85 protein-coding genes are annotated in these 115,343 nt (G+C 40.1%); 41 read left to right on the forward strand and 44 right to left on the reverse strand.

Going from position 1 to position 115,343, the window contains the following annotated elements:
* Window positions 1-38 precede the first annotated feature (38 nt).
* The 8 genes from iscB to M23134_RS06235 all read left to right on the forward strand — a co-directional run bounded on the left by iscB (window position 39) and on the right by M23134_RS06235 (window position 5,815).
* Window positions 39-1,400 carry an RNA-guided endonuclease IscB gene (iscB, locus tag M23134_RS06200; protein WP_002694652.1) on the forward strand — a complete coding sequence of 454 codons (1,362 nt, stop codon included), beginning with the start codon at window positions 39-41 and terminating at the stop codon, window positions 1,398-1,400.
* Window positions 1,367-1,747 (forward strand): IS200/IS605 family transposase, encoded by a 381-nt coding sequence (gene tnpA / locus M23134_RS06205; protein WP_045113119.1) that lies wholly within the window; start codon window positions 1,367-1,369, stop codon window positions 1,745-1,747. The genes iscB and tnpA overlap by 34 nt, the downstream gene beginning before the upstream one ends.
* A gap of 69 nt (window positions 1,748-1,816) precedes the next feature.
* Entirely contained in the window at window positions 1,817-2,266 is a 450-nt protein-coding gene (locus M23134_RS06210; RefSeq protein ID WP_045113120.1) for a Spy/CpxP family protein refolding chaperone, read from the forward strand.
* 134 nt (window positions 2,267-2,400) lie between these two features.
* Window positions 2,401-3,027 carry a hypothetical protein gene (locus M23134_RS06215; protein ID WP_002694657.1) on the forward strand — a complete coding sequence of 209 codons (627 nt, stop codon included), beginning with the start codon at window positions 2,401-2,403 and terminating at the stop codon, window positions 3,025-3,027.
* A gap of 20 nt (window positions 3,028-3,047) precedes the next feature.
* The gene (locus M23134_RS06220) at window positions 3,048-4,499 is read left to right on the forward strand and encodes a helix-turn-helix domain-containing protein (protein WP_002694658.1); all 1,452 of its coding nucleotides are present in this window, start codon (window positions 3,048-3,050) and stop codon (window positions 4,497-4,499) included.
* 26 nt (window positions 4,500-4,525) lie between these two features.
* A complete protein-coding gene (locus M23134_RS06225; RefSeq protein ID WP_002694659.1) occupies window positions 4,526-4,933 on the forward strand; it encodes a hypothetical protein in 408 nt (135 codons plus the stop codon).
* A 53-nt stretch (window positions 4,934-4,986) separates the two neighbouring features.
* The gene (locus tag M23134_RS06230) at window positions 4,987-5,391 is read left to right on the forward strand and encodes an STAS/SEC14 domain-containing protein (RefSeq protein ID WP_002694660.1); all 405 of its coding nucleotides are present in this window, start codon (window positions 4,987-4,989) and stop codon (window positions 5,389-5,391) included.
* Window positions 5,392-5,407: 16 nt separating this feature from the next.
* Entirely contained in the window at window positions 5,408-5,815 is a 408-nt protein-coding gene (locus M23134_RS06235) for a hypothetical protein (protein WP_045113122.1), read from the forward strand.
* A gap of 330 nt (window positions 5,816-6,145) precedes the next feature.
* Here the strand turns inward: M23134_RS06235 and M23134_RS06240 are convergent, their stop codons facing one another.
* The 14 genes from M23134_RS06240 to hutI all read right to left on the reverse strand — a co-directional run bounded on the left by M23134_RS06240 (window position 6,146) and on the right by hutI (window position 28,304).
* A complete protein-coding gene (locus M23134_RS06240) occupies window positions 6,146-9,298 on the reverse strand; it encodes a TonB-dependent receptor (RefSeq protein WP_002694662.1) in 3,153 nt (1,050 codons plus the stop codon).
* Window positions 9,299-10,162: 864 nt separating this feature from the next.
* Window positions 10,163-10,462: a S1 domain-containing protein gene (locus tag M23134_RS06245; RefSeq protein WP_002694663.1), complete on the reverse strand. Its 300-nt coding sequence runs from the start codon at window positions 10,460-10,462 to the stop codon at window positions 10,163-10,165.
* An 11-nt stretch (window positions 10,463-10,473) separates the two neighbouring features.
* The gene (locus M23134_RS06250; RefSeq protein WP_002694664.1) at window positions 10,474-12,309 is read right to left on the reverse strand and encodes a hypothetical protein; all 1,836 of its coding nucleotides are present in this window, start codon (window positions 12,307-12,309) and stop codon (window positions 10,474-10,476) included.
* Window positions 12,306-14,762, reverse strand: coding sequence for a hypothetical protein (locus M23134_RS06255; RefSeq protein ID WP_002694665.1), 2,457 nt, complete (start codon window positions 14,760-14,762; stop codon window positions 12,306-12,308). The genes M23134_RS06250 and M23134_RS06255 overlap by 4 nt, the downstream gene beginning before the upstream one ends.
* Window positions 14,763-14,770: 8 nt before the next feature.
* The gene (locus M23134_RS06260) at window positions 14,771-16,201 is read right to left on the reverse strand and encodes a BatA domain-containing protein (protein WP_045113123.1); all 1,431 of its coding nucleotides are present in this window, start codon (window positions 16,199-16,201) and stop codon (window positions 14,771-14,773) included.
* Between the two features lie 389 nt (window positions 16,202-16,590).
* Window positions 16,591-17,508, reverse strand: coding sequence for a DUF58 domain-containing protein (locus tag M23134_RS06265; protein ID WP_002694667.1), 918 nt, complete (start codon window positions 17,506-17,508; stop codon window positions 16,591-16,593).
* Window positions 17,509-17,948: 440 nt separating this feature from the next.
* A complete protein-coding gene (locus M23134_RS06270; protein ID WP_002694668.1) occupies window positions 17,949-18,950 on the reverse strand; it encodes an AAA family ATPase in 1,002 nt (333 codons plus the stop codon).
* A 97-nt stretch (window positions 18,951-19,047) separates the two neighbouring features.
* Window positions 19,048-19,863 (reverse strand): HNH endonuclease family protein, encoded by an 816-nt coding sequence (locus tag M23134_RS37615; RefSeq protein WP_002694669.1) that lies wholly within the window; start codon window positions 19,861-19,863, stop codon window positions 19,048-19,050.
* Entirely contained in the window at window positions 19,860-21,209 is a 1,350-nt protein-coding gene (locus tag M23134_RS37620) for an AAA family ATPase (RefSeq protein WP_002694670.1), read from the reverse strand. The genes M23134_RS37615 and M23134_RS37620 overlap by 4 nt, the downstream gene beginning before the upstream one ends.
* Before the next feature lie 55 nt (window positions 21,210-21,264).
* Window positions 21,265-21,891 carry a DUF4159 domain-containing protein gene (locus M23134_RS06285; protein ID WP_002694671.1) on the reverse strand — a complete coding sequence of 209 codons (627 nt, stop codon included), beginning with the start codon at window positions 21,889-21,891 and terminating at the stop codon, window positions 21,265-21,267.
* 193 nt (window positions 21,892-22,084) lie between these two features.
* Complete coding sequence (locus tag M23134_RS06290) at window positions 22,085-23,401, reverse strand: TldD/PmbA family protein (RefSeq protein WP_002694672.1); 1,317 nt, start codon at window positions 23,399-23,401, stop codon at window positions 22,085-22,087.
* Window positions 23,402-23,614: 213 nt separating this feature from the next.
* The gene (locus M23134_RS06295) at window positions 23,615-25,261 is read right to left on the reverse strand and encodes a TldD/PmbA family protein (RefSeq protein ID WP_002694673.1); all 1,647 of its coding nucleotides are present in this window, start codon (window positions 25,259-25,261) and stop codon (window positions 23,615-23,617) included.
* Between the two features lie 383 nt (window positions 25,262-25,644).
* Window positions 25,645-26,673: a leucine-rich repeat domain-containing protein gene (locus M23134_RS06300; protein ID WP_045113124.1), complete on the reverse strand. Its 1,029-nt coding sequence runs from the start codon at window positions 26,671-26,673 to the stop codon at window positions 25,645-25,647.
* 413 nt (window positions 26,674-27,086) lie between these two features.
* Window positions 27,087-28,304, reverse strand: coding sequence for an imidazolonepropionase (gene hutI, locus M23134_RS06305; RefSeq protein WP_002694676.1), 1,218 nt, complete (start codon window positions 28,302-28,304; stop codon window positions 27,087-27,089).
* A gap of 493 nt (window positions 28,305-28,797) precedes the next feature.
* Between hutI and M23134_RS06310 the strand changes: the two genes are divergently transcribed.
* The gene (locus tag M23134_RS06310; RefSeq protein WP_002694677.1) at window positions 28,798-30,300 is read left to right on the forward strand and encodes a hypothetical protein; all 1,503 of its coding nucleotides are present in this window, start codon (window positions 28,798-28,800) and stop codon (window positions 30,298-30,300) included.
* A gap of 118 nt (window positions 30,301-30,418) precedes the next feature.
* Here M23134_RS06310 and M23134_RS06315 read toward each other — a convergent pair whose 3' ends face one another.
* Entirely contained in the window at window positions 30,419-32,713 is a 2,295-nt protein-coding gene (locus M23134_RS06315) for a Tex family protein (RefSeq protein WP_002694678.1), read from the reverse strand.
* A gap of 946 nt (window positions 32,714-33,659) precedes the next feature.
* Here M23134_RS06315 and M23134_RS06320 point away from each other — a divergent pair.
* Window positions 33,660-37,934, forward strand: a complete 4,275-nt coding sequence (locus M23134_RS06320; protein ID WP_082226525.1) for a G8 domain-containing protein — start codon at window positions 33,660-33,662, stop codon at window positions 37,932-37,934.
* A 415-nt stretch (window positions 37,935-38,349) separates the two neighbouring features.
* On the opposite strand, the gene M23134_RS37625 is transcribed toward M23134_RS06320, so the two are convergent.
* Window positions 38,350-39,135 (reverse strand): leucine-rich repeat domain-containing protein, encoded by a 786-nt coding sequence (locus tag M23134_RS37625; protein ID WP_002694680.1) that lies wholly within the window; start codon window positions 39,133-39,135, stop codon window positions 38,350-38,352.
* Window positions 39,136-39,589: 454 nt separating this feature from the next.
* On the opposite strand from M23134_RS37625, the gene M23134_RS06330 reads away from it, so the two are divergent.
* A complete protein-coding gene (locus M23134_RS06330; protein ID WP_002694681.1) occupies window positions 39,590-40,864 on the forward strand; it encodes a WGR domain-containing protein in 1,275 nt (424 codons plus the stop codon).
* Window positions 40,865-41,427: 563 nt separating this feature from the next.
* Complete coding sequence (locus M23134_RS06335) at window positions 41,428-42,864, forward strand: CCA tRNA nucleotidyltransferase (RefSeq protein WP_002694682.1); 1,437 nt, start codon at window positions 41,428-41,430, stop codon at window positions 42,862-42,864.
* A 329-nt stretch (window positions 42,865-43,193) separates the two neighbouring features.
* Here M23134_RS06335 and M23134_RS06340 read toward each other — a convergent pair whose 3' ends face one another.
* A complete protein-coding gene (locus M23134_RS06340; protein ID WP_002694683.1) occupies window positions 43,194-44,429 on the reverse strand; it encodes a hypothetical protein in 1,236 nt (411 codons plus the stop codon).
* A 107-nt stretch (window positions 44,430-44,536) separates the two neighbouring features.
* Between M23134_RS06340 and M23134_RS06345 the strand changes: the two genes are divergently transcribed.
* The gene (locus tag M23134_RS06345) at window positions 44,537-44,989 is read left to right on the forward strand and encodes a macro domain-containing protein (protein WP_002694684.1); all 453 of its coding nucleotides are present in this window, start codon (window positions 44,537-44,539) and stop codon (window positions 44,987-44,989) included.
* Window positions 44,990-45,324: 335 nt separating this feature from the next.
* Window positions 45,325-45,606: a helix-turn-helix domain-containing protein gene (locus M23134_RS06350; RefSeq protein WP_002694685.1), complete on the forward strand. Its 282-nt coding sequence runs from the start codon at window positions 45,325-45,327 to the stop codon at window positions 45,604-45,606.
* A gap of 58 nt (window positions 45,607-45,664) precedes the next feature.
* On the opposite strand, the gene M23134_RS40975 is transcribed toward M23134_RS06350, so the two are convergent.
* The 5 genes from M23134_RS40975 to M23134_RS06375 all read right to left on the reverse strand — a co-directional run bounded on the left by M23134_RS40975 (window position 45,665) and on the right by M23134_RS06375 (window position 52,424).
* On the reverse strand, window positions 45,665-45,838 hold the full coding sequence (locus M23134_RS40975) for a hypothetical protein (RefSeq protein WP_157558368.1): 174 nt from the start codon (window positions 45,836-45,838) through the stop codon (window positions 45,665-45,667).
* A gap of 211 nt (window positions 45,839-46,049) precedes the next feature.
* The gene (locus M23134_RS06355; RefSeq protein ID WP_157558369.1) at window positions 46,050-46,340 is read right to left on the reverse strand and encodes a hypothetical protein; all 291 of its coding nucleotides are present in this window, start codon (window positions 46,338-46,340) and stop codon (window positions 46,050-46,052) included.
* A gap of 69 nt (window positions 46,341-46,409) precedes the next feature.
* Window positions 46,410-49,988 carry a mechanosensitive ion channel domain-containing protein gene (locus M23134_RS06360; protein ID WP_002694689.1) on the reverse strand — a complete coding sequence of 1,193 codons (3,579 nt, stop codon included), beginning with the start codon at window positions 49,986-49,988 and terminating at the stop codon, window positions 46,410-46,412.
* Window positions 49,989-50,516: 528 nt separating this feature from the next.
* Window positions 50,517-51,212, reverse strand: a complete 696-nt coding sequence (locus M23134_RS06370) for a methyltransferase domain-containing protein (protein ID WP_002694691.1) — start codon at window positions 51,210-51,212, stop codon at window positions 50,517-50,519.
* A 339-nt stretch (window positions 51,213-51,551) separates the two neighbouring features.
* A complete protein-coding gene (locus tag M23134_RS06375) occupies window positions 51,552-52,424 on the reverse strand; it encodes a peroxiredoxin family protein (RefSeq protein ID WP_002694692.1) in 873 nt (290 codons plus the stop codon).
* A 212-nt stretch (window positions 52,425-52,636) separates the two neighbouring features.
* Between M23134_RS06375 and M23134_RS06380 the strand changes: the two genes are divergently transcribed.
* Complete coding sequence (locus tag M23134_RS06380) at window positions 52,637-53,779, forward strand: hypothetical protein (protein WP_002694693.1); 1,143 nt, start codon at window positions 52,637-52,639, stop codon at window positions 53,777-53,779.
* Between the two features lie 206 nt (window positions 53,780-53,985).
* Entirely contained in the window at window positions 53,986-55,272 is a 1,287-nt protein-coding gene (locus M23134_RS06385; RefSeq protein ID WP_002694694.1) for an SLATT domain-containing protein, read from the forward strand.
* 131 nt (window positions 55,273-55,403) lie between these two features.
* On the opposite strand, the gene M23134_RS06390 is transcribed toward M23134_RS06385, so the two are convergent.
* The 7 genes from M23134_RS06390 to M23134_RS37645 form a co-directional block, all read right to left on the reverse strand.
* Window positions 55,404-56,213: an inositol monophosphatase family protein gene (locus M23134_RS06390; protein ID WP_002694695.1), complete on the reverse strand. Its 810-nt coding sequence runs from the start codon at window positions 56,211-56,213 to the stop codon at window positions 55,404-55,406.
* Window positions 56,214-56,232: 19 nt separating this feature from the next.
* Window positions 56,233-57,876 (reverse strand): apolipoprotein N-acyltransferase, encoded by a 1,644-nt coding sequence (lnt, locus tag M23134_RS06395; RefSeq protein ID WP_002694696.1) that lies wholly within the window; start codon window positions 57,874-57,876, stop codon window positions 56,233-56,235.
* A 107-nt stretch (window positions 57,877-57,983) separates the two neighbouring features.
* Entirely contained in the window at window positions 57,984-58,691 is a 708-nt protein-coding gene (locus tag M23134_RS37630; protein WP_002694697.1) for a response regulator transcription factor, read from the reverse strand.
* A 4-nt stretch (window positions 58,692-58,695) separates the two neighbouring features.
* Window positions 58,696-59,403 carry a response regulator transcription factor gene (locus M23134_RS06405; protein WP_002694698.1) on the reverse strand — a complete coding sequence of 236 codons (708 nt, stop codon included), beginning with the start codon at window positions 59,401-59,403 and terminating at the stop codon, window positions 58,696-58,698.
* Between the two features lies 1 nt (window position 59,404).
* Entirely contained in the window at window positions 59,405-60,112 is a 708-nt protein-coding gene (locus M23134_RS37635) for a response regulator transcription factor (protein WP_002694699.1), read from the reverse strand.
* A 1-nt stretch (window position 60,113) separates the two neighbouring features.
* Window positions 60,114-60,830: a response regulator transcription factor gene (locus tag M23134_RS37640; protein ID WP_002694700.1), complete on the reverse strand. Its 717-nt coding sequence runs from the start codon at window positions 60,828-60,830 to the stop codon at window positions 60,114-60,116.
* 1 nt (window position 60,831) lies between these two features.
* On the reverse strand, window positions 60,832-61,545 hold the full coding sequence (locus M23134_RS37645; RefSeq protein ID WP_002694701.1) for a response regulator transcription factor: 714 nt from the start codon (window positions 61,543-61,545) through the stop codon (window positions 60,832-60,834).
* Between the two features lie 256 nt (window positions 61,546-61,801).
* Between M23134_RS37645 and M23134_RS06425 the strand changes: the two genes are divergently transcribed.
* The 4 genes from M23134_RS06425 (at window position 61,802) to M23134_RS06440 (ending at window position 69,090) form a co-directional block, all read left to right on the forward strand.
* Complete coding sequence (locus M23134_RS06425) at window positions 61,802-62,515, forward strand: leucine-rich repeat domain-containing protein (RefSeq protein ID WP_002694703.1); 714 nt, start codon at window positions 61,802-61,804, stop codon at window positions 62,513-62,515.
* A 552-nt stretch (window positions 62,516-63,067) separates the two neighbouring features.
* Window positions 63,068-63,838, forward strand: a complete 771-nt coding sequence (locus tag M23134_RS06430; RefSeq protein ID WP_002694705.1) for a leucine-rich repeat domain-containing protein — start codon at window positions 63,068-63,070, stop codon at window positions 63,836-63,838.
* 316 nt (window positions 63,839-64,154) lie between these two features.
* Complete coding sequence (locus M23134_RS06435) at window positions 64,155-67,148, forward strand: glycosyltransferase family 117 protein (protein WP_002694706.1); 2,994 nt, start codon at window positions 64,155-64,157, stop codon at window positions 67,146-67,148.
* A gap of 313 nt (window positions 67,149-67,461) precedes the next feature.
* A complete protein-coding gene (locus M23134_RS06440; protein ID WP_002694707.1) occupies window positions 67,462-69,090 on the forward strand; it encodes an FMN-binding glutamate synthase family protein in 1,629 nt (542 codons plus the stop codon).
* A 208-nt stretch (window positions 69,091-69,298) separates the two neighbouring features.
* Here the strand turns inward: M23134_RS06440 and M23134_RS37650 are convergent, their stop codons facing one another.
* From M23134_RS37650 to M23134_RS06465, 5 genes are all read right to left on the reverse strand, one after another.
* A complete protein-coding gene (locus M23134_RS37650) occupies window positions 69,299-70,021 on the reverse strand; it encodes a phosphatidate cytidylyltransferase (RefSeq protein WP_002694708.1) in 723 nt (240 codons plus the stop codon).
* Window positions 70,022-70,024: 3 nt separating this feature from the next.
* Entirely contained in the window at window positions 70,025-70,600 is a 576-nt protein-coding gene (locus M23134_RS06450) for a CDP-alcohol phosphatidyltransferase family protein (protein ID WP_002694709.1), read from the reverse strand.
* A gap of 114 nt (window positions 70,601-70,714) precedes the next feature.
* A complete protein-coding gene (locus M23134_RS06455; protein ID WP_002694710.1) occupies window positions 70,715-73,291 on the reverse strand; it encodes an ABC transporter permease in 2,577 nt (858 codons plus the stop codon).
* Window positions 73,292-73,592: 301 nt separating this feature from the next.
* Window positions 73,593-74,318: a peptidylprolyl isomerase gene (locus tag M23134_RS06460; protein WP_045113126.1), complete on the reverse strand. Its 726-nt coding sequence runs from the start codon at window positions 74,316-74,318 to the stop codon at window positions 73,593-73,595.
* 119 nt (window positions 74,319-74,437) lie between these two features.
* Complete coding sequence (locus M23134_RS06465) at window positions 74,438-75,667, reverse strand: Glu/Leu/Phe/Val dehydrogenase dimerization domain-containing protein (protein WP_002694712.1); 1,230 nt, start codon at window positions 75,665-75,667, stop codon at window positions 74,438-74,440.
* 355 nt (window positions 75,668-76,022) lie between these two features.
* Here M23134_RS06465 and M23134_RS06470 point away from each other — a divergent pair, with 355 nt between their 5' ends.
* From M23134_RS06470 to M23134_RS06520, 10 genes are all read left to right on the forward strand, one after another.
* Window positions 76,023-76,766, forward strand: a complete 744-nt coding sequence (locus M23134_RS06470; protein ID WP_002694713.1) for a type III pantothenate kinase — start codon at window positions 76,023-76,025, stop codon at window positions 76,764-76,766.
* Between the two features lie 103 nt (window positions 76,767-76,869).
* Window positions 76,870-78,030, forward strand: a complete 1,161-nt coding sequence (locus tag M23134_RS06475) for a hypothetical protein (protein ID WP_157558370.1) — start codon at window positions 76,870-76,872, stop codon at window positions 78,028-78,030.
* A 13-nt stretch (window positions 78,031-78,043) separates the two neighbouring features.
* Window positions 78,044-79,363 carry a hypothetical protein gene (locus tag M23134_RS06480; protein ID WP_157558371.1) on the forward strand — a complete coding sequence of 440 codons (1,320 nt, stop codon included), beginning with the start codon at window positions 78,044-78,046 and terminating at the stop codon, window positions 79,361-79,363.
* 451 nt (window positions 79,364-79,814) lie between these two features.
* Window positions 79,815-80,345 carry an LPS export ABC transporter periplasmic protein LptC gene (lptC, locus tag M23134_RS06485; protein WP_002694716.1) on the forward strand — a complete coding sequence of 177 codons (531 nt, stop codon included), beginning with the start codon at window positions 79,815-79,817 and terminating at the stop codon, window positions 80,343-80,345.
* A gap of 59 nt (window positions 80,346-80,404) precedes the next feature.
* On the forward strand, window positions 80,405-80,671 hold the full coding sequence (locus M23134_RS06490) for a hypothetical protein (RefSeq protein ID WP_002694717.1): 267 nt from the start codon (window positions 80,405-80,407) through the stop codon (window positions 80,669-80,671).
* Window positions 80,672-80,674: 3 nt separating this feature from the next.
* Window positions 80,675-82,003 (forward strand): hemolysin family protein, encoded by a 1,329-nt coding sequence (locus M23134_RS06495; protein ID WP_002694718.1) that lies wholly within the window; start codon window positions 80,675-80,677, stop codon window positions 82,001-82,003.
* Window positions 82,004-82,131: 128 nt separating this feature from the next.
* Window positions 82,132-84,261, forward strand: a complete 2,130-nt coding sequence (locus M23134_RS06500) for a peptidylprolyl isomerase (protein WP_045113128.1) — start codon at window positions 82,132-82,134, stop codon at window positions 84,259-84,261.
* A gap of 306 nt (window positions 84,262-84,567) precedes the next feature.
* Window positions 84,568-85,812, forward strand: a complete 1,245-nt coding sequence (locus M23134_RS06510) for a cysteine desulfurase (protein ID WP_045113130.1) — start codon at window positions 84,568-84,570, stop codon at window positions 85,810-85,812.
* Window positions 85,813-86,066: 254 nt separating this feature from the next.
* Window positions 86,067-86,387 (forward strand): thioredoxin, encoded by a 321-nt coding sequence (gene trxA / locus M23134_RS06515; RefSeq protein WP_002694721.1) that lies wholly within the window; start codon window positions 86,067-86,069, stop codon window positions 86,385-86,387.
* A 400-nt stretch (window positions 86,388-86,787) separates the two neighbouring features.
* Complete coding sequence (locus M23134_RS06520; protein WP_002694722.1) at window positions 86,788-88,218, forward strand: MBL fold metallo-hydrolase RNA specificity domain-containing protein; 1,431 nt, start codon at window positions 86,788-86,790, stop codon at window positions 88,216-88,218.
* Window positions 88,219-88,221: 3 nt separating this feature from the next.
* On the opposite strand, the gene M23134_RS06525 is transcribed toward M23134_RS06520, so the two are convergent.
* The 6 genes from M23134_RS06525 to deoC form a co-directional block, all read right to left on the reverse strand.
* The gene (locus M23134_RS06525) at window positions 88,222-89,685 is read right to left on the reverse strand and encodes a mechanosensitive ion channel family protein (RefSeq protein WP_002694723.1); all 1,464 of its coding nucleotides are present in this window, start codon (window positions 89,683-89,685) and stop codon (window positions 88,222-88,224) included.
* A 144-nt stretch (window positions 89,686-89,829) separates the two neighbouring features.
* Window positions 89,830-93,123 (reverse strand): AsmA family protein, encoded by a 3,294-nt coding sequence (locus tag M23134_RS06530; protein WP_002694724.1) that lies wholly within the window; start codon window positions 93,121-93,123, stop codon window positions 89,830-89,832.
* Window positions 93,124-93,324: 201 nt separating this feature from the next.
* Complete coding sequence (locus M23134_RS06535) at window positions 93,325-94,812, reverse strand: hypothetical protein (RefSeq protein ID WP_002694727.1); 1,488 nt, start codon at window positions 94,810-94,812, stop codon at window positions 93,325-93,327.
* Between the two features lie 440 nt (window positions 94,813-95,252).
* On the reverse strand, window positions 95,253-95,744 hold the full coding sequence (gene msrB, locus M23134_RS06540; RefSeq protein WP_157558372.1) for a peptide-methionine (R)-S-oxide reductase MsrB: 492 nt from the start codon (window positions 95,742-95,744) through the stop codon (window positions 95,253-95,255).
* A 289-nt stretch (window positions 95,745-96,033) separates the two neighbouring features.
* Entirely contained in the window at window positions 96,034-96,957 is a 924-nt protein-coding gene (locus M23134_RS06545) for a sterol desaturase family protein (RefSeq protein WP_002694735.1), read from the reverse strand.
* Window positions 96,958-97,213: 256 nt separating this feature from the next.
* A complete protein-coding gene (gene deoC / locus M23134_RS06550; RefSeq protein ID WP_002694737.1) occupies window positions 97,214-97,888 on the reverse strand; it encodes a deoxyribose-phosphate aldolase in 675 nt (224 codons plus the stop codon).
* An 827-nt stretch (window positions 97,889-98,715) separates the two neighbouring features.
* On the opposite strand from deoC, the gene M23134_RS06555 reads away from it, so the two are divergent.
* From M23134_RS06555 to M23134_RS06570, 4 genes are all read left to right on the forward strand, one after another.
* Window positions 98,716-100,422, forward strand: a complete 1,707-nt coding sequence (locus M23134_RS06555; RefSeq protein ID WP_002694738.1) for a hypothetical protein — start codon at window positions 98,716-98,718, stop codon at window positions 100,420-100,422.
* 250 nt (window positions 100,423-100,672) lie between these two features.
* Window positions 100,673-101,248 carry a hypothetical protein gene (locus M23134_RS06560; protein WP_002694739.1) on the forward strand — a complete coding sequence of 192 codons (576 nt, stop codon included), beginning with the start codon at window positions 100,673-100,675 and terminating at the stop codon, window positions 101,246-101,248.
* A 79-nt stretch (window positions 101,249-101,327) separates the two neighbouring features.
* The gene (locus tag M23134_RS37655; RefSeq protein WP_002694740.1) at window positions 101,328-103,049 is read left to right on the forward strand and encodes a WG repeat-containing protein; all 1,722 of its coding nucleotides are present in this window, start codon (window positions 101,328-101,330) and stop codon (window positions 103,047-103,049) included.
* 226 nt (window positions 103,050-103,275) lie between these two features.
* The gene (locus M23134_RS06570) at window positions 103,276-105,573 is read left to right on the forward strand and encodes an FdhF/YdeP family oxidoreductase (protein WP_002694741.1); all 2,298 of its coding nucleotides are present in this window, start codon (window positions 103,276-103,278) and stop codon (window positions 105,571-105,573) included.
* A gap of 121 nt (window positions 105,574-105,694) precedes the next feature.
* Here the strand turns inward: M23134_RS06570 and M23134_RS40980 are convergent, their stop codons facing one another.
* Complete coding sequence (locus M23134_RS40980; protein ID WP_157558373.1) at window positions 105,695-105,856, reverse strand: hypothetical protein; 162 nt, start codon at window positions 105,854-105,856, stop codon at window positions 105,695-105,697.
* On the opposite strand from M23134_RS40980, the gene M23134_RS06575 reads away from it, so the two are divergent.
* The 5 genes from M23134_RS06575 (at window position 105,844) to M23134_RS06595 (ending at window position 110,822) form a co-directional block, all read left to right on the forward strand.
* Window positions 105,844-107,478 (forward strand): hypothetical protein, encoded by a 1,635-nt coding sequence (locus tag M23134_RS06575; RefSeq protein ID WP_002694743.1) that lies wholly within the window; start codon window positions 105,844-105,846, stop codon window positions 107,476-107,478. The two genes, M23134_RS40980 and M23134_RS06575, sit on opposite strands and share 13 nt — an antisense overlap.
* Before the next feature lie 548 nt (window positions 107,479-108,026).
* On the forward strand, window positions 108,027-108,227 hold the full coding sequence (locus M23134_RS06580) for a hypothetical protein (protein WP_075163997.1): 201 nt from the start codon (window positions 108,027-108,029) through the stop codon (window positions 108,225-108,227).
* A gap of 527 nt (window positions 108,228-108,754) precedes the next feature.
* Window positions 108,755-109,225, forward strand: coding sequence for an aldo-keto reductase family protein (locus M23134_RS06585; RefSeq protein ID WP_002694745.1), 471 nt, complete (start codon window positions 108,755-108,757; stop codon window positions 109,223-109,225).
* A gap of 239 nt (window positions 109,226-109,464) precedes the next feature.
* Window positions 109,465-109,737, forward strand: coding sequence for a hypothetical protein (locus tag M23134_RS06590; RefSeq protein ID WP_002694746.1), 273 nt, complete (start codon window positions 109,465-109,467; stop codon window positions 109,735-109,737).
* Window positions 109,738-110,051: 314 nt separating this feature from the next.
* Window positions 110,052-110,822, forward strand: a complete 771-nt coding sequence (locus M23134_RS06595) for a class I SAM-dependent methyltransferase (protein WP_002694747.1) — start codon at window positions 110,052-110,054, stop codon at window positions 110,820-110,822.
* A 117-nt stretch (window positions 110,823-110,939) separates the two neighbouring features.
* Here M23134_RS06595 and M23134_RS06600 read toward each other — a convergent pair whose 3' ends face one another.
* On the reverse strand, window positions 110,940-111,194 hold the full coding sequence (locus M23134_RS06600; RefSeq protein ID WP_002694749.1) for a hypothetical protein: 255 nt from the start codon (window positions 111,192-111,194) through the stop codon (window positions 110,940-110,942).
* A gap of 121 nt (window positions 111,195-111,315) precedes the next feature.
* Window positions 111,316-111,516 carry a hypothetical protein gene (locus tag M23134_RS06605; protein WP_002694750.1) on the reverse strand — a complete coding sequence of 67 codons (201 nt, stop codon included), beginning with the start codon at window positions 111,514-111,516 and terminating at the stop codon, window positions 111,316-111,318.
* Between the two features lie 452 nt (window positions 111,517-111,968).
* Between M23134_RS06605 and M23134_RS06610 the strand changes: the two genes are divergently transcribed.
* Window positions 111,969-113,873: a M1 family metallopeptidase gene (locus M23134_RS06610; RefSeq protein ID WP_002694751.1), complete on the forward strand. Its 1,905-nt coding sequence runs from the start codon at window positions 111,969-111,971 to the stop codon at window positions 113,871-113,873.
* Between the two features lie 133 nt (window positions 113,874-114,006).
* Window positions 114,007-114,381 (forward strand): hypothetical protein, encoded by a 375-nt coding sequence (locus tag M23134_RS06615; RefSeq protein WP_002694752.1) that lies wholly within the window; start codon window positions 114,007-114,009, stop codon window positions 114,379-114,381.
* A gap of 83 nt (window positions 114,382-114,464) precedes the next feature.
* Here M23134_RS06615 and M23134_RS06620 read toward each other — a convergent pair whose 3' ends face one another.
* Complete coding sequence (locus M23134_RS06620; RefSeq protein WP_002694753.1) at window positions 114,465-115,331, reverse strand: DnaJ C-terminal domain-containing protein; 867 nt, start codon at window positions 115,329-115,331, stop codon at window positions 114,465-114,467.
* Window positions 115,332-115,343: the final 12 nt, after the last annotated feature.

The raw sequence follows: 115,343 nt of genomic DNA on the forward strand, positions 1-115,343 counted from the left end.
CTTCGGGTGAGCTTATTTAAACTTTAAGTTTTAAAAATATGGTGTATGTAAAAAGCAAAAACGGGAAGGCTCTGATGCCTACCGCCAATGCCAAGGCTCGAAAACTGCTTCGGTACAAAAAGGCTTTTGTGGTAAAGTATGCTCCTTTCACCATTCAACTCAAGTATGATTCTACTGAGTATGTGCAGCAATGCACCTTGGGTGTAGATTTGGGATATGCCAATGTTGGTTTTTCTGTAGTGACTGATTCAAAAGAGTTGATTTCAGGAGAATTGAAGCTTCTTAGGGGACAAAAAGACAGGCTATTGGAAAAATCTCAATACCGAAGAATCAGAAGGCAAAGGTTGAGATACCGAAAGCCTAGGTTTGACAACAGAAAGTCATCAAAACCCATACTGGCTCCAAGTATTCAGCACAAACTGGATTCTCAAATTCGGCTCGTTGAACAGGTTCAGGATTGTTTGCCAGTTTCGGGTGTAGTGCTGGAAGTTGCAAATTTTGACATCCAAAAGATCAAAAACCCTGATATTGAAGGAAAGCAGTACCAGAAAGGTGAACAGGAAGGTTTTTGGAACATCCGAGAATATGTATTGCACCGGGATAAGCATAGTTGCCAAAATCCTGATTGTAAGAACAAATACAAAGGGAAAATACTACAGGTTCACCACATAGTTTTTAAGTCTATGGGTGGTGGAGATACGCCAAACAACTTGATCACCTTGTGTACCAAATGTCATACTTCAGCCAATCACAAGAAAGGGGGATTTCTATGGGATTGGTGCAAGAATGGCAAGAAAGTAAGCACCTCTATAGGTGCTACTTTTATGTCTACGGTCAAGTGGATGATCTACCAGAAGTGTAAAGACATTACTAACACCAGCATTACCTTTGGCTACATAACCAAGTCCGGTAGGGTTAAAAACAACATTGAAAAATCTCATGCCAATGATGCTTTTATCATTGCAGGAGGGACAAGCAGGCACAAAAGATCAGTCTATACCTACAACATTGAACAAAACAGGCTTTCAAATAGGTCACTTTCCAAGTTCTATGACAAAAAAGTAGTAGATATAAGAACTGGGGGGATTGTAAAAGGAGCTATGCTGGATTGTGGTAGAAGAACCAGGAATAAAAGCCTAAATGGTGAAAATTTACGAGTATTTAGAGATGCTACAGTATCAAAAGGTCGTGTGGCCATCAGAAAAGGAAAGTCTGCGTACCAACCCAATGACAAAGTCATTTTTGAAGGCGAAAAATTTACGGTGAAAGGCACCCACAATAAAAATTCAAGGGTGATTCTGAAGGAGATCAACAAGTCGGTAGCACTCAAAAAAGTAACCCCATTTTCGTTTAAAAAATCAACCACATGGAATGTACAACCGAAAATCACAGCAAGCTAATTTTTGTGTGCAAATACCGAAAACATTTGCTCATCAAAGTAGGTGGGTATATCAAAAGTGTGTTTCATTCAATTGCCTTAAAATATAAGCTTGAAATTGTGGAAATGGAGGTGGATAAAGACCATATTCATTTGCTTATTAGGCATTCGCCAACAAAATCCATATTGGAGATTGTAAGATTATTCAAGCAAATATCCACATTTGGGATATGGAGAAGTGATCATTCTGATCTCCTTTCAAAGCATTTTTGGAAAGAAAAAACGTTCTGGTCAGATGGATATTTTGCCTATAGTATTGGTAATGTATCCAAGGAGAACATTGCAAAATATATTCAACAAAAAGGTTAAAGTTTGGCAAAGCCAATCATTTTTCCTCCCCGAGCCTAAAGGCACAGGGGCTTCCAAATGATAAAATCTATGAAAAAGTTTTTTACTCTATTTATTCTAGCATTGGGTTTGGTACAAATTGGCTGGGCACAACCACCTAACCAACACCGTAGCCGCCCCCGTCAACCTCATTTAAAACAAGGTTTTTTTCCACCAGAAATGGTCATGCAAAATCAGCAAAAAATAGGCTTGACTACAAGCCAGCAACAATATATCAGCAACGAAATGCAACGTACTCAGGCAGAGTTCAACAAGTTGCAGTGGGCGTTGCACCGGGAAATGGAAAAAATGCATACGCTTACCCAACAAACCAAGGTAAATGAAAAAGCAGCCCTTCTACAGCTTGAAAAAATACTTGCGCTTGAGCGCCAAATCAAAAAGCAACAACTGAGGCTTATGATCAGGATTAAAAATCAGCTTACCGACAAACAAAAGGCAACACTTAAAAAAATAGCCCCACCGCGTCGTCATAGGCGTTAAATTTAGGCTTCTTGCCAAAAAATGCGTATCTTAAGACACGTTGAGTCAAACGTTTGCCTAATTGGTCAGGCAAACGTTTTTTATTCATTATTTTAGACCCCACTGAACGTTGTCTAAATCAAATTACCACCACAATGTTTTTAAAAAAAAAGAAAAAAGGAATACAAGCTGACGACAAAGTATGGATAAGCAAAGTTGCGAAGTTTAAGGGATTGTACAGGTTTCTGGAAAAAATAACCGAAGCAGGCACCAATGCATTGATTGTGCACCACTTTGATAATACCCAACAGGAGGTGCAACTCATGTTGGAAAAGCTTGAGGTATCGCACCAGACTATAGAAGCAAGCGACATGGTGACCAACCCCACCAATATTTTTGTAATCAATGCCCACAACTTGTCACAACTCAGTACATTGCCTCAATACCTTGCCCAGGGCAACCAATTACAAGTAATTGTTTCGGAACACTACCCAGCATATGAACGCGACCAGGAGGTATTGCAGCAAATCAAAGATTACTTACCCAATGCCCCTATTTGTTTTTTTACCTCGCTCGATGAGCCTTTTATGCAACTATTTGGTAGCGACCGCATCATAAGCATGATGGAAAGCATGGGAATGGATGAAAATGAAAGCATTGCCCACAGTATGGTTACCAAGGCGATCATGAAAGCACAACAAAAAATAGAGAAGCACGCGTTGCAAACAATCCACACTGCCTCACAACAAGAGTGGTTTGATCAGCGTGAAATAAATCACTGAGTTTTTGTATACATTTGGGCATGCATACAGTTTTTAAAGTCGTGTGTGTTTGGTGGCTGGTGTTTGTTACTGCCTTACCTGTACAGGTATTTGCTCAGGCTGACTCAGCTATCCAAGCCCAAAAACCAACTTATTATTACTGTCCTCCCTGTGGTTGCAACGCTGACCACATCGTGTATAACCAACCAGGGGTTTGCCCTGAGCTAGGGTGCAAGATGAAACTACTGCCTTCTAAAAATGCACAGGTGGGACGTATTGCTTTTGTATGGACTCAGGTAAGCGCCAAGCGCTGGGCTTTTGCCTTTTACAAAAACCTCACGTTGCCCAGTATTATTCAGGGCTTGATTCTCGCTTTTATTCTGTTATTTAACTTCAGGAATAACCGACAAGCCAATGTGTTTTTAGCCATATTGTTGTTTGCCATCTCTTTTCATAGTTTCAGGTATTATGTAGCAAGGCGTATCTTTTCCCTCTTACTTTCAGAGTTACTCAATCAACCTGACTATCACTTCGGCAACCTTTTTATCCCCTTTTCTTTTATATTTATTATAGGTCCAGCGCTGTATTTTTATGCCAAAAGCCTTACCCTGCCCCAGTTTAGGTTTAAGCGCAAAGACTTGGTTCATTTTATACCTGCTACCATTACTCTTATGGTATACCTGGTGCTTTGGCTACAAAGTTTGCCTAAATCTAACCACCACAGTTATTCACAAGCCTACCTGTTGTTTAACTCTGTAGAACAAGTAGGAGGAATACTGTCAGGGTTGGTATACAACCTGTTGGCTTTTCGCCTGCTTAAAAAGCATCGCCGTATTTTACCCCAACAGTTTTCTAACACCAACGCTATTACGCTCAACTGGCTACAAGTAATGATTGTACTACTTACTTTGGTATGGTTGGCTTGGTTGGTTATTGCCTTGTTCAATATTCAGGTGTTTAGTTTTGTGCTCGATTACATTGCTTTTTACCCTTTACAAATATTTTTGGCCATCATTATCTACATCATAGGGTTTGCGGGGTTTATTCAACCGCAAGTATACGCCCCCAATATGGTAGCATCGCTTGATGTTGCTGATCAAACCTCTTCTCTGGAAAATAAGGCAAATAATGAAACACAAGCTAGTTTGTCACAAAAATCGCTTCATATCGTTAAAGTAATCCAGGCAATGGAAAAAGAGCAACTATACCTTCATCCTACGCTTACACTCAATGAGTTGGCACGCCACTTACACCTATCGCCTAAAGTTTTATCACAAATATTGAACAATGAACTAAACAAAAACTTCCATGACTTTGTAAACTACTACAGGGTAGAAGAAGTAAAACAAAGGCTATTAGATCCACAGCACCTTCACTTAACCATACTAGGCATTGCTTTCGATGCCGGCTTTAACTCCAAATCTACCTTCAATCGCATTTTTATGAAATTTACCCAAATGTCTCCTAAACAATACCGCAACCAGCACCTTTGATTATTTTCACTTTAAAACAATCAAGTATGGAAACTTTACGCAGCACCCCATTTATAATTACTTATCTCGATGCTGTCAACAAATTACTCGTAGATGTTTGGCAAGAAGGTTCTCAGGGTATGAACCCTGAAAATTTTAAAACCACCCTGACTCAGTGGAAGCAGCTGGTCATTGAAAATGCAGTAACCGCAGCATTGATAGATGCCCGCCAAATGAAGTTTATGATAGATCCAGACCTACAAGAGTGGTCAGGAGTGCATGTGGCTGCTCCTGCGGCTGAAGCAGGTTTAAGAAAGATGGCCACCCTGTTGCCTACGTCTATTTTCGAAAAAGTATCGGTACAGCAAACCATAAATGAGCACCCTGATCGGGTACAATTAAAACGGCAATACTTTGATTCTGAAAATGAAGCCAAACAATGGTTGCTTGGCTAGTACTCCCCCCCTTCGCCTATGCCATATACTGAAACTAAATTTAATACAACAATATGGAGATCTTAAAAGAAAATCAATTCATCAAAATTTACTTTGACAAGGAACAAGAGTTAATCATAGATGAATGGCTACCAGAAACCCGGCACATGACCGCAGATGATTTTAAGGCTAACTTGAGGCTGTGGCTTGGTTTGGTAAAGCAACATCACCCTAAGAAATCGATGATAGATGTACGGAAGATTCAATTTATGATAGAACCTGAACTACAGGAATGGGCAAGTCAACATGTACTCATGCCTGCTTTTCAAGCTGGTTTACAAAAAATAGCTACTGTACTTCCGCCTTCTCTTTTTGAACAAGTATCTATACAGCAAGCCCTGGAAGAGCCTAAGGCAGTAGCCCAAAGGCGTTTTTTTGATGATGAAGCAGAAGCAAAGCAATGGTTATTTAGTCAATAAAAACCCTGTAAGGCACATGGATACTATACTTAAAAATCAATATGTTACTATATATATTGATCGGACAAAGCTACTCATCAACGATGTTTGGAACACTACATCTGCTGTTATGTCTAGCGATGATTTTAAGGATATTTTGTATACCTGGAAAAACTGCATTATTGAAAACAGGTTAAACAAGGCTTTAATTGATGCCCGTAAAATGGCTTATTTGGTAGCTCCTGAAATGCAAACCTGGATTGCTGAAAATATCAATGAGCCTGCCCAAAAAGCGGGGTTAAGACAAGTAGCCACAATATTGCCCTCAGGCGTATTTGAAAAAGTAGCTTTGACACAAACGATGAAGGAGTTTCAACAAAATCAAAGCTTTCAACGTCAAGTATTCGCCAATGAGTTGCTTGCCAAGGACTGGCTACAACTATGATATAAGTAAAACCCTCATTGCATTCAAAAGCAATGAGGGTTTTTTATAACCATCCTCTACTGGTGTACAATAGTCCATAGTATTTAGTCGGTAGTCCATAGCTGATTCGAGTAAATGTTTACCTTGTTAAATACTGTAAACCGAACTTGTGAGCTCAACGAAGTTAATCAGCATTTTATATTAAGACTGTATACTCACTTTATTTTTAAAAGGGTTTCAGTTTTAGCCTACACCAACCAGTTAAATAGTTTTTAAATTCATCAATGACTGATTACCAGCAAACAACTTTCACCAAAAGTACTGCGGAGTATTGGGTGTATAAACCAGCATTTAATTAAAAATATAACGAATCCCTATTTGTGCTCTCCAGCGAGAGATAAGGCTGACGTCGTTTCTGAAAGACTCAGTAAAGGTATTGGTATATTGGTATTGAGGATTACCGTTGGCGTCGTTGCCTACAAAACTGATGGGCTGAGTAATATTGAACACCTCACGTATGCCCCACCTGGAGTTAAGCAAATTACCCAGGTTCAACACGTCTAAACTCAACTGTAGCGTATTGCGTTTGCCACCTACTTTTACATAAAAATCCTGCAAAATTCTGAAGTCAATATTATGAAACCAAGGGCTAAGAGCACCATTTCGTTCCAAAATTTTGCCTCGGTTTTTACTCATATAAGGGTCTTGCTCCACAAAAGCATTGAGTTCTGTCCATTGTTGGGCGGCAGTTTTTGTTACATTGCCATTTGCATCCCGAATATCTACCAGATTGATTTCGCTTTGGCTTTTAGGCACATAAATCAAATCATTGGCCGCTACCCCATCACCGTTGAGGTCGCCCGAATAGGTATAAGAATAACGCCCCCCTTGTCCACTTTCATAAAACAAGGCAACACTGGTAGCAAAGTTTTTAGCATATTCTTTACGGTAGGTCAATGACCCAATAATACGATGCTTGAGCCCAAACTGAGAAAAACTCAAGTTGGGTTGGTTGGGGTTGCCCTGTATAGGATTGCCTTCAAAAATAAATTGAGAAATTTCAGTAGAGATCAACATATCGCGCGAATCAAGGTAACTATACGCCAGTCCTATATCCAGCCCGCCTTTAAAACGTTTTTTCAACTGAGCAGTAAGCGATAATTGATACCCCTTGTTGGTATTGTCTAACACATAAGCACCCGCCACCTGGTTGTTTACTTTGTTGTTGGTGGCGTCAAAGCCCACTCTGCCATCGGGCAAAGTGCGGGTAGGTGCAGCAAGGTTGGCATTTCTTACTGTTACTCCGTTCACATCTTTGCTATACAATAGCTCTAGGGTTCCTACCATGCCCCAGGGCAATTTTTGATCTACCGCCAGGTTGGTCTTCCAAACCTGAGGAAAACGAAAGCCTTCAGCAGTGGCGTTTACTACCCCTATGTTTGCCGGATCATTGCTCCCTCGGTTACTTGCCTGATTGCCTATCCATACAAAGGGTACTCTTCCCGAAAAAATACCTGTTCCTCCTCTCAACTGGGTGCTTTGGTCGCCATTGAGGTCTACATTGAAACCAAAGCGAGGCGCAAATAAAGGGTTAACATTAGGCAACTCGCCCACATCTAATTTCTCATTGTTGTCCTCATTATCTTTAAAAGTAAGTGCCGTAACCAAAGGGTTAGACGTGATGCTTGAAAAATACATAGGAAAGTCGACCCGAAAACCAAAGGTAAGTTTTACCTGATTGTTTATCTGGCGCTCTAACTGCCCGTATACGCCCAGTTGCCCCAAGTCTACCTCTACCAAATTAAACGGCTTTTGTTGAAACTGTGCCACCTCTGCATTGTAGTCGCGATAAGCCGCATCATTAGGGTCGGTAGTAGCCAGGAAATCGGCCACCGAAGAAAAAGAGTATCCACCCGCTGAGGCAGGCACCGGAAACACCCCGTAGTAAAATAAGTTAAATGAGTTGTTGAACTGAAACATCTCAAAGTTTGCCCCAAAAGTCCAGGTATTTTTTCCAGTATAAATGGTAAAGTTATTGGTAAACTGAAAAACGTCTTGATCGAGTACATTGTTAACTGAAAAAGGTTCGTACCCTACTGTAGTGTAAGACAAATTGTTTTCGGCAATTTCGATGGTAGGAAAAGGGGTACTAAATGGGGTTCTGAAATCGCGAAACTGTGTATACCCTACCACCAGGTTATTAGACATTTTGCTTCCCAAACTTGTACTTAGCTCGGCTACTATCGAGTTGATGTTGTTGTTGATGGCATACCCCGAATTACGAAAAGGCAAAGTATTGACACTGGGCGAGCGCCCTCCGGTAAAGTTGATAGCAAAAGGGTTGGGGCCTTGCTCCCGCACCGACTTAAGGTAATTGTAACGCAAAGTCAGGCGGTTTTGCTTGTTGATGTTCCAGTCTAACTTGGCAAGAAACTTATCATTGGTTGTGTTGTATACATAGTTTTCATAAGGACCTGTTTCGTACCCGTATTGGTCGCGCAGGCGATTGCTGATTTGGTCCATTACTGAGGCTTCTACCCTTGACACATTGACTCCGGCAATCCCCGGACGACTGGCTATAAAGTTAGAGCCTGGGTCTTCGCGGCGTACCGACTCCCCATTGATAAAGAAAAATAGCTTGTCTTTGATAATAGGTCCGCCTAACCTAAAACCGTACTGGGTAAACTTAAGGTCGGGGTTGGTTACTTCTTCATCAGCTACTTTGTTTCCTATCATTTGTTCGTTTCTGATAAAGGTATAAACCGACCCTTTAAACTCATTGGTGCCACTCTTGGTAATGGCATTTACCCCTGCCCCAGTAAAGCCACTCTGACGTACATCATACGGGGCAATACTCACCTGCAACTGATCTATAGCGTCTAAGCTCACCGGTTGGGCGCTGGTTTGTCCGCCAGGGGTGGGGGCATCCAACCCAAACGAGTTGTTAAAAATAGACCCATCCAACGAAAAATTATTAAACAAGGCATTGCGCCCCATAAAACTGTTGCCATCACTTTGAGGAGTCAAGCGTGTATAATCTTGCTGGCTTCGGCTAATGGTGGGCAATGCTTCTATTTTGTCGCGGTTGATGTTAGAGGTTGCCCCAGTGCGGTCATTGTTAAACAACTGATCGCTCACTACGACTACCTGCTCAAGGGTGGCGGCATCTGCTTTTAACTGAAAATCTACTGCCAGGTTTTGTCCTAGCTTTACAAAAACATTTTCTTTTTTTTGAGGCTTAAATCCCACAAAATTTACCTGAAAAGTATAAGGACCACCCGGACGAAGGTTAGGCAAATAAAAACGCCCGCTTGCCTGAGTCACTGCCCCATATTGGGTACCCGTAGGCTTGTGTACAATCACGACGGTTGCCCCTGGCAAAGGTTCGTTTTTATTATCGGTTACTTTGCCATTAAAGGCTGAGTTGGTTACCTGAGCAAAGGTATTGGTAAAACCAGCCAATACTCCAAGTACTGATACAATAAGCGTAAATCTTTTGATCATATTACATAAATATTTGTTAGAAGAAATGTATTCAATGCTACTGTAGCACTTGCACTTAAAACAGAAGGGACAAATCGTTGGGCAGTTGCATAGATTTGACAAAGCTTCATCAGTCAAAGGTGTATACTATCAGCTGTTTTGGTTATGTGTGATGCCAACCATATAGTTGTAGTATCAAACATAAATTGCGCAAAGTAACAAAATATTTACATAAAAATAACCATAAGGCAACTTCACTCAATCTTTTAACTTAGAATAATACCAGTGTTACCCCTGCTTTAGATAGGGTATATATACAAAAATGGGCACTCATTCATCTTTTGACAGATGTATGATGCCCAACATTTCAACAGAGCGTGTTGATTATATTTTTAATACCATTGTGGTTTTCTTAATAAACATACCTAAAATATCTTGTTCACGTCAAACACAGTTCCAAAGAGTGCTATAGGAGAAGGTTAAAATTCAAGTAAATTAGTACTACTTATTTTGTTGTTGGGCAATGGCTTGGTCTAGTACCAAGTCTGATTGAAAACCCATACAAACTCACTTGTAGTGGTCTTAAGGCTTTTGGCAAGACCAACACAATGCACGTTCTTCGCTATCGTTACCTGCTCTCTTGGTCAGCTACGCTTAAGACCAAGAGGAGGGGGAAAATCAGGTAAATTAGTACTACTTATTTTGTTGTTGGGCAATGGCTTGGTCTAATACCAAGTCTGATTGAAAACCCATACAAACTCACTTGTAGTGGTCTTAAGACTTTTGGCAAGACCAACACGATGCACGTTCTTCGCTATCGTTACCCGCTCTCTTGGTCAGCTGCGCTTAAGACCAAGAGGAGGGGGAAAGTCAAGTAAATTAGTACTACTTATTTTGTTGTTGGGCAATGGCTTGGTCTAATGCTACTTTTTCATCATATAAACCGTCGTTTCCTTTAAACCTAGACTCAGAGATGAACAAATAACAACCTCCATTATAATGAGACGAATACTTTGCGTATAATTCATCGCCTGGCAATATTTGTATGTAATTCATTCGATCTTTGCCTGTGAGCTGTACCGTAAAGGTCTTACCATCTTGCACATCTTGAGTAAGGTAAGCCCCTCCTCTCAACGATTGAATAACTACACACTTGCGTAAACGCGTATCTACAGGTGTTGACATTAGACTACATTTTATAATTTAGGCTCTAACCACAAAAAACCTGCACACAACAAAAACAAGCCAAAGAAATAGAGCAAGGGTATTGGGCGACGTTGGGTAAGTGGTACCATCGCATTTGACTTGGTTTGGGTAGCTGTTTGTTTTGCCCAACGGTTATTGGCACGTATTTGCTGGATGGTTTGCCAGCTTTGCCAGTCGTCCTTGTCAAAAATGTACAAGGGGGTTTGGGTTGTATCTCCTTTTACTTGTAATTGGTGCCAGCCTTGGTGTTTTGCCCATAGATTGCCTTGCCACTTTTGATCAAAGTTTACCTGGTTTTGTAAATAAAACTCCAGTACATTGCCTGCTTGAGTAAGCGTGCCTACTGGCTGGGGTAAAGCCGTGCTAAGGGTAAGTTTGCAAGCCATATTTACCTTAGGAAAAACCGTGTTTGCCTCCCATACGTGCACAGGTGTTTGTTTTTTGGCGAGCTTGCTCAACAGGTGTGACCAGTAAGCAGCATAATAATTGGGGTTGCCATCCAGCAATAGCTGGTAAGACTCAGCAATGAGGCTTATGCCCACTGCCCCCAACCCGGTCACGTTGTACCCTACCAATGCTTGCCCTTGTTGGTTGCGTACCAAGGCAAGCGTACCTAGTTTTTGCTGTAGCAAGTAGGGGAGCTGCTTCAACTCAAAGTTGCCTTTTACCCCCAGGTCACTGCCATTAATCAAGGTTTTTTCGCGCTCGACGCGCCCCAGTGGAAAGTTTGTCAAGGTGGCGGGCACCCTCCCCGATTCGTCCGCCTGAATGAGCACCCCCAAGCCTTCGTTTTTGACTGCCTGACGCAGTACTGCTATAGTACCCACTCCCAAACCCTGGGCGTATTCAGCGTCTAGTATCAGCAAATCTATTTGCCTGAGCAGGGTAGTGTTTAGTTGAAAACTGGTGGCGCTTTGGTTAACAAATTCATCTTTGACCTTGTTTTTAGAAATAATCGCACGTACTGCCACCTGGTGCCCTTCAGCAGCCAACCAGTTTTTGAGGTATTTGGTCTCAAAACGGGGAAAACTGTTGATAATCACGATGTTTAACTTTTGTTTGGGACGAATGTGTACCGGAACAGATTCGTTGTGTAATGTATCTCCAGTGGGGGCTTTTACCAACATCCGATAGATAAACTGCCCGGCTTCTTTTGGGGAGTCACGCAAGGCAAAGCTTTCGGTCTGGCGACTGCCAATCAAGGCAGAGTCTACTGCACCACCAGGGCTTGCCAACACCAATGTCACATTGGTATCGGTAGGGTTATGATAGCTCCCTTTTACCTGCCAAAGGTCTTGGGCAATGGTTTGGCGAGCGTAACTTACAGTGGTAAAACCCGCAGGAATTGGGTTGAGGTGAAATACAGTGTTGAATGCCTTAAGTGTGGGCAATTCATAAGGTTGCACTCCATTGCCTACTATGTGAAGCGTACCCAATTGGGGATAGTTTCGTTGAATAAATGCCGCATCTGGGGCTTTGATTGTATGTTTGTCAATGCCTCCCCCTTGATAAGCAAACACGAGCACACTATCTTCACGCTCACGCAGGCTGTCAACCGTTGCCAATGTATATTCGTTGGTAAGCAAAATGGCGGATAAAGTCTTTTGGGCGGTTTGGCAGGCAGGTTGCAGCCCCAACATTGCCAAAGCCACCACCAGGCCTGTGCTTGCCAATAGCCGCCCTGCCAAATATTTTTTATTCGATCGTTGCCAGGCTTGCCAACTCAACAATGCCCACATCCCTAAAGTCACCCACACTACCACCCAAAAGGTTTGGCTGTTTACCAACCACACAATATGTTCTGGTTTCATTTCTTCAGGTTTCATTTCCCCAGTTTATTTAAATAAATTTCCAACAAACGATTTTTCATTTTGCGTTGCATGCTGGGTTCGGCAGCATTTTGCGGCAACGCGCGCCACAAGGCATTGATAAGGTAGGGCAGTACCCGCTTGATGTCGGCAGGGGCTAGTTGGTCTTGAGTAAGCTTTTGTAAGGTTTTCAAAGCAGTCAAAAACTGTCCGGGTTTGTCTATAGCCACTGTAGCAAGTTCACTGCCTGCCGCCCTCAACCACTGTTTTTGCCTTGCAGTGGGCAAAGTTATCCGGTGGTTACGCCATTGCTCCAGCAGGGGCAACACCTTGCGAATATTGGGGTACAAGACCTTGTCTTCGGTGCTGCGTTTTTTATACACATTTTGGATGTCTTCCAATTCGCCCTTAAGACGTTTTTCCTTTTCTTTGATGGGTGGGGGTTCAAACCCAATGCGCTCTACATACACCCTTGATTTTTGCTGAATCTGTTTGATGAGTTTCAAGGCTTTGTATTGGTAAGGTAATGATGCTTTGGGGCGGTTGGTGCGCAAATGTAGCTCCGACTGCCACATATTTACCAAGGCTTCTTTCAATTGTTTTTTGAGCACTTCATCAAAAAATGTCGCCTCTTCCATCAAGTCGTGCAAGTGCATCACACTGGTAGGCACATAATCGTTGGGGTTGTTAGAGGGTGCCGCAGACTTGGGGCGGTGGTTATGGTCTTTTTCGTTGCGTTTGAGCACCTCCAGCGACGAAGTGCGTTTTTTCCATTGGCTATGCCCGTGGTCTTTGTGGTCGTGTCCATCGCCCTCGTAGTGAACCTCTGTAATTATTTTACCAGTTTTTTTGTCTTTGTAACGCACCGTATCTCTTTTACCTTTGTCATTGTGCTTATGATGTCCATGGTCATGATGATCGTGGTCGTGATCGTGGTCGTCGTGCCTATCATCTGCGCCAATACTTACCTCATACTCTTCGCCCAAAAACTTTCCATAGCGCAAGCGCAAAATCTTTTGGTCTACTCCAATACCATTGCTTCTGTATTCAAAAGAATCTTGGGGCATCGTTGCCTTATTACGTAACAATTTTTCGGTGTCGATGATCAATTGTCGTTGGCTACGAAAATAATCAGGCAGTTTGTTTACCCCATTGCCCATTTCTGCGGTCAATTGCTCGCGGGTGGTGTCCTGAATGCTCACAAAATACATTTCAGTACGTCCTTTTTGGGCTTGCGGGCTTTTATTGTCTATTGCCTCCACAAAAAAATAGAGTTCGTCGCCAGGTGCCATGCCTAGTTGTTGTAGGTTCAGCGTTTTGTGCAGCTGATGGCTTCGCCCACCAGGGACAAAATTGCCAAAACGTAGTTTTTGTTCTCTAAACTTGACCGACTCGCCCTGTCCCTTGCTTACGGTTGCCACTATGTAGGCATCGGTTATGCCATAATCATCGGTTATTTTGGCGCTAAGGCTGATATTGATGTTGGGTTTAAACTCAAATTCTTCATAGTCATTGATCCCCACAAGGGAAAGTTTGGGGCGCGCATCAGGCACGGGAGTCAGGGCAAAAAACTCGCTGCTTTGCCACTCATTTGATGAACTCAAAGCAGCTTTTTGGCTGGTTTGTCTAAACACTAGCTGATAAAACCCTTTCTCTTTGAGTCGCCACTGTGCCACATACTCATTGGCTTGCTGTGGGCTAGGCTGTAGCCGGAGCGAATCGCCTGTATTGAGTACAATGGCAGCTTGGGCGATGTCGCCTTTGAAGCGGACTTTCCAACGAATCACGCTATTCTCTACAGCTTTTATATTGAGTTCGGGGGCTACCTGGGTGCCTAGCCGGGTATAAGCAGGAGCCTGCACTATAGCCTGTATGCTTTGAATACTGGCGGGTAGCTGTTGAGGCAATTGGGTGGTATTGTGCAAAGTGTCGTTGGCTACACTGGTGGGGGTGCCTTTGGGCAAATGGGCAACGCCAAAGCTAAGGGTAAATAGCAAGCTGGCAAGTACGCCACTACCCAACAAAGTAAGGGCGGCTTTGGGCAATTGATGGGGCAATGTGGCTTGGGTGGCTACCTCTATCAGGGCATTGCTCACTTTTTGCCGTTGCATTTTGGCGAGCAGGTTAAGGTCTTCTTCAGGCAAGAGCAACAACTCGCTGCTGTTTTCTAATACAGGATGGTGTTTGTTTAAATACTGCGCCACATCATACAAAGTAATTTGGCGCAAGCCCCGCCACCAAAGTAAGCCTACCCACACCAATACAGTAAGTAAAGCTCCTGCCCCAGCCAATGCTCCTGCCGACCAACGTACTGCCAGGTACACAGCTGCCATTGTCAATGCACTGATGCTCAAAGCCCACAATAGCAGTTCAACGCGCTTGTACTTGCGCCACTTGCTTTGAAGTTTCTTCAGTATTTGCCGGGTGGTGGCTTCCTGCGATTGGCTTATTTGAGTGGTGTCTGTATTCATGGTTCTTTTTATTGAGTATTCTCTAGTGATTTTTGCTGGTTTTTGGCAAGCATACGGTTGCCATTGCCTCGGTTTGCCAGCATCCTTTCTATCAATACGCCTGCTACCAATGCCCACCACAACCACCCTCTAAAGCTTCGGGTTTCAGTGGTGGGGGTAGTGGGTTGCCTTTGTTGGGCTATAGTTTGGGGCACTGCCTGTGCACTGTTGAGTTGCCTTTGGTCAAATTGTCGCACTCGTGCCGCTGCCGCTGGGTTGGCAAACAACAACTGGGTAAGCTCCCCCAGCAAACCAGCCTCTAATGCCTGAGGGTTTAACTCTGGGTTTAGGCGTTGGCACAACCAATGCCTCTGGGCTTGGCTACTATCATTTACTATCCACTGGGGCACATTTTTCGCCTGATAAAACAGTTGACGCGCCTTTATTTTTTCATAATCTTTAGCCACAAGCTTCCCTTTTTTCAACACCACCAACCAATCAGTTTTGCGTGTAGCATCCAGTTTTTTTGTAGCATATACTTTCACCTCAGCACCCATATATTCACCCACGGCTTGCAGGGCTGCCGCCAAATATTGTCGATCAACAGCAAAGTCTTGATCATATAGTAGCTGTACGTTTTGCGCCTTGGGTGAGCGAATGGGTACTATGTTTTGAGGGGCAGTGGCAAAGCTTACTTGTTGGTTTTGGGCCTTGATCAAGGGCAAATCCCTGATTTGAATAGAAGGTTGCCGCTTTACTTTTTCTTTGAGCAAACGGGTACCTTCTTTTGTGCTCCTGCCAATACTCAACCAAAGACTGTCGTTGGGCAGCTGTAGGGCATCTGCCAAAAACACTTGTTTGCGCTCTATAGGTAAGGGCAACCATTGCACTTTTAGGTTCAGTTTGGGGCGGTTTCCCGCAAAATTTCGGGCAGCATTGGGAGCAAGTATCCATACCTTTTCGGGAGCATTAGCGCGGGCGTCTATTTCTCGCAAAAACGACCAATAATCCACATTGTTTGCTTTGGCGGAATTGGTAGACAAACTGGTTTTAATAGCGGTTAATTGCGTGGGCAATACTTTGGGCATTCCTGGCTTAAGCAAATGAATGGCATAGCCTTTTTGTTGCAAAGAATCTATGGCAGGCCGCGCCATAGCATCTCTCAACATTGCCTCTTCGGTCAGTAGCCATTGGGTAGACAAGTGGGCGACTTTTTTGGGCTGTTGTTGGCTCACGTCTAGCAAAATAAACACGGCAACTAACACCAACCCTGAACGCAATAGGTACAATCCTGCTTCGTTGAATCGAATGCTGCTCAAACGGGTGTTTTCGGCGGCAATCATCCACTGTACACTGCCTACCTTTACTGTTTTGCCTGATTTACGACTCCACAAGTGTATAATGAGCGGTACAAGCAAGCCTAATAAAGCCCAGAGATATGTTGGTTGTTGTATGGTCATGAGTCAATAGTTTTTAGTCGGGAGTCCATAGCGTTGACAAGGTGCTAGGGACTAGGTGCAAGCTACACCCTGTTCCATAGGTAACTACATTTTTATATCACACTGATTTTTAATAGTTTACAAAACCGACAGACGGAAGTCGATAGTCAATAGTTTTTAGTCGGGAGTCGGGAGTTTTTGGCTGTTTTCTTAGTTTTTATTGATCAGAAAGTAGTTGATGCGCCCTAATCAATAGTCAATGGTCGATAGTGGCTGACGCGTGTAACTAAAATCTTCACTAAGTAAGCTTTATTAGTCGAAAGCCCGTAGTTTTTCTCATAATTAAGAAATCGCTTTGCGCAACCATAAAACAATAGAGCCATAAAACAATATAACCATTAAGCCATTTTTTAAAACCTCCTCTTCACCAAAAAGTCATTCAGTGCCCTGTCTAGTGGTTCGCCCATCGAGAATAAATCGTAACTGATCTCTAAATCCAACATTTGAGTTTTTATTTTGTTCAAATGCTGCGCTAACTGTTCCTTGTATTGTTTGCGCACTTTTTGGCTGTCTACTTGCACCCTTTGCCCGGTTTCCAGGTCTTCCAGCGTTACCGTTCCTTTATAATTTAGTTCTAGCTCGTTGTTGCCCATCAAGTGAAAAAACAGCACTTCATTGCGCAAAGCACTCAATTGCTCCAGGGTTTTATAAATCTCGTGGCTGTGTTGGTACATGTCGCTTATAAAAACAATCATTTCTTTGTTGCCTCCTTGGTTATGGTATAACAAAGGACTATCGTTTACCGCTGGAAACTTGCCCCCTGGTTTTATCTGAAGTAACTCGTATACAAAGCGGTGTAAGTGCTGGCGGTGTTGACGAGGGGCTAACTGTACCAGTTGATTTTCGTTGATGGCAAACAAACCTATAGCATCGCCTTGCTCCAGGGCAAGGTGTGCCAATGTTGCAGCAAGCAAACGGGCAAAATCTATTTTTTTAATGCTTACCTTACTGCCTTTAGGTTGGTCTTCGTGCAGCATAGAGGCACTGGCATCTATCACAAACTTAACCGTAATGTTGGTTTCTATTTCTGACTCTTTGACAAAGTATCTGCCCGAACGGGCGTACATTTTCCAGTCGAGCAAACGCAAATCGTCGCCTGGCTGGTAGCTACGATATTGCCTGAACACCTGCCCCTGCCCGGTTTTGATGCTTTGGTTTTGCCCTAGTAAATAACTACCAATAATCATTTTACTCATGAGCACCAAGCCCTCTACCGAGTTGAGTAATTCGGGTTGTAAAAGGTCATTGTATTCTTGTTGGTTTTTCATATTTAGTCGATAGTTAGGAGTCCGTAGTCGGGAGCTTCTACAAGCTGTTAGTCGTTAGCCATTGGCTCGCGAAGCGATTTTTTTGTCATTCCGAAGAACTGAGGAATCAGCTTGGTTTTCAAGCAGCTAATCTACTTTGTAAAACACTGATTTTTAAGTGTTTATAAATTATTAAATGGAATTACTATGCTGTTTGCTTAAGTCCTAGTTAGCTAAAAGGTTGTAGGTACGACTTTATCCACAGTCGACGGTTGACAGTGCTGATGCGTATCTTAAAATATTCACCAAGACAACAAGATTGGTCAATAGTACCTTGTAGCTACCTCAAACAATCATATTTGCAAGTATGACAATCATTAATATTTGATTGTACGCCAATGCTAGATATTGCTGCACACGAAACAGCCATCAACCATCGACTGAATGCTATCACCTACCACCTATTCCAACCTACTTTTGGGCAAATCGACTTGTTTGAGCAACTCGGTAGTTGCCTGGTCAGCCGCAATGCCTTGAGCCTCTGCCTTAAAGTTCATCAATACACGGTGACGCAACACAGGGTACGCCATTGCTTTTATATCGTTGAGTGTTACTGCAAATCTGCCCTGTAGCAAGGCGCGGGCTTTGGCAGTCAAAATCATTGCTTGCCCGGCGCGAGGCCCTGCTCCCCAACGCACCCAATCTTTGACAAAAGCCACCGAAGTGGTATCGGGGCGGGTGGCACGCACTACCTTATTTACAAAGGCTACCAGGTCTTGGGCAATGCTTACCTCGCGTACCAACTCTTGCACTTGTTTTATTTCTTTGCCCGACATCACAGGCTCAATTCGCACTTTTTGGGTGCCTGTAGTACCTGTCAATATCCCCAGTTCGTCTTGTTCGGTGGGGTAACCAATCTGAATAAACAATAAAAAACGGTCGAGTTGGGCTTCGGGCAAAGCGAAGGTGCCCGCTTGCTCGATAGGGTTTTGGGTGGCAAGAATGAAAAAGGGGCGGTCGAGTTCGTAGGTTTTGCCTCCATAAGTTACCTCAAACTCTTGCATGGCTTCCAGCAGTGCCGACTGGGTTTTGGGTGGGGTTCGGTTGATCTCATCGGCAAGAATGATGTTGGCGAAAATGGGTCCTTTGTTAAACTTAAATACCCGTTCGCCTGTGGCTTGGTCTTCTTGCAATATTTCGGTACCTGTAATGTCGGTGGGCATCAAATCGGGCGTAAACTGGATACGCCTAAAGGGTAGCTCTATGGCTTGCGATAGGGTGCGAATCATCAAGGTTTTGGCGAGTCCTGGTACCCCTTCGAGCAAGGCGTGCCCGCCTGCCATAAAGGTAATGAGCAATTGCTCGATGGTATCTTCCTGCCCTACTATTTTTTTATGAATTTCTTTCTTCAGCAAAGCAAGTTTGTCAATCAACTGCCCTACTTCGGCTTCGGTTGTTTTCATGGGTTATATGAGCTTCAAGGTGCAAGCTACAAGTAGCAAGCGTTTTTATATGGTTACAATTTCTTGTTTTTTTGGGTATTGGGTTTGGCGAAAACTGCTATTTTCCCAATGCTTTTTTATATTTTTTTTCGTCTTCGAGGATAGCTACTATTACTTGGCAAAACACATCAAACTCTCCTTTATCATTTTTTTCACCAAACCCTTTAATAAGCAGTTCAAGTTCCTGAATAGAAAAACCTTCTGCATCAATATCTATCAGCCTATCTTCAATTGCTTCTCTTCTAAGTTTTTTTAACTTCTCAACATCCAAACCTAATATTTCTATTGTATCTGTCACATTCTTGTTGTTAGCATCCTTTGCCTTAATTGCTCCACCATAATCGTATACAAAGTAACTTTCACAATTAGTCATCTTAGGATGAATCGCTATTTCTTTATTACTTTTTTTTGCATCACAATGTAGTTTTTTCGGAGAGCTAACCACCTGAACAATAACACTATCTCCTTTTTGTAACAAATCTGTATATGGGTTAATTTTCTTATGTGGTTTTTCTGCAAAGTTCATTGCATACAAGACTTCCTTATTTGTATGATACTTTTGCATAATAACCTCCCATGTATCATCTGCTTCACATACATGTGTAATATTTTTTTGATCACCATTACAAGAAGCAAATAGGTTACTATACTCGTACATTTTTTCAGGATATTTATCTTTATCCTTAGGCAACAAATGTTCAATTGGGGTGTAATGATTATCAAATATTCTCATGCCACAATAACAACAGATATACCCCTGTTCTTCCAACAAATATTTCTTCAAAAACCCAGGAGGTTGCCAAGCTGTTGGGTTATTTTTCTTTTTCCAATCTTCAAACTTTTGAGGTGATGCTTGCTTATTGATGTACTTCATCTACCTAAGACCTCCTTTCGTTTAATGACAGCTAACTTTGCATTTAACTCTCGGTCATGAGTAAGGTTAAAATCTTGAAATAATTGTTCAATATAATCTCGTGCCTTGCTTAAATTTTCTTTACCACCTTCTTCTATTAATTTTTGTACTTTGGTTAATTTAGGTTCAAATTCACGAGGTCGAGCAGATACCCCCATTACTTCTTCTAAAATCCAGTTGACATCTCTGCCTAGAGTAGAATCGGGCTGTTCACAAGTGATTTGATTGTTTTCGTTGCGAAATAAAAATATATTTCGAGCATCCACATTATTCAATACATGCGGCGAGTGCGTAGTCACGATAAATTGAATGTTAGGGAAAGTTTGCTGTAGGGCAGGCAATACATTGCGTTGCCAAGCAGGATGCAAGTGTAGTTCTATTTCGTCTATCATTACCACACCTTCGCCCTCTAGTTTATTCTCTAAAGCAGGGTTAGCAATGGTGAGGCGGCGGGCAATGTCGCACACGAGCATAATGAGGGTTTTCTCTCCGTCGGATAGTTGGTTGATATCAAAGTCTTGCCCGTTTTTGTTAATGGCGAGGCTATAATCGCTTGCCTTAAACTCAAAAACAGGTGAGTCATTCACTTTCACAGATAAATTGGTATACTTGTCTGAACCTAAGGCAGAAAAAAAAACATCTAATGCTTTTCTTACTACTTCGAGGCGAAAGTCTCTATAACTAAAATCACTCTTATTTCTTATCTGTCGTACTTCCTCATCCTCAATTTGTTTGAACCATTCTGAAAAGTCTTCGGCATGAGAAATTTTAGAACTAAAAGCATTTTGATATGTAGCAAGTTGGGGAAGAATTTTCTTGATTGGATTGTTATCATTTACCTCTCCCTCTTCAATTTCATGTTTTTGATTGGTTCTTCGTAAAAAGTGATGTTTTTCTGTTTGATAATACGCAACTATAGGCAAGGAACCATTGGCGTTTACAATGGATGTTTTTTTAAGGTTAAAACTCCCAATGCTTATCTCTTGATTTGTAAATTTACTTATTCTAATTCCATTAGCTTGTTGCCCTGTCAGCTTGACTTGTAATGCCTCATCACTATTTATTCGAATATCTTGATTTATTAAGTTAAAGCCTTTCAATAAAAACCGATCAAAAAAGTATTGATCTGATTCATTCCATTTCGCAAGCCTCAAAAACCACAAGGACGCCATCCCCAAAGCATCCAACACTGACGACTTACCCGAACCATTGGTACCAATAAATACCGCTAAGTTGTTGTCAGGAAACTGGATTTTGAGGTGTTTAAAACCACGGAAATTATTTAACTCTAACTCTTTGATTTTCATATCTTCTCTATCCAATATTTTTCACTCAAATGTACAGCTTTTTGGGTAAAACAGTTTAAGCCGTCATCGCATACATCACTATGTTCACCGCAAACTTGGTATTGTCTTGAGCCATCCAACGTTTGTTGCGGTGGTCGTAGTCCCATTCGCAACCATAGTCTTTGTTGCTGTAAAGCACCCCAATGCGTCCTTTTATTTCTATGGCTTTGAGGTATTCGTGCACCAAGTCATCGCCCCAACCGTTGAGCTCTTGTGAGGTAGCAGGAGGTCCTTCGTCAAACTTGAAAAAAATGTCGTATAGTTCGTGGTTGTTGGGGATTTTCTTGAGGGCGTTTGCCCCAAAAATATCCGCCATCTGACGCTCAAACGATTTGGCAAACAAGCCATCTATATCGTGGTTGCAATCGTCTACAAACACAAACCCACCGTTGCGTACATATTTCTCAAAATTGCTCCGTTCTTTGGTGTTAAACTGTACCAACTTATGCCCACTGAGGTAACAAAAGGGTTGACTAAAAATTTTATCGCTTGCCAATGGCACCACTTGTTCTTTGATGTCTACCGGAATGGTGGTATACTCTATCAGCGAGTTCATCATATTTGAAGGCATGCGCTGGTCGGTGTTCCAGTCGCCAGAGTTGTACTGCAGGCGGGTAAAAGTAAATTTGTTACGGTTGATCATAATATTAGCGATAAGGTACAAGCAACAAGCTTCAAGTATCAATAGTAGCAAGCCATTAGCTGCAAGCAACAAGTAGTTGTAATCCCCTAACAGATTATCTAATACCTAAACTTGTCAAGCTTTAGCTAATTCAATAAAAAAGCGACAAACCAAAAGCATTACTTGTTGCTTGTCGCTCAAAGCTCGTTGCTACTTATATAGCATCCGACAAACTGGTAAAGGTAAAGTCTCGTATCTTCATGGCAGGTACAAGGTTACCGTTGACTCTTTGTTGTTGCCCTAGTTCTTCGAGGTTGTTGAGCATAATGACCGGGCTCTCGTTGAAACGGAAGTTTTTTACGGGGAATTTGATTTTTCCATTCTCGATATAGAAAGTGCCATCACGGGTAAGCCCAGTATACAATAAGGTTTGTGGGTCTACCGAACGGATATACCATAAGCGAGTGACCAACACCCCTTTCTTGGTACTCTTGATCATGTCCTGAATACTGGCACTGCCCCCTAGCATAATGCCGTTAGAAGGTGCTGGCGTATAAATTTTGCCTTTCTTTTTTGCCCAGTAACGTGAATAAAACATGTTTTTTACCACGCCTTTTTCTATCCAGCTCATTTTCTGAATAGGTTGTCCGTTGCCATCCCATGATGCTGACGGCACTTCTTTGTTCCAAGGGTCAGAATAAATGGTAATGCGTTCGTCTACCAGTTTTTCGCCTAGTTTGTTTCCTCCCCCTTTTTTTGCCAAAAAACTACGCCCTTCGTCTGCCTGGCGTGCTCCCATGTTACTTATCATATTACCAATGAGTGCCTCGGCAGCTACTGGTTCCAAAATCACGGTATATTTACCCGGCTCAATCGCCTTGGGCTTGCGTGATAACAATGCTTTGTCGAGTGAAATTTGCGAGGCAGTGGCAGAATTAAACTTCTTTACATCATTATAGTCACGGGTAACCCAACCCGACCCAGTGCCGTCGTTGGTACGCATGGTCACCGAAAAACTTAGGTTGGTACTTTGATTAAAAGCAAACAACCCTTTAGAGTTCATCATGGCGTTGAACCCAGCACTGTCGTTTAAAAATCCGGCAGCGGTTACGTCCTTTTTAGCGGCTGGTCCTATGCTATCTGCCGCTACCTTTGCCCGGTATTCTGGGGTAATGTCGGCAGTAGATTTAACAAATGTAGGCGTGTCTTTGTATTGTTGAGGACCCAAAGGAGGCATGTACTCTGGGTTTTCGGGCGAAAGCCGGGCAAGTTCTTCTGAGCGACGGATCACTTTTTCAAGCGATTGATCGTCAAACTCGGTAATAGTGGTGGTTCCGGTTTTTTTACCAAAACTAGATTGTACTCCCAGGGTCATGGTAGAACGCACCCCACTGGTAGTAATGGTATTACGGGCATAACGAACGTTGCCACTGTCGCTCCCGTTGAGGGTAACAATGCAGTCGTCAGCTTTGGAAAAGCTGAGTGCTTTCGCCAAAATCTTTTTAGCTTCTTCTTTACTTAATATAGACATTGTATGAATTTCTTTTTTAATTGATAAACCTGATAGTCCAGAGTTGGTAGTTAGTAGTTAGTAGCCCAATATTGCTTTCCTAAGCCTTGATTGACTGAAAGTTGTGGTTGTACGTTTGTCCACAGACCACAGTCGACAGTGCTGATGCATACCATAAGCTTGTTGCTTATCACTTTAGAAACTACGGACTCCCAACTATAAACTACCGACTCATTATATCTTCCTGGCTGTATTTATCACATTTACGTTATCAAATCGGGTGGTAGAACTACCGTGCGACACTGCACTTACCTGTGAAGGTTGCCCCTTGCCATCGAAGAATGACCCAAAAACACGATAATCACTGTCGTCGCATATTTTGGTACAAGAGTTCCAAAACTCCTGCGTGTTTGACTGATAAGCCACATCACGCACTGGCCCAGTAATTTTCCCATCTTTGATTTCAAAGAAAAGCGTTCCGCCGAATTGGAAGTTGTAGCGTTGCTGATCTATAGAGTAAGACCCACGCCCTACAATGTAAATCCCCTTTTCTACATCTTTGATCATATCGTTTACCGAGTACTTTTCTTTGCCCGGCTCAAGCGATACATTGGGCATACGCTGAAACTGTACATCGTTCCAGCTTTGTGAGTAACAACAGCCATGCGACTCGTTTTGGTCGAGCATGTGCACCTGGTCGCGAGTTGCCTGGTAGTTTACCAATACCCCATCTTTTACCAAATGCCATTTTTTGGTTTTTACCCCTTCGTCATCGTAGCCTACAGCTCCTAAAGAACCCGGCAGGGTTTTGTCAGCCACCAGGTTTACCAGCTTGCTTCCATAGTTAAATTTCTTGGTTTTCCATTTGTCGAGCGTGGCAAAACTGGTACCAGCATAGTTGGCCTCATAGCCCAATACCCGATCGAGTTCTAGGGGGTGCCCTACCGACTCATGAATGGTAAGCCCCAGGTGGTTGGGCTCCAGCACCAACGAATATTTCCCAGGCTTGTTCGACTTGGCGCTCAGCATTGCTTTGGCTTGTTTGGCGGCGTCTATACAGTCTTGTACCAAATCGTAAGAGTCGCGGTACAATGTCACTCCAGTGCCTTTGGGTCCAGCAATTTTATCTTTGGCTTTGGGCTCCATATACTCATAGCCCATACCCATAGGGGCACCTAAACCACGGCGGCTCTGAAACTTGCCTTTTTTACGGTCTACTATGCTAATATTGGGTGTAGACCATATACGGTGTACATCCTGATCTATGTAAGAGCCTTCGGTAGAGGCAAAGTATTTTTGTTCGTTTACCAAAAATAAGTAGTTGGCGGCATAAGTAGCGCCATTCTTCAAAGCTTCTGAGTTTGCTTTTAGCAATAAATCTACTTTGTCGGAAATAGGAACTTTAAATGCGTTCTTTTTGATAGGTGTTTTCCAACTTACATCACCATGTCCTTTGACTGGAGCCAGTTTTACCGGCTCTTTCTGAAATTTTGAATTGGCTTTGGCTATAGCTACTGCTTGTTCAGCAGCTTTGGCTATGCCTTCTTTGGTAACATCATTGGTAGAGGCAAAACCCCAGGTACCATTGGCTATTACTCTGATACCCACCCCAAACGATTCTGTATTTACCAGGTTTTGTACTTTGTTTTCACGGGTAATTACATATTGGTTCAAATAGCGCCCTATGCGCACATCGGCATAAGTAGCTCCCCTAGATTTAGCAGCGTTGAGTCCTATATTAGAAAGAGTTTTCTTTTTGGCCACGGTCATCAACGGGTCCAGCATGTGTTCTATTGACACATCTTTGCCGAAAATAGGTATAGGAAGCATCATCGCTCCGGCACCTAAACCAGCCAATTGTAAAAAGTTACGTCTATCCATATTTTAAAAAATTAATAAGGTTGGATGATTATATGTCAGTAATTATAAATTGATATAAAACCCTGATAAACAGGTATATTTTTCACGGCTCAATCAAATGAGTCGCAAACTTTACGTGTTTCTTAAGGTTTTTGTATATTTTTTTAACAATAGTTTGGTAAAACAGGGCTATTAGCCAAACTAAAGTTGCTATAACCTCGTTTAATAGCAGTTTGTTTTAGATAGGGTGAAGTTAATAGAAACTTGAGGAAATAGGTAGATTTTCGTTTTTTTTAACAAAAAGAGGGTTAACTTGACATATATAAAGAATATTGGCGGGGTAGCAAAACAAAGTTTGGGTAGTAAGCCACAAAATATCAGTCAGAAATACCAGCAAATAAGCATTATCCGTTGAGCATGGTATTTTGATCGTTGTCAAACCAATCTTTAATGGCTTTGATCCCATTGAGTGCCACTTGCAACGGTGGCATTTGTAATAACAATCCTTTTACGTTGAGTTTTTCGAGGTGGGGCAAGTGGGTGATGCTATGGGGCAAGTGGGTAATTTTAGTGTTTTCCAGGTTGAGTTTTTTCAAACTTTTAAGTCGGCTTATTTCAGGCAATAAAGTAGTAATATTGGTTTGACTAATGTCGAGATCTTCCAGACAGGACAGTTCAAACAATGCTTTGGGCAACAAACTCACTGGCAGGCTTTTTAGGCTGAGTTTACGCAATTGGGTAAGCTTGCCTACGTTTTCGCCCAGTTGACTAATGTTGTTGTGGTTGAGACACAAGGCTTTTAAATTATATAATGTGTATATTTCTACAGGTACCTTGTCTAATCCCATCCCTGACAAGTCAAGTTCGTGGGTCTCACGTGCTTCAGAAATCCTCAGTCGACAATCAATCAATTTTTGAGACTGGTCGTTCAGGTGGTTTTCATCGGCAAAGATATGTTCCAGGTGTTGCAACTGTAATAAGGTAAAAGGCAGGTCGGTAATTTGATTGGCGGTAATATTTAATAGTTCAAGTTGAGTAAGTTGTCCAATAGCCGCTGGAATACCCAACAGTTGATTGTGTTCAATAGAAAGCGATTTGAGGGCACACAAACAAGTAATTACTTCCGGAAACTTTTGTAATTGATTAGAGGTAAGGTTTAAACGCTCAAGGTTTTGGAGTTGGGCAAGTTCTTTAGGCAAATCTTTGAGTTGGTTTACCACCAAATTGAGTTCCCGCAAATTACTTAACCGGGCAATGTGTGCCGGAATAACCGATATACGATTGAAATGTAAACGAAGAATTTCTAACTGCGGCAACTCAAATACTTGAGCAGGAATGGCGTTGAGTGCCAAGCCTCCCAAATCTAATTCATTTAAATTTTTATCCTTTACTTCTTGTATTCTTTGGTATGCCTTTTTTTCGAGACTGTTCATCTGGATTTGCCTTTTTACTCTTTTCCAATATATAAAATACTGATGAAAAATGCTAACAATAGTCCACAGCATTCAGTCGATAGTCGATGGCTTTTTCGTAAATACTCACATCTAACAATATACTGATAACCAATGGTTTAAAAGTTATTCTACCGTATTGATATTTTTTTGGCTGTTTGCTCAAAAGTCCCAAATACAGTTTTTATTGAGTAAATAACTCAGAATAATTGAAAGGGTTAACCTCCCCAATATAAAAAACGCTGAACCATTGATACTAAGGAATGTGACCGCCCCGTAAACGGGATTTCGGGCGTAGCCCTCAACAATAACAGCCCGATTTAGAACAGAGCCACAAGTTTTATAATCGATTATTTTATTCTTGTCGCTTGTGGCTCATGAGTCATAGCTTTAGGCTACACCAACTTCCCTCGTTTCCATACCTTGTGCGGCTTGAGCTTGCCTTGGTGGTACAAAATCTCCCGATAATCGCTGGTAGCAAAGCCCGCCAAATCAGCCAGTTGTCCGGCAACCAATTGCCCCCTGTCGTGCAGGTTGAGCGCCTTTGCCGCCCTAAACGTCATTCCGGCAAAAGTTTCTGCGGTGGTGAGCTTTTCTACTGCACCCAATACTGCTGCTTGCATGAGCAAGTCGCCCATAGGCGCTGAGCCTGGGTTCCAGTCGGTAGCAATTGCCACACAAGCCCCTTGGTCGAGCAATTTACGCGCAGGAGCATAGTCCATGCCCAAGCCAAAAGTAACCCCTGGCAATACCACTGCTACAGTATCAGCTTTCGCAAAAAGTGCCACTTCTTGGTCGGTGCTGGCTTCGAGGTGGTCAGCACTGATTGCCCCCACTTCGCACGCAAGTGCACTGCCCCCGGTACTAAACTGATCGGCGTGAATGGTAATGTCAAACCCCAGAGCCTTTGCCTTGTTGAGGTAATGCCTGCCCTCTTCTACTGAAAAGGCGGTATCTTCGACAAATATATCTACTCGGTTGGCAAGTTTACGCGATTTTACTTCGGGCAGTAGTTTTGCCAACACATCGTTGAGGTAGGCAGTAGAATCATCGTATTCGGGTGCCCGCATGTGGGCTGCCAGACAAGTCGCCACTATGTCTATAGCATGGGTATCATTTACTTTTTTAATGGCTTCCAACATTTTAAGCTCCGCCTCTACCGACAAACCATAACCACTTTTTACCTCACAGGTAGTTACTCCTTCGGCCAAATGCCTTGATGCTCGTTGGGTGGCTGAGGCTACTAAGGTATCAAGCGAAGCTTCACGGGTTTTTCTTACCGAATCAAGAATTCCTCCTCCAGCGCGCGCTATCTCAAGGTAAGGCTTACCTGCCACTCGCATGGCATAGTCGCGGGCACGGCTGCCCCCAAAACAAATATGGGTATGAGCATCGACAAACCCAGGCAACAAGACACAATCTTCTTCTATGCGTTCTACCTGATCGCAGGTTTTTACCAGCTGATCAAAATCGCCTATTGCTTCTATAATATCATTACTTACCAAAACTCCGGCATTTTCTCTGATTACCAATTGCTCATCGCTGATGGCTCCTTTTACAGGAAGGTTTTCGAGGGTAACAACTTGCTTAAAAGGTCCTATTAATTTTTTCATGATGATAGTTTATAACATTGACGGGACAATATATGAGAAATTCAGCCCTTGATGAATCAGGATTTACAATTTTTGGTATAAAATCAAATGATTTCACTTTATTTAAGGCAAAAATTACTTAGCTTACCCTCAATGAGGATATGGTAAATATTGCCCCCTCACAACCTCACCAAAAATAGTCGCATTCAAAAAAGTTTTACACTCAACGATTGCGCTATTTTTGTGGCAATTTTTTAAGTCAATCAATAAAAAATCAATCATTTATTAAAAGTAAACAGCCATCGTGGGAAAGATATTTTTGACTTTGAAACAAGGCATTTTTTCAGTTCGTAGAGCTTTTATGGACATTGAGGCAAGCCTCTGAGTCACAGAAAAAACTCGCCCAAATCAAAAAACTATTTTTTGTCCATGACTTATTAAAATAACTTTCGTTTATAGCAGAACTCATATTGAGTTCACAAAAAATTAAGTTTGTAACCAAATCCATTAATCTATGAACTTCAAAACAATTACAAATCAAATGAACTTTTGGGGGGTAATGACCCTTGTTTGCTTGTTCCTTGCCAAACCCCAACAATCTAAAGCCCAAGGCGACTTGATGGCTATGGCAGACAGTGCCAATGTATTTGCCATTCCTTTTGGCTACACTCAAATCGGTGAAACTGGTTATGTAGGGTTTCGCTTACAACCTGAGCTTGCTTTTGGCAAAATAGGGGTTGGTTTAGACATTCCTATTATGTTTAGTACCAAAGATGGTTCGTTCCGGGCAGAAGAATTTCAAGACGGATTGGGCGGTGTTTTGCGTATGATTCAGTATTTCCGTTATGGACGTAAGCGTCGCGATCCTTTTTACATCAAAGTAGGGGTGCTCAGAAGATCATATTTAGGATTTGGCGGCTTATTGAACAACTATACCAACTCGCCTAGTTTTGAGCGTCGTAAGGTAGGTTTTGAATTTGACATCAGCCCTGGCAACAGGTTTTTTGGGGTAGAGGGTTTATACAGCGATATTAATGGCTTGAACCTGTTGGCTGTTCGTCCTTATGTACGTCCTTTTGTCAACTCTCTTGCGCCTATTATCAATACCTTCGAGATTGGGGTAGGAGTCGTACATGACCGTTCGCAACAAGCTCTACCGGTAGCATCTACCACCACACCTTTGCCTATCACCATTCCTACTACCTCGGCAGACTCTACTACCGACTTACGAGATACCCGCTATGTAAACAACGGAATGACTGGTTTGAACGTAGACGCGGGCATCACCCTTTTAAACATTCCTTTTATAAAGGTAGATGCTTATACCCAATATGCTTTTTTGTTGAAAAACAACTCTGACAGCCTCAAAAAAGACTTGGATGCTATAGCTTCAGTGGCTGGAAACGAAGCCGTGAAAGAATATGGTACTGGTTCGGGTTTTAGTGCTGGGGTAAGGGCTCGTTTGAACTTCATTGCCAATATATTTGCTATGGAAGCACGTTTGGAATACCAAAACTACAGTAAGTTCTTCCGCCCTCAGTTTTTTGATGCTGCCTACGAAATAAATAAGGATGCAGGTATTTTGGCGCTTGCTACTGACACTACTGCTACCAATGGTATTTATGGTACTTTGAGTGGGCATTTGTTGAATAAAATTAAAATTACGGGTGGTTTACAATTGCCTTTTGAGATTAGCAAAACCAACCCTGCTTTATTGTTTATTCAGGGAGATGCTACTGGTTTGATCCCTAAAGTAGTATTATCAGGAACTTATGTAAAGGGCAACCTTTTTACGTTGCAAGATGCTTTGGTGTTAGACGATCGCTCACTTGCCAATGTAAGAGCGGCTTATCAGTTGTATTCCTGGCTTACTTTAGGCGTTGACTTCCGCTGGACGTTTGCCAAAGTAACCAACGACACTTTTGACCCTCCCATAGAAAGAGTAGAGGCTACTCGTTATGTGATGCCTTATGTAGGGATAAATATTCCTTTATTTAGTAACAAATCTGCTAACTAAGGAGTAAAATCTTATTTATATAAAACAAAAGCGAGACAAAGTTACTTTGCCTCGCTTTTGTTTTGTTATGTATATAGGTGTTTGCTTGTCGCTCATTGCTCAAAGCCTTTATCTCTCTCTATTTGCCAAACTTTGCTTTCAAGGCGGCCAGTTTAGAGTTAAAGTCTCCTTCTGGAACTTCTTCTTCTTTTTTACTTTTATTGCCTACTCCGTCTTTGCGTCGGTTTTGCGGCTTGTTTTTGCGGTCTTTGTTATTGCGTCGTTTGGCCGTATCAGCAGCTCCAGCTTCGCCTTTCATTGTCAGTTGAATACGCTTGCGTTCTACGTCTACGTCCAACACCATTACCTCTACCTTTTGCTGTACTTTTACTACCTCGTTGGGGTCGCTTACAAAAGTATTGGACAACTCGCTGATATGCACCAAACCATCCTGGTGTACACCAATATCTACAAAAGCACCAAACTTAGTTACATTGGTTACTACACCGTTGAGCTTCATTCCGGTTTTGAGATCTTCTATAGTATTTACGCCTTCGGCAAACTCTACCACCTCAAACTTAGCCCGAGGGTCGCGCCCTGGTTTGGCAAGTTCTTGCAAAATATCGTTCAGTGTAGGCAAACCCACCGTATCGGTTACATACTTTTTAGGGTCAATCTGCTGGCGTAACTTGTCGTCTTTCATGAGGTCGGTTACTGAGCAGCCCAAGTCTTTAGCCATTTGTTCTACAATGGGGTAACTTTCGGGGTGTACTGCACTGGCATCGAGTGGGTTGGGAGCATCGCCAATGCGCAAGAAACCAGCCGCTTGTTCAAACGCCTTGTTGCCCAAACGCTTTACTTTTTTGAGTTCCGCCCGGCTTTTAAACGCACCGTTTTCATTGCGGTATTCTATGATATTTTGCGCAAGCACAGGGCCTAAACCAGATACATAAGTCAGGAGTTGTTTACTTGCTGTATTTACTTCTACCCCTACCTTGTTTACACTACTCTCTACCACGTCGTCCAGGCTTTTCTTGAGAGCGGTTTGGTCTACATCGTGTTGGTATTGCCCTACTCCTATCGATTTTGGGTCTAGTTTTACCAGCTCAGCCAGTGGGTCCATCAAACGGCGTCCAATAGAAACCGATCCTCTGACAGTAATGTCTTCATCAGGAAACTCTTCGCGTGCTACCTCAGACGCTGAGTAGATAGACGCTCCGCTTTCATTGACCATTACCACCAAAACTTCTTTAGACAAGCCAATGCTGCGAATAAAAGCTTCGGTTTCGCGGCTTGCGGTACCATTGCCAATGGCTATAGCCTGTACATCGTATTTTTTGCACAAATCGTGAATGGTGGCCATTGCTTCGGTGCGGCGACGATCGGGAAAGATAACGTCGTGCTTCAGCAACTTACCTTGTGGGTCGAGGCATACTACCTTGCAGCCTGTACGAAAACCAGGGTCGATTGCTAAGACTGCTTTTTGCCCCAAAGGAGCCGCCAGTAAGAGTTCACGTAAGTTGTCGGCAAATACCTGAATAGCCTCAGAATCGGCCTTTTTCTTTGCCTTAAGGCGCACTTCGGTTTCCATAGAAGATTTAAGCAAACGCTTGTAGGCATCTTTTACGGCAAGTTCCATTTGCTCGGTGTTTTCGGCATTGCTGCCTTCTTTCACAAAACGGTGGGCAAGTTTTTGTAGAGCTTCTTCTTCTTCGGGCGAGGTATCAAGCGACAACATGCCTTCTTTTTCACCTCTACGAATGGCCAATACCCGATGTGAAGGAGCCTCTTGCACGGCTTCTTCCCAGTCGAAGTAGTCCATATATTTTTTGGCTTCTTCTTCTTTGCCTGGAATCACTTTTACGGTGTAGGCGCCTTTTTTCCAGAACAAGTCGCGCATAGTAGCACGGGCTTCCACATCTTCGTTTACTTTTTCGGCAATAATGTCGCGGGCTCCGGCAAGGGCTTCTTCCTCAGTATTTACGCCCTTTTCGGGATCAATAAATTTTTTGGCTTCTGCTATTAAGTCAAAATCTTCCTGAGCGAATATTTTTTCTCCCAAAGGTTCCAACCCTTTTTCGCGGGCAATGGTAGCGCGGGTGCGCTTTTTGGGTTTGTAAGGCAGGTACAAATCTTCGAGGGCTGTCATAGTTTCGGCAGCCTCTATTTTCTTTTTGAGTTCAGGGGTGAGTTTACCCTGTTCTTCTATCGATTTTAGTATAGCCTCTCTTCTTTTGTCCAAGTCGCGCAGTTGCGTCAGTCGGTCACGAATTTGTGCAATGACAACTTCGTTTAAGCTTCCGGTGGCTTCTTTACGGTATCGGGCAATAAAAGGAATGGTAGCCCCTTCGTCGAGCAATAACGCCGTGGCTGCCACCTGGTGCTCAGTAATATTTAGTTCCTGAGCTATTTTTGGAAAATGTGGATTGTTCATGTATTCACAATAATATCAAAATAAGTGAACAAAGTTACAAAAACTTGGGGTTTGGGCAGACGTTGATTTGGTAAATATTTCTTTTTTATAAGAAAAACACCTCTTCATCTACTATCTTACCCTTCCCCGAAAGTTGATGAATAAATTCTGCTTCCCTGGGTGACATAGAATTATCTGACACAATCACCTTTTTTAGTTTTTTTAGCTTTAGTTCAAAAGCCCCAACAAGGTTCTAGTGCACTGGGGATTAAATAAATATACTATTTATTCGAGGGTATTTTGTTTGCTGACGCACTTCAAAAAGTGCGCATAGCCAAAGCTACGCAAACTTTTTTAAGTAAAGTCAGCGAGCTAAAGACTCCGAATAATGTGGTAGTAATTTAGTCTCCAGTGCACTAGGTACAACTTGTTTAACTGCGATGAGCTCAGCACAGTTAAACTGTAGCTTCGGTTTTTCAAAAGTAATTTTTTTGCTATGCTTCTCTTAACCTAATGGCTATGGTGGAGACACAAACCGAGGCGAAAAAATAGTAGGGTAGAATAGACGACACAAAAAACATCTTTCCCTTATTTTTTTCCTATTCTAAAAAATAGTAGGGCAAAACAAACAATTTGTTTCTTTTACACCTCAAATTGCTGCTATCATCCCTGATTTTGAACACTTCTTTATATGCTGCCTAAAGTTTCCACCTCTTCTTACTATAGGTACAATTTGAATAAAAAAAATACAATGAAATTCTTTCCAATTACCAGTTATACCCCAAAAACGACCACTTATACCTCGTTTTGGGAAAGTATTTTTCTTTGTAAGACCTTTGCCGGTGGGGATTCCGAAAACCCAACAACAGAGTAGGAAATTAGATATTACAATACTTACCAGGCAGATGGTGGATAATAAGTGCCTATCAAAATAATTCAAGACTGCCTGTTGGTTAATACACAAGTTATGATACATTTTACAAACAAGGTCGTCGGACTAAAACCGCCTGTGCAGCCTTTTTACCTGGCTTGCTTGCTGGCTTTTGTTGCGTGCATTCATCCGCTCAAAGCGCAACTTACTGCTGTGTCTAATAGCACAGTGATGTCTGTCGATGGTTCTGAAAGCCCAGCAACAAGTAATATTTGGAAATTTTTTGATGGGGCAAATCTTTCAACCAACGATTCTGACCTTACCGGAAATCAGGTGATTTCGTTACAAAAGAAAGGAAGAGCACGCCGCTCGTATACAGTGACCGAGGCTGGTTATTACCGGGTACGGGTAAAGGCTGCATTGCGTGCCAAGGTGCTGAACACACAACGCCCAAATGTGGGCATACGCATAGATGGTATCGATTTGGGTAATATACCAGTGCCCTCTGACTCTTACACCGACTTACATTCTTTGGCCATTTATTTAACTGCTGGCAACCACAATATAGAACTCAGAAGAGTTCCTTCACAAGAAGGTGATCAAACCGCCTTTGTAGACGATTTGCGCCTTGAGAAACTACACGATTGGCAAATTTGGATAAACAGCCAGACAAACAGTAGCCAGATGGTAACTATACCAGCAGGAACCACTGTAGTAATGAATGGAAACATCAAGGCAAAACGCATCATGGTGAAGGGACACCTGGTGGCGGCCCAAAACCGTGACCTGGATATTACTACTCATAATATTATGGTGATGGGAGCAGGAGCTTTGTTTGAACTTGGGCAGGCACTGGTTCCTTACCCTAAACAAGCCACCATTACCCTCAATGCACCTGGGGATGGTACTGCTCACTCAACAATGGGAGATAATTATTTGGGAGCTATGGGAGGTGCCCGCCTGGAGATGCATGGTTTGGCAAAAACCAGTTGGACAAAACTGCAAAGTGGCGGTGCTGTTGGTAGCAATCAAATTGTGTTGGAAGGGGCTATCCCCCACTGGAAAGCGGGTGATGAGATCATCATTACATCCAATCGTCTTACCAAGGAAGAAGGTGTCTGGGTTGATCGATCCGAAAAACGCACCATTCATTCAGTAGCAGGAAGACGAGTTACCTTAAGCACCGCTTTGACCTATGCGCATAATGGAGGGGTAAAAACTTACAAAAATGCTGAAGACTCCCCAACCTGGACGGCCGACCTAAGAGCCGAAGTAGGTATGCTTACCCACAATATTAAAATACAGGGAGCCCCTACTACTACAGGCTATGGTGGCCACATCATGATAATGGGCAATGGCAAGGCTTATGTAAGTGGCGTGGAACTATACAACATGGGGCAAAAACAGAAAATGGGGCGTTACCCGTTCCACTGGCATATGTTGGGTAAGGCAGGTAAGGGACAATACTTCAAAAACTCCAGTGTGCACCAATCGTACAACCGAGCCATTACCATTCATGGTACAGACAGCACACTCGTTGAAAACAATTTTTGTTATGACCACATCGGGCATGGCGTCTTTCTGGAAGATGGCAGCGAACGTTTTAACACCATCAAAAAAAATGTGGTATTGCTTACCAAACGTCCCGAAAAAGGAGAAGAACTAATTATTTCTGATAACGAGCTTGATAAAATGCAAGACCGCACCCCAGCCAGCTTCTGGATTACCAACCCCCAAAACACCTTTGAAGACAACATAGCCGCTGGCACACATGGTACAGGGTATTGGTTTGCGTTCCCTCTCAAGCCTACAGGAGCATCAGCTAACGACCCTCGCTTTAAGGATATGGAACCATACAAGTCGCCTCTTATTAGTTTTAAGGGTAATGTGGCCCATAGTTGTATGTCTGGTTTTGATATTTTTGACCAAATACGTTCTGATCACAAGATTTTGGTGAGCATGGGATGGGATAACAAGGAAGAACACTTGATGGAAGACTGCCTGTGGTTTGCCAATGATTTGGCACTGTATGCAGGCTTTGGCTGGCTTGAACATATTGTGCAAGGTCCTACCGATAACCTTATTTTTAGAAACAATATATTCGTTGAAAACAAGGCGGCTACTATGTTTGCCAGCAACTGCATTGTAGATAAGTCGGTGTTTGTGGCTCATTCAGGTTATGATTTGATTCCTGCAAACGAGGAGCGCCGGGCGTATTTGGTATACGATGGCCCTGGCCAAATACATCATAGTCATTTTATAGGGTGGGATCATAAAAAAGCCAACTTGTTGGGGAACATTGGTTCAGCTATCAAACATGTAAACCATATATTTAGGGGTAACACCACTAATCAGGTAGTTCGTTGTGAATTAGATAACTTCAATATTCAACCAACAAATGACCAGCCTTTATTCAGACTTCGCCCCAGAGTTTGGTCTGTGGTGGTTAAAGACGAAACCGGAACTTTTACCGGGATACCTAACACTGCTTTGGTAAGCAACCATCCTTTTATATTGGTGGGCGATGAAAAAAACCCATATCCAAACAAATGGGCAAATGTTTATCGCAGTCATCATCGTTTTGCTTTGGCTACGTTGCGTTATCCTGATATTGAAACAAACAAGTTTCCCAATATTGTGGTTACCCGTCAAAAACAAGGTGCTGAGTCCCGACAGGTTTCTTACAAACCAGATGGTGTGCAGGTAGGTAATTACCAATCGCTGCCTGTAATTGTAAACGAGGGCTTTGAATATATATATGAGTTTGACAAGCTGCCTTCAACGCAGATGATACAAATGCGAATGGATGATGCTACAACAGGCGATGAGAACACTACTGTCTTCAAAGACTTTGGTAAACTGGGTGGTTTAGAGGTAGCCGCTATTGATTGCCCCAGTTGCCCTGATAAGACCGCTTTAAGTATGTCTTCGTATACATCTTTAGATGATTTGCGTAGCGCGCCGGGCAGTGGGTACTACATAGAGCCAGCGGGTGATTTGTATGTAAAAGTAAAAGCCATTGGCAACAGGCAATATTATAAACTCACTTGGAATACCAACTTTGTGGTACCTATGATGGATACCGACGGAGATGGTATGTCAAATGTGGACGAGTATCTTAAAAGTCGCAGTATGTTTGATGCCAAAGATTTGGAGACTGGTTTTGATAAAACTGATGACGCTGATAACGCTGATAAATTTGAGGGTTGGACAAAGTTGTACCATGTTGTAAATGTGCAAGTAAAAGATGGTACCTTGCGTGGAACCTCTAACAATAGTGGTATAAGAGCAGCCATTATTAACGATCAATTTAACTTCCAGGCTGATCGGGTGCAAACCATTCAGGTACGAATGAAGGCTTCGCATAATGTGCCTGTTCTATTGTTTTTTTATATCAATAATGAATCTTATTTTCCAGCACAAAATAAGCCGGTAATTGCTCATTATACTGGCAATGGAGACTGGCAAACGCTTACTTTTAATGTGAGCAATCACCCTGCATGGAATGGTACCATCAAAGCCCTACGCCTTGACCCAGTAAATGTGCCAAATACTTCCTTTGAGATTGATTGGATCAAATCGAGTCACATAGATACTGATGGAGATGGCATGTCAGATGTGGAGGAAAATCATAAGAACCGTGATCAGCTTGATGCCAAAGATTTGGAGACTGGTTTTGATAAAACTGATAACGCTGATAAACTTGAGGGTTGGACAAAGTTGTACCATGTTGTAAATGTGCAAGTAAAAGATGGCACCTTGCGCGGAACCTCTGGCAATAATAATAATAGAGTAATCATTATTAACGATCAATTTAACTTCCAGGCCAATCAGGTACGCACCATTCAGGTACGAATGAAGGCTTCGCGTAATGTGCCTGCTCTATTGTTTTTTTATATCAATAATGAATCTTATTTTCCAGCAGAAAATGAACCGATAACTACTCATTATACAGGCAATGGAGACTGGCAAACGCTTACTTTTAATGTGGGCAATCACCCTGCCTGGAATGGTACCATCAAAGCTCTACGCCTTGACCCAGTAAATGTGCCAAATACTTCCTTTGAGATTGATTGGATCAAGAGTTGTACTAATTGTGCGGCAGCAGGAGGTTCATCGGCCAGAACCACCACCCAAGGCTTTGTCCAACCACAGCCAGAAAGTAAGGTAAGTATTTACCCCAACCCACTGGGCGAGCAGTTATTTATCAAGGGCATTGGCGAAGGTACCATCGTTCGCATTTTTGATATGCAGAGCAAGCTTCGTAAAAAACTGGCATACAAAGGTTCTATTAATGTAACCGACCTCGAAGCGGGTATTTATTTGGTAGAAGTAAATGGCACATTTTATAAAGTGCTAAAGGAGGAGTAACAGTACTTTCTTATAAAAATTGAAAGTGAGGGTTAGTTGTAAAATTGGAGTGTTGGCTCCACCTCAATTACCACTAACCCTTACTCTCATGTTAATCAAAAGACGAAGTTTGTACGAAGAAATGCAAAATTGTTCAGCTGTAGATCTCAGAAATACTCACAGAAAAACACATGAGATGGCCTTTGTTTTATTGGGCATATTATTAGGCATGCTCCGTAAACACGATGGTGTTCTCTCAAGTATTCAGACTTGTTTGCGAGTGCAAAGCTCAGTCATAGCTCAAGTCTATTGAGTCATTCGGCTAGAAAGCCTGTCTTGTCAAGATCGGAGGCTTCTTTTTACCATAAGTTTCAAGTGACCTAAAGAAACACTTAAAACAGCCTGGGCAGACGTTAATTTGGCAAATATTTCTTTTTTATAAAAAAAACTCATCTTCGTCTATTATCTTACACTTCCCCGAAAGTTGGCGAATAAATTCTACTTCCTTGGGTGACATAGGATTACCTGACACAATCACCTTTTTTAGTTTTTTTAGCTTTAGCTGAAAAGGTAGAAACTGTACCTCATTATAAGCTATATCCAACACTTTCAGTTTTTGAAGCGCCCCTGATACACTAAGGTCATCACTATACAACTTATTACTACGCAGGTTTAACTCTGACAACTCAGTTAACTTAGCCATTTCTTCAGGCAACGATTTTATTTTATTATAACTTAGATCAAGGTTTTGTAGCTGGTCTAAGTTCCCTATCTCTGGTGGGACTGTTTCTATACTATTATCACTTAAATTAAGTACTTCCAAACTCTTTAACTGCTCTATTTCGGGAGGTATATGCGTAATTTGTCGTTGAATCAAAAACAAAGACTTCAAACCTGTAAAAGCGAACAACTCTGGTGGAAACGGATTCACCATTATTTTTAATGAATGACCATCGGCAGTAGACAATGGCTTTGTGTTTTTATTGTTGCCAGGCTTTAAAAAATACAGCTCATTGTCATATATTTCAATCGCGTCTACTTGCTTAATAAACTCCATTTCTACATTATTCTTAATGCAAGAAATAGGATATTTTCTTAACTCCTTGGTCACTTTTTCATTGTACTCTCCATTTTTCCCCAAACACAATTGAAAAGCAAGTGCTATGTTATGAGCATCTTTAGTTTTCAAAAGAGATAATATCTTTTTGTTATGATCTTCCATTGTTTTTTAATACTTATAAAACCACAAAAATACACCTTTGCTCAAAAAAAAAACACGCAAGGCTTCTCTTTAGTCATCTTTCAATAAATAATTTGAGCTATTAAAGTGTATCTATTGCCCTCATTCTTCTCAAAAAAAAGCTTCATAACTTCGGCTATGCACCGTTTTTTTGCATCGTCTGAGAACAATATATTTTCTTGAATTGGCACCTCTTATTTTTTCCGGATCACTTATCAATTTTATGAAAAAAAATTTCATTAATATTTCTTGGCAAATGTGGACGCTAAATATATGATACATTGTATTTTTGGGTAAAGCTTTATAATAGAGACCAGTGGTAAGCGGCAAATCGCAAGTTGTATATACCTTCTTCTACTTTATACTTGTGTTAGGTCACTTGCTACCTACCTCTTTCAAAATATACTTACTAACAAGTCTAACAATTTCAAAAACAATGAGCAACGAAAACGACAACGCGACTGACAACAACCTTCGCACGGCAAAACTAATCATGGTGACTGCCAACAACAACAACAAGTATTATGAAATGCAAGAAAACGGTGATGGCACCTTTACAGTAAGCTATGGCAGGGTAGGTGGACGTGCTACTACCCGAAGCTATTCAATGCGGGAGTGGGACCAGAAGTACCGCGAAAAAACCCGCAAGGGCTACGCTGATCAAACCCACTTATTTGCCGAAAGCAAAGAGGAAATAAAACTGGCTGACATTGACGATAAGGGAGTAGAAAAGCTTGTTAATCTATTGACCAAATATGCCAAAAAATCTATTGGCGACAACTATAATGTAACTGCCGACCAGGTAACCCGCAAACAAGTGGATGAGGCGCAAGAGATTTTGGACAAGATTGTAGGGATGGTAGAAAAGAAAAGTAAGGATATAAAAGTCAAGCTTAAGCTGGAAGATCTTAACCGTAACTTGTTGAATTTGTACCAGATTATCCCTCGTAAAATGTCTAATGTAAACGACCATTTGTTTACTGGTGCATCTACTCAAGACGATGTGGAAACCATGGAAAAGAAAATGGCAGAAGAACAGGCGACACTTGATGTAATGCGTGGACAGGTAGACATTAATGAAAAAACCAAAGTAGCTGCTGAGGAGGAGAACACCAACGAAATAAACTTGTTGGAGGCAATGGGGCTGGAAATGGCTACGGTGACCGATGAGGCGGTAATTAGTAAAATCAAGGACTTGATGCAAGACGAAGCGCATAAGTTCCACAAGGCATTTGAGGTAACTAATATCAAGACGCAGAATTGGTACGACGACTTTAAAAAGACAGCTAAAGATCAGAAAACTGAGCTTTTTTGGCACGGGAGCCGTAACGAAAACTGGATGTCCATTCTGGAAAACGGTCTGGTGCTACGCCCCGCCAATGCGGTAATCACCGGAAAAATGTTTGGGTACGGTTTGTATTTTGCTGATAAGTTTCGTAAATCACTGAACTACACCTCTTTGCGTGGTTCTTACTGGACAGGAGGCACGGCAAAAGATGGTTTTCTTGCCTTATACGAGGTGCACGTAGGCAACCAATACCACCTCAAAAAACACCAATCGTGGTGTTATGAATTGAGCGAGAAAAACCTCAAGAAAAAAGGGGATTATGATTCTCTGTTTGCCGAAGGCGGCGCCGATTTACGCAACAATGAGTACATCATTTATAATCACTCGCAGTGTACGGTCAAGTACTTGGTACAGGTGAAGTAGTAGTAGTCGATAGCATTCAGTCAATGGTCGATAGTATTTATAAGCTGTTAGCTATTGGCTGTTGGCTTTATAAAAAATACAGCATTAATTCTTAAATTTTACAAACGACAGGCTACTTGCTTGTCGTTTGTTGCTTAAGCAAATATGATTATTTATTGCTTTAGGTTTGTTATATTTGCAAACTTGGATAAATCATTCGTTCATAGCCCCAACGAGGTTCTAGGGACTAGTGCATTAGGTACTAAGTTACTCACATATTATTTGGCGACTTATTTAATCCCTAATGCACTAGGTGCAAGGTTCTAGATACACCCTGTTCCATAGGCAACTAATGACCATAAGTAACAGTAAGGACTTAAGACACTATCAAACACTCTACAAAATAGGCTGAAGTCCTCTATTTAGATATTTTTAAAATAAGTGTTGAAATTTAAAAGCTGACATAGCATATCCTCTGATTTGTAGTATAAGTAGAGTGATTTTGTACTGATAAAAGAACACTCAAAGCCCCACAGGACAGGCATACACCTGACTGTGGGATGTTCCCAAAATTTTGCGCCAAAATGAATTATAAGGAAGTTGTAGACAATAATCCCCTTCTTGAGACTGTGGCTAAGGTAGCCCAGCAAACCGGGCTTGAAACTTATGTGGTAGGTGGCTTTGTACGCGATTTGATACTTAAGCGCCCCTCGAAAGACATAGATATTGTATGTGTAGGCAGTGGTATAGAACTGGCAAAGGCGGTAGCTGAAGAGCTACCTGATAAACCACAAGTAAATTATTTTAAGAATTTTGGTACGGCTCAAATCAAGGCTCAAGACTGGGAACTGGAGTTTGTAGGAGCTCGGAAAGAGTCTTATCAACGCAATTCGCGCAAGCCAATTGTGGAAAATGGCACCCTCGAAGATGACCAAAACCGCCGAGATTTCACCATCAATGCTTTGGCCATTAGCCTACAGGCAAATAATTATGGTGAAGTGATAGACCCCTTTGGGGGAATAAAGCATCTGGAGCAGCGGGTAATTAAAACTCCGCTTGACCCAGACATTACTTTTTCTGATGATCCATTGCGAATGATGCGTGCCATGCGCTTTGCTACTCAGCTAAAGTTTGACATAGAACCCAATACGTTTGAGTCTATTCAAAAAAACAAAGAGCGTATCAAGATTGTATCGCAAGAGCGCATTACGGTAGAGCTCAATAAAATTGTAGCAGCCTCGGTGCCCTCTTATGGGTTTAAATTGTTGTTTTATGCTGAGTTGCTACACTTGATCTTTCCTGAAATGGTAGATCTGCATGGGGTCGATGTAGTAGAGGGCAAAGCACACAAAGACAATTTTTTCCATACACTACAGGTACTTGACAATGTGGCCAAGGTATCGGACGACTTGTGGCTACGTTGGTCAGCCATTATGCATGACATTGCCAAACCTGTTACCAAACGCTTTGACAAACGGGCGGGATGGACTTTTCACGGGCATGAAGACAAAGGAGCTAAAATGGTTCCGCATATTTTTCGTAGGCTTAAGTTGCCCATGAACGACCGCATGCGTTTTGTGCAAAAATTAGTACGCTTGCACCTGCGCCCCATTCCATTGTTCCGCGACCACATCACCGATTCAGCCATTCGCCGCTTATTGTTTGATGCTGGCGATGATATAGACGCGCTGATGATGCTTTGCCGGGCAGATATTACGTCTAAAAACCACGAGAAAGTAAAGCGTTTTCTCAAAAACTTTGATGTGGTAGAACGCAAGCTCAAAGAAATAGAAGAAAAAGACCGAATGCGCAACTTTCAACCGGTGATTACGGGTGAGGTAATTATGGAAGCGTTTGACCTGAAACCCAGCCGTGAGGTAGGACTGATAAAAACGGCAGTAAGAGAAGCGGTACTGGACGGTGAAATTCGTAATGAAATAGAAGAAGCTTTTGCTTTTATGGTAAAAAAAGGCAAAGAATATGGGCTTACCCCAGTAAAAACCATCAAAGAGTTGTCTTAGCCCTAAGGCAACTCTTTTTTCAAATTAGAATAACCTAGTGCATCAGGCACTAAGTCACTCACATATTACTTGGCGACTTTTGCCCCCTGACTTCCTCGTAAAAAAGTTAGATAGCTAAGGTTCCGATATGCATCGGAATTCAAAAAGCGAACTATCCGCCATTTTCACGACTCGTCAGAAAACAAAACCGAGCTTTTCGCGAGCTCAACGTAGTTAATTCATCCAAATTAATAAGCAACTTATTTAATCCCTAATGCACTAGCACAGACTTGTAATTGAATAAACGACTTAAGCGCACTTGCTGCTTATAGTGAGTAAGTAGCTTGTTGCTATTTATACCGCACAGGGTTATGCGCCCATCCTCCCCACGCCGACTCATCCCAAATATATTTTGCTTTCATTGCTTGAGCTTTTTCATACATAACCGCTGCTTTTTGGTCATGGCTATTGCCACGCATCAGCAGTGCCAAAGCGTAGCTTTCGTACAAAGCAATAGAATGAGGCAAATACTCAAATAGTTTTTGGTAGCAAATCTCTATGACCTCTCTGGGCAAACAATAGGTAATATCTATCTCAAGGGCTGCCAATAGGTCTATTGGGTCTTGAGATAGTAAGGTTTCTTTGATCAGCTCAGGTAAATAGGCAGCTCGTTGGGGGCGTTGGATGTATTGGCGAACAAAGCTTTCGAACCGATGACTGGTACGAAAAACCAAGGCTTGTGGGTGATGTTCTAGTGACTCTTTATCTGGTATATCAGCTGTTTGCCCTGTCAAGTATTGGGCTTTCCTTTTTTCGAGGTTCCACCACCACGAGACGTGGGCTTGCTGCCCTTCAGCATAAGTTCTGATAATGGGTGAAGTAAGCAAACCGTGACAATAATCACTAGGGGTAGTGGTTTCGTCTAACAGTGTTTTGAGGCGTTGTTGGAGTTGCCAACTATAGGTAAAGTCAATATTGGCTCTGATAATTTCGCTTACCCTGAGTACTTGGTCTAAGTTGGTTTTGATACGTAAATGCATATCATATTGGCTATAAGCTTTTGCGTAGTTGGTTTGGTGCTGGTTGTCCCACAGGCGCAAGGCATACACTGCTTGGGTAGCTGCATTACGATAATTGTAATATTGAGGCTCGATGTATTGATTGATATAGGTTTGCAAAGTAGGAATCAAGCTTTCGTCGTTGTATAAAAACAAAGCAGATAGCCAAGCAGGTGAAAAAAAGATATGATCGTTGGCGGTCAAAATAGCCTCTTTGACTTGGGGCAAAAACTGGCGCTTTTTTAATAAACCTGCCACCCAACATGCTGTTAGTAAAGCTTCGCGTTGGTAGGGTGCCCAAAGGTTTGTAGTTACATCTTGCTTACTAAATTTAAACAACGCCTCTATGTGTTCGTCGGGAATGGCAGCAAGTACGTAGCGGGTTCGCAGGATGAAATAGTCCCAATGTTGGTCGTAATGACTAAATACTTTGAGCCCAAATAAATGCCTTCGGAAGAATACAGAAAGATATGCATTAATCAAATCAGGAGGATAATATCGCAAGTTATCGCTGTTAGGGAGAAACATATTTTTACGCTAAAATTTAAACTTATTTTCTTTCCAATCGAGGCTTGAAGCCTCCATTTCTTTGCTGTAAATTGTAGCAAAAAAAACAGACCTAATTTATTAAAAATATGGCAATAACATTTAAAAAAGGGGGCTCTTTATTTGACGAAGATGTAGTGGCTATAGTAAACCCAGTAAACACTGTGGGTGTGATGGGCAAAGGGCTGGCACTAGAGTTTAAAAAACGCTTTCCGACAAACTACGATTTATATCGGGCTGCTTGTAAAAACGACGAGGTACATACAGGACAAATGTTTGTAACCCATACGGACAACACTCCTGGCATCATTGTTAACTTTCCGACCAAACAACATTGGCGGGGAAAATCAAAATTAGCTTACGTGAGTGAGGGGCTAGATGATTTGGCAAAAGTGATAGCCGCCGAAAAGATGGCTTCTATTGCTTTGCCTCCTCTGGGCTGTGGGTATGGTGGCTTGGCCTGGACTGAGGTAAAGCGCTTGATTGAAGAAAAGCTGTCAGAAGTGGCCAATGATGTAGAGGTAATTGTCTTTGAACCTTAAGATACATTCAACTTTTTACGCTCTAAATATTTAATAGCTTCGTAAATCTTCCACTCTTATTTCTGGGCTTACAATCACCCCTGATTGTGCGGCAAAAAATAATTATCCAGATATTAACACTTGAGTTTTTAGTGGCTTTTATCGAATTTTGCCTTGTAATTTTTCTCCAAAGTTATACTATGCCCTTAAGGTGAGTTGTCATAAACTTTGAGCCTTAAGGGTTTTTTATTATAGTAAAAGCATAATAGTTATCGTGTGAAAACACAATTAAAACAATATTTTAATTATACTATAATTAACACTAATTTTATAATAAAATTATTTTAAATATTTATATGAATACAGTAGAACAGATTATAGAAAAGATCAAGCAGATACGAAAAGAAAGAAAAATTAAACAAGAGGCTTTGGCGAAAGCTATAGGAGTAACTACTGGGCAATACTCGCACTATGAAACCCTCAAAACAGAAATCTCTTTGAGTAATTTTTTAAAAATACTTGCTTACTTTGAAATGTCAGTGAAAGACTTTTTTATGCTTGACTCCGCTACCATTTCCAAAGAAAACCTGGACGAGGTAATCCAAAGGCTAGAGTCCTTGCGAGATGGTAACGAATAGATTTTAATGACATTTTTATATTTCAAGGATAACCTGTTTGATCATTCGTCGCTTGCCACTATTCCCTACCCCCTTCCTCATCCAACACTTTCAGAAAAGTAGCAGGTTCGGGGCGTACCCGATAGTTGTCGATCGGGTCGGCTTCTTTGATTTGGGGCAAAAACTGGCGTTTTTTAATAACCCCGCCACCCAACATGCAGTAAACAATGCTTCGCGTATGTGATGCACTCAAGGGCTTGTGTTACTTTGCTTGCTAAATTTAAACAAAGCTTCTATGTGTTCGTCGGAAATAACAGAAGGCAGGAAACGGGTTTGAAGGACAAAGTCTTTCCATTCATAAGTTGAAATGTAAACTAAACTAAACAAAAAATGGCTCCTAATAAAAAAGTAAGGAGCATAGAATAAATCTACACTCCTTACTTTTTGTTTACTGTCAATTGATATTAGACAAAAATACTTTCTGATACTTCTTGCTTTTCAACTCTAAGCGCGATTGGTATGGCCAGTTTAATCCCATTTGCATCAAGTTGTCGCAACACCTCCATATTCACCTGGCTTGTGCCCAGGCTAACTTTATCATATTCTGACCCTACAGTTAGTTTATCCTCTGGCTTCCAAACTGCTATAGCAAACCAATAGTCAATATCGTGCGAATACTCTCCCAGCTTGTAAGTTGTCCAGGTTTTCTTCTCTGTTACATCGAATTTTTCAGGAATTTCTCTTAATAATTTCATTGCTATCTCAATCTGTTCGTGGGTAGTATCAAACCGCAAACGAATGATATTATTAACAAAATAACGTGGTCAGGAGTCTTTATTTTTTATAGTGCTATTGATAAACACCCTGTTAGAAATGACATTTTTTTCGCCATAAAAATTGTTAATCACAGAACTTCGTAAACCTATTTTATGTACCCAGCCATCTATGCCTGCCACTACTACTCTTTCTCCTACTTTAAAAGGTTTGGTAATAAGTAATGTAAGCCCTCCTAACAAATCGGCAAGAATATCTTTTAGCGCAAATGCCAAAGCAAAACCACCAATGCCTAAACCAGCAAGAATGGCTCCTGCATTAAAGCCTAATGTTTCGATAGAAAGTGTGATTGCAAATAGCCAAATCACTACAATAGTTAAAGCCTTTAGGAAGTAAACCATAGGCAAAAAATCTGCTTTTTTCAACCATTCCAGCTCATCTACTTTTTCTTCTCCCTCTCGTTTTCGTTTTTTAAAGAATCGGGAAAGAAGAACAATTGTCCTTGATTTTTTTTGTGTGAGCAATGCCTCTGTATACTTGCCCTCTTTGGCTTTTGTAGTGGTTGAGATAACACGAGCTACCATAGATTTGACTATTTTTATTAGGAACCAGGCGATCAAAACGATAAAAGACAGTTTGATAATCATGTACAATAAAACTTTGTACCTTAATCGGTTTCTTGTGGATCTCAATGCCCCAATTTTTCCCTTCAAAAAAATCAGCCTAGCCAAACTCGTTTGAGGTCTTTCTTCTTTATCCATCTTATCCAGCTCAGATTTGGGGTGACCAATAAGCTCAGCGATGCTCTTTTTAAGTACCACATTTTTGGCTTCCAATGCGCTAATAATGTCGGCATAAATATCTATTTCTTTCTCTATACCTCCAGGTGTTTGCCTTTCCTTAAAAAGAGTGATCCATTTTTTCGTCGCTGCAATTTGCACATGGTAATCAAACAATAAATCAGTGCTAATGCTAATGATAGAGTCCTGGCTACTTTGAGCAACTGGAGCTAACAAAGGAATATTTCGTCCTGTTTTTACCTGAAAAGCATTGATTAATTCATTGGCTTTTTCAGGTACCAGCCTTATTTTAATTTTTATCCATTCTTCTTCATAAGCAAGCTCAAGTTGTTCTAAATGTTTATTAAGAAATGTAAGTAAGACAGGAATAGAATCTTTTTCTGCGTATTCAAGCTTTGTTAATTTTTCTAATTTGTATATTTGGGTTTGCAGTATCCTTTGTTGTTGTTCTAACTGAATAAGTTCTACATAATTTGATGTGAGTATTTTAGAGTAGTTTTGAGTTTCAGAAGAGTTAATAAACCCAAGAAAAAATTCTTCAATGCCATTATCCGAATTCAGACGGTTAACTGCCAATTGTTCACTTACTTCTAAGGCAGTACCTTTCAGGGCTACTTTTTTATTGTCAAATTCCTGTTGTAATTCCTCTAATTGTTTATGAATGCTTCCTCGTTCACCAGTATTTTTTTGCATCTTGATAAACTGAGCCTGTAATTCGTTTTTCTCTTCTGTCTGACTCAGCCTCTTTAGCTCCCGCTGAATGCTTAGTTCCACCCCAAACAACTCATGGGTAAGCGATTCGAAATTGCTTATTCGTTCATATTTCAATGCTTCATTTACTTTAGCAGGTACTTCTTTGCGTTTTATTTTAGCCTGACTATACAGCTTTTTTATTTGTCCTGCATAAAGATTTTGTTGCAATAAAATATCGGTTATTTTTTCCCGCTTTACAAGTAACTGCCTGAGATACATCTGTAAAGAGTCCAATGATGTTTTCAGAGAATCTTTCAGACTTTTGCGTTTTTGAATAGTTTCTACATTTTGTGCCAGTAAGTTTTGATACTTTTCTCCTGCAATGTTTTTAAACAAACTTTTGCTTTTTGCCTTTTCTGCTTCGGGCTTCACCAACAAGCTATCCACTTTTTGTTCTTTTTTAGTAAATATCTGGACTTGTTTTCTTTGAGCTCGTTTGTGTATAAGAGCATATAGTTGAGAACGAATGCCATATTTATCCTCCTGTGACTCTCTTTTAATAATTCTGAACAAAGGTCCTTTCAATATGTTCAATTCTCTTTTTATAGTTTTGGCAGTATCTTCTGCTCCTTTATATCTTTTGTAATAACTTTCTAGTCTCCGTTGTCTCATTGCCAAGCTATCTGTCAGTGTAGTAAAAGTATTGAGTAGCTTTTTTTTGCCAATGTTTTCAAGCTTTGCTTTCCATTTTTCTACTTTCATTAATGACTTGGCTGTTCTCTCAAGGCTATTTTTTTTGCTGGCAATCTCATCATAGTTCGCCATTAGCTTTTTTATTTCTTTAGCATTCAGTTCAATTTGTTTTTTTGCATTCTCGCTCAAAATTATTACTTCTGCATTTTGCTTAGTCAGGCTTTCTTCTTCTGCAATAATGGCTTTATACCAGTTTGCTGACAGCATTGATTCAGGTTTTACTTCTCCTTTCTCTTCAAGGTTCTTAATGAGTTTTGCAATAAAAATCATCTTTGACAGATGCTCGCCAATTACTGCAGCTTCAGCAGTAAAAACTTCCTTACTAGCAATAAGCGCCTTCAACTGACTTTGCAATTCATTGGTGTTTTTTATTTGAACAGAGTCATACTTCAGCAAACTATTCAATGCCTGTATTGTCTTTTTTGTATCTTTCGACTCTTCTATACGCTTTGTTTTGGGAGGTTTTTTCAGCTCTATTTTTTTGTACCTTACTTCTGCCTCTTTTCCCAAGGCCATTACTTTATTGTAGGCTACCAGGTAAGAACTCTTTATCCAATTTTTTTCTTCAGATAGTTCGGCAAAAGTTCTCAATAGTTTTTTAGGAGTCATTGCGGCATACTTGTTCTGTAATGCTACATTTTTTTGCTCGTTTGCCTGTTTTTCTTTGGCAGTAAACAGTTGTAACGCTACCTGTGCTATAGCTTTTTTATTTTCTGCAATATCGCTCCCAAGGCTTATAATCTCTTTTTTTACTACTTTATTGATTCCTTCAAATCGTTTTTCGATTCCAGATAGCTTTTGTTGCTTTGCCTTAATATTTTCTTGCGACAATGATGCGGGCAATTTGGATGCTATTAGTGTACCATCATTTATTCGTAATTTTACCTCTAATAAATAAGGGGTTAGCAATATAAGATCATTCTTAAACCTATTGCTCGAAAACAGCACCTCATCTACTTGAGTAAGCAGGGTTTCTAAAGCTGTTTGTTTGCGTTCCAACAACAGTGCTTTTTGCTTGTAAGCATTTAAAAGGCGAGCAATATGTTTGGCTTTAAGCACCGAAATTTCAAGGGGAGTCAATTCTTTGGCAGGTTTTCGAAAGGTAGAATCAGGCAGGCGAAAATTGCTCAGTTGTCTGTCACTTTCCTGAATAATTTTCTCATCGCTATAAAATTTCCGTAGCTCTTTTCGATAACTAAACTGAGAAGTACTAAACATTTTATCTGCTTGCCTAAGCAATGCCTCATTACTCAAATTGTGTAAGTTACCAGTGGTTTGTGCCCAGGTACTATTGTAAACAAACAACAATGCTATACAAAATAGTTGATGAATAAATACTCTTTTTATTATAATTACTTGATAATTTGAAAAAAGTCTTTTCATAACTGATCAAAGGGTGAATAATTGTTTAATAATGATTAATTACATTTCAATGGTATAGTGATTTGTCAGCTTTATCTAAGCCTCATTTTTTTTCAAGTATCTTAGTTTGGGCTGCCCTTATTGTTGGTTGATATCAAGATTTTAGATAAACATGGATCAGGGTTCCTTGAGAGGTAGACGTAGGGAAGTTTTTCCGTTTAATTTCAGCATAGGGAATATTTTCAGTATTTCTGCAAAATCGGTTATATTGTGTGCCACTAGGTGGGTTACTATTGCCAATCTTTCAGATAGTGTGCATGCTCGCCCAAATAAATGCTTATACTATGATTGGCAAGGCTTGCCATTTTCTTGCAAACAGCCAGTACCTCTTTATTTTCCTGCCTACACTCAAGTTTCCCAACGAAAACCACCCAGTTGATGTAATTTTTCAGAAAAGAGAATTTATAACCTATTTCAATCTTTTAATGATGTCCATAGGTTAACCATCGTCCTGCTCTCAAAATATTTTTTGACTAGCCGCACTAACAATCAGTCCCTCTTGTAATATAAAAAAGCTTCATGCTTGACTATATCACCACTCATCAACCTTCTGTGATTATATATTTTACTTTCACAAAGAGACATTTCCTGTTCGAGCCAGCCCAATATGCGGCTTCTCCTGTAGTCATCTTTATCTGTCAACAGGTTAAATACTATGTAAGCGTTTTCATTTAAAAGGTTTACATAGCTTTTAAGGTCTTCAAGCTCTATATGATTTGCTCCTCCACTAATTGTAATACAATTAAAATCATACTTTGTAAGGTTTTTATTTTTTATTACATTTTTTACAATAAAAGTATCATCATAAATTTCAGGGTAATCACGATTAAGTGCATCGATGGCTTCTGGCAGGATATCGACTCCTACCAAAGATTTAATATCCACATTGCTGTTTTCTTTTAATGCTTTGCCCATTAAACCTGAACCACAGGCAAGATCAAGTACATTAAGTTCTTTATGAGTTTTCGCAGCATACTTTAGCAGCAAACAAGACAATTCTTCATACGCTTTATAATCAAGTAAATCGCAATATAATCTACTATACAATTTTGGGTATGAATAAATACTGGCATAATCCCAGGTTTTAAACACTTTTTCTGCGCCATTGGCAAAATCTACTTTAAAGGTTTCGCTTCCTTGGCTTGTGCCTTGTAAGGGAGTAATTTTAATAATTGATTCAGTCATTTTTTGAAGTTATTTGCATGAAAGTACCATCATTTACAGTCAGTAAAATCATTTAAACCCAGCCTCATAAAATATTTTATAGAACCCTTAAAGGTTTCAAATATCTGTTTTTAAACAGGGCATATTCTATGTAATGAAAAATACATCAACTGGTCATTTTATTACATCAGCAAGTAAATTACTTTAATTTACTAAAAAAACCAGTATAAAAACACATATTGAATTAAAATCACGTAATTATACCTATTAAAACACAAAAAAATACTGAGCGTATTTGGGATTTATGAAGAAGACAGAGGAAATGCTTTATTAGGAGGAAAAAAAGGAGGTTTCACACCATCAGGAACGATGTTCAACACCCTCTTCCTCATCCAACACTTTCAGAAAAGTAGCAGGTTCGGGGCGCACCCGATAGTTATCGGTCAGGTCGGCAAAAATGATCTTTCCTTCAGAATTGGTTATAATCACGGTGGGTAAAACTGTGTTGGAATCGTAACCCAATATTTCAAAGCCTTTAGGAATGCCGTTTTCTGAGATAATTTCTAATTGGCGAGCTGCCCGGCTTTTTACATCTACCAGAAAGTGAAAAGGAACTTTCATTTTTTCTGCCAATTGGCGTGAATACCCGTGAGGTTGGGGGCTTACCAAGGCTACCTTTACCCCTCTTTGGTTGAGTTCTTTGTATTGTTGGGCTACTTCTTTGATTTGTGCCATACACAATGGGCACCAATTGCCCCGATAAAATAGCCATAGAGTGGGGTGTCCGTCAAACTCTTTGCTTTGTACTTGTTCGCCTGCCTCGTTTTCTAACACAAAACTAGGCAATGGTTTGCCCACCGCAAGCAACTCTTTATTGCGTAAGGTAAAACGTGAATACCAATAAATATAAATGAGCCAACCCAAAGTGTTGCTTACTGCAAATACTATGGCTGCATAAACTGGGGGAGTTTGGGTGGTGTAAGCCGTTACTATCGCCCACCCAGTGCTTACCAACATCAAGGCTGTGTATTTGGGCATAGCAGCTTTGGTACGGGCAAAAGGACGAAAAATGAATAACCCCGCAAACATAAGGGCTATAGCCCACCCGCCCAAGGCTACCCCCAACCAAGGCAAACTAAAATCTAACAAAAGCTGACGAACAGCATAAATACCTATGACCATTCCATAAACAGGAAAAGCAGTAATAAATATCGATTTGGCTACATTTACCATGACTTGATGAATGTGTTTTATATTTTACAACTTACAAAGCATTCTCGGTTTATTGTGAAGCCTGCATTTAAATTTTTAAGTTTACAACCGCTTTTTTTTACAAAAAAGTTCTGTCATACAATAACGAGTTTGTTTAAAGTCAACCAAAAAGACATGCTTTAAAACCCAAAGCTGTTCGCTAAACAAACTCCAAGACTTTGAAAATACTTAATATGAAGAAATTAGTTTTTACTTTGTTATTTCTGGGCACTTATGCCTTACTTTCTGCTCAACCTTCTGCCTATAAAGCCCAGCCGTTTGCAGATGATGTTCCATTGACTACTCCGTCTATGCTGGATGCTGACTACATAGCCCGTGTAATGGCAGCACTACCGCTGCCTGAAGCTGCTCCCGAAAACATAAAGCAGTTGTCCAAAGTTGCCTCGGTTCAAAATCATTATAAGGAGTTTACTATTGCCTGGCAAAAATTAGAGAGTAAAAAACTGTCACGCTTACGCAAATGGCGGGACAGTGAAATTACTGACTTGCATAAAAAGCAAACCAATTTGTTCTACCCTTTTGCTGGTCCCGATTTTCTGAATGCTTACCTGCTTTTTCCTACCTGCGACAATTATTTGTTGTTTGGACTAGAGAAAATGGGCACATTGCCTACAATGGCGCAGCTGAGGGGTAATTATTTGTTTCGCTTACGCAAATCGTTGTCTATTTTGATGAAGCGCAATTACTTCATTACCCGCGACATGATCAACAACCTTAATAGCAATGTAAAAGGAGTGTTGCCTTTGATCGCAGTATTTATGGCGCGCACCGACAATAAGATATTGAGTATTCAGAAGGTGTATGTACAAAAAAACGGCAAACCTAAATTTGTGGCTTTTAACGACAATAAGTGGCATCCAGGGATCAAAGGGGTAACAATTGAGTTTAAAAATAAGAACCGTGATTTGCCTCAACGCATGTATTACTTTGGGACCAACTTTGTAAATACCGCCATGTATACCAAAAAAAACCTGGTTAATTTTATTACTAACTTTAAAAACAAGATGACTTTTACCAAGTCGGCTTCTTACTTGTTGCACGGTCACAACTTTAGTATTATTCGTAATATTATCCTCAATCAGACATCGGCTTCGGTACAAGACGATACTGGAGTGCCCTACCGCTATTTTAAAAACAGTTGGAGTGTAAAACTATACGGTAAGTATGCCCGCCCGGTGCGTGACTTTAACTATGGGTTTCAGACTGACTTAAACAGGCTATTTAAGACAGATAAAACCGTTAAGCCCATTGACTTTACTTTTGGTTATCATTGGTGGACAGATAAATCAAGTATTTTGGTTTTCAGGAAAAAATAGCTATTCCAGAGGGCAGTGATTCAGGCAAAAACACTGTCCTTTTTGGGTCATTTGGCGGGTTCGGTTTACTTTCTTTTGCTTTATATTCAAAACCACTCTTCAGAGCGTTTACTTTCAGACAAATAAGCTCACCTTCAGTTGCACAAATCAATAAAAGGAATATATTTGTAAATGAGATGGTTATAACTAAAAAATGAACTATTGATATGGTTGAAGATAACCCTACAAACCCCGATTCAGGAGACAAAAAACCTACCCACGATCCGTTTGATATGCTCAAAGGAGACACTCCTACCGGCAGCACTCCACCTCCAGAAAAAGAAGAAAATAAAGAGGAAGACAACACAGGAAACAAACAAGAAACTTCTTCCACAACGGGTAGCGACCCGTTTGATATGGTAGAAAAACACCCTACCTCCGGAACAACACCCTCTACCCCTACTGTCAATACTGGTGGCGACCCGTTTGATATGGTAGAAAAGCAACCTACTTCTGGTACCACTCCCCCCATTACCAATACTGCTGACCCGCTCAACACAGCAGGGCAATCTACGGGTTCTACATCTCAGCCTGACTTGCCTAAACCATCAGAAGACCCTTTAACTGGGCAATCGGGTACTGCGGGTTCTGCGTCTCAACCTAATTTGCCACAAACTCCCCTGACGGGGCAGTCAGGTACAACTACTGGTTCTACCTCTCAACCTGATTTGTCTTCTACACCACAAAACCTGTCTACTCCTCCCCCTCCTAATACATCAATACCTACACCTACTGCTACCTCTGTACCCAACCCGCAGCCCATACCCAATATTGCTACGCCACCACCCAATGCCCACAAAGCAGCAGAGCGGGAAGCGTATCAGTCTAAAATAGATATGAATGCAGTATTGGCTGCTGCCAATAAGGTAAACCAAATGCCTAAACTACAGGCCACTTCTATGGAAAAATTAGATGAAGCACTATTTACCAAACGGCATAGAACCAAAGTAGGCCCTGAAGAAAAAGAGGAGGTAGAACAAAAGCTTCAGTATTTGGTAAATAAGATTAAAAAAGACTTGGCTTTTTATAACAATAAAGAGAAAAAGTCGGGTAAATGGACATTGATATTCAGTGTATTGTCTTCTTTATTGGCGGCTTCTGTAACCGTATTACTAGGTTTGAATATTACAGACTTTATGCGTAAACATAATTTTGACTGGTATATCAATACTATAGCCTTGATTATTAGTGCATTTATTTCGGTAATTGGAGTTTTGCAAAACTTTACAGACTCCAAACCTTTATGGGTTAAATATACCGATACCTCCAACAAGTATCAACAGTTGCTAGACAATATTGAGTATATGCAACTGGCAGGTAATTATATCACACTAGATGATGTAAATCAGATAAAACTTGCCTATAACCGAATAAAAGATGGTACAAACAACTATATCATTCAGGTAAGAAGCCAAGATGATGGTACTGGAAACTCGTCACTTCTCAGGTCGTAACTCCTCTTATGGTGATTACAAAAAGGCTGTCTCATCATAGATTTTAGGAAAATGTTATTCTAAATACTATTCATACCTGCCAGGTTTTTGAAGCCTGGCAGGTATGAAATTTCTTAAAAACCGTTTTTACTTTACTTTTGCCAATGTTGCTGTATAATCTCCAGCATTTGTGAATGTACTTCTCCACTGGCTACAATTTCTCCCTTGAACACACTATCGTCCCCTCCACTAAAGTTGGTCACGGTTCCGCCTGCTTCTTGTACAAGACAAGCACCAGCGGCTACATCCCAAGGCTTTAGATTGTACTCAAAAAAACCTTCAAAACGCCCACAAGCTACATACGCCAGGTCTACTGCTGCTGACCCCATACGACGCAAGCCATGGGTATTTTGCATAAACCCATTGAGTATCTCCAGGTAATTGCGCATTTGGTCAAAGTTATAATAAGGAAAACCTGTAGCAAGCAAGCTATCGCTTAGGTCTTGGGTGCTTGATACCCTAATTTTGGCATTGTCCATATAGGCTCCTCCATCTTTCCAGGCATAAAAACACTCATTTCGGTTTATTTCATAGACTACCCCTGTTATCACTTCGGTGTTTTGCATAAGTGCTATACTGATAGCAAAAATTGGCAATCCGTGCAAAAAGTTAGTGGTACCATCCAACGGATCTACTACCCAATGGTATTCTTTACCCGACAATTGGTGGTTGGCTGAGTCCTCTTCAGATACAAACCCAGCTTCGGGTAGTACCTTGGTCAATGCTTTGATAAGCATTTCTTCTGATCGTTTGTCTACATAAGACACCAAGTCGTTTTTACCTTTGTACTCAATCATTGAGCGGTCAAAGTTTCTCAGTTCAGTTCTTATAAAATATCCTACATCTTTGGTGATTTGAATCACTTGCTCAACCAATGGTTGTAAGTCTATTGTACTACTCATGTTTTAAATGTTTATTTTTTTAAGTGAAGCTTCCAGTAGTTCCTTTAGTAATTTTCTTTACCAACATGGTGAGTATTAAACCTATTGCCATAAATGCTGACAAACGTCCTAAATAATCGCCATGACGGGCATACATAGTTATTTTGGTATGAGACTTTATACCTTGCTTAAGCACTGCTTTTTTACCATAATCAGTTTGAGCTATTGCCTCTCCAAATTGATTGATTACTCCTGAGGTACCAGTATTGGCACAAAATACCACATCACGGCGTGTCTCAATGGCACGCAAACGGGTGTAGGCAAAATGTCGGTGATGCCCATCAGTGTCTCCCCACCAGCCATCATTGGTGATCACAGCCAGTGCATTGGCTCCGTTGTGAATGTAACGACGGGTAAAGTCTCCATGAATAGATTCAAAACAAATCAAAGGAGCTATTTTCATCTTTTTTTCACCTTTGTCTTTAGCAAGTAAAGTAAACACTTCGCGGGCTGGTTGGGTACCATACGAGCCACTGGTACCACCAAAGTCTATCAACCAATCACCCAATATACCCAATACTTGAGGATAAGGTAAAGTTTCTACCCCAGGCACTAACTTGGATTTATGATAGAACCCGGCAGAAGGCGGATGCTCTTGTAAGAAAACAGCCGTGTTGAACACCTCATAGTACCTTCCTGTTTTGGGGTGTACACGGGCACTAGTAGTAGGTTTTACTCTGCCATAAAATCGCGAAGTAGTGGCTCCAGTGATCATTGCTAGATGGGGGTATTTTTTCAGGAAAGTTTGGGCTTGCCTAAATACTGCATACTGGCTAAGGGAAGCTTCATTGTATTGTTCATCGAAAGCGGTTTCGGGCAATAATAACAAACGGGTATTGGCACTTAAGTAAGGTTGGGCCTGCGCTAAAAAACGCTGCATTTGTTGGGGGTAAGGAGTAAAATTGGAGCCTTCGGCAAATTTTTGGGTATAAGGATCTACATTGGGTTGTACAATGACTACCTCAGTTGTGAGGCTGTTTTGTGGAGAATAACCAGCTTTGAGCGCGATGGATGCAATGGCTGGCACTCCCACCAACAAGGCAAGGTATATAGTATAAGTAATACGGTTATGTTTCAGTTGGCTACTGATGAGTAAGTATGTTAAAATGTTTGCCACAAGCACCCACAAAGAACCACCCAAAACACCCGTATATTCATACCATTGAATGAGGTAAGGGGCAGTGGCAAATGCATTGCCCAGGGTAAGCCAAGACCACGAAAGTTGCCAGTGCAGGTGCAAGTACTCAAAACTCAACCAATACAGCGTCAAGGTCAAATAACCATAGTTATTGCCCAATATTTTTCGGGTAATACGATAAGCCAACAGAGGTAGGGTCATGAGCAGGGCATTCAAAACAATGGCAACTATTGCCCCCACCACACTTGCCTTTGCCAACCACCAGGTAACGGCAATGTTCCACCCTAATGTAACTCCCAGACAACACAACCAAAAGATGAGGTTTCCTCGTTTTTGGTTCTCAATATGTGCCTCAACCATTAAAACCGGGGCAAACCCCACGCATAAAAACAATGGGTGTAGTTGCCACCCTAACCACAGGCTTATGATACTTGCCAGTACTAAACTGATACAATATTTGAATGAAATTTTTGGAGTTTCGCGCATGTTTTATTTGCATTAAAGTAACTTAAGTAGGGCATTTATTACCATACAGATACTCATCTGCAAAGGTACACGTTTTCAAAAGGTTTGGGTAAAAAAGTGGGGTAAAGTTAGATAAGGTCAAATGCCTGAGCAAAGCGAATCAAATCCACAAAGCGCCTAATTTCTAACTTACGCTTCAGGTTTTTGCGGTGTTGCTCGACAGTAGCCTTAGAGATAAACAACTGTTCACCTATTTCGGTATTTTGATAACCTAAAGCCAATAAGGGAACTATTTCTAGCTCGCGTGGGGTCAAGCTGGCAAATTTATGATAGTTCATTTTCATGTAATTTGTTTCTTCCAATGCCCTTACCATTTTATTGGTAACCTTGCCCACTTTTGCCAAAGGGATAGTAATACCAGCCAAACACGGTTGTTTATTATAAATACGTGAGGTAGTATACAATGGCTCAAGGCCTTTCACTGGGTCAATTGCCGCCCTTTGTACAAATCCGACGGCTTTACGTTTATGCTTGAGCAATACGTCTTTGATAAGTATGATCGACTTATTATAATCATCAGGATTCACATAACGCTTAAACAGGTCAGTAGGGGCATTTTGTACATCTTGCAAAGTAAGCTCAAAGCGCTCTAGGTGTTGCTTACTCAAAAACTTAGGAGCAAAAGTATGGATGTCATTCAAGTGCAGTAAAGCCCCTTGAATCAACTCACAGGCTTCCTCAAACGAATACCCGTTTTTAGTAATTCTTTGTTCTATCAAAAAGGTTTGACGTTCAAGAGCAACTAGTATTTCTTTTTCAGTAATAATTTGCTTCATTTTTCTAAATCAAATCAAACGCCTGAGCAAAGCGAATCAAATCCACAAAGCGCCTAATTTCTAACTTACGCTTCAGGTTTTTGCGGTGTTGCTCTACGGTAGCCTTAGAAATAAACAGCTGTTCGCCTATCTCATTATTTTGGTAGCCCAAAGCCAATAAAGTAATGATTTCTTTTTCGCGAGGGGTGAGTGAAGCAAATTTGTGGTAGTTGTAACGCACATATAGAGTTTCCTCGATTGCACGAAGCATTTTATTTGTTATAACATCGATTGTTTTCAATGAAACGTGAACTCCCAATAACTCTTGCTTGCTTTTCAATAAACTATTAGTTGTAAAAGTTCCTGGCTGAGATATATGAGGTCGGAAACGTTGAATAAAGCTCACTTTTTGACCTTTGGCTCCACGCAATATCTGCGTATTAACTAAATATGCCGCTCGTTCAAAGTCACCTGGGTTCAAATACTTTTGCACATAATTCGCAGGATTTTGTAATAAATCATTGAGGTTCACACTAATGAAATCGTAAAAATCCTCATAAATATACCTTGGTAAAAGAGTGTGGACATCACTTAGGCTTACCATTGAACCTTTAGGTAAGTTTTGATTCAAGTCTTGCACCTTTATGATTTCCCTGTTCAATTTCTGCTCAATCAAAAACGTCTGGCGCTCTAAAGCTGCTATTATTTCTTTTTCAGTAACAATCTTTTTCATGTTAAATCAAATCAAATGCCTGAGCAAAGCGAATCAAATCCACAAAGCGCCTGACTTCCAGCTTACGCTTCAGGTTTTTGCGATACTGTTCTACGGTAGCCTTAGAAATAAACAGCTGTTCGCCTATCTCATTATTTTGGTAGCCCAAAGCCAATAAAGTAATGATTTCTTTTTCGCGGGGTGTCAAAGCAGCAAATTTGTAGTAGTTATTGCGCATGTACAGTGTTTCTTCTAATATACGCAGCATTTTATTAGTTACTTGCCCGACCTTTTCTAATGAGATAAGCACACTAACCAAGGATTTTTTATAACTTTGACCATTTATCAATGTATAAAGCGGCAAATAATTCCCTGAGCCTACAGGTTTTACACGTTGAATATAACCAATACTTTTTCCCTTTAAAACAAAATCTTGTACTAGCCTAACTCCTTTTTCAAAATCACCTGGGTAGACTCCATTTTTGATAAATAAAGTAGGGTCATTCGCTACAGTTTCTGTGGAGACATTCAGCTTTTTTTCAAAGTTTTTACCAAGATACTCAAGTGTAAACTCCTTATAACTATACAGGTTTACAGCATAATTATCTTCCTTGGTTAAAGTATTTGCCTCCTCAATAGTCATTTGTTGTGCTTTCAGCTTTTGCTCTATTAAAAAAGCCTGACGTTCTAGAGTTGCTATTATTTCTTTTTCAGTAACAATCTTTTTCATGTTAAATCAAATCAAATGCCTGAGCAAAACGGATTAAATCCACAAAGCGCCTGACTTCCAGCTTGCGCTTCAGGTTTTTGCGGTGTTGCTCTACGGTAGCTTTAGAAATAAACAGTTGCTCACCAATCTCATTGTTTTGGTAGCCCAATACCAGTAAAGTAATGATTTCTTTTTCGCGATTGGTAAGAGTAGCAAATTTGCGGTAATGATGGCGTACATATAGCGTTTCTTCTAACAAACGGGTCATTTTATTAGTAGCAACACCAAACTCTTCTACAGGAAGTACTAAGTTACACAATTTACCTGTCAAAACATTTTGCTTGGCTACAGTAAACATCCCACTATAATCACTATCTTTCTTATACAACTTTGTGCGTTGTATATAGCTTATGGGTAAGTCTTTTGATTTTGTTGATAAATGTTTCTTTAGTAAAACTACTGATTTTTCAAAGTCTCCTGGAAACAAGCATTCTTGTATAACAGACATTGGTTTTTCAAAGAATATATTGTGCGGAATGTTTAACATATCTAACGATTTGTGCCCTATGTACGAAGGCAGCATAGTTTTCAAATCTAACAAGTTAATAACAATTCGCCCTGGTAAACTATCGTTCAATGCTTCTATGCTTACCCCGTCTTTATTCATTCTTTGCTGAATCAAAAAAGCCTGACGCTCTAACGCTTCTAATATTTCTTTTTCTGTAAAAACTTTTGCCATTTTAAATCAAATCAAATGCTTGGGCAAAACGAATTAAGTCTACAAATCGCTTTATTTCCAGCTTACGCTTTAGGTTTTTACGATGTTGCTCTACAGTAGCTTTAGAAATAAACAGTTGTTCGCCTATTTCACTGTTTTGGTAGCCCAATGCCAGTAAAGTAATGATTTCTTTTTCGCGAGCGGTAAGTGAGGCAAATTTGTGGTAATGATGACGTACATACAACGTTTCTTCCAACAAACGGGTCATTTTATTGGTTACTTGCCCTAGGTTTTTGACCCTAATCAGTATATTAGATAATTCTTTTTTATGGCGGTTTTGTTTAGTAACAGTAAACATGCCTTCATACACATCGCCACCATATAACTTTAACCTTTGAATAAAACTTACTGGTGCAAAACGATTCTCACCTGAAAAGTGACTGGACACAATAGAAGCATTTTTTTCAAAATCCCCTGGATACACAAGCTTTTGGATATACTCAGAAGGGTTTTTGAAATATAACTCTCTAGGAGCATCAAGCATTTTTAAGGATTGGTCGCTCAAATAAACGGGTACAAAATCTTCTGAACTATTCAAGGTTACCATGACCCCCTTTGGCACACTTTCATTTAAATCTACAATGCTCATAGCATCCAGGTTCAATTTCTGCTCAATCAGAAAAGCCTGGCGCTCTAATGCCTCTAATATTTCTTTCTCACTAACAATGCGCTTCATGTTATGTTGTTAACTTGATTGATAAAGGTTGTGTTTTCAGTGTCTTTTCAGCTTTTCCTCTTTTGCCCTTCTCTATAATTTACAATTTTAACAATAAACGCCAAAATTAGTAAAACCATCAAATATACCCTCAAGTGTATAGTAATGCTTCTTTTTAATAAAAAAAAATATTTAAACTTCAGAGTATTACCTGCTTGAAAAAACACCATAAGTTGCCTAACTTTTACTATTCACTCAAGCCCAACTTACAACCTAAATGAATGCTCAATATTTAAAAAACGATCCAGAGTTTGCCCACAAACTCACCCAATTGCTTGATAGCTATGACGATGTCAACATCAGGCTTGCCTACCAACTGATGCAAGGAGGTGGAGTGCCCAACTCATTGGCTAAACGTATTTCTGATAATATTCAAGGTAAAATTTTATGCCTGGAGTATAGGCTTACTTCTCTTTTGACACACTTACAAATACTTCAGATACACGATACTCACTTGCAAGAGTTACCCTCAGCTATTGGCGATTTACAAGCACTGGTTATACTGGAGCTCATCAACAATCAACTTGTTTGTTTGCCACCCGAAATACAATACCTGCAACAACTGACCGACTTGCAACTAGTAGCCAATCGCCTCATTGGCTTGCCAGAAGAAATAAAAGCACTTAAAAAGCTTGAAAAGCTGAACATATACGGTAATCAACTTAAGGTATTTCCAGAAGCATTACTTCATTTACCCAAACTTGAATCGTTGAACTTGGGAGCCAATCAACTACAGGCTTTACCCACTCAAATGCCTCAGATGCGTGCTTTACGAAAATTGGATATTGGCACCAACCCTATGCAAAATATAGTAGCAGTGCTCACTCAAATGCCTTGGTTAGAAATATTATCGTTGAGCGGGCTCAAGCTGTCAGACCGGGAATGGCAACAATTAAAAGTAAAATTGCCCTATACACAAATCATTCGTTAGACTTGAGGTATAAAGAGTGTAAGTCGATTTTATTATTTTGAATAAAAAAATTAATTTGGCTTATTAAATCAATAATCCACAGCGCTGACAGGTGCAAGTTCTTAGATACCAACGTATATCAGTACTAAACCCTGTTCTACAAGCAACTAATAAATCCATAGTACATTCATTTTCAGCAGATGATGAGTTTGTTAGTTAAAAATTTTTGAAATGGAGTTAACATTCGCTCTTAAGTAGCAGCAAGTAATTAGCTATAAGCTACAAGTAAGGGTAACTCGCTCATAATATGGCTGTTACACCTACTCATTAGATATATTTAATTCTGCCTCGGTACTTACGTTGAAAAACAATGTTTTACAGAATGACTTCCAGCGACTGTATGTATTTTTTACTTCGTTTGCCCAAAGTGCCTCACCATACATTTTAATGGTAGTCAAGTGCTTAAATAGTTGACGGAAAAAATCTACGGAGAATTGTTAAATAAAAGTAGGCTTAAAACTTCTTTGAGGTAAGTCATAAGGCATACTTTGAAAGCTCGACTCTGACATTATAATGAATACACCTAATTACTTACAAGACAACCCTGACTATATAAAAAAAGTAAGTCAATTGCTCCTGAGCGACAACCCCGAAAATATAGAGTTGGGGTTTCAGATCGTAAAAGGTGCTGGCACTATTCCAGTCAAACTCTACCCTATACTCACCAATAACCGATATAAGGTGGTAAAGTGTCTCGAATATAGTTTTACCGATTTATTACAATCACGCAAGAAGATTAACTTGAACTACTTAAGGCTAAAGCGACTTCCTTTGCCGCTTTTGCAACTCAAAAGCCTTCAACACCTGGGGCTTGCTGGCAATCCCCAACTCAACAACCCACAAACGTTTGAGCTGCTTGCTCAAATGCCAGGGCTGAAGGCATTAGATTTATATTCCTGGCACTTGACAGAAGTACCCAAGGCATTGCTCAACCTCCAACATCTCCAGCATTTGGGGTTAGGAGCCAACCCCCACCTCAACCTTGACTTAGTTTTTACTCAACTCAGGGGCTTGCCTCAACTTGAGTCGTTGAGTTTGTACAATAACAAGCTCAAGACTTTGCCTCCAGGTATTCGTGTACTTGATCAACTCAAAAAACTTGATTTAAGTGATAACTATTTTGAAGGTTTGCCAGAAGTGATCCACCAAATGCCTCGCCTCAAACACTTGGAATTGTGCGATAATAGAGGGACTGATTACTGGGATCATTTCTGGGATATTGATAATGAGGATGCCCGTAAATTACAAAAGGAATTTCCAAACATAGTGATCACATTTGGCTAACAAGCCTCTCGCCAAAGTCTGTACTATTCATATATTTTGAAGGTGATAGATTCCTTAGGAATGGTACCAAAATAAATTTACATTCTTAACCTCATCTTTTGAGGCTATACTTTGTTAAAAAATAGCCGAATAGCGCTGCTATTAGCCGATTTTTTACCGCGTCTAGCAACAAAATATTTTATTAAACTATAGAAATTTATTTTTACACCATTCCTTAACAATCTTTAACATACCCGCTAACATTTTTTAACAGCCCAAATTGAGTTGGCTGTTTTGGTAAAGGTAATTTTGTATCAAACACAATTACTTAAATGCCATGAGAAGACCAACCCAACTCAATTTTTCTTTACTCAACCACCTTTTAGGTTACTTACTATTTGTCGTTGCTTTTATTACGTATGCCCTTACTATAGAACCTACGGCAAGTTTTTGGGACTGCGGCGAGTTTATAGCTGGAGCTTATAAACTACAGGCACCTCATCCACCAGGCACTCCTTTCTTTTTGCTTGTTGGCAGGCTGTTTTCACTATTGGCAGGCAACGACCTCACTCAGGTTGCTTACTGGGTAAATATGGTATCGGTAGTATGTAGTGCAGGCACTATTTTGTTGTTGTTTTGGAGCATTACTTTGCTGGGACTAAAATTGATGTCAGTTAGCAAACATCAACTTTCGACGGTTCAAACCATTACCCTGCTAAGTGCAGGGGTAGTAGGCGCTTTGGCTTACACCTTTTCCGATTCGTTTTGGTTTTCGGCAGTAGAAGCCGAAGTATACGCCATGTCATCATTGTTTACAGCTTTTATATTTTGGGCGATGCTAAAATGGGATAGCGTCCACAACCCTCGTTTTGCCAACCAATGGCTATTACTCATTGCTTATGTTACTGGCTTGTCGCTAGGAGTACACATACTCAACTTGCTTACGATTCCAGCTTTGGGGCTGATATTTTATTTTAAGTATACAAAAAAAATCAGCTTTTGGGGCATAGTCAAAGCATTGGTTATCAGTGGCTCAATTATTTTATTCATTTTGATTGGGGTGATCAGCACTTTACCAGGCTTGGCGCTAAAGTTGGAAGTATTTGCTGTCAATACGCTGGGCTTGCCTTTTAATAGCGGGGTTTGGATGGTCATTGTTGGAGTGGCAAGCAGCCTTGGTTATGGCATTTATTATACCCAGCGCATCCAAAAAGTACAACTCAACACCTTAGTTTTAGCTTTTACGCTGTTGTTGGTTGGCTATAGCTCTTACGGGATCATTGTAGTGCGGGCACAATACGATACTCCCATTAACATGAACAAGCCAAGCGAAATTAGTCGTTATGTGAGTTATGTAAACCGAGAACAATATGGCAACAATGCCTTGTTTTACGGGCCTACCTATGAGTCACGCCTAATTGATAGCCAACCTGTCAGTGGGGTATATCGTCGTAGGGGCAAACGTTACGAAAGGGTAGACTTTAAGCCAAAGTATGTCTATGATCAATACATGTATTTTCCTCGTATTTATAGCCAACGCGACAACCACCCAACGCTGTACCGACAAATACTCAAAAAACGTAAAGGGCAAAAGCCTTCCATGCGCGATAACCTGACTTTCTTCTGGGATTTTCAGCTGGGGCATATGTACTGGCGATACTTTCTTTGGAATTTTGCCGGACGTGAAAGTGATATACAAGACGCAGGCATATTGATGCCCCATCAGGTAAAAAGTAGTTTGCCTGAAGTACTCAAACGTAACAAAGCCAATAACCAGTTTTATATGTTGCCTTTACTGCTGGGGTTGATTGGTGCTTTTTTCCAATACCGTAAGAGCAAAGCCCTATTTATGATCAATGCCCTCTTGTTTGCTATGCTGGGCTTGGCACTGGTGTTTTACTTTAACTCACCTCCTGTCGAGCCTCGCGAACGAGACTATATTTATGTGGGCTCTTTTTATGCTTTTGCAGTATGGATAGGTTTTGGAGCAATGGCGCTGGGCACTTGGGTACAACAATTATTTAAACAGTCTCCACTTGCGGTATTATTTGTTAGTATGCTTTGTATGTGGGTGCCTTTACTTATGGCTATCGAGGGCTGGAACGATCATGATAGGTCAAACAGGGTATTTTCGGTCAACTCTGCCAAAAATATGCTCAATAGTTGTGCTCCTGACTCTATCTTGTTTGTAAGCGGCGACAACGAAACTTACCCTTTGTGGTACGCCCAAGAAGTAGAAGGGGTACGAACAGATGTGAGGGTTTGTAACTTACAATTAATGACAGGCGCCTGGTATACCGAGCAATTGCGACGAAAGGTGTACCAATCAGATGCCTTGCCCTTTGGCTTAGACCAGCCACACTATGCCAGAGGTACCAATGCCTATTTGCCTTATATTGCGGCTACCAAAAATCCAGCTTTTAGTCCACAAACTGCCCAAAAACTTTTGCAAAAGGGAATGAACCTAAAACAGTATTTTCAATTGTTGAAAAAACACGATGCCCGTTTGCGTTATCAAAGTGGTACCCGCCAGTTGCATACGTTTCCTACTCAAAAACTGGTGTTGCCCATCAACAAAGAGAGCATACTGAAGCAAGGCATTATTCCAGAGGATAAAAAACACTTGCTAAACCACCAAATGGAGTGGGTGCTTCCCCAAAAGTATTTGTACAAAGACGACTTGGCAATTTTAGACTTGATTGCTCATAATGAATGGAAACGACCAATTTATTTTTCTACCCATTTAGACGCTAAAAGTTACCTGGGACTAAAAGAATACCTGCAAATGGAAGGGTTGGTGTATAGGTTATTACCCGTAAAGGTACAAGGAGCAAGCAATGGATATGTAAACACGACATTGGCTTACAAAAATTTACTACAAAAAGCAGACTGGACCGGGCTAAATAATCCTGACATTTATTATGATGAAATGCACCGAAGAATGGTCATGTTTAGCCGAGGGGCTTTTGCTCGTTTGGCGGCTCAGTTATACCAGGAAGGAAAGCCAGAAAAAGCCAGAAAAGTAGCTTTGTTTTGTCTGGACAAAATGCCCGATCAAGCCATTTCTTTTGACTACTACACTGTTCCTTTGATAGGTATTTTACTAAAAGCCGGAGAAAAAAAACGGGGGGTAGATATAGGCAAAATGTTGGTACAACGTGCGGATGAATACTTGGTATACTTACTGGACCACTCGCCCCATAACCGACAAGCCATTATTACACATTACAGCATACTGGGGCAGCTTGCCCAACTCTTCGAGCAACATCAGTTGCCTGAAGCCAAGGCTATCAATGGCTTGATGATGAAATATTATCAGCAATTAAAATAACTATTTAGCCAACTTGTAAGTTAACCTCTTGCTTTGAAACAGTATAAAACTAAAAGGCAGAGGTTTTTATATGTTCAAACCTTTCAACACCAATTATTTATCTGTATTTTAAGCCAATCAAACCAACAGTGTATACATTTGGTTTAGTCATAGTTAACGGGTAGTAGCAGGTAATATTTCCCAGGAATAAGTATATAATATATAAAATTCCTTTTATTCATACCAAACAGGCATTTGGTACAATACATGTCTGCTATGCCTATACATCACCAAACAATCTTTTCACTATTATTTGTCAAATCTACAATAACAAATGCAGCGATTTAAAGAGTTTATTACTGAGTTAGAGTTTCTAGAGGTTGAGTTTCTGGCAATACTTTTTGTCCTCATACCTATCTGGATCATCTACCTGGCAATCAGAGATATTTTGAACAAACGCCAAACCATCAAACACAACTTTCCGGTGGTAGGTCGTTTACGTTATTTGCTTGAGTCAATAGGTCCAGAGTTAAGGCAGTACATTGTGGCAAGTAACCGCGAAGAACTCCCCTTTAACCGAAGTCAACGCTCTTGGGTGTATGCTTCATCGAAGAAACAAAATAACTACGAAGGTTTTGGAACCGATAAAGATATTTATGCTCCTGGTCATGTATTTATCAACCCTGCCATGTTTGCCTACCAGCTCCCCGAAAACCACCCTAACCTGAAAGACCCTCATTTTTTGCCTTGCGCCAAAGTCATGGGAGAGTACAACCAACGCAAAAGACCTTTTCGTCCTTATTCATTAGGCAACATTTCGGCCATGAGTTTTGGTTCGCTTTCGCGAAATGCCGTGACAGCCCTGAACCGAGGCGCCCACACCAGTGGTTGTTATCATAACACAGGAGAAGGAAGCTTGTCGCCTTACCACAGCCACGGCAGTGATGTTATGTTTCATTTTGGTACAGGTTATTATGGGGTACGCAACAAAGACGGTAATTTCTCGATGGACAAATTGGTAGAGCTGGTAGAGAAAAACTCTTTTATAAGAGCTGTGGAAATCAAACTCTCGCAAGGTGCCAAGCCAGGCAAGGGGGGGATTTTACCGGCGTCTAAAATTACCAAAGAAATTGCCGAAATACGTGGGCTTCCAATGGGCAAAGACATACTGTCGCCTGCCTCACACACAGCTTTTACCAACGTGCCCGAAATGTTAGACTTTATAGAAGATGTTGCCGAAAACACAGGATTGCCTGTAGGGTTTAAATCTGCGGTAGGGCAACTCAAAATGTGGGAAGAATTAGCCGATTTGATGGTTCAAAGAGGGAAAGGTCCAGATTTTATTACCATTGACGGTGGTGAAGGAGGGACGGGTGCTGCTCCTCACTCTTTTGCCGATCATGTATCCTTACCTTTTGCTTTTGCTTTTACCAGTGTATATCAAATATTCTTAGAGCGAGGACTTACCGATAGGGTTGTATTTGTTGCCTCTGGTCGTTTGGGCTTTCCAGCCAAAGCCTTAATGGCAATGGCTATGGGCGCTGACCTTATTCAGATGGCACGCGAACCTATGATGGCCATTGGTTGTATTCAGGCACAAGTATGCCATACTAACAAATGTCCGGCAGGGGTAGCTACCCAAAACAAGTGGTTGTCTTCAGGGCTTGACCCTACTTTCAAATCGGTACGTTTTCATAATTATATGACTGCTTTCCGCAAAGAAGTATTACAAATATCTCATGCTTGCGGCTACGAACACCCTTGTCAGATTACGATGCATGATATAGAGGTGGGAATGGGCGCTAGTCGTAGTACTCAAACCCTTGCCGATAATTATGGCTATACCAAAACTCCTGTAGAGTTTAAAGGCATGCAATCACTATTGGATTGTCCTCACTTGGGTGGTTTGGGTAAAAATATCACCAGTGTCGAAGCTTTAACCAAAGTAAAGGCAACGCATTAACGATAATCCATCGCCCGCTCGTATTTACGTTGAGCTCATAGGCAACTAACAAACTTGTAATACATTTATTTTCAATGCATTATAAGTTTGTTAGTTAGAATTTGATTTAAAATTAGCTGAAAAGGCTAAGTCATCTGAAATCAAGACTTACAAAAAAGTATAACTAAAGTAGCCCTGGCAAATCAAGTCAGGGCTTTTTTATGTTTGCTTACATAAACAACCAACCAAAGTAGCCGTACCCTGCCCCTACCCATAAAAAGCTATCAAATCGATCGGTGATGCCCCCTTGCCCTGGTAACACTTTCCCGAAATCTTTGACATGGTGTAGTCGTTTGTAGTAAGAAGCTGCCAAATCGCCCGTAAGAGCCAATACCACACTTGCCAGACCAGTAGCAAGGGCTTGCCACCAGGCATAGTCAAGCCAGGTTTTGGCAAGCAAAGCAGCAGTCAAACCAAAACAAGCTCCTCCTATAAAACCTTCACGGGTTTTGGCGGGGCTAATGTGGGTAAAAAAGGGAGTCTTGCCAAAAAGTTGTCCTGATATCTGGCTAAAACCATCAAATGTAACCACTACAAAATAACCAGTAAGAATAACTGCGGAAGGTAGTCGAAAGGCAAACGATAAAAAACCTGTGACAAGTAAGAGGTATAACAACCCTATTTGCCCATAGGCAGCAAATGGCAAGGGGTTTTGTAATGCTACTTTTACCACTTCAACCAAAATAGTGAGTATAAGCAATATGGCAAAAGCTACAAACCAGTAGCCCTCTGCCAAAATACATATTTTGACTCCTACAATGATGCAAAGGTAACTGACAAGTTTTACCCAACGTTGCTGTTGTTCTTGGGGCGGTACTTTGCGGTTGCCCAGCGCCATGCCTACTATGCCAATGAGCATGTAGGGCATAAGGTAGTAAAATACAGGATGCATTGATTAATTTTTTAAGACCCAGTACAAGCCCTTTACATTGGAACGAGGCTCAGGAATAATAAGAATAATGATAATTTCTTCGATGCAGGCAAGGGTACCCCAACCCAGCGCCAGGTAACACAGCCAAGTTTGAAATCCAAAAACAAACCACACAAACATAAATATGCCTTGCAAATAACCCGTCACTTTAAACATATAAGTATGTAAACCTATCAAGCCTTTGAATTTAACAAACACTACCAAATAGGCCAAAAACCAGCAAAACAGGTACAAAATAAAAAGCCAATATAAGCCTTTGATATCTGCCATCCGAAACTGATACACTGCAAAAAAAGCCAAGGCAAATACACCTAAATCTGCCCAGGAGTCAAGCTTTGCTCCTAATTTGGTTTGCATATTAAACCCACGGGCGATGGCTCCATCCAGAATATCGGTAATGAGACTGATGGCAATAAAAACCACAAAGAGTTGTTCTTGTTGACTCGCAATAAAATAAAGGATCAAAGGAAAAACCAGCAAACGATACAACGAAAGTATATTAGGAATTGTCCATGTTGGTTCTTGGGAGTTTTGTGCCATGTTTCATATCAAATTATGTGATGTTTTACTTTAGTGAAGTGCCCAGCAATATTAAATGTAGCCTACTATGTATTACTTGTAGCTGATCGCTAATTACTTGCCGTTTCTTGGCTCCTAGGCATGCTCGTTTCGTAATACCTCTAACGGTGGCTTGTTTAATACTCCACGGCTATTGAGCATGCCAATCATAATAGTGACAGCAGTAATGATAAAGTAGATCGCAAAGGTAGACCAGTAGTGGATATAGAATGGTACTTTAAAGGCAAAGTGTGCCAAAGCATAGGTGCTAAGCACCGCAAGTACAATACCCGACAAGGAAGCCAGACTACCCAAAAAGAAGTACTCTAACACATTGATCCAAAGAATTTGACGACGACTGGCACCCAGCGTACGCAAAAGGACACTTTCTTGTACCCGCTGAAAACGACTGATAATGACCGACCCTACCAACACTACTAAACCAGTAAGAATGCTAAATAATGCCATAAACTGAATGACAAAAGCGACTTGTCCCAATACACCGTCAATGGTTTTGACTACCAACCCCAGGTCTATGACAGAAATGCCAGGGTACTTTTCTACGAGGGCTTTTTGAAACCTGCCCGATACACTGGTATTGGGCACCCGCATCATCATTACATGAAACTGGGGAGCTTCTTCTAATACTCCTGTTGGAAACAACAGCAAAAAGTTTGGAGAGAAACTGCCCCATTTAATTTGCCTAAAGCTCCCCACAATAGTAGGCACCATTAATCCTTGTACATTAAAGGTGATCTTGTCGCCAATAGACAGCTCCATTCGTGTAGCATGCTGCTCGTCTACTGATATATAAATAGGAGCGTTGGCACCAGTTACTTGACCCTGCCAGGTACCCTTTGATACTTTCTCCAGTTCAGTATTGATGGTATCGCGATACGTTACCCGGTATTCGCGGTATAAAGTCCAACGTGGTATTTTTCTTTGTTTATCGTCTAACAAAGCTTTTCTACTTCTACCATTGATTTTGGCAATACGCATAGTAACTACAGGCATTTGCTGTTGTACTTTTAAGTTAAACTTGCGCACAATACCTGCCACTGCGTCTTTGTCTTTGTTTTGAATATCGAACAACACCATATTGGGTTGCCCCTCGATACCAGAACGTGCCACCCGATTGATAAGCAAACCTTGAGTAAAATACAAAGTAGTAATCAAGGCGGTACCCAAACCTATAGACACCAATAAAATGAGGGTTTGATTGTTGGGGCGATATAAATTGGCCAAGCTTTGGCGCCAAAGATAACTCCAGGATACAGGAAAAAACCTGCGTACCAACCACATTACGGTACGTCCTAATCCATTGAGTAACAAAAAAGCCAGAAGCAAGGCAATCGTAAAAGAAATTGCGGGAGTAATACGTTGCAACTGAAAATAGACAAACCCAAAAATAAACAGTACAATCAACAGTATTACCAGCCAACGAAGTGGGTCAAAGCTGGACTTTTTTTCTTCTACCGAAGCCCGTAAAGTTCGCAAAGGAGAGATTTTTCTAATACTCAACAGGGGTAACAAACCAAATAAGACTGCTACTACAACGCCTGTTAGTAAACCTTGCCATACAGCAGTGAACGAAATACTCATCGTTACATCAACCACCAAAAAATCACTGAATACCTCTGGTAATATCACTTGAACCAACACCCCCAGACAAGTACCAATAAAAGCTCCGGCAAACCCCATCAATGCAATTTGCAACAAATAAATGGTAAATGCCTGGTTGCCGCTTAAGCCCAAACAACGTAAAACCGCCACCGTTTTAAGTTTGCCTTTGATATACACATGTACAGAACTAGCCACCCCTAAACAACCTAAAAGCAAAGCAACAAAAGCCACCAAATTAAAAAACTCTGATAAGTTCTCAAATACCCGCCCTACTCTTTGCTTACGGTCAGCAACCGTCTCAAAACGAAGGCTTTCTTGCTGCAGCAAAGGTTTAACACGCGTCTCAAGTTGCTCTAAATTGACCGAGGGAGGGAGTTTGAAATAATACCGATAATTGATACGACTTCCTTTTTTTATTAAATTGGTTTGAGACAAGTATTTCAAAGGAAAGTATACAATCGGCACAGCAGTAGTGCTTAGTTCGCTTTGCCCTGGAATCTGAAAGATGCTCCCAGCTACCATAAACGTCAATCTGCCAATGCGTATCGAGTCACCCACTTTTGCACTGTATTGGGTCATAATAGTGTTGTCTACAATTGCTTGTTGTTGGCTTGAGTAGGTCTGAGCAGCAGACACAGGCAGAGTTTCAATTTTACCATAAAATGGGTAGTTGCCTTTAAGTGCTCGCACACGTACCAAGCGACTGCCTTGACTTTTGGGCAGATAAATCATAGATAGAAAAGCAACCTCTTCTGACACTTCGCCCAGGGCTGCTAACGAGTCAATCAACTGTTTTACCTGCGTTTTTTTATCAATAGATTGTGAACTACTAATGACCAAGTCAGCCCCTAATAAATCTTTAGACTGGGAGTCAATAGAAGCACGCATGTTGTTGCCAAAAGAGTTGATGGCCACCAAAGCAGCTATACCCAAAATGATGGAAGCAGTAAATAGCAACAAACGCGACAGGTTACGTCGGCTGTCGCGCCACGCCATTTGTAAGAGCCACCTGAAGTTATAAGCATTTTTTTTTATTGTTGGTTGATTCATAGTTATATCAGTGCTTTGACGAAATATAGTCGTTTTGCTGGCATTTATGCAACACTGTATATACAAAAGTGACAATCTTTTGAAAGTTTTAACATCACCTGCCTGCTTACGATCCAAGGACATGTAACCCACCCAAAGAAAAAGAAAATGGTGAAGCTATTACTTACTTTGAACTATCACAGAAAATAGAAGACATAAAAAAAGCAGTTATTCAAAACGACTCACCTGTGTTTTGAATAACTGCCCTTATGGCTATATTCAATAATATTTATTGTACTTTTCCCAGTCCGAAAAAGTCTACTTATTGATTGTATTTATACCCAAACTTTCGGGTAATTTTCTTCTTGCGCATTTTTCGCACCTTAATATCCATTTTTATATCCTTATAAGGACGGTTTGCCCGATCTTTTTCTTGTTGGGCTATTTTATCTATTACCTCAAAACCTTTCACTACTTCACCAAATACAGTATAATTTTGATCTAGCGGAGGAAAACCACCTAAGGTGGTATAGGCTTCTCGTTGCTTCGGGGTATATTTTATACCTTTACGAAGTTCAATGGCGTTCAACTCTTTACCTGTTACAGGTCTGCCATGTACTATATAAAACTGACAAGCATTAGAAGCCTTTTTAGGATTACCATCACGTGCTGCTGCCAACGCACCTTTTTTGTGTATATGCTCAGACCTGAACTCCGCCTCAATCTTTGCCATGTCTGAGCCCCCCATTCCTAACATTTTACCCTTGGGAGCATTGCGCGAATCAGGGTCTCCACCTTGAATCATAAACCCTTTGATAATACGATGAAATAATAAATCTTTATAAAACTTTTTCTTGACAAGCTTTATAAAATTATTCTTATGTTTTGGGGTATCATCATACAGTACCAGATACATATTGCCAAACGAAGTGGTAATCTGTACCAAGTAATCTTTAGACGATTTACGGCTTTGCGCCTGGAGCTTCAAACTACCAAAACTCAAAAGTATCAGCAAGACAACTTGGATAAAAAAGTACTTTTTTTTCATTTTTCTGCTATCGATTAGTTTTTGGGGTAAATTATACAAAATAAAATAAGCAGTCAATACATTCCAAGGTGAATCACTCAGAAAATTGACTGCTTATCGTTATATACTATTTTGGTAACTTATACCAATTGCTCTAGGGCTATTTTGAAAGCTGCTTTTGCAATGTTTTTAGTACTGGGGTGAGCCGCCTGTACTTTTGCCAAAGCCTCTTTGATGATCTCAGATGTATCGGAAAAAATTCCCTCATCACTGAGTTCTACCTCGCCTGACATCAAGTAACCAAATACCCTGGCCATACCACAGTTGGCAATAAAATCAGGAATAATAGCCACCTGAGTATCGGCAAAATCGCTGATAGGTCCAAAGAAGATTTCTTCGTCGGCAAAAGGCACATTGGCACCTGCCGAAACCACTTCCAAATTGGCAGCAATCATTTGCTCTACCTGCGCTTTGGTTACCAAACGAGAAGCTGCCGCTGGAATAAAGATTTCGGCACCCATGCTCCATACTTTTTGGTTAGCCTCGTCAAAAGGAACCAGTTTATCCGCCACCAGTTTATTGCCATTCTTGTTTACAAACAGTGTTTTTATCTCTTCAAAACTAAAGCCATCTGGGTTTAACAAACCACCCACACGATCAATAATGCCTACTATTTTTACTCCCATATTGGCAAGGTATACGGCAGCAGCAGCACCTACATTACCCCAGCCTTGGATAATGGCACGTTTACCAACAAAATCGCCACCCCAAATATTATAATAGTGTTTTACAGCTTCTGCTACTCCATAACCTGTAATCATATCAGCCACTACATATTTGTGGGCAGCATTGGAAGGAATATAATTTTGGTTTTCTATGACTTTAGAAACACCCTGACGTAATTGACCAATTTTTTTAATTTTTTGGGGCTCATTGGCATGGTAGTGCCCATTTACTACGCCTTCTTGTGGGTGCCATAAGCCATATTCTTCAGTAATGGGAATTACCTCATTTATTTCATCCACATTCAAATCGCCACCAGTACCATAATAATTTTTTAGCAATGGAATTACTGCTTTATACCAGCGTTCCAATACACCATGCTTTCGCGGATCGTTAGGATCAAAGTTAATTCCTGATTTTGCTCCTCCTATGGGGGGACCAGAAACCGTAAACTTTACTTCCATTGTTTTAGCAAGCGACTCAACCTCTCGCTTATTCAACCCCTTTCGCATGCGGGTACCTCCACCAGCAGCGCCATTACGCAATGAATTGATAACCACCCAACCTTCAGCTTCTGTTTCTGAATCCTGCCACTCAAATACAATTTCCGGGCGTTTATTTTCAAATTTTGCTAAAAGATCCTTCATTTTACTTCTTGTGTTTTTAGAGGTTAAATTATAAATATGTCAGTAAATATAGAAGGTTTTTTGACCATTACCACTTCTATATATTTTAAAATGTTCTGCTTCTTACATACCCAAAGGAGACAAAAAAACATTGGACTGCGTAAAGACCACAGATATATGTTATTTTTGCAATCATAAAAAGCAATGTGCAAATTTATAGGAAAACTTTGTAATTATACATGCATAAAACGTTGATAATCACACACTTTTTTTATTGGCAAATATTCTTCTTCTAATAAAGCCAATATTCCAAATTATCAATATTTTATTCTTCCTATTTATTTATACAACCAAAGCCTTAACAAAAAATCGCGTAATGCATCCACTGAACTTGTGTATTGATCTAGGCAATACAACGGGAAAAGCCGCCTTTTTTAGGCAACAAAAAATGCTTGAGTACCATGAACAATTGTCTGAAAAATCAATTTTACACCTGGTACAAAAAGAGCAACCCCATCATATTATTATCTCTTCGGTAAGAAGTAATCTTGACGGTTTGCTTGATCAACTCAAGCAATACAGTGAGGTGATGGTGCTGGATAGTATTTTGCCAGTACCAATGATAAACCATTATGAAACCCCTCACACTTTAGGTACTGACCGCATAGCAGGTGTTGTGGGTGCCAGGGTGCTCTACCCGCAGGACAGTTGTTTGGTAATAGATGCAGGCACTTGTATTACTTATGATTTCATAGATCAACAAGACAATTATTTTGGTGGAAGTATTTCATTAGGTTTACAAATGCGTTTTAAAGCCCTTCACCATTATACCGATCGTTTACCACTGATAGAGGCGTCAACAACACGACCAGCACTGGTAGGTACCAACACTCCAAAAGCGATACTTAGTGGGGTAATAAATGGGTTGGTTGCCGAAATAGAAGGGGTAATAGCAGGTTATAGTGAAAATTTTGGTAATTTTGCGCCGATTTTATGTGGGGGAGATGCTGCTTTTTTTGAATCAAAAATAAAAGAGTCCATATTTGTAGCCTCCAATTTGATACTCATCGGGTTGAACAGAATATTAATCTACAATGTTGAAAACAAACTCAAGTCGTAAATTTCATAGATTATTTTTGATTCTATGTTTAAGCGGACTATTTCATGTTAGTTACGCTCAGAACTTTGGTAACTCTCCATATTCGCAAGTGGGTATTGGCGAAATGCTCGGTTCCACATTTTCTCACCAAGCAGGTATGGGAGGGGTAGGCGTTAGCAACAACTCTATAAGCTTGCTCAATATATATAACAACATAAACCCTGCACTACTTGCCCGCAACCGCCTGACTGTTTTTGAAGCAGGAGTATTGGGACAAATCAAAACATTAAAAAACACCAATGACTCCCAACAAGATGTTGGAGGTAGTTACAACTACCTTGCACTCTCTTTTCCTATAGGCAAGGTATGGGCAACAGGCATAGGACTTACTCCTTATAGTACCATTAATTATGAGTCAAGATCACGTATTAATATAGCTAATTCCGATTTTTCTACTGATTTGACTCAAAAAGGCGAAGGGGGTGTGAACTCTATTTTTATTACTAATAGTGTGGCTATATTCAAAAAACTTTTTATTGGCTTAAAGGTTAACTGGTTGTTTGGTTCTATCATCAATGAGTCCTCATCTGAGCTATTTTTAGGTTCAAGCCCTCTACGTACTACTGTTACTTATTTTAACCGTACTCGTGTAAACGATTTATTACTGGAACCAGGCGTGTCGTTCCAACAAAACCTGGGCAAAAACCTGTTTTTAAACCTGGGAGGCACCTTTAGCATGGCTACAAACCTTAACGCCAAACGTTTTGTGTCTTTTGACCGTCGCAATGATAATGACATCATCTTAGTTCAAGATACACTTACTAATAACCAGGCAACCAGCATTGACATGCCTAACCGTTTGCGCTTCGGCGCAAGTATAGAAAGAGCTTACCGGTGGCAATTAGGCGCAGATGTGATACTCGAAAACTGGTCAGCTTTTAAAGTAAATAATTCTACTACCAACTTAAGCAATATTTACGGAGTAGCAATAGGAGGTGAGTATACCCCCAACGTAAGCAGCTTAAACAATTATTGGAAGAGGGTGACTTACAGGGCTGGATTTAAATATAAACAAAACCCCATCAATCCTGAACAGGTCCAAGATATGTCGATTAGCTTTGGAGTTTCGTTACCTGTACAAAAAAACCGATCATTATTAAATCTTTCGGTGGTACTAGGACAACAAGGCCGTATATCTGATGGATTAGTTCAGGAAAGATACGTACGCATCCATTTGGGAGCTACACTTAATGATAGATGGTTTGTTAAACCTAAAATTGATTAAAATTTAAAACACGATGAAACGTTCACTATTCTTATTTGTATTTATGGCGTTGTTTGTTAGTCTTACAAACGCCCAAGCACAACCTACCAAAGGCATTAAAGGTGGTAACCCTAATGATTGGCCTTCAGAAGTAAGAGAGAAATTTATAGTATTAGGTGACAATGCCAGCCAAAAAAACTACGAGACAGCCTTGCCTGCCCTAGAGTGGTTGTTGGCAAATCACCCACAGTTACACAAAAATGTATACATTAAAGGAATACAGGTATACCATGGGTTGGCAAAAAAAGCTACTGATAAAGCCAACAAAGTAAAGTATCAGGACAAAGCCATGGATTTGTATGACCAACGCATCAAGTATTTTGGCAATGAAGCGAAAGTGTTGGCTTATAAAGCTTATTACGCTCCTTATTACTGGACTGGTCGTCGTACAGAAGATTTGTATAAACTATATGCAAAGATTGTAAAACTAAATGGCAACAAGACAGACGCCAATGTAGTGTCTCATTATATGGGTATTGCTGCTGCCAAGAAAAAAGCCAATCAGCTGACCGAAGATGAGGTACTTAACCTACACGAGCAGTTGACTAAGATAGCAGAGGCGAACTCTGGAGCAAAGTGGGACAAAGCCCAGCAAGCACTCAATGCTCACCTGGCAAGTGTTATTACTATGAACTGCGACTTTGTATACAAATTTTATGTACCTAAGTACAAAGCAGACCCTGAAAATGTAAAAATGATTGAGCAAGTATTGGCTCGTATGATTCAGGCAAGTAAAAACGCTAAAGAAGGCGAAGAACGTTGTACTAAGAAGCCTTTGTTTCTGGAGTTAGCAGAGAAGCTTTTCAAGAAAAAGCCTACTTATGGCCGTGCTATGAACCTGGTAAATGCTTATCGTGATGATAAACAAAAATCGAAAGGGTATTTGGAAAAAGCCATTGAACTAGCTGATACTGATCAGAAAAAAGCAGATGGTTATTTACAATTGGCTGGTATGCAAAGAGGCATGGGCGCTTATGGAGCTGCTCGTAAAAATGCTTATACTGCGGCCAAACTTAACCCATCTATTGCAGGCAAAGCTTACAACATGGTAGCTTATATGTATATGGCAAGCGGTAAAAGCTGTAATGGCACCAACCCTAAAAACCCTTGTCACGCCAAGGCTGTATACATTGCAGCTTATAACATGTTCCAGAAAGCTGGCAACAGTGGCGGCATGGCAAAAGCAAGACAGTATTTCCCAACCAAAGAAGAGGTATTTACCCACTCTATGTCGGGTAAAGCTGTAAATGTAGGTTGCTGGATCGGAGAAACTGTAACTATTGTAGGTCAATAGTTGGCCAGGCTCCTATCAACATTATAAACAAAAAACGTGGGAATCTCTTTATTTAGGTTCCCACGTTTTTCCATTTAGTGTATGTTTAAAATTAGTAAATACTGTGTTTTAAACTTCCATCTAAGGATTTTATAAATTGTTAAAAATCAATGTACTATAAAATCTATATGCTTGTAAACTGAACCTATAGCTTGCTATGGTGAGCTCTACGCAGTTAAGCAGGGGGCATTTGTCGCTTGAAGCACCGATATGCATTGGTATCTAAAAACTTGAGGCTTGCCTCTGTAAGGACTTCTATCTACCGACTTCATAAACCGCTGATTTTTAGCGCTCTATAAAATCGGTAATAGGCTTGAAGAGCGACCTCAAGCTTGAAGCTTGTCGCTAAAAGCTTGAGGCTGTAGAGGCTACCTACTAACAATCATCACAACAACACTCACTTATATCATTCATGCGATATTCTTTTGTATTCGTCATATTATGCTCTATACTTGGACTAATTGCCTGCGAAACCAAAGACACTACTAGAAAAGCTTCTCAGTACAAAGGACCTTTGATAGAAATTACCAATGTCAATGCTTTTTACAGCGATTCGGGTAAAGTAAAGGTTAACCTTAGAACTCCTTTGCAACAAGAATACAAGAATGAAGATCGAGTATTCCCAAAAGGTTTGACAGTAAATTTTTATGATGCCCAATTGCAAAATAATGGCAGGTTGGTGGCAGACTCTGCTTTTTACTCCAAAAAAGAAAAACTCTGGACAGCTGTAGGCAATGTTGTGGTTACAAATTTGTTGGAAAACAAGTCATTGTTGTCTGATACCTTGCATTGGAATACCACCAAAAAAATATTTTATACCTCTGCTCCTATCAAAATAACCAGCCCTAAAGACAAATTGGCTGGCAAAGGCATAGAGGCACAGCAAGACTTGAAGCGCTACCAGATAGGACAACCCAAAGGAATTATTACAGTAAAACAATAGTTTGTTGTATAAAGCACCAAAAAAGAAGTTACTTTATAGTCGAAAACACTTATTAAGAAATGAAATTAGTTGATTCTATTCTATTATCTGCATCTGTTGGCTTTTTGGTGATAGGCATCAATCAGGTTTTTGCAGGCCAGGGAAAAGAAAGTTACTGGATTTTTATGTTTTCAATCATTTGCTTATTTAGCTACCAAGCACGTAAATTAAAACGAAAGGAAAAAGCTGCAGTAGCAGAGCAAACACCTAACAAAACCACTGGCACAAAGCCCAAAAAAGACGCGTCCAACTCAAACTATACTAAAAAGAAAAAACGCCGAAAATAATCCATGGAATTATACCAAACGATTGGTGTTCTTATTTCGCTGGTGCTATCAGCCCTTTTCTCAGGTACCGAAATAGCTTTTGTGTCTGCCGATAAATTGCATATTGAGCTACAAAGCCAAAAAGGCAAACTTCCTGAACGATTACTGGCGCGTTTTATTGACAAATCTTCTTACTTTATAGCTGCTTTATTAGTGGGTAATACTGTCACACTGGTAGTATATGGCATTTACATGGCCGAAATTTTAGATCCACTGTTGCTTGCCTACTTGCCCCCAAGCATTAATAATGAGTTCAATATATTATTTATCCAAACTATCTTATCTACTATTATTGTACTCATTACGGCTGAATTTCTTCCTAAGTCTATCTTTTTGATTAACCCTACCCGCCTGTTGACATTCCTCTCAATCCCTATGTCACTGCTTTATTATCTGTTGTTTCCGTTTGTATACCTAATGGTTAATTTTTCAAAGTTTGTCATTATCAACGTTTTCAGGCTTGATTACTCTGAAGACCGGGCAGTATACAACCTGGTAGACCTTGACAAGTATGTAAGCAATATAGCCCCTAACACCAACGAGGCAAGCGAAAGCCCTGAAATAGACCCCAAAATATTTTCGGCAGCCCTTGAGTTCCGAGATATAAAAGTAAGGGAGTGTATGGTACCCCGTACCGAGATTGTAGCAGTAGAAGAGAACAATACTTTGATTAAGTTGCGTAAAGCATTTGAGGACTCAGGGCACTCTAAAATTTTGGTGTACCAAGAAAATATTGATGCAATCATAGGATACTGCCACTCACTTGACTTGTTTAAAAAACCAGAAAACATTGCCTCTATCATCACTCCTATTATTAGTGTACCCGAAAGTATGCCTGCCCAGGAGTTGCTGGCACAGTTTATAGCAGAACACAAAAGCATCGCACTTATTTTTGATGAATTTGGTGGAACTTCAGGTATTGTGACTATAGAAGATGTAATAGAAGAGATTTTTGGTGAGATACAAGATGAACACGATAAAGAAGTATGGGTAGAGAAAAAAATTGATGAGAATAACTTTATTTTGAGTGCCCGCCACGAAATAGACTACTTAAACGATAGATATGATTGGGATTTGCCTGAAGATGAATATGACACATTGGGCGGACTAATACTACATCTTAACGAAGATATACCAAAACCTAACCAGGTTTTACACTACCCTCCTTTTGTTTTCACCATCTTAAGTATACAAGATCGTGCACGTATAGACACAGTAAAGGTGTCGTTGCAAAAAAATAAAAGTAAGTCTAAAAAACGAAAAAGCCCCCTAAAAGTTTCCCGAAATTCCTAATATTCCCAATATTTCTATGATTCTATGTCGAGCATTCCACATGAATCCGTATCTTTGCGGAATCCTAAAAAACCTACTGTGAATGACACAATATTTTTTGTTTAATTTTTAACGAAGCATATAGGAAGATGGCTATCATTAATTCAATTAGAAGGCGATCTGGGTTGGCTGTGCTAGTGATTGCACTGGCGATTGCAGCTTTTATTCTTACAGATTTATTTGGTAAAATGTTGCAGGGCGGTGGTCCTGAAAGTATGACTGTGGGGCACATTCAGGGTGAACGTGTTTCATACCAGGGCTTTAACAACCGTGTAAGTTTTGTAGAAGCTCAGTACCAGAGACAGGGATACCCTATTAATGATCAAACACGAAATAGTATTCGTGAGCAGGTGTGGGGCGATTTTATATTTGAAAAAGCTTACCAACCACAATTTGAAGAACTAGGCATAACTGTAACTCCACAAGAGATTAAAGAAATATTGCAGGGTGACTCATTAATGCGTGACTCTCAGTCTCAAGTAATTCAACAACTTACTCGTACTTTTAAAGACTCTACGGGTAAATACAGCCCTCAAATGGCTGGAAGTTACTGGACTAACATACCTGCTCCTCAGAGAAATCAACTGAGAGAAGGAATTCGTAAAGATCGCCTGCAAAAAAAATACACTAGTTTACTACAGTTCTCTACCTATATTACCAAGGCAGAAGCCAAACGTGACTACACTAACAAAAACACTAAAGGAGACTTTAAGTTTTTGTATGTACCCTATAGTAGTGTAGCTGACTCAACTGTAAAAGTAACTGACGCTGAACTGGAAGCTTATATGAGAGATCACGCTGACGAATACAAGTCACAAGAAACACGTTCTCTTGAGTATTATGCACTTTCAATAGACCCTTCACCAGAAGACAGCACCAAGTTTGCCAACTTGATTCGTCAGACAGCTAAAGACTTCGCAAAGGCTGAAAACGATTCTGCTTTTGCTGTCATCAATTCTGATGACCCTCCTAACATGAATTTCCAAGACCCAACTAAACTCCCTAAAGAAATATGGGAAACTGTACCTACGCTTACCAAGGGCGCAGTAGTAGGTCCATTGAATAATAAAAACACTTACACTATCTACAAAATCAGCGATACTAAGGCTGACACAGCAAACTATTACGCCAATGTTTCTAACCTTTTGATTAAGGCTGACTCTACAATGAAACAAAGTGAGCAGGATAGCGCACGTAGAAAAGCGGAAGGTATTCTTAAAAAATTACTGGATAATCCTGGTGATTTTGAAAATCAAGCAAATACCTACAATACAGATGGTACTAAAGGCAAAGGAGGCGCTTTGGGTTGGTCAAACTTAAAGACTTTCGTAAAGCCATTTAGTGAGGCTATCAAAGGCACTGACAAAATAGGTGTTATTCCAAAAGTAGTAAAATCAGCGTACGGGTATCACATCATTAAAGTGGTACACCCTAGTACTAATAAGCTGTACAAAGTAGCCACTATCAAGAAAACGTTATTACCAGGCAAAAGCACGATTGATGAGGCTTTCAAAACTACTGATAAGCTGGTAAATAACAGTAAAACATTGGAGGAGTTGAGAGCCAATGCAGCGAAAAATCCTAAATTGATCAAAAATACCGCACCTAAGCTACAACCTTCAGCTACTAACCTGGGAAGCTATCAAGGGGCTCGTGAAATTATCAGATGGGCGTTCAAAGATGAGACAAAAGTAGGGGAGATATTCAAACCTGTTGAATTGTCTGATCAAAATGTATACATCATAGCTGCTTTGACTGGGGCTACAGAAAAAGATGAGTTGAGTGTTGAAGCAAATCGTGAGGCTTTGACCAACAAGGTTCGCCAAGAAAAGAAAAAGGCACAAATTTTAGAAAAACTAAAAGCAGCCAAAGGTGCTAACCTCGAATCTATTGCTAAATCGTACGGCTCGTTGGCTCAGGTAAAAACAATGAACAACGCAAGTTATGACAATAGCTCTATCCAGGGAGCGGGTTTTAACCCTCTGGCAGTTGGATATGCCTTTGGTACTACTAAAGGGGCGGTGTCTAAGCCGGTTGGTGACCAAACTGGCGTATTTATGTTTGAAGTAACCAAGGTTACCCCTGCTGGTGAAATCAAAGATTACTCTAAACAACAAAAAGAATTACTTACTCGTGCGCAAAGCCTTGCTCGTTTTTATATAGACCAGGCAGTGAGAGAGTTATCAGATATTGAAGATCAACGTTATAAGTTTTATTAATAGTCTGTAATCAAACAGCTAGGCAAAACTCATAAAAATCTTCCTACTAGAATGCCATCTGACAATATGTTGGGTGGCATTTTTTGTTAACAACAACCCCACTAAAGGCTATAAGCTTTTTGATTCAATGGTTTTCTCAAACTTACTCTGTACTTTTGCAGTTCCTGGGAACCTTTTTTTATATAGAAGTATTCTAAATAAAGTTTGTTTTATCAAGAAAATCAATCAATATCTAAAAACAAAAGCCCCTACAGTTGCTTATATAGCTACTGCTTTAAAACAGAGGCACTTAAAAATCAGAATATTATGAACACAAATACAGAAACCAATGCTGTCTTTGATATAAATAAAATCAGAGAAGATTTTCCCTTACTTACTCAAATAGTTAATGGAAAACCTTTGGTATACCTCGATAATGCGGCTACCACGCAAAAACCCAAGGTAGTGTTAGATGCATTGAATAATTACTACCTCACTACCAATGCCAACATTCACCGGGGGGCTCATTACCTTGCCTCTAAGGGTACACAAGAGTATGAGGCTACCCGCGAAACTGTCCGCCAGTTTCTAAACGCAGCTTCTACAGAAGAAGTGGTATTTGTAAGAGGTGTAACTGAAGCAATTAACTTGGTGGCGTCTACTTTTGGCAGGCAACAACTTCAGGCAGGCGATGAGGTGATTATTTCTACGATGGAGCATCACTCCAATATTGTTCCCTGGCAGCTATTATGCGAAGAAAAAGGGGCTCACTTGAAAATAATTCCTATTACAGATGAGGGCGAGCTTATAATTGATGAGTACGAGAAACTGCTCAATGAAAAAACCAAAATTGTATCTATTGTGCATGCTTCTAACTCGTTGGGAACCGTAAACCCTGTGAAGGAAATGATTGCCATGGCGCATAAAGTGGGTGCCAAAGTATTGGTAGATGGTGCTCAGGCATCGGTACATTTAAACATTGACGTACAAGATTTGAATGCAGACTTTTATGCATTTTCTGGGCATAAAGTATACGCTCCTACTGGAATAGGTGCCTTATATGGCAAAAAAGAGTTGCTTGAAGCAATGCCTCCTTATCACGGTGGTGGTGAAATGATCAAAGATGTTACCTTTGAAAAAACCACTTTCAATGATTTGCCTCATAAGTTTGAAGCAGGCACTCCTAACATTGCTGATGGCATTGCCTTTAAACAGGCACTTGACTACATAGCTACGATTGGCAAAGCAAAAATAGCCCAATACGAAGAGGACTTACTACAATATGCCTCTGCACAATTGCAGGAAATAGAAGGGTTAAAAATCATAGGTACTGCCGCTAACAAAGTGAGTGTAATATCATTTATAGTAGAGGGGGTACACCACAATGATATTGGTATTTTGCTCGATACCGAGGGCATTGCCATACGTACTGGACACCACTGTACACAACCTTTGATGAACCGTTTCAATATTTTGGGCACTTCACGGGTATCCTTTGCGATGTATAATACCAAACATGAAGTAGATACCTTAATTAAAGGATTGCACAAAGCACTAAAAATGCTTCGCTAAACAAAGGTTGGGTAATTTTAATGGGTTTATTGAAACAATAAGAGCACTCTAATTCTTTTAATGATATGTTAAAAAACTGACACATATTCTAATTGTAACAACAAAAGTGACAATTATAGCGTAATGACAAGAGAAATATATGTTCAAGTTGTCATATAAATCACTGAAATGAACCATTTGTACACTATTTGTGTATTTGTGGTAAATAATTAAATAAGCTAAACAATTTTCATTATCATAAATTTTATATAGTCATGGCAAATACACTTGCAATCACCGACGCAAACTTCGATGAAGTTATAAACTCTGATAAACCAGTATTAGTTGATTTCTGGGCTGAGTGGTGTGGCCCTTGTAAAATGTTAAGTCCTATTGTAGAAGAATTGGCTGGCGAATACGACGGTAAAGCCATCATTGCATCTGTAGATGTGGACAGCAACCCTAATGTTTCGGCTAAATTTGGTATCCGCAGTATTCCCACTTTATTGTTTTTCAAAAACGGCGAAATTGTAGACAAGCAGGTAGGTTATGTACCTAAAGCTGCTCTGGCACAAAAACTTGATGGCGTATTGTAAACAAACAAGGTCTCATTATACATTTATTTAAAACGGATGTTGCCTCTGGGCAGCACCCGTTTTTTTTACTTTTACGCTGTCTTTTTGGCAGCATCCGTGATATACCATACACGAAGCATACAAACAACAATGTAGACCCCATATTTATGTCGTTTTACAAGCTATCAAACCATATTATATAACCATTCCAATAAGCAATTTTCGCTTACTACCACCACTCAAAGCATTATCGTCGTTGTAGTCCTAACCCCTTACTGACTTTATTAGTCACACAAAGGGAGTTCATCTACTCATATAGCTGAGCATATCTTCTGCTCAAAAAAATCATATAGCACGGTTACCACTACCATATCTCATATTTATTCTTAATTTTACATTATGTAATCATAATTATAACGATATGCGATTGACATTTTGGGGTGCAGCTCGTCAGGTAACCGGGAGTATGCATTTGCTTGAACTGGATAATGATTTTAAGGTGTTGATAGACTGTGGGCATGATCTGGAGCGGGAACGCAAACCTCTCACTGATGAGAATGGGTTATATCAGGGTATATTCCCTTTTGAGCCTTCCCAAATCAACGCAGTAGTACTTACTCACGCTCATATAGACCATTCGGGTTTTTTGCCTAACTTGGTGCGTGAAGGTTTCGAGGGGGTTATTTATTGCACAGACGCTACTTATGACCTGACCAATCTATTGCTACATGATGCGGCTTCGTTGAACCAACGAAAATTAAAAAAAATTGCTAAAAGTAAAAAGTTTAATCCCGTTCATAAAGAGCAAAAATACGCCAAACGGGAGCTTTTTTTGGCACCTCATGTACATGAGGCATTAGGACACTTTCGTACTTTGTTGTTTCGACAGCGCAAAAAAATAGGCGATGGCATTTATATAACACTTATACCCACCGGACATTTGCTGGGGGCAGCCAATGCCTTGATAGAAGTAGAAGAAAATGACCAAACAAAAAAATTATGCTTTTCAGGTGATTTAGGGCGTTACAATTATCCCCTCTTGAGCGACCCTGAACCTACACCAGAGGTAGATTACTTGATATGTGAGTCTACGTATGGCAATCGCTACCATCAATCGGAGGGCAGCCCTGAAGAGATTGTACTGGATGTAATCAAAAGAGCCTGTGTGGATAAGCCGGGGCGTTTATTGATTCCAGCGTTTAGTGTTGGACGTACTCAGGCGTTACTCTTTACCCTCAACAAACTTTGTTCAGAGGGCAAGTTGCCTCCTATTAAGATATACACAGATAGTCCACTGGCAAAAGCCAGCACTCAAGTATACCAAAAACACTTAAGTTTGCTTAATAAGGAAGCACAGGAGTTTCACAAATCTAATCAAAGCCTTTTTGATTTTGAAAACTTGATTTATCTCGAAACCTCCAAACAGAGTAAAGCAATCTCTAACTATAACCACCCCTATATGGTGGTATCTTCTTCAGGAATGATTCAGGGGGGACGCATAGAATATCATATCAAACAAAATATTCAGAACTCACTGGCTACAGTACTATTGATTGGTTATTCAGCAGAGGGTACACTGGGGAACGACTTGCTCAATGGACGTAAATACATTGTGGCTGATCGTCACGAACTTGCAGTAAATGCTACCATTGAGCGTACCGATATTTTTAGCGGACACGGTGATTTGAATGATTTGATTAAGTTTGTAAAGTGGCAATCACCCGAAAAACTAAAGAAACTATTTTTAGTGCATGGTGAATCCTCATCTATGGACGACTTTAAAGAAACCTTGGGCAAAGAGGGATACTCACAAGTAGAGATTCCTGAAAAAGGGCAAAGTTTTGAACTGTAAAACTTAAAAGTCGGAAAACAAGTCTTTCATCTTGACCAAAATTTGTTTGGATAAAGAAGAAGTCTCTGAAGCTCGTAATTCTTTAGAGGCTTTTTCAAATATGCTGGAATTGCGTAACTCTCTTTCAGCAATAATTAAACTAATGGTTTCCAGTACCTCACCTTTTTGGTGCAATACTGGTAACAGGTCATCACGGGTAATTTCATATAAAATAGCGTTGGTAGCCGCTTTAGCAGTTGCCGACCTACTAGCACCAGTGAGCAATGACTTTTCACCCAGAAATTGTCCTGGTTTTACTAGTCCTACCCTCAACTCATCGCCGTCGCCAAATACATCTACAAACACCTCTAGTAACCCTTCTAACACCACAAACATAGAATCACCTTCATCGCCTGTTCTAATGACTACTTCGCCCTTGGTAAACTCTATGCGTTTGATGCTTGTGCCCAAAACTGCCAGCTCTGACTCACCCAAGGGTTTGAATAGTTCTACTTTTCGTAATAAGGGGATACAGTCATCGCCTGTGGCAGAGTCTAAGTGGCGGGTCGGCATTTTTTCATGATAAATATCTTGCTTGGGGTAAGCAATAGAAATACCCGCATGGCGCAGCTGTTCCAATACACTGGCAAGTACCCTACTACGTGCTACAGGAGGCGATACTCCTTTCCAGGAGTTGATCCAATAATGTATTTCGTACTCTACCCCTATTTCATTGATGTTTTTGACCAACACTTTAGGCTCAGGATTTTCATAAAATCCGTGCTGACTGGACACCGATTTAGCTGCCGACTGCAACACTCGTAAAGCTCGCTCTGTTTCTATAGAAAAATCCAAACTGATGAGTACCTCAAAACGGCTTTTATTATCAGGGTAAGCATAGTTTACAATGGGTTTTACACCAATATTGCTATTAGGTACCCTCACAATATTATTTTGCGGGGTACGTATGCTCGTTGTTCGCCAATTAATCTCTTCTACACAGCCCTCTAAACCACCTTCGAGCACGATCCATTCGCCTATTTTATAGGTTTGTTCTATGTTGATGGCCAATCCAGTAAAAATATCGGCAATCATAGAACGTAAGGCAAAACCTAACACAATCCCTATCACCCCTGATGTTGCCCAAATGCCTGCCACTGATTGATCATACACAAAAGCCATAATGCCTGTAACAGCTACCCCCAATACAATGACTGCAACCATATTGTGCAAAAAAGTAGGCACGCGCCCTTCTATGCGACGCGACATCCAGGTATCGAGCACGATTACAGTTAAAAAACGGGAAAAAAGAAAAGCTGTTGACAGCCATAAACCAGTCAAGAGGATATCATCGGCTATCTCAAGCCATAATTTTGCTTTGGGTAAACCAGCGTAATGAATGATTTCATTGCGAATAAGCCAGCTTATGACAAAAGAGGCAGTGAGCAATACAGGCAAGACAAACTGGTGTAATTTGCTTGTTTTCAAGGTTTTGTTCAGTTTAGTTCGTATTAAACGTTGAGTGTACAATAACTAAGCGATCATTTGGTTGAATAAGTTAATATTTTAAAATAAAAGTAAAAAAGCCTCCCTAACAATCAGGAGGCTTATATCAATGATTCAGTGAGGTGGCTATTTCTTTTTATTTATGTTGTCCACCTTTTGATTGGCTTCTTCCAGTACTTTTTTACGCCTTGTCTCTGCCGCTTCTATAATCTTGTTGGAGAGTTGTAGTTGTTTCTGAAATTCGTGCTCGGCTCTTGAGTAGGCTTTTTGTTTAATTTTGGTTCCTGCTTTTTCAGCCACTTTTTTAGCTGCAGCTTTTAGCAATGGGTTTTGTACCTCGTTGAGCTTAGCTGCAACAAATTTGTTGTACTCAGCATCTGCTTGCTTTTTGGCTTCGTCCAGTTTTTTGCGGGCTTCGGCTTTGGCAGCATCTACTTTTTGGCGAGCTTCAGCCATAATTGCATCTGCTCGTTTTTGGGCATCAGCCAAAACCTCTTTAGCCTTGTCTTTTCCTTCTTCTATTTTGTCATCTACCACTTTTTTTACCTGGTCTTGCACACTACTACCTATCACCTTGATTTTAGGATCATTGACAGGTCCTGTAATTCCTAGTTTTACATTTACCCGGTCTGACTTATCAAAATTTACTCCGGCAAGACGGCTAATTGCTGTGGTGGCACTTTGCCCTATTTTACCCTTAGGGGCATCTATGTCTACTTTAAAGTTTAAGGTACCATCTACATCATTGCTTCCACGTACATTCAGGTTATAATTGCCTACTTTCAGGTCAAAGGGTTGGTAAGTCATTTTACCATTTTTAATCTCCGTTTGAATATTCACACCTGCAATATTCAACTCTTTTAGTTCCTGAATACCGGTCACCATGCTTAAGTTTTTTAGCATTCCAGAACCTTTTACTTGGGTTTGGGTAAGTTTGATAGACCCAAAACCATTGAGGGAGTTATCAAGCAATGGGGTCATGTATTGCGATAAGCCTCCACTTACTTTCAGGTTGGTAGATAAAAACCCAGTAATGTTTTGTGCCATTGGTATCAGTTTTTTTACTACCGAAAAACTCGAATGAGCTTTACCAATTGACAAACGGTTAATGTTCATTTTAAAATCATACTTTGGGTGGGTCACATCATACGTGTCATAAGCACCACTCATAGTAAAACCACCTTCCAGCATATTAAACTTTAGGCCATTGAGCAACACTCTTCCATCCTTTACTATTATTTTACCTTTGATATTCTTAATCTCAAGGTCTTCATACTCTACTTCATCTATTTGAGAGTTAAGTACAAAGTCAATATTCTTGGGCACCGTCACCAAGGTTACTTCATCGCTTACTGTAGTAGAACTTCCCTCAGAAGTAGTGGTGGTGGTAGTTACAGTAGTACTACCTGCCTTTCCAGTTTCCCCTTCAGTACTATCCATCCATTCGTCTACCACAAACCTGCGAGACTTGAACACTACATTTCCTTTGATTGTGTGCCCTTTAAAAACATAAGGAATATAGTTGGAAATGGTACCAGTCGCATGAATATCACTCTTACCCGCAAACCCGTGAAACTTTTCAAGGGTAATCGTTTTTGGGGTAAACTTGGTAATAGCTTCTGTAATTTTAAAGCCTTGTGGCAAATCTTCTTTACTTACAAATGAAAACTTACTAATGTCTATCTCTCCACTAGTAGGCAACTTATCATACTGTTCTTTGTCTATGTAAGACATTTTGCCTGCCGTAGTAATATCTGCCCTGATGATTCCTGCAAGGCTCATTCCCTCTAAAGGGTAAATATGTGTTACCTTGGCTAAATCAATGACTCCTTTCATTTGGGCATCATACGTAATGTCGGCAAAGTTTACCACATTTGCCTTTACCGAAAAAGGTTTGTTGTCCAAGGTCCAGCTTAGGTCTTTCACGTGTACTTCAGAGTCTTTATAGTCGCCCGTAGTATTGGTTACCGATGCATCCAGGGTAAGTTTATCCAGTGCTTCCGGAAACTCCTTAGACTTAGCATACCCATTGGTTAAGGTCAGCTTGGCGGCAAGGTTGGGCATACTAGAGGCATTGTATACCCCTTTGGCGGTAGCATTTAAACCAAATAAACCCCTCACAATAATGTCAGGCATAGGAAACATCTTGCTCAAATCTGCCAGGTTGAGTTTTGCCACTACATTGGCATCTATTTTAAAATTAGATAACCCCTCTACCCTGGCTTTGGCATCTATTGGGTTTCTGCCCAGGTCGAGGTGAAGCTTTTTAAGGTCTACTACTGTTTTTTCCAAGTCACTGGTTTTGTTACCGACAGACACATCTATATTGATATTGTTGACTGACGTAGGTAGGTCAGGGTATTGGAAAAGAGCATCAGAAACCTTAAAGTTAAGCCCAAAGGCAGGGTATTTTTTTTCGTTATAAGTTCCTTTTACAAAACCATCAAAGGCAAACTTACCTTCGGTTTTCATTTTCTGAAACTCTTCCATCTCGGTATATACACCAGGCACCAACGATAAAATGTTTTTAAACTCGTTTTCTTTGGCAGCGTATTTAATATCCATATTGATATCATTGCCTACCATTTGGACAAAGCCATCGAACTTAAACACAAACTCATTGATTTTGATAGCATTTTGTTTGAATGTAAACTTATTCTTCTCCATATCCATATTCAGCGTCAGGTCAACATCTATGGACTTGTTCTCTACATAGCGTACATTTTCGTAGCCAAAATCAATTTTATCTACAGTAGTTTTAGTTTTGAGATCAAACACCGCTTGGGTAAAGTTGCCACTTCCTTTGTGGGTAAGTTTGGTAATGCTGGCATACATAGGGGTAGCAGCGTCGGCATACACAATGTCAGCATTTTTAATCTTCCAGCGTTTGATACCAACATTAAAGTTAGTTTGCGTAGTATCACTCTTGTCCTTTTCAGGTTTTTTCTCGTCTTTCTGGGTTGTGTCAGCCTTCATAATGTCCCAGTTGGCAGTACCATCTTTCAGTACTTTGGCATATATCTTAGGCGAATCAAGGTAGATTCCTCTCACCTGGATTTTGTCACTAAACAGCACACTCCATACGTCTACCTCTACCTCAAACTCTTTGACTGCAGTAAGGGTATCTCCTTTGAACTTGTCTTTGCCAACCACTCCAAAATCTTCCATCGATACAGTAATATTAGGGAAGTTGCTAAACATACTCAACCCAAACTTGTCAATATCAAAGTATACATGGGCATTGACCGATTTAGCTATTTCTTCATCGATTTTGGCTTTGATGTCTTTCTTAAAAATAATAGGAATCAAAATACCGAGCAGGATCAGTACTAAGAAGAATCCACCAAAGATAAAAAACAGCCTTTTTATCCATTTTTTCATCTTGCTTTGGCTTTTTGGTTTTTCACTTTCCTTGTCCATAACCTTATTTATATTTTGGTTTAGAGGTTTTTATAAAAAAATCCGATCTATACTACTTGCTACAGGTCTTGAGCAAGATAGCATTATTTGCCGAACGATTTATTAAGTTTTGTATGAATATTATTGATGTGTTGCTACGGGCATCCCCAACAAATTTACTTTTTTTTATGGGGATGTTCAGTAGGATTCTAAAAAAATAATCTATTCTGAAGCAAAGCTCATTTTTTGTACAAAAAACACTTTCCGTTTGCCAGTACGTTTATTTTTGATCCGTTGATACCCCCAAACCAAGTAAAAACCTCCATACCAACGTCGAGTTTGCAATCCCATATTCTCTTTGATGCTATCGTCTGGGTTAGAAGTTTTCAGCTTTACAGACTTCACCTCATTGTTGGCTTTGCTTTGAGCAAAAGTTTTGGCGTGTAACTCATCGTTAAAATAATAAGTCAAAGACGAGGAGTCAGCCCCTACATGAAACATAGATACAGGGTAAATCTGTGGTACCTTTACTCTATTGAGTTTAATTACATTGTCCCATTGCATAAAACCCTTGGCATTAAGCGCTATACCAATGCTGCGGCTATATTCCCATTCTCTGGGTAAAGGGTTTTGTGGAAACCTTCTGGGGGTAAAAAAAGCACCACCTGGCACCCTTACACTTTCTATGTACATGTCGCCACATAACAAATAGGTGTCTTTTTGCCTGACAATCTTATGCAACAATATTTTGTCTTGTACAGTATACTCTCTTTTGCCCTTTTTTTTGCGTCGGTTTACCTTGCGTTGAATCCGTTTTTGTTCTCGTTCGCTCAAATGCCCATAAAAGTTTTTTAGGTCATTGAAGCTATAATAACGTTTTGACTTCAACTCGTTTTGTGCAGTCAAACGCGCCACAAATAACCCTTGATGGGCTTTTTGCTGTTGAGAGTGTGCATATATACCCACCACCAGCTGTTCATTGCGAGGGATGGCTATTACTTGAGCATCTTGCAAATATTTATCTTTTTGATTAGGCAAGTTAATGCTCCTTACTTCTTGTCCTTTTTGGTATGACTTAAGCAAAACAGTAGGTTCGCCCCGGTGCACACTTACTACAGTGGCATTTACAAAATTGTTGAGCGTATCGAGGTATACAGCCTCTACATAAGCTCTCCCCTTAAAGCTTAATGGTAATATTTTCGTTTTTTTAAGGATCAAGTTGGTATGTAACATGGCTGGCTCCCCCTGTAGCATGCCTCCTACATACAAATCGTTTTGAGACGCAGCAAAATGACTTACTTCTAACCTTTCAAGCAGGAATAGTTCAAACTTCTCTAAAAACCCGGCATTGGCATTTACCTTCACCACTTGATAAGTGCGGCTTTGTGCTTTACCAAATAGTAAATACAGGGTATTGGTAGAGTAAGCAAAATCAATAAAAGGCAAACTCTTTTTCACTACTCCTTTGATTGTCCACTCTGTTTTTAGGTGATGGTCATATTTTCTAAATACATATTCTACAAACCCTTTGCCCACATTACTACGGGTTTTGTTAAACACCACCACTCCTTTTTGGCCTATGGGAGCCATATATAAGTCGTCAAACCCTATGCGTACTGGGACTTCCAGGCGTTGGTTTTGAGCATATACTGAACAAACCAGTAGTACTGACAACAAAAAACATAAACAATAACCAATCAGTTGTTTCATTGGGGTTTAACAATTAGTCAAAACTTAAACATCACATCAAAAATGTGTTTGAATATATAACATCAACACCTGGCTGATGATTGGGTTTCTAAAAGTTATTTTCGAGGTAGCGTAAACCCAAACTGCACTCTCAAGCGGCAAGTAAAACTAAATAAAAGCTATTTGATCATTAGTGATCTTTCATAAATAATTTGAGCCATTAAAGTGTATCTATTGCCCTCATTCTTCTCAAAAAAAAAGCTTCATAGCTTTGGCTATGCACCGTTTTTTTTGAATCGTCTGAGAACAATATATTTTCTTGAATTGGCACATCTTCTTTTTTCCAGATCACTTACAGTATTTCACTGTTTTAAAAAAAAAGGTACTGGCAGCTTGTACACCAGTACCCAAAATAACAAAATGATTGACGTTAGTGATAGTTTTTATATCAAAAATATATTTTACTTCTCTTTAAAGTCCAGTGCCACCGAATTGACACAATAACGTAAACGGGTTGGCTCTGGGCCATCACGAAACACATGCCCCAAGTGACCTCCACAAGCACTACAGTGTACTTCTTCGCGTACCATACCATAGCTATAGTCTTTTTTTACATTGACCGATTTTTTGGACAATGGTGCCCAATAACTTGGCCAACCAGTACCAGAGTCAAACTTAGCTTTAGACGAAAACAAAGGGTTTTTACAAGCAACACAAGTATATATGCCCCCTTTTTTATGGTTCCAGTATTTGCCCGAAAAAGCTTTTTCAGTGCCTTGTTCACGCATTACATGAAAAGCCAATGGACTTAAAATTTCTTTCCATTCCTGATTGGTTTTAGACACTTGAAAGTTAGTGTTTGCTGGCGAAGTAGTGACGGCATACTTTGGTTTCTGGAGACATCCTCCTAATAAAAACATAGCCGTATAAATTATTATAAATAACTTCTTCATTTATTTTGATGGGTTCTAGATTCTTGGTAACAGGTATATTGTATACATTATTATACATGTAACAACATGCTTTTATTCAAAGAACGTACATTAATCTGATAATGGTTGTTAAGCAGGTGTTAATCAAGCCCTAAGCATTTGTTAAAGCTAATATAGGGGCAAAAAAAGACAGGCATCGGTTGAGCCTGTCTGAGGTGAAAATTGCACTATATAAAGAAACCGTTTGTAGGACAGTATTGTTTATTTGTTCAAATGGCTTAAAAATTTATCACAATGATTGCCTAAGCTCCTAAGCAAGTTGTTTTTCTTGCTCAAGCTCTTTTTGAATTTGTTTGGTTGTTTTGGTTGATCCATCAGGGCTCCAGCCTGGGGGCGAAAACAAATACATAAACTTATCTTGCCAAGTTTTAGCGTTCTTCACGTCTTGCCATAAATCACGGTATTCGTGAAAAACGATATTGACTAACTTGTTAGAATTAGGCCCTTTAATTACCCCAAACTCTGCCGGAACATTGTCGTCATACGCCTTGTATGTACCAAATAATCTATCCCAAAACATAAAAATGGCTGCATGGTTTTTATCAAGGTATTCAATGTTTCGTGAGTGATGTACTGCATGTAACTTAGGAGTATTCATGAACTCTTCCATAACACCCAGCTTAGGGAGTTTAGAAGAATGTAACCAATACTGATAAATGGTACTAACCCCCATTACTGTAACAACCATTACTGGGTGAAAACCTAAAATGGGTAACCACAACCAAAACAGTGACTTATAAAATAGGGTAAAAATACCGTTGCGAATGGCATTACCAAAATTGTATTGCTCTGAAGAATGGTGCACCACGTGGGCTGCCCACAACACCCTTACAGTATGACTCAGGCGATGATACCAGTAAAAACATAAGTCATCGGCAAGGATTAACAATACCCACACCCACCAGATAGTCCAGTCAATATATTGGTAACCCAACCACTCAACCCGCAAGTCAGCAAAACCTTTGTATAACATATAAAACACTGCTATAGAAGCGGTTTTAGTAAAGATAGCTACAATACCCGAAGTAATTGCTACTTGAAAACTACTCCAAAAGTCTTTGGCATTATAGTGGTCCTTGTCGTGTTTATAAGTAAGCAAGTACTCACTAATGATTAGCACAAAAAAGAAGGGAACACCATAATAGAGGGGGTTGGTAATCTCTAAATTCATCATATCTTAAAGAAAATTAATTTATCATCATATTACAATTAAAATGATGAGCCCAGATAACTTTTACTACTGACTATCAGTTAATTATGTATTTAAAAAATCCACCTAACCTTTGATATATTAAAATCCAGTGACAAAGATAAAAGGAGAATCTTCATGCTACAATAAATCAAGGCTCTTTCTTGCTTCATTTACCTATGTTACTTACCCTATAGATACTGAGAAATTCACACAATTGTGTCAGTATGCAGTTCAATATTTAGCTTTTAACATCTTTAGTCAACGCCTCTTCTACGATTTTAATACCAGATGAGGTTCCAATTCTATCTGCTCCAGCAATAATCATTTCCTGGGCTTTTTCATACGACCTGATTCCCCCAGAGGCCTTGATGCCTACAGTATCGGGCAAAATATCACGTAATAAACGAATATGTTCTACCTTTGCGCCTTCAGGTGCATACCCCGTAGATGTTTTCATAAAATCAACCCCGGCATCTACACACACCTTGCTTGCTTCCCTTATTTCATGGTCATTCAGGTAAGCAGTTTCAAGAATGACCTTCATCATTGCTTCTTCGGCATGAATGACTTGAGAAAACCAAGCCATCTCCTGTTTAATCCACGCATAAGCGTTGCACTTGATTGCAGAGATATTAATTACAATGTCTAACTCATTTACCCCTTCTTTTAAGGCGCTTTCTATCTCTTGCATTTTTACTTCGGCTCGTTGGTAGCCAAAAGGAAATCCTACCACAGTAACCAGTTGCACAGGGGCTTTGCCTAAATCACGCCTGGCTTTTTTTGCCCAATAAGGAGGTACACATATTCCTATAAAGTTATGAATAACGGCTTCTTCCACCAATGTTTCTATACTTTCGTAAGTCACGGTAGGTTTAAGGTTGGTATGTTCTATATACTCATTAATGTTTTGCATATTTTGGGGAGTTTTTGCTGTATCAAGTACAAAGTTAAACTATTTCGGGTATTCTATCCATACCTGTATAGAGCTATTGTTGTTTAGATTAGCCATAGGCACTTCTATGATAGAGCTTTGGGTGGTTCTAAACTATTATATAACCCCAAACCACATGTAAGCTCAAATAGCCTCGTAACTATACCCTAATACCAACTTACCACTGTGTAAACATAAAAACCGTTGTTTGTTAAGGAACATGATCGCCCCGTAAACGGGATTTCGGGCATAGCCCTCAACAATAACCCCGATAAGAAATCGGGACTTTGAAGCTGTCCGGTTTAGAACATATTAGCTTCGCAGAGCTTGAACTTCGTTCTGCGGTTATCTTTACTGACTTTCGTTACTTTTAGCCTTTGGCAGAGCTCGGCGCAGCAGGGCTGCAGCCATCGGTTTTCGCCGTAGCTATGGCTACGACTGCAAAAAGTGCCTCAGTCGAGTATACGCCCTCAATCTCGACACTTATTTTGAATATGTTCCTAAGGCGAAGGTAGGAGGTATACAGCAGTGACTTTTGGCGTGATTGATGCTGTTTTTAACATTTTATTGGAGCAAAAAAAGACTAACATCAAAATATTCTGTTTCCTAATGAGGAATTACCAAAAAAAGATTTTAAAATGAGGGCTCGTTAGAATTTAAATCAATTTTTAGCGTAATTTAGGAGTTGGTTGTCTTTATATTGTTGTAAAAAACAAAGCAAGGTTGAGCTGGTTTCTTGGGCAAAAAAATGACTTTCTGAGTTGATTAAAAAATGCCGTAAACCGTTGGTTAATAATTAATAATTACGAATGTTTGACTATCAGAAAGTGTTTTTAGATCACTTTGATCCAAAAACATTTTTAAATTATCAATGGAATGTAAGAGTATCCCCTGGTGAGGTGTTGCCTTGGCAAGGGTTTTATACAGGACCTCTGGTTTTAAGAGCTTATGAGATAGAAGACCTATGCGAACTATTATTGGGAGTAGCTTTGTCTGACCTGGCACAGGTTGTCACCCAAGAGCTTGTTTCGGTTACTCAACCTTCTGATGCCAACACTTTTTTATTTTTACATTCTACTACCCCTGACCTTAATACTTTTTTAGACGATTTAAACAAGCTTCAACAAGAAGTACCAGGCTTAGACTACACTACTTATAAGGAGGTACAGTCGGTGTATTTTACCCAACCAGGTGACTTGTGTGTAGGCAGGGTAACTGCCTGGGAAACTGCCATTGAAACCGAAAAAGTGAAAGGTGCCTGTATTACAAACATCGATTACTATTACCTTTCACAAGCTTTGATTGTATTGGCAAAACAACATCTTGAAACTCCAATACCTGTCATTGAACAGATAATTGATTTTTTGACAGCCCACCCCAATACAGTGGCAAGGGTATATGCACTTGAGCAGGAAATGCAAATATTTTTGGTATGGCTTAAGCGAATGGCAGAGCTTGACCAACTCAAAATTGACAGCAACTTACCTGAGGTTTCACAACATTGGAACAATAAGAAAGTGCTGTACCCTTCGGTAAAACAAGCGCTGAGCATACCCACAGAAAAAATCAAGCAACAAACTGTAAAAGAAACATTGGCAAGTGAAGGACAACTTGCTGACGTTTACCAAAAACTCAAGGTAGAAATACCCCGTTTGCCTGGTTACATAATTAATCGAGAAAATTGTGATGAAGCTCATTTTGCCAAGCAAATACAACAGGCAGCACAGCTACTTCAAAGTCGCTATGGACTTACTACAGGTTGTTTTAAAGCCTGTAACTCAGGCGATGGGGCACGCATTACTCCCAATATACCTTTAGCTAATGCTGCGCTACTGACCCAACTGGCAAATGAGGCTTACACCTACGGCGATGACTATTTACTCGAAGCTCATGTTACGTATTTAGAAACTGTAGTAAATGATTTTACCCTAAAAACTACCCCCTCAGCACATATACGCCAAGGCGAACAAGCTCCTGGTATTACCCTACAGTTTATGGAAGGCACTTCTTGGAAGGGAAACTTATACCTGGATGCCCAACAAGCCGCCAAATTGAATATATCAGCTGAGCATTATGCCTGCATTACTCACACAATGCAGGCGTTGGTCAGTGGGTTTCGGCAACATATTGCTGGTTTAAATATTGCTGGAATCGACTTTGCTATTGGTCGTTTAGGTGGACATTTTGGCGATGAAATAATGTTGGGAGTACAAGACCCTAACCTCTCATTTAACGGAGCTGAATGTTTGCGTACATTTATGGATAAAAAAAACGTGCTTGCTCAAGGGCTATATGGAGCAACATTGGTCATACACCCTCATATTGATTTTACCCTGCCCGAATTTCGACAAATAGTGGCCGAATGTTTTCCTGAGGCAACTTCCAAAATGGAAGTCATTAGTATAGTTCCCGACTGTTGGGGTATGATTGCTACCACTGGCAAAACCCCACAAGAAGCAGTTGATCAACTGGTTGCTCTACGCAATGTTTTGGCAACAAAAGATATTATTCACTAAATCTTTAGGACACACACCATCAAACCTTCCTCATTCTTAACACTTATTCACCTCTTAAAAGCAAAATGCTTGGGAAGTAGGTCTGCTTAAAAAGCCTGCATACCAACTACAAAACCACCTCACCTATTTCTTCGGTTATCCTGCACCTAATGCTCTCAGGCTGGCAAATTCAGCAAAATGGTAGTACCTTCGTGTCAAATACCTAAGCGCTTGTTTAAATCCATATTCTGATCCCCAAAAATAACAGATAATGAAACCGTTTATTCTTACCGAATTTATTTTTATACTTTTAAGTATCACTGGTTTTGTTCTAAAAATAGCCTTGGTGTTTTGGGGTACTCCAGTGCTCATTATTGGCTTACTGGGTTTATCCCTCATTTATTTTAGGCAAGGCTTGCGCCCTGCTTTACTCAATGATCAGCCTACTGCTGCCAGTGACCGCTTTTTTATTCCTCTTTACAAGTTAGGGTACCTTTTATTTGCCATCAACACCTTGGGGGTACTGTTCAAAAGTATGCTTTGGGACACTCGTTTTTTAGGCTTTAGTATGTTTATACTCATGGCATACACAATATTTATTGCTGCTCAGGTACTCAAAGGAAAATTTTTTTTCAAAAAACTCCTGATCAAATCGATCTTCATTGCTACACTGGCACTTACCTTTTATCAAACACCTTTGTCTAAGTTGATCCAACTCTATTACCGTGACCAACCTGAGTTTGCCCAAAAGTTTATTGAATACCGAGAAAACCCTCAGAACGAAGTCAAGAAAAAAAACTATCTTGAAGCACGCAAAAAGATGTTAAACAAAAATGCAAAAAAATAACGTCCTCTTTTATCTACATCAAGTATTAGCTTATGCTCTACATAGCCTTTTTGCCTCTTGGTATAAGCTAATTACCCTCTTGGCTCTTTTGTGGTTTGGAGCACTGTTGGGGTGTTCTACAAAAACAACCAACCAGTCTCCTGTAGACTCTACTAAAACATCAGGCAAGGCAGCTTTGCAAGTAGACCAGGAAATGACCCAAAAACTAAAGTATGAAGTAGTATACAAACACCAAGGGGGATTTGCCAGAGTTTTTTTCAAAGGGAAATATGGATTTATTGACCAACAAAACAAAGAAGTAATTAAGCCATCTTATGATTGGGCAAGCGATTTTGAAGGTGGTTTGGCTATTGTGAATATAAACAACCAGGAAGGACTCATCGATACCCAAGGAAAAATAGTAGTGCCTATTGAGTTTCGTAGCATAGATATGCCTTCAGAGGGCTTAGCAAGAATAAGCGTAGAAGTAAAAGACAACAAAGACTCTTTAGCCAAACACTACTTATGGGGGTTTGTAGATACTAAAGGAGAAATTGTAGTATCGGCAACATACGATTATGCTGAATCTTTCAAACAAGGGCTTGCCAAAGTAGCCCAAACCCGTAAAGACGAACAAGGTTATACCCAGAAGGTTTTTGGGCTGATAGACCGGGAAGGGCAAGCTGTTACCTCTCTCAAATATGGATTTATAGGTGATTTTCACGAGGGGTTTACTTTGGTTAGCTTAGACAATGGGCAATATTGGGGATTTATAGACCGTCAAGGCAAAGAAATTACGCCTATACAATATGATGAGGTACGGGACTTTAAAAATAACCGGGCATTGGTGAAAAAAGATGGCTACTGGGGGGCCATAGACTCTACTGGACGCATCAGGGTAAACTTGAAATATCCTACTTTAGAAGACTTTGAAGGGCGATTTGCTCGCTATTTTGTATACAACAAATATGGTTTTATAGACCAACAAGGCAATACACTTACTCCAGCAAAATATGACCAAACCCTTGATTTTTTGCAAGGGTTTGTGCAAGTAAAAAAAGACGGTAAATGGGGAGTAATCAACCAATTTGGAAAAGAAATTACGGCATTGAAGTATGATACAGTGCTTGCCTTTAGCGAACAACGGGCACTTGTGGGACAAAATGGCTGGTATGGCTTTATCAACACTCAAGGCAAAGTAGTGGTTCCGTTGGTTTATCCCGAAGCCAGTAGTTTTGACAAAGGCAAAGCAAAGGTTACCTTTTTTGTGCCTAACGCTCAAGGCAAACAAATACAACACAAAGGTTTTGTAAACAAGCAAGGGCAACTTCTTATACCAGTAAACGAACAGTTGTATATAGTAAAACAAGGACCAAAGTATGGTGTGATGTATAAAGACACCCTGCGTACTGCCATAGCGTACGATTTTATCGAGGCATTACCAAACAAAACAGCACTTGCTGCAATCAAAAATAAAAAAACAGGCATATTGAGCCTTACTGGTAAACCACTTACAGCGTTTAAGTACGACCATTATCAACCATTGTCACACAACTTACTATTGGTTACTGCCAATAATAAATGGGGCATTATCAATCACCAGGGTAAGGAGGTAACCTCCCTCAAATATGACCAAATAATGCCTTTTACCCAAAAACGGGCTAGAGTAAAAATAGATAGCTTATGGGGATATATTACTCCAAAGGGCAAAGAAATTACACCTATACAGTATGGTTATGCCGAAGACTTTTTTGATGGGAAAGCATCGGTAAGTCGTAATAAAAAAGCAAGCGTGATAGACCTAGCTGGAAAGGAACAATAAAATGTAATACAAACAATTTACTCCATAAATACAACATCACACTTCACCCTATACAACACACCTAAAGCCGCCTATAAAACATTGTATCCTATCAAAGTACCCAAAGTACTGCCCCATCTATGAACGCAAAATCCAGCTAAAAACGAGAAATTATTACGAAAATGTTTCTAAATTGTGTAAACAACAGCACACATATCAGAAAAATACAGCACACGATCAATAAAACATGAATAATATAGATAGCAATCGTCAGGTAAACCCACTCACGTCTGAAGAATTTACCGGACTGAAAATTAAGCCTCCCAAAGAAGTAGCTGCTGGCGCAGAAGCAGTCAAATCTGCTCTTCACCACATTGCCAAAGAATCGGGGATATTTAGAGGAAATCGTATACTACTCAACCTTAATCAAAAGAAAGGGTTTGACTGCCCTGGCTGTGCCTGGCCTGACCCCAAAGTTCGTTCAGCTGTTGCCGAATACTGCGAAAATGGCGCAAAGGCAGTAGCCGAAGAAACTACTCTAGAGCGGGTAGATCCTGCCTTTTTTAAAAAATACAGTGTAGGCGAGCTTTCCCAAAAATCTGATTATTGGTTAGGCAAAAGCGGTCGTATTACTCACCCTATGGTGCTCAAAACCAATAGCCAACATTATGAACCCATCGCCTGGGAGGAAGCGTTTGCTATGATTGCTCAAGAACTCAATGACTTGAGCTCTCCTGATGAGGCTGTTTTTTATACTTCGGGACGCACCAGCAACGAAGCTGCTTTTATGTATCAGTTATTTGTCAGGCAGTTTGGTACCAACAATTTGCCCGACTGCTCTAATATGTGTCACGAATCTAGCGGGGCTGCATTGAGCGAAACCTTGGGTATAGGCAAAGGCTCGGTTACATTAGAAGACTTTAATCACTCACAGGTAATACTGGTCATAGGACAAAACCCTGGTACCAACCACCCTCGCATGTTATCGGCATTACAGGAGGCCAAACAAAAAGGAGCTAAAATAATACATGTCAATCCTTTGCCCGAAACTGGGCTTCAGGCATTTAAAAACCCTCAAAAAATAAGTGGTTGGATTGGCAAAGCAGATGCCTTAAGTGACATTTTTTTGCAGGTTCGAATCAATGGTGACATGGCTTTGCTGAAAGGCTTGCTAAAACTCATGGCAAACCAAGAAGCTGTAAACAAAGGTAGTGTGTTTGATCGGGAATTTATCGATCAATACACTGAGGGGTTTGAAGAATTTTGGGCTGATATTCAATCGGTAGATTTAGAACAATGTATTCGCGAAAGCGGTATTGACCCAACCCAACTTGAGGAAGCTGCCCAACTGTTATGCAACAATGACCGCATTATTGTTTGTTGGGCAATGGGGCTTACCCAACACCCCAACTCGGTGGCAATGATTAAACAGGTAGTAAATCTACTACTGGCCAAAGGTAGCATAGGGAAGCAAGGAGCAGGTACTTGTCCGGTGCGTGGACATAGCAACGTACAAGGTGATCGTACAATGGGCATTTGGGAAAAACCTCCTCAAGATTTATTAGACCAATTAGAAAAGCACTTTGGTTTTAAGCCCCCTTCGGCGCATGGATATGATACAGTAGATGCGATCAAAGCAATGTATGAAGGTAAAGGTAAAGTTTTTTTTGCGATGGGGGGCAACTTTTTATCAGCTACTCCTGACACTGTATATACAGCCCAGGCATTGCAAAACTGTCACCTTACAGTACAAGTATCTACCAAGCTTAATCGTTCGCACCTGGTTACCGGAAAGCAAGCCCTGATACTGCCTTGTATGGGTAGAACTGAACTAGATGTGCAACAATCAGGAAAACAGTTTGTCACTGTAGAAAACTCTATGGGGGTAGTACACCAAAGTAGAGGACGTATCAAACCAGCTTCGCCACACTTATTGAGCGAACCTGCCATTATAGCACGGTTGGCACAAGCCACGTTTGAACAAAGTAAAGTAGATTGGCAAGCAATGATGCATGATTATGATGTAGTACGCGACCATATAGAAGCAACTATTGAAGGATTTGAGCAATACAATGAACGGGTAAGGCAGCTCAATGGTTTTAACTTGCCCAATGTGGCGCGTGAACGTAAATTTATACAGGGCAAAGCATACTTTACAGTACACCCTATACCTAAAAATACCCTTGCCAACGATGAGTTTATTATGATGACTATCCGCAGCCATGACCAGTTTAACACAACTATTTATGGGCTTGACGATCGTTACAGGGGCATTTACAATGAACGTCGGGTAGTGCTTATGAACCAGGAAGATATGAAAGAAATGGGACTGGTAAGCAAACAACAGGTAAACCTAAAAGGTAACTATGAGGGAGAGCAAAGAGTGGCACCAGCGTTTTTGGTAGTACCTTTTGACATTCCTAAAAGATGCATTGCTACTTATTTCCCAGAAGCCAACGTATTGGTACCAATTAATAGCGTAGCCAAGAAAAGTAATACGCCTACCTCTAAGTATGTAGTGGTGAGTATTGAAAAAAGCATCTAAAAAAAATCATAAAAAACTCTGCTAAATATATTAACTTAGCAGAGTTAAATTTACTGTTGATCAATAGCAAAAATATAGCTGAATAGAAATCACTGGAGTAATGCTGTTCAACTGTATTTTATTAATAGTAGTAATAATAAATAGCACCTCCACTGGTAGTATTATTACCTGCATCTGAAGACCCACCAGGATCTTCTGGGCAAGGGCATTTACCGCCTGAAGTTAGTGCTAACTGTGACTCTGACAGCTCACAATCTGTGAATGACTCGAATGAATTTTTCATCTTTAAGCAACGAATTAAAAGTGTACAATATAAATGGTGTATTTGTATTATTGGGTGTTTTATCAGGGTTCTTTACCTCAGCTAAAGCACAATCTGTAAATACATCTGAAATTTACAAAAAAAATTACGAAAAAGCTCGAAAACTCAGACACAAATACCCGGATAGTACAAAAATATTCGCCAACCGAGCTTTATTATCTGCCAGCAATAATGATCAAAGGGCTGAGGTATATTGCTTGCTTGGAAAAATGGCTAAAGCGCAAGAGTGGAACAATACGGCTATTCATTACTATCAACAATCGCTTAAGCTTTATACCAACGAAACAAGTAAAAACAAAGTCAGACTGGCAATGATAGCTCCCTATCGTCGTCAGAAGAAGTATAACACTGCTTTAAGGTTAGCTAGGTGGGTAACAAAACATGCAGAAAAAAAAGGGGAACTGGGCAATCTCAAGAACAGTTATTCGTCGTTGGGGAATGTGTTTTATAACCTAAGCCAGGCAGACACTTTTTCTATCAAATGGATTGACTCTTCTTTACACTATCATCGCAAATCAATTGAGTTAAGGAAAAAATACTTCCCTCGCACTCAAGCTATGGCGTATTATAATTCTAGTTTTGCTTATGAAGCAATTTCGCCCGATTCTGCCATACATTATACACAATTAGCACTGCAACAACCTAACCTTGAGACTTACCATAAAGCTTTGTACAACATTCGGTTGGCGCAAATTTATTACAAAAAAAAGGCGTTTAAATTTGGTAAATACTACTTGAATAAAGCTCAACAAATACACTATCAAGACCTGAATTTGCAAAACATGTATTGGTTTTACAAAGCTATGATTGCTTTGTTTCAGCAAAACATTAGGGAGGTCAAGCAAGGATTCAATAAATATGATTCAGTCATTAGTTTGCTTCGTAACAACGCACAAAACATGGCTGACCAAAAAGGACTCACAGAAATGATCAGGGAAGATTACCAGGACGCCTGCAATGCTGCCATGCAAATGTACAAACGTACTAAAAATGAGGTGTATCTGGGGCTAATCAATCAATACAAAATCAAAAAACAGCAAGCAAGTAAAAAATACATTCGTACACATTTGCTTATAGAAAAACAAGACAGCCTACTATTGAGTAAAGTATACTCAACCGCCGAACTGAGAATGACAAAACCTACTCTTGAAACCCAACTAAGTAACGAAAATACACAACGATGGATTTTTTGGGGCATTATGATCATCCTCATCATGTTGGGCGGTATAGTTTGGTGGTATCAATTGCAGCAAAAACAGGCAATGCCTCCTCCTGCAGAACAACCGCAACTAATGATTACCAACCAAAAGTTAAATACCAAACTATTGAGTTCTTTGGCAGAGCAAAACGAGTTTGAAAAAATATTATCATTGCTCAACACCCACCTGGGGAACGATACCCTGAAACATTATACTCAAAACCTACCCAATGATGTCACATTGAGTGCACAAGAAAAAGTATACCTTAAACTACTGTCAGAAGGTTTTAGTCAGTGGGAGATTGGGCAAATGCTTAACAAGAACAAGCGAAGTATTATAGAGTGGGATAAAAAACTTAAGCAAAAGCTGAACAAAGTTCAATAAAATTGATTTTATTTTTCTTTGTGGAAAAAATAGGTAATTTTGGTTTTAATCCTTGTAAATTACAACCTTGCTCAATTCACCCCTGCTGTGCTTTTATACCTGTTGATTTATTATTGCATACAACAGGTAATTAAGCCTTACCTAATATCAAATAGCTTTAAAATAATGATGACGGGTAAGACCAATACTTGCTCTATACAGCTATTTTGTATGCTGTAAAAAAAAATAATTTATCAACGGTGTATTGTTGCTTGCTGTCAAACTTACTTGCTCGAAGCTACCAAATGTCTAGAGAGCAAGAGACTCACCATATAAAAGAAAGATCATCAGCAATAATACAAGAATAAAAAATAGCGTAAAGCACTAAATTACATGTGGCTCATGCCAACAAAAACAAGTGAGATGTTCTACAATTTCACTTTTTTTCGTTATTTGGAACAAAAAATATTAAAAATTGCAATATAAGCACTTGATTTTGAAGTAATTATTTAATTTCTTACGAAGAATATTTGCGATAATTTTTTTTAATAAATTAAAGGATGATTAAAATGAAAAAGTTTGATACCCTAGAGGATGCTTTCCAACATTTTTTGGACAATGTTTACCCTAAACTAGCACCTGAAAGAAAGATTAAATATAAGGATGCTCGTTATGACTTTCTTAAAAGAAAATCTATCTCTCATAACAAAATAGAGTCTATTTTAGGGGACTATGCAACCATTAAAATGGAAATTACATTCGAAGACTAAACACCTTTGTACAATCTCTACTTATGACATAAAAATATTTGTCAATTGACAGACAAAAAGCCCGCTTATATATAAGAGTGGGCTTTTCTTTTGCAACCTTCCTTAACCCACCCCAGGCACCACATTCACTTTTTAACTATTCAACCAATTTCCCTTCAGTATTTTGAAAAAAAACTATCTCCTTTCATTGCATACAGACAAAGCAGTTGAGTATCTGAGGCTTTGCCACAAAAGGTAAATACAAACTTTATTCAAAGTTAAAACAGGTGAGACACTGTTATGCTGTAAAAATCAACGGAAAGCAAGCCATTAATACAGAAAAACTTAAGAAAAGAGCAAACAGATAGGTTTAAACAACTGTTAAAGTATATAATTATAAGTAGCAGCAAGTAATTAACTATAGGCGACAGGCAAGGGTAACTCACTCATAATATGGCTGTTACACCTACTCATTAGGTATATTTAATTCTACCTCGGTACTTAAATCATTCATAGATATAAAACCAACTCTTATTTTTTTTGATATTATGGCACAACCCAGTACATTTTTGATAGAGGCTTTACGCAAAACAGCGGATAAACTTGCCAAAGGGGCTCCCTACCAATGGGGGCACATGGGCAGTTGCAACTGTGGCAATCTGGCGCAAGAAATTACCCAGCTTAGTAAAGCCAAAATACACGAATATGCTTTGCAAACCCGTTTTGGTGATTGGTCGGAACAAACCTCAGAGTTTTGTCCCACCAGCAACTTGCCTATGGACATAGTCATCAGCGAGATGCTCAATGCCGGGCTTACCCGTACCGATCTTAAACACCTTGAGAAACTATCGGACAAACAAGTGCTCAAGAGATTGCCTGCCAACAACCGCTACCTCATGCACAACAAACGCGACGATGTAGTAAAATACTTGCGTACCTGGGCAGATTTGCTTGAAGAACAGTTGCTCGAAAAAATAAACATCAAGAATGTAGTAGTGCCTGCTAAAGTGTTGGTATAAGGTTAGGGAGCAAACAAGAAATAACCTACCCATTTTGTAGCTGCTCTTTTGCCCCAAGACTTTGTTACTTTTTGCAGCCATAGCTCTGCTATGACTTTAAAAAGTGCCGCGTCTCAGAATAAAATAGCTAGCAAAAATCCAGTATCCTATTTTTAATTGCTCCCTTACTTTGTTGTATGGGTTGATTGACTTACACCACATTTATTATTAAATTTCATTACGAACTAATGAGGATATATATGAAAAAAATATTAAACGGCATCGATCAACTCATCAACCACCCCATCTACCAATTAACTGTGAGCATTTCATTAATTGCAGTCAGTATCTATGACATGGTGCATGTGGTTGTCAAAGATTTTATTCACTTACGTTTACACAAAGATCATTTCATTATTTTGATAGGTGTACTCATGCTTATCAATGCTCTTAACACGTTGTTTAAGGGCATTAGAGGGATAGAGAAAGACATAGAAGAGGAAGAAGAACACACTACTACAAGTGCTAAATAACGTTAAAATAGATAGAATGTGCTCAATGCTTTGTAACTTTGCATTCTATATCTATTTTTTCAGACTTGCCTGTAGCTGCACCCTGTTAGATGCGGGTAATGTTTGATTAAGGAACGTGATCGCAATAACTGTCCGGTTTAGAACACATCCTCTTTCCTGACTTTCGTTACTTTTATTGTCCGTGGTACCATCCCACGGTCTGGCTCAACATCCCCCGGATGTTGCCTTGCCCGCAAAAAGTGCCTCAGTCAGCCTTGAGTTTATGACCTCAATCTCGACACTTATTTTGAACATGTTCCTAAACATTATTTACTATGTTTAAGACTACCGAAATAACATCTAACGAGATAGTTTCTGACAATCCTGTTCACCAAAGATTGACTTTTGCCTACGAAGAGGCTATCAAATATGTAAGTGGCAATTTGCTGGAAATAGGCTGTGGCTTTGGTCGTGGGCTGGAAACTTTGCAAAAAGTATGTGACCAGTATACTGCTATAGACAAAAATGATAAGTTGATAGCCTGGCTATCAGAACAATACAAAGATTTTACTTTTCTTTCGCAAAACATCCCTCCTTTTACTGGGCTACAAGACAATACTTATGATTTTGTGGTTTCTTTTCAAGTAATCGAGCACATCAAAGACGATCATTTGTATTTGAAGGAAATCAACCGGGTGCTGAAGCCAGGTGGCAAGGCTTTGATCACTACTCCTAATATTAAATATTCGCTTACGCGTAACCCTTGGCATATTCGTGAATATACTGCACAAGAGCTTGCCACGCTGATGGGGAAGTATTTTAGTCAGGTAGATACCCACGGAGTAAAAGGCAATGAAAAGGTGATGGGTTATTATAACCAAAATAAAAAATCGGTAGAAAAGATTACTCGTTGGGATGTTTTTAACCTACAGTATCGTTTGCCACGCCAGGTACTACAGGTACCTTACGATATTTTGAATAGAATGAACCGTAAGAAGTTGCAGAAGCAGGATAATTCGCTGGTAGCACAAATCAATTTTGATGACTATTACCTAAGCGATCGCCCCGACGAGAGTTTAGATTTGTTTTATATAGCTACTAAATAGTCGGGAGTTTTTAGTTGGAAGTCGGTAGTACTGACGCAACTATAAGATCTTTACTAAAGAAATACATATATAAAAACCAAAGCTTCAGGCACCTCACCTGAAGCTTTTTTCATGTCTTTACTTTTGCAACCATTCCAACATTGCCCAATCGTTGCGAATGAGCTGGAGGTGGTCTTCTAAGAGTACCCAATGATTTTCGGCTTCGCGTGCATTTATACAATGGTTTTCACGAAGAAGCTCGAGAGAGTCTTGCCCCAATGCTATCAGGTTTTCAAGGCGACGTTGAAGACTATAGCGAATATTTTCGACAAAAAGAGCGGTTTCAACGTTCAATTGGGTTTGATTATTCAAGGGAGCATGTTTACTTTGCATTGTTCAAGTTATTTTGATTTGAATACAAGCCTTTGGGGGATTCTCACGTCACTACCCAAAGGCTACTTTTTTACCTCAAAAGCATTGCAAAGATAGTAAAAAAAGAAATAAATTTCACGTCTTATTTTTCCTTTTTAAATTCTTTGTATCCATACTTTTCAAGCACAGGCATTAACTTGTCTAAAGTTTTTTGAGTTAAAGGGCGTCCCCCCATCAAAATAGCATGCAAATAGCTGTTTCCTAACCCTGCTTCTTTATTCACCGCATTAATGCTCAATGCCGAGTACTCTTCAAAAAATGCTTTTAGTTCTTCTATGGTCATGTTTTTATAGGTAAATGGTGAGACTGCAAAGGTAAGGAAAAATGAGAGGCAAGGGAAGTTGATTTGGTACAGGTCTGAAGAGGTGAGAAATAAGCCTAAAGTAAAAAACGAGACCCTAATAGAATCTCGTTTTTTTTTCCTAACCACAAAGCTTATTAAATATCTTTGGTTATCATAATATTCAAACCAAAGACCAAAAATATTTTTTTTACTTTAAAATAAAAACATAAAACACTGTAAATCAAGTCAATAAAATTCAAATATTTTCCATTTCCAGGAAATGCACCTTTCTAAATATTGCTTTTTAATACGAAATAACGTAACGTAAACGATATTTCGTTAGGCATCATCTGTTTTCACAAAAAATGAACAGGTAATCTGCATAATTCATCTCGATTTAAGCCATTTTATTTAATTTGCCCCTTCATAAAGTATAAATCAATCTGAAAAACATGAAAAACAAACTACTTCATTTACTGAGTATCGCAGGGCTGTTGTTGGTGTTGGTAAGCTGTGGAGATAGCAATGATAATAAAGAGAATGGTGACTCTACCAAAACCCAAGATACCTCTCGAGCTACTTCAACTACTAAAAATATGGAACTAAAAAGCGTAGATGTACACACTTTTGCCAAAGCTAAAGAAGCAGTAATGACTGACTTGGCATTGGACATTAAGGTTGATTTTGACAACAAAATCATTGCTGGTAAAGCTATTATTACCTTAGACAATAAAGCTAAAACAGATGAGCTATACCTAGATACCAAGGAACTAGGCATTAATAAAGTAACCATTGGCGATGATGAAAAAGAAGCCAAGTTTACATTAGAAAGCACTATAGAACACTTAGGCAATGCGTTGGTGATAGATATTAGCCCTGATACTAAAAAAGTAACCGTATATTATCAAACTAACCCACAAGCTGAAGCATTGCAATGGTTGAGCCCCCAACAAACTGCGGGCAAAAAACACCCTTTCTTATTTACTCAGTCACAGGCTATTTTGGCGCGTAGTTGGGTACCTTGTCAAGACAGTCCCGGTATTCGATTTACTTACTCGGCTAAGATCACCGTGCCTAAAGGCTTGATGGCATTGATGAGCGCAGAAAACCCTGTAGAAAAAAATGCTGAGGGAGTGTATAATTTTAAAATGCCTCAGCCTATTCCGGCTTATTTGCTTGCTTTATCGGTGGGCGATTTGGCTTTTGGTAAAATAGGCGAGCGTACAGGGGTATATGCCGAACCAGCCATGCTGGACAAGTGTACTTATGAATTTGCCAATATGGAAAAAATGCTTGAGGCGGCTGAAGGCATTTATGGCAAGTATGAATGGGGACGCTACGATGTAATTGTGTTGCCCCCAAGTTTTCCTTTTGGAGGAATGGAAAACCCACGTTTGACTTTTGCTACACCTACTATTTTGGCGGGTGACCGTTCGCTTACTTCATTGATAGCCCACGAACTGGCACACTCATGGTCGGGAAACCTAGTGACCAATAAAACCTGGAACGACTTCTGGCTAAACGAAGGCTTTACGGTATTTTTTGAACGAAAAATTATGGAAGCACTTCGGGGAGAGTCTTACGCTGAAATGCTTGCCAAGTTAGGACTCCAAGATTTGCAGGAAACAGTCAAAGAGCTGGAAAAAGAGGATACTAAACTTAAGCTTGCCCTCAAAGGACGCAACCCAGACGACGGCATGAACGACATTGCATACGAAAAAGGCTATTTCTTTTTGAGACTCATTGCTGAAACTGTGGGCAAAGAGAAGTTTGACGAGTTTTTGAAAAACTACTTTGCCCAATATAAATTCCAATCTATGGACACCGAAGGTTTTCTTGTTCATTTGAAGCAAGCATTGCCGGAGGCAACCAAGCTCAACTTAGACGAATGGGTATATCAGCCTGGTTTACCTGCCAACTGCCCTAAAGTAAAGGCTACTCGTTTTGAAAATATTGACAAGGCGTATGCTGCCTGGGAAGGCGGTAAAAATCCAGCAAAACTTGATACCAAAGAATGGAGTACCCACGAATGGTTACACTTTTTGCGTAAGCTACCTACTAAGGTAGAGTTGGCAAAACTTAAGGAACTGGATGCTGCATTTAAATTGACCCAATCGGGCAACTCTGAGATAGCCGCCGAGTGGTTGAGTCGGGCAGTGCCCAGTGGATACAACGAAGCGTACCCAGCTCTTGAGAAATTTTTGATAAATGTAGGTCGTCGTAAGTTTTTGGTGCCTTTGTACAAATCAATGATTACGACTGAAGAAGGCAAAGCATTGGCAAAGCAAATATATGCCAAGGCACGCCCCAACTATCACTCGGTGAGTTACAATACTATTGATAAATTGCTTAAATAAAGTTTTAATGCTGAGTTTTATGAAACTGCCTTGTTAGTACAAGGCAGTTTATTGGATTTGTCAGGTAGATCTTAACTAAGTTGGAGAACCAAACGTTTGACCAGAAAACGGTTACCAACTAAATATGATGACGATGACAAAACAACTATTTTTTCTCTTACTGGTAGGCATGTTCTTTAGTACTATCAGCGCCCAGGCTCAATGGCGTAACAAATACAAGTGCCACAACTTTTATGGTAATGGTATTACAGAATACATTATTTCTAAGTCTGACAAAAATAACTCTAAAGTAGCTGAGTATTGGTATTATACCTCACGCAACGCCAAGCGTATCAAACTGGTGGTATTGAGTACAAAAGAAGTAATCAGTGGTATGGAAGGCACAACAATAGTCAAGGTGAGGTTTCCTAATGGTAAAACTATATACACACTAGAGTTTGTTCCTGGTGGTTTGTATTGCTTGGCTCCTAATGGCAAAAAACAAGCATATACATATATACCAAATTAACCTATGACTTAAAAAAAGGCTTTCTGACGTATCAGAAAGCCTTTTTTTAACTTATGGACATTTTGACCTTGTATTGTTGTTTGTTATTTTTTTCTCAAATCGGCAAGGTGAGTAAACAAGTTTTTCTCGGCTTCGCTCAAGTCGGTAGGCAAAGCTACCCTAAGAGTAATGTATAAGTCGCCAAAATCACCTTCTTGTTTATATATAGGAAACCCCTTGCCCCTCAGACGCATCTTAGTGCCGTTGGCAGTTTCGGGCTTGATTTTAATTTTCACGTTTCCTCCCAGTGTTTCAACCTCTATATTTCCCCCCAACAATGCAGTGTATAAATCTACTGGCACATCGGCATATAAATCGGCACCTTTGCGTTCAAATACCGGATCGGGATGAATCCGAAAAGTTATATACAAGTCCCCCTTTTCGCCGCCAAAAGCGCCAGGCGCTCCTTGTCCTTTCAGACGAATTTTTTGACCATCATCTATGCCCGCCGGAATAGTAACGCGTAAACTTTTGCCGTTTATATCTAAAGTACGTTTGTGGGTTTGGTACACATCGCGCAGGTTGAGCTCGAGTTCAGCCACCATATTTTCGCCACGGGTACTGCGGGTACGTCTGCCCCCGCCAAAACCACCACCACCGCCAAATAAATCATTAAAAAAGTCGGAGAAATATTGTGAATCGAAGCCCTCACTATCATAAGTAAACGGGTCTCCCCCAGCTCCAGCATTTTTCCAATTACTGCCATACTGGTCGTACTTGCTGCGTTTTTCGGCGTTGCTTAACACTTCATAGGCTTCGTTTACTTCTTTAAACTTACGTTCTGCCTCCTTATTACCTTGGTTTACATCAGGGTGATATTTGCGTGCTTGGTTGCGGTAAGCTTTTTTTATCTCTGCTTCGCTGGCATTTTTGCTTACCCCCAACACCTGATAGTAATCTATATAACTCATATTGGTATCTTC

Origin of the sequence: Microscilla marina ATCC 23134 (assembly GCF_000169175.1) — a bacterium.
Lineage (GTDB): Bacteria > Bacteroidota > Bacteroidia > Cytophagales > Microscillaceae > Microscilla > Microscilla marina.

Excerpts from the sequence above, each read along its gene's own strand:
- iscB (WP_002694652.1), top strand. The coding sequence starts at position 39 with ATGGTGTATGTAAAAAGCAAAAACGGGAAGGCTCTGATGCCTACCGCC.
- tnpA (WP_045113119.1), top strand. The coding sequence starts at position 1,367 with ATGGAATGTACAACCGAAAATCACAGCAAGCTAATTTTTGTGTGCAAA.
- M23134_RS06210 (WP_045113120.1), top strand. The coding sequence starts at position 1,817 with ATGAAAAAGTTTTTTACTCTATTTATTCTAGCATTGGGTTTGGTACAA.
- M23134_RS06215 (WP_002694657.1), top strand. The coding sequence starts at position 2,401 with ATGTTTTTAAAAAAAAAGAAAAAAGGAATACAAGCTGACGACAAAGTA.
- M23134_RS06220 (WP_002694658.1), top strand. The coding sequence starts at position 3,048 with ATGCATACAGTTTTTAAAGTCGTGTGTGTTTGGTGGCTGGTGTTTGTT.
- M23134_RS06225 (WP_002694659.1), top strand. The coding sequence starts at position 4,526 with ATGGAAACTTTACGCAGCACCCCATTTATAATTACTTATCTCGATGCT.
- M23134_RS06230 (WP_002694660.1), top strand. The coding sequence starts at position 4,987 with ATGGAGATCTTAAAAGAAAATCAATTCATCAAAATTTACTTTGACAAG.
- M23134_RS06235 (WP_045113122.1), top strand. The coding sequence starts at position 5,408 with ATGGATACTATACTTAAAAATCAATATGTTACTATATATATTGATCGG.
- M23134_RS06240 (WP_002694662.1), bottom strand. The coding sequence starts at position 9,298 with ATGATCAAAAGATTTACGCTTATTGTATCAGTACTTGGAGTATTGGCT.
- M23134_RS06245 (WP_002694663.1), bottom strand. The coding sequence starts at position 10,462 with ATGTCAACACCTGTAGATACGCGTTTACGCAAGTGTGTAGTTATTCAA.
- M23134_RS06250 (WP_002694664.1), bottom strand. The coding sequence starts at position 12,309 with ATGAAACCTGAAGAAATGAAACCAGAACATATTGTGTGGTTGGTAAAC.
- M23134_RS06255 (WP_002694665.1), bottom strand. The coding sequence starts at position 14,762 with ATGAATACAGACACCACTCAAATAAGCCAATCGCAGGAAGCCACCACC.
- M23134_RS06260 (WP_045113123.1), bottom strand. The coding sequence starts at position 16,201 with ATGACCATACAACAACCAACATATCTCTGGGCTTTATTAGGCTTGCTT.
- M23134_RS06265 (WP_002694667.1), bottom strand. The coding sequence starts at position 17,508 with ATGAAAAACCAACAAGAATACAATGACCTTTTACAACCCGAATTACTC.
- M23134_RS06270 (WP_002694668.1), bottom strand. The coding sequence starts at position 18,950 with ATGAAAACAACCGAAGCCGAAGTAGGGCAGTTGATTGACAAACTTGCT.
- M23134_RS37615 (WP_002694669.1), bottom strand. The coding sequence starts at position 19,863 with ATGAAGTACATCAATAAGCAAGCATCACCTCAAAAGTTTGAAGATTGG.
- M23134_RS37620 (WP_002694670.1), bottom strand. The coding sequence starts at position 21,209 with ATGAAAATCAAAGAGTTAGAGTTAAATAATTTCCGTGGTTTTAAACAC.
- M23134_RS06285 (WP_002694671.1), bottom strand. The coding sequence starts at position 21,891 with ATGATCAACCGTAACAAATTTACTTTTACCCGCCTGCAGTACAACTCT.
- M23134_RS06290 (WP_002694672.1), bottom strand. The coding sequence starts at position 23,401 with ATGTCTATATTAAGTAAAGAAGAAGCTAAAAAGATTTTGGCGAAAGCA.
- M23134_RS06295 (WP_002694673.1), bottom strand. The coding sequence starts at position 25,261 with ATGGATAGACGTAACTTTTTACAATTGGCTGGTTTAGGTGCCGGAGCG.
- M23134_RS06300 (WP_045113124.1), bottom strand. The coding sequence starts at position 26,673 with ATGAACAGTCTCGAAAAAAAGGCATACCAAAGAATACAAGAAGTAAAG.
- hutI (WP_002694676.1), bottom strand. The coding sequence starts at position 28,304 with ATGAAAAAATTAATAGGACCTTTTAAGCAAGTTGTTACCCTCGAAAAC.
- M23134_RS06310 (WP_002694677.1), top strand. The coding sequence starts at position 28,798 with ATGAACTTCAAAACAATTACAAATCAAATGAACTTTTGGGGGGTAATG.
- M23134_RS06315 (WP_002694678.1), bottom strand. The coding sequence starts at position 32,713 with ATGAACAATCCACATTTTCCAAAAATAGCTCAGGAACTAAATATTACT.
- M23134_RS06320 (WP_082226525.1), top strand. The coding sequence starts at position 33,660 with ATGATACATTTTACAAACAAGGTCGTCGGACTAAAACCGCCTGTGCAG.
- M23134_RS37625 (WP_002694680.1), bottom strand. The coding sequence starts at position 39,135 with ATGGAAGATCATAACAAAAAGATATTATCTCTTTTGAAAACTAAAGAT.
- M23134_RS06330 (WP_002694681.1), top strand. The coding sequence starts at position 39,590 with ATGAGCAACGAAAACGACAACGCGACTGACAACAACCTTCGCACGGCA.
- M23134_RS06335 (WP_002694682.1), top strand. The coding sequence starts at position 41,428 with ATGAATTATAAGGAAGTTGTAGACAATAATCCCCTTCTTGAGACTGTG.
- M23134_RS06340 (WP_002694683.1), bottom strand. The coding sequence starts at position 44,429 with ATGTTTCTCCCTAACAGCGATAACTTGCGATATTATCCTCCTGATTTG.
- M23134_RS06345 (WP_002694684.1), top strand. The coding sequence starts at position 44,537 with ATGGCAATAACATTTAAAAAAGGGGGCTCTTTATTTGACGAAGATGTA.
- M23134_RS06350 (WP_002694685.1), top strand. The coding sequence starts at position 45,325 with ATGAATACAGTAGAACAGATTATAGAAAAGATCAAGCAGATACGAAAA.
- M23134_RS06355 (WP_157558369.1), bottom strand. The coding sequence starts at position 46,340 with ATGAAATTATTAAGAGAAATTCCTGAAAAATTCGATGTAACAGAGAAG.
- M23134_RS06360 (WP_002694689.1), bottom strand. The coding sequence starts at position 49,988 with ATGAAAAGACTTTTTTCAAATTATCAAGTAATTATAATAAAAAGAGTA.
- M23134_RS06370 (WP_002694691.1), bottom strand. The coding sequence starts at position 51,212 with ATGACTGAATCAATTATTAAAATTACTCCCTTACAAGGCACAAGCCAA.
- M23134_RS06375 (WP_002694692.1), bottom strand. The coding sequence starts at position 52,424 with ATGGTAAATGTAGCCAAATCGATATTTATTACTGCTTTTCCTGTTTAT.
- M23134_RS06380 (WP_002694693.1), top strand. The coding sequence starts at position 52,637 with ATGAAGAAATTAGTTTTTACTTTGTTATTTCTGGGCACTTATGCCTTA.
- M23134_RS06385 (WP_002694694.1), top strand. The coding sequence starts at position 53,986 with ATGGTTGAAGATAACCCTACAAACCCCGATTCAGGAGACAAAAAACCT.
- M23134_RS06390 (WP_002694695.1), bottom strand. The coding sequence starts at position 56,213 with ATGAGTAGTACAATAGACTTACAACCATTGGTTGAGCAAGTGATTCAA.
- lnt (WP_002694696.1), bottom strand. The coding sequence starts at position 57,876 with ATGCGCGAAACTCCAAAAATTTCATTCAAATATTGTATCAGTTTAGTA.
- M23134_RS37630 (WP_002694697.1), bottom strand. The coding sequence starts at position 58,691 with ATGAAGCAAATTATTACTGAAAAAGAAATACTAGTTGCTCTTGAACGT.
- M23134_RS06405 (WP_002694698.1), bottom strand. The coding sequence starts at position 59,403 with ATGAAAAAGATTGTTACTGAAAAAGAAATAATAGCAGCTTTAGAGCGC.
- M23134_RS37635 (WP_002694699.1), bottom strand. The coding sequence starts at position 60,112 with ATGAAAAAGATTGTTACTGAAAAAGAAATAATAGCAACTCTAGAACGT.
- M23134_RS37640 (WP_002694700.1), bottom strand. The coding sequence starts at position 60,830 with ATGGCAAAAGTTTTTACAGAAAAAGAAATATTAGAAGCGTTAGAGCGT.
- M23134_RS37645 (WP_002694701.1), bottom strand. The coding sequence starts at position 61,545 with ATGAAGCGCATTGTTAGTGAGAAAGAAATATTAGAGGCATTAGAGCGC.
- M23134_RS06425 (WP_002694703.1), top strand. The coding sequence starts at position 61,802 with ATGAATGCTCAATATTTAAAAAACGATCCAGAGTTTGCCCACAAACTC.
- M23134_RS06430 (WP_002694705.1), top strand. The coding sequence starts at position 63,068 with ATGAATACACCTAATTACTTACAAGACAACCCTGACTATATAAAAAAA.
- M23134_RS06435 (WP_002694706.1), top strand. The coding sequence starts at position 64,155 with ATGAGAAGACCAACCCAACTCAATTTTTCTTTACTCAACCACCTTTTA.
- M23134_RS06440 (WP_002694707.1), top strand. The coding sequence starts at position 67,462 with ATGCAGCGATTTAAAGAGTTTATTACTGAGTTAGAGTTTCTAGAGGTT.
- M23134_RS37650 (WP_002694708.1), bottom strand. The coding sequence starts at position 70,021 with ATGCATCCTGTATTTTACTACCTTATGCCCTACATGCTCATTGGCATA.
- M23134_RS06450 (WP_002694709.1), bottom strand. The coding sequence starts at position 70,600 with ATGGCACAAAACTCCCAAGAACCAACATGGACAATTCCTAATATACTT.
- M23134_RS06455 (WP_002694710.1), bottom strand. The coding sequence starts at position 73,291 with ATGAATCAACCAACAATAAAAAAAAATGCTTATAACTTCAGGTGGCTC.
- M23134_RS06460 (WP_045113126.1), bottom strand. The coding sequence starts at position 74,318 with ATGAAAAAAAAGTACTTTTTTATCCAAGTTGTCTTGCTGATACTTTTG.
- M23134_RS06465 (WP_002694712.1), bottom strand. The coding sequence starts at position 75,667 with ATGAAGGATCTTTTAGCAAAATTTGAAAATAAACGCCCGGAAATTGTA.
- M23134_RS06470 (WP_002694713.1), top strand. The coding sequence starts at position 76,023 with ATGCATCCACTGAACTTGTGTATTGATCTAGGCAATACAACGGGAAAA.
- M23134_RS06475 (WP_157558370.1), top strand. The coding sequence starts at position 76,870 with ATGCTCGGTTCCACATTTTCTCACCAAGCAGGTATGGGAGGGGTAGGC.
- M23134_RS06480 (WP_157558371.1), top strand. The coding sequence starts at position 78,044 with ATGAAACGTTCACTATTCTTATTTGTATTTATGGCGTTGTTTGTTAGT.
- lptC (WP_002694716.1), top strand. The coding sequence starts at position 79,815 with ATGCGATATTCTTTTGTATTCGTCATATTATGCTCTATACTTGGACTA.
- M23134_RS06490 (WP_002694717.1), top strand. The coding sequence starts at position 80,405 with ATGAAATTAGTTGATTCTATTCTATTATCTGCATCTGTTGGCTTTTTG.
- M23134_RS06495 (WP_002694718.1), top strand. The coding sequence starts at position 80,675 with ATGGAATTATACCAAACGATTGGTGTTCTTATTTCGCTGGTGCTATCA.
- M23134_RS06500 (WP_045113128.1), top strand. The coding sequence starts at position 82,132 with ATGGCTATCATTAATTCAATTAGAAGGCGATCTGGGTTGGCTGTGCTA.
- M23134_RS06510 (WP_045113130.1), top strand. The coding sequence starts at position 84,568 with ATGAACACAAATACAGAAACCAATGCTGTCTTTGATATAAATAAAATC.
- trxA (WP_002694721.1), top strand. The coding sequence starts at position 86,067 with ATGGCAAATACACTTGCAATCACCGACGCAAACTTCGATGAAGTTATA.
- M23134_RS06520 (WP_002694722.1), top strand. The coding sequence starts at position 86,788 with ATGCGATTGACATTTTGGGGTGCAGCTCGTCAGGTAACCGGGAGTATG.
- M23134_RS06530 (WP_002694724.1), bottom strand. The coding sequence starts at position 93,123 with ATGGACAAGGAAAGTGAAAAACCAAAAAGCCAAAGCAAGATGAAAAAA.
- M23134_RS06535 (WP_002694727.1), bottom strand. The coding sequence starts at position 94,812 with ATGAAACAACTGATTGGTTATTGTTTATGTTTTTTGTTGTCAGTACTA.
- msrB (WP_157558372.1), bottom strand. The coding sequence starts at position 95,744 with ATGAAGAAGTTATTTATAATAATTTATACGGCTATGTTTTTATTAGGA.
- M23134_RS06545 (WP_002694735.1), bottom strand. The coding sequence starts at position 96,957 with ATGATGAATTTAGAGATTACCAACCCCCTCTATTATGGTGTTCCCTTC.
- deoC (WP_002694737.1), bottom strand. The coding sequence starts at position 97,888 with ATGCAAAACATTAATGAGTATATAGAACATACCAACCTTAAACCTACC.
- M23134_RS06555 (WP_002694738.1), top strand. The coding sequence starts at position 98,716 with ATGTTTGACTATCAGAAAGTGTTTTTAGATCACTTTGATCCAAAAACA.
- M23134_RS06560 (WP_002694739.1), top strand. The coding sequence starts at position 100,673 with ATGAAACCGTTTATTCTTACCGAATTTATTTTTATACTTTTAAGTATC.
- M23134_RS06570 (WP_002694741.1), top strand. The coding sequence starts at position 103,276 with ATGAATAATATAGATAGCAATCGTCAGGTAAACCCACTCACGTCTGAA.
- M23134_RS06575 (WP_002694743.1), top strand. The coding sequence starts at position 105,844 with ATGAATTTTTCATCTTTAAGCAACGAATTAAAAGTGTACAATATAAAT.
- M23134_RS40980 (WP_157558373.1), bottom strand. The coding sequence starts at position 105,856 with ATGAAAAATTCATTCGAGTCATTCACAGATTGTGAGCTGTCAGAGTCA.
- M23134_RS06580 (WP_075163997.1), top strand. The coding sequence starts at position 108,027 with ATGAAAAAGTTTGATACCCTAGAGGATGCTTTCCAACATTTTTTGGAC.
- M23134_RS06585 (WP_002694745.1), top strand. The coding sequence starts at position 108,755 with ATGGCACAACCCAGTACATTTTTGATAGAGGCTTTACGCAAAACAGCG.
- M23134_RS06590 (WP_002694746.1), top strand. The coding sequence starts at position 109,465 with ATGAAAAAAATATTAAACGGCATCGATCAACTCATCAACCACCCCATC.
- M23134_RS06595 (WP_002694747.1), top strand. The coding sequence starts at position 110,052 with ATGTTTAAGACTACCGAAATAACATCTAACGAGATAGTTTCTGACAAT.
- M23134_RS06600 (WP_002694749.1), bottom strand. The coding sequence starts at position 111,194 with ATGCAAAGTAAACATGCTCCCTTGAATAATCAAACCCAATTGAACGTT.
- M23134_RS06605 (WP_002694750.1), bottom strand. The coding sequence starts at position 111,516 with ATGACCATAGAAGAACTAAAAGCATTTTTTGAAGAGTACTCGGCATTG.
- M23134_RS06610 (WP_002694751.1), top strand. The coding sequence starts at position 111,969 with ATGAAAAACAAACTACTTCATTTACTGAGTATCGCAGGGCTGTTGTTG.
- M23134_RS06615 (WP_002694752.1), top strand. The coding sequence starts at position 114,007 with ATGACAAAACAACTATTTTTTCTCTTACTGGTAGGCATGTTCTTTAGT.
- M23134_RS06620 (WP_002694753.1), bottom strand. The coding sequence starts at position 115,331 with ATGAGTTATATAGATTACTATCAGGTGTTGGGGGTAAGCAAAAATGCC.